The sequence below is a fragment of the Anaeromyxobacter soli genome (genome assembly GCF_022808855.1).
In the GTDB taxonomy this organism is placed as follows: Bacteria; Myxococcota; Myxococcia; order Myxococcales; family Anaeromyxobacteraceae; genus Anaeromyxobacter; species Anaeromyxobacter soli.
Genome location: NZ_JAKZLF010000018.1, coordinates 1 through 97117, shown reverse-complemented (window position 1 = coordinate 97117; position 97117 = coordinate 1). Strand labels below are relative to the sequence as shown.

91 protein-coding genes and 1 pseudogene are annotated in these 97117 nt (G+C 73.1%); 40 read left to right on the top strand and 52 right to left on the bottom strand.

The window, feature by feature from the left end:
• Positions 1-1983: pseudogene (locus MLV88_RS13910) on the bottom strand (PD-(D/E)XK nuclease family protein); the annotation flags it as partial.
• 52 nt (positions 1984-2035) lie between these two features.
• Between MLV88_RS13910 and MLV88_RS13905 the strand changes: the two are divergent.
• Positions 2036-2566: a hemerythrin domain-containing protein gene (locus MLV88_RS13905; protein ID WP_242341025.1), complete on the top strand. Its 531-nt coding sequence runs from the start codon at positions 2036-2038 to the stop codon at positions 2564-2566.
• On the opposite strand, the gene queD is transcribed toward MLV88_RS13905, so the two are convergent.
• A complete protein-coding gene (gene queD, locus MLV88_RS13900; protein WP_242341026.1) occupies positions 2551-2943 on the bottom strand; it encodes a 6-carboxytetrahydropterin synthase QueD in 393 nt (130 codons plus the stop codon). The genes MLV88_RS13905 and queD overlap by 16 nt on opposite strands.
• 92 nt (positions 2944-3035) lie before the next feature.
• Here queD and MLV88_RS13895 point away from each other — a divergent pair, with 92 nt between their 5' ends.
• Genes MLV88_RS13895 through MLV88_RS13885 form a run of 3 tightly spaced genes read left to right on the top strand, consistent with a single transcriptional unit; the run spans position 3036 to position 4720 of the window.
• Positions 3036-3563: a rhodanese-like domain-containing protein gene (locus MLV88_RS13895; RefSeq protein WP_242341037.1), complete on the top strand. Its 528-nt coding sequence runs from the start codon at positions 3036-3038 to the stop codon at positions 3561-3563.
• Entirely contained in the window at positions 3560-4027 is a 468-nt protein-coding gene (locus tag MLV88_RS13890; protein WP_242341027.1) for a MauE/DoxX family redox-associated membrane protein, read from the top strand. The genes MLV88_RS13895 and MLV88_RS13890 overlap by 4 nt, the downstream gene beginning before the upstream one ends.
• 33 nt (positions 4028-4060) lie before the next feature.
• Positions 4061-4720: a class I SAM-dependent methyltransferase gene (locus MLV88_RS13885; RefSeq protein ID WP_242341028.1), complete on the top strand. Its 660-nt coding sequence runs from the start codon at positions 4061-4063 to the stop codon at positions 4718-4720.
• A 127-nt stretch (positions 4721-4847) separates the two neighbouring features.
• On the opposite strand, the gene thiE is transcribed toward MLV88_RS13885, so the two are convergent.
• The gene (thiE, locus tag MLV88_RS13880) at positions 4848-5468 is read right to left on the bottom strand and encodes a thiamine phosphate synthase (RefSeq protein ID WP_242341029.1); all 621 of its coding nucleotides are present in this window, start codon (positions 5466-5468) and stop codon (positions 4848-4850) included.
• Positions 5469-5512: 44 nt separating this feature from the next.
• On the opposite strand from thiE, the gene MLV88_RS13875 reads away from it, so the two are divergent.
• Positions 5513-6322 carry a hypothetical protein gene (locus MLV88_RS13875; protein ID WP_242341030.1) on the top strand — a complete coding sequence of 270 codons (810 nt, stop codon included), beginning with the start codon at positions 5513-5515 and terminating at the stop codon, positions 6320-6322.
• Position 6323: 1 nt separating this feature from the next.
• On the opposite strand, the gene MLV88_RS13870 is transcribed toward MLV88_RS13875, so the two are convergent.
• From MLV88_RS13870 to MLV88_RS13860, 3 genes are all read right to left on the bottom strand, one after another.
• A complete protein-coding gene (locus MLV88_RS13870) occupies positions 6324-7097 on the bottom strand; it encodes a thiazole synthase (RefSeq protein WP_242341031.1) in 774 nt (257 codons plus the stop codon).
• Between the two features lie 2 nt (positions 7098-7099).
• Complete coding sequence (thiS, locus tag MLV88_RS13865; protein WP_242341032.1) at positions 7100-7300, bottom strand: sulfur carrier protein ThiS; 201 nt, start codon at positions 7298-7300, stop codon at positions 7100-7102.
• A gap of 268 nt (positions 7301-7568) precedes the next feature.
• The gene (locus MLV88_RS13860; protein ID WP_242341033.1) at positions 7569-7733 is read right to left on the bottom strand and encodes a hypothetical protein; all 165 of its coding nucleotides are present in this window, start codon (positions 7731-7733) and stop codon (positions 7569-7571) included.
• A 204-nt stretch (positions 7734-7937) separates the two neighbouring features.
• Here MLV88_RS13860 and MLV88_RS13855 point away from each other — a divergent pair, with 204 nt between their 5' ends.
• Both MLV88_RS13855 and MLV88_RS13850 read left to right on the top strand, forming a co-directional pair.
• On the top strand, positions 7938-10133 hold the full coding sequence (locus MLV88_RS13855; RefSeq protein ID WP_242341034.1) for a S46 family peptidase: 2196 nt from the start codon (positions 7938-7940) through the stop codon (positions 10131-10133).
• An 18-nt stretch (positions 10134-10151) separates the two neighbouring features.
• On the top strand, positions 10152-13004 hold the full coding sequence (locus tag MLV88_RS13850; protein ID WP_243337715.1) for a M16 family metallopeptidase: 2853 nt from the start codon (positions 10152-10154) through the stop codon (positions 13002-13004).
• Between the two features lie 55 nt (positions 13005-13059).
• Here the strand turns inward: MLV88_RS13850 and MLV88_RS13845 are convergent, their stop codons facing one another.
• Positions 13060-13749, bottom strand: a complete 690-nt coding sequence (locus MLV88_RS13845; RefSeq protein WP_242356654.1) for a zinc-ribbon domain-containing protein — start codon at positions 13747-13749, stop codon at positions 13060-13062.
• 215 nt (positions 13750-13964) lie between these two features.
• Here MLV88_RS13845 and MLV88_RS13840 point away from each other — a divergent pair, with 215 nt between their 5' ends.
• Positions 13965-16733 carry an SNF2-related protein gene (locus MLV88_RS13840; RefSeq protein WP_242341524.1) on the top strand — a complete coding sequence of 923 codons (2769 nt, stop codon included), beginning with the start codon at positions 13965-13967 and terminating at the stop codon, positions 16731-16733.
• Between the two features lie 36 nt (positions 16734-16769).
• Here MLV88_RS13840 and MLV88_RS13835 read toward each other — a convergent pair whose 3' ends face one another.
• From MLV88_RS13835 to MLV88_RS13815, 5 genes are all read right to left on the bottom strand, one after another.
• Entirely contained in the window at positions 16770-17729 is a 960-nt protein-coding gene (locus MLV88_RS13835) for a hypothetical protein (protein ID WP_243337713.1), read from the bottom strand.
• 39 nt (positions 17730-17768) lie between these two features.
• A complete protein-coding gene (locus tag MLV88_RS13830; RefSeq protein ID WP_242341577.1) occupies positions 17769-18695 on the bottom strand; it encodes a diacylglycerol/lipid kinase family protein in 927 nt (308 codons plus the stop codon).
• 92 nt (positions 18696-18787) lie between these two features.
• A complete protein-coding gene (locus MLV88_RS13825; RefSeq protein WP_242341578.1) occupies positions 18788-19231 on the bottom strand; it encodes a 4Fe-4S dicluster domain-containing protein in 444 nt (147 codons plus the stop codon).
• 2 nt (positions 19232-19233) lie between these two features.
• A complete protein-coding gene (locus tag MLV88_RS13820) occupies positions 19234-20541 on the bottom strand; it encodes an FAD-binding protein (RefSeq protein WP_243337711.1) in 1308 nt (435 codons plus the stop codon).
• Complete coding sequence (locus MLV88_RS13815) at positions 20538-22175, bottom strand: glycerol-3-phosphate dehydrogenase/oxidase (protein WP_242340851.1); 1638 nt, start codon at positions 22173-22175, stop codon at positions 20538-20540. Before MLV88_RS13815 ends, MLV88_RS13820 begins: the two co-directional genes overlap by 4 nt.
• A gap of 180 nt (positions 22176-22355) precedes the next feature.
• Between MLV88_RS13815 and msrA the strand changes: the two genes are divergently transcribed.
• Positions 22356-23015 carry a peptide-methionine (S)-S-oxide reductase MsrA gene (gene msrA / locus MLV88_RS13810; RefSeq protein WP_242340852.1) on the top strand — a complete coding sequence of 220 codons (660 nt, stop codon included), beginning with the start codon at positions 22356-22358 and terminating at the stop codon, positions 23013-23015.
• Between the two features lie 28 nt (positions 23016-23043).
• Here the strand turns inward: msrA and MLV88_RS13805 are convergent, their stop codons facing one another.
• Together MLV88_RS13805 and aspS are read right to left on the bottom strand one after the other, a co-directional pair.
• The gene (locus MLV88_RS13805; RefSeq protein WP_242340853.1) at positions 23044-23484 is read right to left on the bottom strand and encodes a GNAT family N-acetyltransferase; all 441 of its coding nucleotides are present in this window, start codon (positions 23482-23484) and stop codon (positions 23044-23046) included.
• 48 nt (positions 23485-23532) lie between these two features.
• Positions 23533-25347 carry an aspartate--tRNA ligase gene (gene aspS / locus MLV88_RS13800; RefSeq protein WP_242340855.1) on the bottom strand — a complete coding sequence of 605 codons (1815 nt, stop codon included), beginning with the start codon at positions 25345-25347 and terminating at the stop codon, positions 23533-23535.
• Positions 25348-25617: 270 nt separating this feature from the next.
• Between aspS and MLV88_RS13795 the strand changes: the two genes are divergently transcribed.
• Complete coding sequence (locus MLV88_RS13795; protein WP_242340856.1) at positions 25618-25842, top strand: YHS domain-containing protein; 225 nt, start codon at positions 25618-25620, stop codon at positions 25840-25842.
• 11 nt (positions 25843-25853) lie between these two features.
• Here the strand turns inward: MLV88_RS13795 and recJ are convergent, their stop codons facing one another.
• The 10 genes from recJ to MLV88_RS13745 form a co-directional block, all read right to left on the bottom strand.
• Positions 25854-27605: a single-stranded-DNA-specific exonuclease RecJ gene (recJ, locus tag MLV88_RS13790; RefSeq protein ID WP_242340857.1), complete on the bottom strand. Its 1752-nt coding sequence runs from the start codon at positions 27603-27605 to the stop codon at positions 25854-25856.
• A 150-nt stretch (positions 27606-27755) separates the two neighbouring features.
• The gene (gene secF, locus MLV88_RS13785) at positions 27756-28967 is read right to left on the bottom strand and encodes a protein translocase subunit SecF (RefSeq protein WP_242340858.1); all 1212 of its coding nucleotides are present in this window, start codon (positions 28965-28967) and stop codon (positions 27756-27758) included.
• Positions 28967-30799, bottom strand: a complete 1833-nt coding sequence (secD, locus tag MLV88_RS13780) for a protein translocase subunit SecD (RefSeq protein ID WP_242340859.1) — start codon at positions 30797-30799, stop codon at positions 28967-28969. Before secD ends, secF begins: the two co-directional genes overlap by 1 nt.
• Complete coding sequence (gene yajC / locus MLV88_RS13775; RefSeq protein ID WP_242340860.1) at positions 30800-31150, bottom strand: preprotein translocase subunit YajC; 351 nt, start codon at positions 31148-31150, stop codon at positions 30800-30802.
• Between the two features lie 110 nt (positions 31151-31260).
• Positions 31261-32436 (bottom strand): tRNA guanosine(34) transglycosylase Tgt, encoded by a 1176-nt coding sequence (tgt, locus tag MLV88_RS13770; protein WP_242340861.1) that lies wholly within the window; start codon positions 32434-32436, stop codon positions 31261-31263.
• Between the two features lie 31 nt (positions 32437-32467).
• A complete protein-coding gene (locus tag MLV88_RS13765; protein WP_242340862.1) occupies positions 32468-33079 on the bottom strand; it encodes a PilZ domain-containing protein in 612 nt (203 codons plus the stop codon).
• Between the two features lie 79 nt (positions 33080-33158).
• Positions 33159-34196 (bottom strand): tRNA preQ1(34) S-adenosylmethionine ribosyltransferase-isomerase QueA, encoded by a 1038-nt coding sequence (gene queA, locus MLV88_RS13760; protein ID WP_242340863.1) that lies wholly within the window; start codon positions 34194-34196, stop codon positions 33159-33161.
• Positions 34197-34409: 213 nt separating this feature from the next.
• Complete coding sequence (locus MLV88_RS13755) at positions 34410-35294, bottom strand: SpoIID/LytB domain-containing protein (protein ID WP_242361191.1); 885 nt, start codon at positions 35292-35294, stop codon at positions 34410-34412.
• Positions 35294-35959 (bottom strand): DedA family protein, encoded by a 666-nt coding sequence (locus MLV88_RS13750; protein WP_242341049.1) that lies wholly within the window; start codon positions 35957-35959, stop codon positions 35294-35296. The genes MLV88_RS13755 and MLV88_RS13750 overlap by 1 nt, the downstream gene beginning before the upstream one ends.
• On the bottom strand, positions 35956-37149 hold the full coding sequence (locus MLV88_RS13745; RefSeq protein ID WP_242341048.1) for a KamA family radical SAM protein: 1194 nt from the start codon (positions 37147-37149) through the stop codon (positions 35956-35958). Before MLV88_RS13745 ends, MLV88_RS13750 begins: the two co-directional genes overlap by 4 nt.
• 241 nt (positions 37150-37390) lie before the next feature.
• Between MLV88_RS13745 and kamA the strand changes: the two genes are divergently transcribed.
• Positions 37391-38632, top strand: coding sequence for a lysine 2,3-aminomutase (gene kamA, locus MLV88_RS13740; protein WP_242341047.1), 1242 nt, complete (start codon positions 37391-37393; stop codon positions 38630-38632).
• A gap of 78 nt (positions 38633-38710) precedes the next feature.
• On the opposite strand, the gene MLV88_RS13735 is transcribed toward kamA, so the two are convergent.
• The 4 genes from MLV88_RS13735 to MLV88_RS13720 form a co-directional block, all read right to left on the bottom strand.
• Entirely contained in the window at positions 38711-39217 is a 507-nt protein-coding gene (locus MLV88_RS13735; protein WP_242341046.1) for a hypothetical protein, read from the bottom strand.
• Positions 39218-39254: 37 nt separating this feature from the next.
• Positions 39255-40088, bottom strand: coding sequence for a hypothetical protein (locus tag MLV88_RS13730; RefSeq protein WP_242341045.1), 834 nt, complete (start codon positions 40086-40088; stop codon positions 39255-39257).
• A 144-nt stretch (positions 40089-40232) separates the two neighbouring features.
• Entirely contained in the window at positions 40233-40619 is a 387-nt protein-coding gene (locus MLV88_RS13725; protein ID WP_242355885.1) for a RidA family protein, read from the bottom strand.
• 70 nt (positions 40620-40689) lie between these two features.
• The gene (locus tag MLV88_RS13720; protein WP_242341043.1) at positions 40690-42864 is read right to left on the bottom strand and encodes a RelA/SpoT family protein; all 2175 of its coding nucleotides are present in this window, start codon (positions 42862-42864) and stop codon (positions 40690-40692) included.
• 250 nt (positions 42865-43114) lie between these two features.
• Here MLV88_RS13720 and MLV88_RS13715 point away from each other — a divergent pair, with 250 nt between their 5' ends.
• Positions 43115-43414 carry an MTH1187 family thiamine-binding protein gene (locus MLV88_RS13715; protein WP_242341042.1) on the top strand — a complete coding sequence of 100 codons (300 nt, stop codon included), beginning with the start codon at positions 43115-43117 and terminating at the stop codon, positions 43412-43414.
• A gap of 37 nt (positions 43415-43451) precedes the next feature.
• On the opposite strand, the gene MLV88_RS13710 is transcribed toward MLV88_RS13715, so the two are convergent.
• Both MLV88_RS13710 and MLV88_RS13705 read right to left on the bottom strand, forming a co-directional pair.
• Positions 43452-43700 carry a hypothetical protein gene (locus tag MLV88_RS13710; protein WP_242341041.1) on the bottom strand — a complete coding sequence of 83 codons (249 nt, stop codon included), beginning with the start codon at positions 43698-43700 and terminating at the stop codon, positions 43452-43454.
• A gap of 168 nt (positions 43701-43868) precedes the next feature.
• Positions 43869-44231: a TraR/DksA family transcriptional regulator gene (locus MLV88_RS13705; protein WP_242341040.1), complete on the bottom strand. Its 363-nt coding sequence runs from the start codon at positions 44229-44231 to the stop codon at positions 43869-43871.
• A 219-nt stretch (positions 44232-44450) separates the two neighbouring features.
• On the opposite strand from MLV88_RS13705, the gene MLV88_RS13700 reads away from it, so the two are divergent.
• Positions 44451-45335, top strand: a complete 885-nt coding sequence (locus MLV88_RS13700) for a DNA integrity scanning protein DisA nucleotide-binding domain protein (RefSeq protein ID WP_242341039.1) — start codon at positions 44451-44453, stop codon at positions 45333-45335.
• Between the two features lie 12 nt (positions 45336-45347).
• On the top strand, positions 45348-46832 hold the full coding sequence (locus MLV88_RS13695; RefSeq protein ID WP_243337709.1) for a glycosyltransferase family 39 protein: 1485 nt from the start codon (positions 45348-45350) through the stop codon (positions 46830-46832).
• Here the strand turns inward: MLV88_RS13695 and MLV88_RS13690 are convergent.
• A complete protein-coding gene (locus MLV88_RS13690; RefSeq protein WP_243337707.1) occupies positions 46747-47721 on the bottom strand; it encodes a TIGR02757 family protein in 975 nt (324 codons plus the stop codon). The genes MLV88_RS13695 and MLV88_RS13690 overlap by 86 nt on opposite strands.
• 111 nt (positions 47722-47832) lie before the next feature.
• Here MLV88_RS13690 and MLV88_RS13685 point away from each other — a divergent pair, with 111 nt between their 5' ends.
• Positions 47833-48012 (top strand): hypothetical protein, encoded by a 180-nt coding sequence (locus MLV88_RS13685; protein ID WP_243337705.1) that lies wholly within the window; start codon positions 47833-47835, stop codon positions 48010-48012.
• A 110-nt stretch (positions 48013-48122) separates the two neighbouring features.
• On the opposite strand, the gene MLV88_RS13680 is transcribed toward MLV88_RS13685, so the two are convergent.
• The 3 genes from MLV88_RS13680 to MLV88_RS13670 form a co-directional block, all read right to left on the bottom strand.
• A complete protein-coding gene (locus MLV88_RS13680) occupies positions 48123-48527 on the bottom strand; it encodes a response regulator (protein ID WP_242340371.1) in 405 nt (134 codons plus the stop codon).
• Positions 48528-48709: 182 nt separating this feature from the next.
• Positions 48710-49225, bottom strand: a complete 516-nt coding sequence (locus MLV88_RS13675) for a MogA/MoaB family molybdenum cofactor biosynthesis protein (protein ID WP_242372784.1) — start codon at positions 49223-49225, stop codon at positions 48710-48712.
• Between the two features lie 49 nt (positions 49226-49274).
• Positions 49275-49886, bottom strand: coding sequence for a peptidase associated/transthyretin-like domain-containing protein (locus tag MLV88_RS13670; RefSeq protein ID WP_243337704.1), 612 nt, complete (start codon positions 49884-49886; stop codon positions 49275-49277).
• 29 nt (positions 49887-49915) lie between these two features.
• Here MLV88_RS13670 and polX point away from each other — a divergent pair, with 29 nt between their 5' ends.
• The 3 genes from polX to MLV88_RS13655 all read left to right on the top strand — a co-directional run bounded on the left by polX (position 49916) and on the right by MLV88_RS13655 (position 53908).
• Complete coding sequence (gene polX / locus MLV88_RS13665; RefSeq protein WP_243337702.1) at positions 49916-51688, top strand: DNA polymerase/3'-5' exonuclease PolX; 1773 nt, start codon at positions 49916-49918, stop codon at positions 51686-51688.
• Between the two features lie 145 nt (positions 51689-51833).
• Entirely contained in the window at positions 51834-53177 is a 1344-nt protein-coding gene (locus MLV88_RS13660) for an AmpG family muropeptide MFS transporter (protein ID WP_242340375.1), read from the top strand.
• Between the two features lie 143 nt (positions 53178-53320).
• Complete coding sequence (locus MLV88_RS13655; protein WP_242340376.1) at positions 53321-53908, top strand: outer membrane beta-barrel protein; 588 nt, start codon at positions 53321-53323, stop codon at positions 53906-53908.
• On the opposite strand, the gene MLV88_RS13650 is transcribed toward MLV88_RS13655, so the two are convergent.
• The 8 genes from MLV88_RS13650 to MLV88_RS13615 all read right to left on the bottom strand — a co-directional run bounded on the left by MLV88_RS13650 (position 53874) and on the right by MLV88_RS13615 (position 62265).
• Positions 53874-55442 carry a hypothetical protein gene (locus MLV88_RS13650; RefSeq protein ID WP_243337700.1) on the bottom strand — a complete coding sequence of 523 codons (1569 nt, stop codon included), beginning with the start codon at positions 55440-55442 and terminating at the stop codon, positions 53874-53876. The two genes, MLV88_RS13655 and MLV88_RS13650, sit on opposite strands and share 35 nt — an antisense overlap.
• 130 nt (positions 55443-55572) lie before the next feature.
• The gene (locus MLV88_RS13645; RefSeq protein WP_243337698.1) at positions 55573-56286 is read right to left on the bottom strand and encodes a NuoI/complex I 23 kDa subunit family protein; all 714 of its coding nucleotides are present in this window, start codon (positions 56284-56286) and stop codon (positions 55573-55575) included.
• A gap of 3 nt (positions 56287-56289) precedes the next feature.
• Positions 56290-57642 carry a complex I subunit 1/NuoH family protein gene (locus MLV88_RS13640; protein WP_242356638.1) on the bottom strand — a complete coding sequence of 451 codons (1353 nt, stop codon included), beginning with the start codon at positions 57640-57642 and terminating at the stop codon, positions 56290-56292.
• 12 nt (positions 57643-57654) lie between these two features.
• Positions 57655-59421: a 2Fe-2S iron-sulfur cluster-binding protein gene (locus tag MLV88_RS13635; RefSeq protein WP_242356641.1), complete on the bottom strand. Its 1767-nt coding sequence runs from the start codon at positions 59419-59421 to the stop codon at positions 57655-57657.
• A 31-nt stretch (positions 59422-59452) separates the two neighbouring features.
• The gene (locus MLV88_RS13630; protein WP_374109411.1) at positions 59453-60715 is read right to left on the bottom strand and encodes an NADH-quinone oxidoreductase subunit D; all 1263 of its coding nucleotides are present in this window, start codon (positions 60713-60715) and stop codon (positions 59453-59455) included.
• 66 nt (positions 60716-60781) lie between these two features.
• Positions 60782-61306, bottom strand: a complete 525-nt coding sequence (locus MLV88_RS13625) for an NADH-quinone oxidoreductase subunit C (RefSeq protein WP_242340381.1) — start codon at positions 61304-61306, stop codon at positions 60782-60784.
• A gap of 9 nt (positions 61307-61315) precedes the next feature.
• Positions 61316-61867: an NADH-quinone oxidoreductase subunit B gene (locus tag MLV88_RS13620; RefSeq protein WP_242340382.1), complete on the bottom strand. Its 552-nt coding sequence runs from the start codon at positions 61865-61867 to the stop codon at positions 61316-61318.
• A gap of 8 nt (positions 61868-61875) precedes the next feature.
• Positions 61876-62265: an NADH-quinone oxidoreductase subunit A gene (locus tag MLV88_RS13615; RefSeq protein WP_242340383.1), complete on the bottom strand. Its 390-nt coding sequence runs from the start codon at positions 62263-62265 to the stop codon at positions 61876-61878.
• 158 nt (positions 62266-62423) lie between these two features.
• Between MLV88_RS13615 and MLV88_RS13610 the strand changes: the two genes are divergently transcribed.
• The 11 genes from MLV88_RS13610 (at position 62424) to MLV88_RS13560 (ending at position 74162) form a co-directional block, all read left to right on the top strand.
• Positions 62424-62855: an NADH-quinone oxidoreductase subunit A gene (locus tag MLV88_RS13610; RefSeq protein WP_242340384.1), complete on the top strand. Its 432-nt coding sequence runs from the start codon at positions 62424-62426 to the stop codon at positions 62853-62855.
• A gap of 36 nt (positions 62856-62891) precedes the next feature.
• Positions 62892-63416 carry an NADH-quinone oxidoreductase subunit B gene (locus tag MLV88_RS13605; protein ID WP_242340385.1) on the top strand — a complete coding sequence of 175 codons (525 nt, stop codon included), beginning with the start codon at positions 62892-62894 and terminating at the stop codon, positions 63414-63416.
• Between the two features lie 99 nt (positions 63417-63515).
• Entirely contained in the window at positions 63516-64088 is a 573-nt protein-coding gene (locus MLV88_RS13600) for an NADH-quinone oxidoreductase subunit C (RefSeq protein ID WP_242340386.1), read from the top strand.
• A 9-nt stretch (positions 64089-64097) separates the two neighbouring features.
• Positions 64098-65243 (top strand): NADH-quinone oxidoreductase subunit D, encoded by a 1146-nt coding sequence (locus MLV88_RS13595; RefSeq protein WP_242356643.1) that lies wholly within the window; start codon positions 64098-64100, stop codon positions 65241-65243.
• Positions 65243-66610, top strand: a complete 1368-nt coding sequence (locus tag MLV88_RS13590) for a complex I subunit 1/NuoH family protein (RefSeq protein ID WP_242340388.1) — start codon at positions 65243-65245, stop codon at positions 66608-66610. The genes MLV88_RS13595 and MLV88_RS13590 overlap by 1 nt, the downstream gene beginning before the upstream one ends.
• A 13-nt stretch (positions 66611-66623) precedes the next feature.
• The gene (locus MLV88_RS13585; protein WP_243337696.1) at positions 66624-67397 is read left to right on the top strand and encodes a NuoI/complex I 23 kDa subunit family protein; all 774 of its coding nucleotides are present in this window, start codon (positions 66624-66626) and stop codon (positions 67395-67397) included.
• A gap of 10 nt (positions 67398-67407) precedes the next feature.
• The gene (locus MLV88_RS13580) at positions 67408-68043 is read left to right on the top strand and encodes an NADH-quinone oxidoreductase subunit J family protein (protein ID WP_242340084.1); all 636 of its coding nucleotides are present in this window, start codon (positions 67408-67410) and stop codon (positions 68041-68043) included.
• A 14-nt stretch (positions 68044-68057) separates the two neighbouring features.
• A complete protein-coding gene (nuoK, locus tag MLV88_RS13575; RefSeq protein ID WP_242340083.1) occupies positions 68058-68363 on the top strand; it encodes an NADH-quinone oxidoreductase subunit NuoK in 306 nt (101 codons plus the stop codon).
• 2 nt (positions 68364-68365) lie between these two features.
• On the top strand, positions 68366-70906 hold the full coding sequence (locus tag MLV88_RS13570; protein WP_242356503.1) for an NADH-quinone oxidoreductase subunit L: 2541 nt from the start codon (positions 68366-68368) through the stop codon (positions 70904-70906).
• 19 nt (positions 70907-70925) lie between these two features.
• Positions 70926-72587: a complex I subunit 4 family protein gene (locus tag MLV88_RS13565; RefSeq protein WP_242340081.1), complete on the top strand. Its 1662-nt coding sequence runs from the start codon at positions 70926-70928 to the stop codon at positions 72585-72587.
• Positions 72588-72605: 18 nt separating this feature from the next.
• Positions 72606-74162: an NADH-quinone oxidoreductase subunit N gene (locus MLV88_RS13560; RefSeq protein WP_242340080.1), complete on the top strand. Its 1557-nt coding sequence runs from the start codon at positions 72606-72608 to the stop codon at positions 74160-74162.
• A gap of 90 nt (positions 74163-74252) precedes the next feature.
• Here the strand turns inward: MLV88_RS13560 and MLV88_RS13555 are convergent, their stop codons facing one another.
• The gene (locus MLV88_RS13555) at positions 74253-75092 is read right to left on the bottom strand and encodes a PHP domain-containing protein (RefSeq protein WP_242340079.1); all 840 of its coding nucleotides are present in this window, start codon (positions 75090-75092) and stop codon (positions 74253-74255) included.
• Between the two features lie 84 nt (positions 75093-75176).
• Here MLV88_RS13555 and MLV88_RS13550 point away from each other — a divergent pair, with 84 nt between their 5' ends.
• The 4 genes from MLV88_RS13550 to clpX all read left to right on the top strand — a co-directional run bounded on the left by MLV88_RS13550 (position 75177) and on the right by clpX (position 79216).
• A complete protein-coding gene (locus MLV88_RS13550; RefSeq protein WP_243337695.1) occupies positions 75177-75818 on the top strand; it encodes an RrF2 family transcriptional regulator in 642 nt (213 codons plus the stop codon).
• A 14-nt stretch (positions 75819-75832) separates the two neighbouring features.
• Positions 75833-77005, top strand: a complete 1173-nt coding sequence (locus MLV88_RS13545; protein ID WP_242340077.1) for a homospermidine biosynthesis protein — start codon at positions 75833-75835, stop codon at positions 77003-77005.
• Positions 77006-77014: 9 nt separating this feature from the next.
• Complete coding sequence (locus tag MLV88_RS13540; RefSeq protein ID WP_242340076.1) at positions 77015-78046, top strand: agmatinase family protein; 1032 nt, start codon at positions 77015-77017, stop codon at positions 78044-78046.
• Between the two features lie 93 nt (positions 78047-78139).
• Complete coding sequence (gene clpX / locus MLV88_RS13535) at positions 78140-79216, top strand: ATP-dependent Clp protease ATP-binding subunit ClpX (protein WP_243337693.1); 1077 nt, start codon at positions 78140-78142, stop codon at positions 79214-79216.
• A 6-nt stretch (positions 79217-79222) separates the two neighbouring features.
• Here the strand turns inward: clpX and MLV88_RS13530 are convergent, their stop codons facing one another.
• The 3 genes from MLV88_RS13530 to MLV88_RS13520 are packed head-to-tail and all read right to left on the bottom strand — an operon-like array spanning position 79223 to position 81951.
• Positions 79223-79762 (bottom strand): CvpA family protein, encoded by a 540-nt coding sequence (locus MLV88_RS13530; protein WP_242361282.1) that lies wholly within the window; start codon positions 79760-79762, stop codon positions 79223-79225.
• Positions 79759-80325: a J domain-containing protein gene (locus MLV88_RS13525; RefSeq protein WP_242340073.1), complete on the bottom strand. Its 567-nt coding sequence runs from the start codon at positions 80323-80325 to the stop codon at positions 79759-79761. The genes MLV88_RS13530 and MLV88_RS13525 overlap by 4 nt, the downstream gene beginning before the upstream one ends.
• A gap of 18 nt (positions 80326-80343) precedes the next feature.
• A complete protein-coding gene (locus MLV88_RS13520) occupies positions 80344-81951 on the bottom strand; it encodes an Hsp70 family protein (protein WP_242340072.1) in 1608 nt (535 codons plus the stop codon).
• Positions 81952-82146: 195 nt separating this feature from the next.
• Here MLV88_RS13520 and MLV88_RS13515 point away from each other — a divergent pair, with 195 nt between their 5' ends.
• Positions 82147-82995, top strand: a complete 849-nt coding sequence (locus MLV88_RS13515; RefSeq protein WP_242340071.1) for a class II glutamine amidotransferase — start codon at positions 82147-82149, stop codon at positions 82993-82995.
• A 364-nt stretch (positions 82996-83359) separates the two neighbouring features.
• Here the strand turns inward: MLV88_RS13515 and MLV88_RS13510 are convergent, their stop codons facing one another.
• From MLV88_RS13510 to mrtX, 3 genes are all read right to left on the bottom strand, one after another.
• Entirely contained in the window at positions 83360-84571 is a 1212-nt protein-coding gene (locus tag MLV88_RS13510) for an HNH endonuclease (protein WP_243337691.1), read from the bottom strand.
• 785 nt (positions 84572-85356) lie between these two features.
• Positions 85357-86406: a deoxyguanosinetriphosphate triphosphohydrolase gene (locus tag MLV88_RS13505; protein WP_243337688.1), complete on the bottom strand. Its 1050-nt coding sequence runs from the start codon at positions 86404-86406 to the stop codon at positions 85357-85359.
• A gap of 32 nt (positions 86407-86438) precedes the next feature.
• Positions 86439-87236 carry a myxosortase MrtX gene (gene mrtX / locus MLV88_RS13500; RefSeq protein ID WP_243337686.1) on the bottom strand — a complete coding sequence of 266 codons (798 nt, stop codon included), beginning with the start codon at positions 87234-87236 and terminating at the stop codon, positions 86439-86441.
• A 173-nt stretch (positions 87237-87409) separates the two neighbouring features.
• Between mrtX and amrB the strand changes: the two genes are divergently transcribed.
• Positions 87410-88207, top strand: a complete 798-nt coding sequence (amrB, locus tag MLV88_RS13495; protein WP_242340068.1) for an AmmeMemoRadiSam system protein B — start codon at positions 87410-87412, stop codon at positions 88205-88207.
• Positions 88208-88228: 21 nt separating this feature from the next.
• Here the strand turns inward: amrB and MLV88_RS13490 are convergent, their stop codons facing one another.
• Positions 88229-89233, bottom strand: coding sequence for a zinc metalloprotease (locus tag MLV88_RS13490; protein WP_243337684.1), 1005 nt, complete (start codon positions 89231-89233; stop codon positions 88229-88231).
• Positions 89230-89742, bottom strand: a complete 513-nt coding sequence (locus MLV88_RS13485; RefSeq protein ID WP_242340066.1) for a hypothetical protein — start codon at positions 89740-89742, stop codon at positions 89230-89232. The genes MLV88_RS13490 and MLV88_RS13485 overlap by 4 nt, the downstream gene beginning before the upstream one ends.
• Before the next feature lie 37 nt (positions 89743-89779).
• On the opposite strand from MLV88_RS13485, the gene gltX reads away from it, so the two are divergent.
• From gltX to MLV88_RS13465, 4 genes are all read left to right on the top strand, one after another.
• A complete protein-coding gene (gene gltX, locus MLV88_RS13480; protein ID WP_242356860.1) occupies positions 89780-91195 on the top strand; it encodes a glutamate--tRNA ligase in 1416 nt (471 codons plus the stop codon).
• A 99-nt stretch (positions 91196-91294) separates the two neighbouring features.
• Positions 91295-93622 (top strand): glutamine--tRNA ligase/YqeY domain fusion protein, encoded by a 2328-nt coding sequence (locus MLV88_RS13475; protein ID WP_243337682.1) that lies wholly within the window; start codon positions 91295-91297, stop codon positions 93620-93622.
• Positions 93623-93624: 2 nt separating this feature from the next.
• Positions 93625-94140 (top strand): arsinothricin resistance N-acetyltransferase ArsN1 family A, encoded by a 516-nt coding sequence (locus MLV88_RS13470; protein WP_242341518.1) that lies wholly within the window; start codon positions 93625-93627, stop codon positions 94138-94140.
• 106 nt (positions 94141-94246) lie between these two features.
• Entirely contained in the window at positions 94247-94834 is a 588-nt protein-coding gene (locus tag MLV88_RS13465) for a DJ-1/PfpI family protein (protein ID WP_242341519.1), read from the top strand.
• A gap of 149 nt (positions 94835-94983) precedes the next feature.
• Here the strand turns inward: MLV88_RS13465 and MLV88_RS13460 are convergent, their stop codons facing one another.
• On the bottom strand, positions 94984-95790 hold the full coding sequence (locus tag MLV88_RS13460) for an alpha/beta fold hydrolase (protein ID WP_242341520.1): 807 nt from the start codon (positions 95788-95790) through the stop codon (positions 94984-94986).
• 277 nt (positions 95791-96067) lie between these two features.
• Here MLV88_RS13460 and MLV88_RS24180 point away from each other — a divergent pair.
• Positions 96068-97117, top strand: a 1050-nt coding sequence (locus MLV88_RS24180; protein WP_279324280.1) for a DUF1565 domain-containing protein, incomplete at its 3' end; no start/stop codon positions are given.

Genomic DNA, 97117 nt, shown 5'->3' with positions numbered 1-97117 from the left:
GGACCCCCCGAGCCGCGCGGCGGCGCGGAGCGCCTCCCGCTCCGTCCGCGCGCCGGCGAGGTCCGGCTCGGGCTCCGGCGCCGATGGGACGGGGACGCCGATCGCGGCGAGCGCGTCGGCCAGGAGCGGTGCGAGGGGAGCGCCCCGGCCGGACGGACCGGGCGCGGCCCAGACGAACGCGACGGCCTCGCGTCCCGTCGCCGCGGCGCAGAACGCGCGGTGCTGCGCCTCGGCGCGGCGGCCGCCCGAGGTCGCGAGCGCCGGGCGGCGGAGCTGCCGCGCGACGGCGAGCCGCTCCGCGTCCCGGAACAGCGGGTCGGGCCCGGCGGAGGGCGGGAACCTCCCCTCCGCGCACCCCAGCACGACCGCGGCGCGGGCGGAGAGCCCCGGAGCGTCGTCGAGCCCCCAGAGCTCCACCGCGCCCGCCGCAGGCTCGGCCGGCGCGGGCAGCGCAGCCCCCTGGGCCGCGATCCCGAGCAGCGCTCCCCAGGTGCGCGCGTCGAGCCTCGCGGCCCCTCGGCCGGCGAGCGTCAACGCCCGGGAGAGCGCGTCGGCCGCGTCCTCGAGCGCGCGCAGCGCGGCGAGGTCGCGCGCCACGAGCTCACGTGGCCCTCGCGCGGCGCGCCTCCGCACGCCCGTGGCGTCCAGGAACCCCGAGAGCCGGCGCGCGTGCTCGCGCGGCGTCGCGGGCGTCCCGAGCGGCCGGAGCGAGGCCCCGAGCGCCTCGAGGTCCTCCGCGGCGCGGAGGAGCGCGCTCCGCTCGCGCGCGGCCGCGGGCGCGGAGAGCGCGGCGGCGCGGCTCCGCAGCGCGGCGAGCGGCGCGGCGCGGCCGTCGATGGCGCCCGCGCGATCCAGCAGCGCGCGGAGCGAGCCGCCGAGCCCCGTGGGCCCGAGGTAGCTCGACGCCGCGAGCCGCTCGATGACGGCGCGGGTGGGCGCCGCGGCGGCGACGAGCGCGTCGAGCACGGCGCGGACCGGGGGGAGGTCGGCGAGCGCGGGGCCCCGCCCCGCGGCGAAGGGGACGCCGCGCGCGGCGAGCGCGCGCGCGAGCGAGGGGGCCACCTGCCGGGGCGCGGCGGCGATCACCGCGATCTCCTCGAAGGGCACGCCGTCCGCGGCGAGGGCCGCGACGGTTCGCGCCGCGGCGTCTGCCTCGCCCTCCTCGCCCGGCGCCGCCACCGCGATGACCCCGTCACCCTCGAGCTGCCCGGAGGCGCGGCCACCGCCGAGCGCGGCGAGCAGAGCGGCCGGCCCGGGGGCGCGCCCGTCGCCCTCGACGTGCGCGAGCACGACCTCGATCTCGCGCCGCGCGGCGAGCTCGTGCAGCGACTCGACGCGCCTGAGCAGCGGCTCGACGGGCGCGCACACGTCGGGGCGCTCGGGGAAGAACGGCAGGTGGAGCCGCGAGCGGCGCGCGCGCGCGACGAGCGCGGAGAGGAGGTCCCACTCGGCGAGGCTCGCCTCGGCGATCCCCGCGACGACGAGGAGGTCGAGGTCCGCCGTCTCGGGGCAGGTCACCCCGCGCGCCGCCGCGTCGGCCGCGGCGCGCGCCGCGCCGGCGCGATCGAGCGCGCCCGCGCGAGCGAGGCGCGTCTCGTAGGCGGCGAGGACCTCGGCGACGGCTCCCAGGCGCGCGGCCGCGGCGCCGTCCAGCGACCTCGCCGCCGCGCGTGCGTCCGCCGCGCTCACCTCCGCGCGGCGCAGCTCGGCCAGGGTCCCCGCGAGCGCGGCCGCCGTCCCGTCCGTCGCCTCGAGCCCCTCGAACGGCCCCCCCGCGTCTCGCCCCGCCTCGGCGGCGACGAGCCGCTCGGCCAGCGGATCCAGGATCGCCCGCCCGTCGCCCGCGGCGGCCACGAGCGGAACGACGAGGCGATCGAGCGTCGCCACCTGAGGCCCGAACAGGACGCCGTCCTGCGCGTCGCAGAGACGTCGCGCCGCCCTCGCAGCCGCGAGGGGCGTCCTGGCGAGGATGAGGGCGGCCACGAGGAGCAGGATACGAGGGAAGGCTGACGGGGCGGCGTGCGTTCCGGGAGAGATGCAGACGCACACCGGCACCAGGTCCCTCGCCGAGGAGGCCGTCGCGGTCCTCCTCGAGTGTCACGGCCGCCTCCGATCGTTCATCGAGCTGGCGGACCGGCTGGCGGTGGCCGGCGCGATGGGGGCAGAGGAGGTCGCCCGCGCGGCCGCCGGGATCCGGCAGTACTTCGCCGAGGCGCTCCCGCTGCACGCGCAGGACGAGGAGGAGTCGGTGCTGCCGCGCCTAGCCGGGCGCGACCGGCAGGTGGACGCCGCGCTCGTGACGATGCACCGCGATCACGCCGGCCACGCGCTCGCCGTCTCGCACGTCCTGGCGGTGTGCTCGGAGCTCGTCGCCTCGCCGGGACGGCGCGAGGAGCTCGCCCCCGCCCTCATCGCCGCGGTGGCCACGCTCCGGGAGCACTTCTCGCACCACCTCGTGCTCGAGGAGGAGGTCATCTTCCCGGCGCTGCGGACGCTCCTCGGGGACGGGGCCCGGGCGGACATCGCGCGCGAGCTGCGCGCCCGCCGCGATCACTCCTCGCGATAGACGGCGAGCGAGCCCTCGTTCTCCCAGACCTCGACCTTCGACACGCGTACGCGGCCGCCCTCGCGCTCGAGCAGCGCCCGGTTCGCCTCCTCGTAGAAGTGGCGCGCGAGCAGCTCGGCGGTGGTGTTCACCTCGTCGAAGGGCGGCACCTCGTTCACGTTCCGGTGGTCGAACCGGCCGCCGATGTCGCCGACGAGCTTCTGCAGATCCGCGAAGTCGATCACCATGCCGATCCGGTTCAGCTCGGAGGCGCGGGCGTGGACCCGGATCCGCCAGTTGTGGCCGTGGAGCCGCTCGCACTTGCCGCCGTGGAAGCGGATCTGGTGCGCGGCGCTGAACGTGAACTCCTTGGAGACCTCGAAGACGGGGACGCCCATGCGCGGCGCAATATAGCCGCCCTGGCCGGCGAGCGCACCCGCGCATCGGGATCGCGGGATCCCCCCTCCCGCGTTACCATCGCCCCGTGCGCATGCTCGCAGAGGCAGCTCTCATCGTCGCCGCCGGAGCCCTCCTCGGGCTCGCCGGGAACGCCGCGAGCCCGAGACCGGCGGCCCTCGCACGGCCCGTCCACTCGGCCGCGGAGAGCGGCACCGGCATGTGCGCGGTGGCAGGCGCCGCCCCGGCGGCGAGGGCGCCGCGCATCGCGGTCGAGGAGGCGAAGGGGCTCTGCGACGCGTGCAGGGCCGGGTTCGCCGACGCGCGCGGCGCGAGCGAGTTCGCGGCGGGGCACGTCACGAACGCCGTCCACCTCCCGCCCGCCGGCCACCCGGACGAGGCGGTCGCGGTCGCGGCGCTGCGCGCGTACCCGCTCGTCGTCGTGTACGACGGCGACTACACCTGCGCGCTCGCCGACGAGGTCGCGCACCGGCTGAAGCGGGAGGGGCTCCCCGACGTGCGGGTCCTCGAGGGCGCCTGGCCGGCCTGGGTGGCGGCAGGGGGCGCCGGCACGTCCGGCTACTGCCCCGCCTGCCACGATCCCGCGGAGGCTCACCGGTGAAGCCGCTCCTCGCGCTCCTGCGCATCGGCCTCGGCGCGACCTTCCTGTACGCCGCCGCCACGAAGCTCCCGGACATGTCGGCGTTCGCCGAGAACCTCGCGAACTACCGGCTCGTGCCGCCCACGCTCGTCCCCGGCGCCGCCGCGGCGGTGATCGGGATCGAGCTCACGCTCGGCCTGCTGCTCGTCACCGGGCGGCTCGCGCGGGGCGCCGCGCTGGTCGCGACCGGCCTCCTCGCGGTGTTCACGCTGGGCCTCTCGCAGGCGCTGCTCCGCGGGATCGACCTGCGCTGCGGCTGCTTCGGCGGCAACGAGAGCGCGACCTGGCTCACGGTGCTGCGCGACGCCGGCATGCTCGCCGTCGCGCTCGCGCTGCTCCTGCGCGGCCCGGGCCGCCTCCTCCCCGCGCGCCCGGCCCCGGCGAGCGAGCCGCGGCGCGACGCGTCCGCGGCCACCCATGGCTGAATCTCCCGGACCGGCCAGGGGCTCTCCTCGCGCATGAGCACGCACTCCCCGAAGCACCCTGACGCGCACGGCGCAGGCCACGGGCACGGCCATGGCCACGCGCCCGGTCGCGACCGCCACGGCAACCCCGAGGACCTCGACGCCTACCTCGCGCGGCTCGAGGATCCGTCGCGAGTCGAGTGGCAGAAGCCGGACGAGGTGGTCGCGGCGCTGGGGCTCCGGCCCGGCGCCGTCGCCTGCGACGCGGGCGCCGGGCCCGGCTACTTCGCCCTCCGCCTAGCCCGCGCCGTGGGGCAGTCCGGCCGGGTGTACGCCATCGACGTCGAGCCGCGCATGATCGCGCTGCTCGAGGAGCGCGCGCGGGCGGCGGGCATCGCGAACGTCCACCCGCTGCTCGCGCCCGAGGGCGAGGGGCTGCCGCCCGAGCCGTGCGACGCGATCCTCGTCGTGAACACGTTCCATCACTTCCCCGACGGGCCGGGGTACCTCCGCCGGCTGTCGGAGCGGCTGGCGCCGGGTGGACGGATCGTGAACGTGGACTTCCACGCCGGCGAGCTGCCGGTCGGACCGCCGCCGGACCACAAGGTGTCGCGCGAGGACTTCCTCGCCGCCGCGCGCGCGGCGGGGCTCGCGGTCGCCGCGGAGCGGACGTTCCTGCCCTACCAGTACTTCCTCGAGCTCCGGGTCGGTTGAACGGGGGCTGCGCCCCAGCCCCTGCACGCCGGGTCCCGTGCGCCACTGCGGGCGGCTTCGCCGCTGTCGCGGTGGCGCCCCGGCGGGCTCGCTTCGCTCGCCCGTTCGTCGAACATGATCGGCCCGCTCAACCCGCGCCGCCCGGGAGCAGCGCGCGGACCGCGCCGGCGGGGTCGTCGCCCTCGAGCCAGGCGCGGATCGCCGCGACGCCGTGGGCGCCGGCGGCGAGCACCTCCGGCACCCGCGCCGGCGTCACCCCACCCAGCGCGATGACCGGCAACCCCTGCGCCGCGGCCGCGCGCAGCACCGCGAGCCCGACGGGGGGCCCGTAGATGCGCTTCGAGGGCGTGTCGTAGACGGGGCTCACCGTCGCGAAGCTCGCGCCCGCCTCGCGCGCGCGGCGCACCTCCGCCGCGGAGTGGCACGAGACGCCGACCAGCGCGTCCGGACCGAGCAGGTGGCGCGCGTCCGCCGCCGGGATCCCGGCGGCGGGCAGGTGTACCCCGTCGGCGCCCGCCGCCTGCGCCACGTCCACGCGGTCGTTCACGATGAGGCGCTGCCCCGCCGCGCGGCAGACTGCCGCGAGCGCGCGCGCGAGCGCGAGCAGCTCGCGGCCGCCGAGGTCCTTCTCTCGCAGCTGGACGAGCACCCGGCCGGGCGGCAGTCCGACGAGCGCGGCGGTGACGCGCGCGGGGAGATCCCGCGTGAGACTGCGATCCGTGATCAGGTGGACAACGGGAACGCCCATCCGTAAGCTCGCGCGCACGCCATCCTCCTCCCAGAGGTGATCACGTGTCGAGCGACCTTCACAGCTTCCTCGCGTTCCTGGAGGAGCAGAAGGCGAAGCAGGCGAGCCGCTTCCCGACGGTCAAGTACGAGAAGGTCCTGTCCTTCATGGGCACGACCAGCCTCGCGGGGACGTTCGCCTCGGTCTCGGTGAACCGGATCCGCCGGCTCGAGCCCGGTCCGACGGGACGCGACCTCGAGATCCGCCTCGCCGGCCCGATCGTGCGCCGGCCTCAGAAGGGCGAGTCGATCACCGTCCACATGACGCGGGTCGAGCAGTACCAGGGCTACCAGGTGAAGACGCGCGCGCTCTCGACCGGGACGACCGAGCGCGATCTGCTCGAGGAGCTCCCGGACGGCACGGTGGCCGTGAAGGGCGCCCAGATCTTCACCGTCCACCACAGCCCCTACACGCTCAAGTTCTTCGAGAACGTCCCCTTCGAGGACCTGCAGGAGACGCTCGCCGGCGTGCGGTACGCGCTCGTGGGCGTGGGCGAGACGGCCAACATCTCGCCGCGGTTCATCTTCCACCACGAGGTGGACGGCGAGCGGCTCGCGCTCTATCACGGCGACGGCCTCGCCCTGAAGACGTACATGAACCTGAAGGCGAACCGCCACGAGACGCGGCTCGTGCTCGACCTCGACGACTTCGCGGGGTGGGAGCTCCGCGGCGTCGTGGAGGAGTTCGCGCCGCACCAGCACCCGGAGGCCTACGAGCGGATCTGCCAGGGCTTCAGCTCCGGGAACTGGGGCAAGCCCTCCCGCGTGTTCCGCTCGCAGATCCAGTCGATCGCGCGGATCGAGCCCGTCGGGTAGCTCAGCTCCCGATGAGCCCCGTCATCGGGCTCGACGCCGCGGCGTGCAGCTTCGTCGGGATGCGGCCGGCGAGGTGGGCCTTGCGCCCCGCCTCGACGCCCGCGCGCATCGCCTCCGCCATGAGCACGGGATCCCTCGCCTCGGCGATGGCGGTGTTCATGAGGACGGCGACGGCGCCGAGCTCCATCGCGATCGCGGCGTCGCTCGCCGTGCCGACGCCGGCGTCGACGAGCACCGGGACGCTCACCGTCTCCATGATGATCCGGAGGTTGTAGGGGTTCCGGATCCCGAGGCCCGAGCCGATCGGCGCGCCGAGCGGCATCACCGCCGCGCAGCCGACGTCCTCGAGGCGCTTCGCCGTGACCGGGTCGTCGTTCGTGTAGGGCAGGACCGTGAAGCCCTCCTTCACGAGGACCTCGGCCGCCGCGACCAGCCCGACCACGTCCGGGAACAGCGTGCGGCGATCGCCGATCACCTCGAGCTTCACGAGGTCGCCCATCTCGAGCTCGCGGCCGAGCCGAGCGGTGCGGATCGCCTCGTCGGCCGTGAAGCACGCGGCCGTGTTGGGCAGGAGCTTCATGCCCTTCGGGATCCACTCGAGGAGCGACGCCTCGCCCGTCTTGGAGAGATCGAGCCGCCGGACCGCGACGGTGACGAGCTCGGCGCCCGACGCGACGAGCGCGCGCTGCATGGTGGGGAAGTCCGGGTACTTGCCCGTCCCGACCAGCAGGCGACTCGTGAAGGCGTGCTTGCCGATGCTCCAGGTGTCCGCCATCGCTACCCTCCGCCGACGAAAGCGACGATCTCGATCGAGTCGCCTGGTCCGATCCGCTGGGACTCGTAGCGATCCTTCGTCACGACCGCGTCGTTCACCTCGACGGCGACGCGCTGCGCCTTCACGCCGAGGTGACCGAGCAGCCCGGCGACGGTCACGCCCTCCGGGACCTCCCGGAGCTCCCCATTCAGTCGGACCTGCATGCCCCGCACACTTAGAACGCTGGCGCGCGCGCGTCAACGCACCCTCGCGCTCGGCGTGGCCCGCAGCGCTCCGCGAGCTCGCCTTCCAGCTCTGCGTCGACGGGACGAGCCGCGGGAGCGCCGCGGACCTCCTCGCAGCGCCCGAGCACCTGCTCGGCCGCCGCGCGCGACGTCCTCCTCGCCTCCCGGCTGCTGGAGGAGTCCGTCGGCGAGGCGATCGGCAGCGGCGAGGTGCGCATGAGGGAGGACGCGTTCGAGGGCGACGCCGTCAGGACCGCACGACGATCGGTGCCGCGTAGTGAACGAGCTGCGGCTCGGCGTCGACCGGCGCGAGGCGGGCGGCCGCCTCGGACGCCGAGGGCGTCATCATGACGCTGAAGAAGAAGGCGGCCTCGAGTGCGAGCGCGAGAGCGAGAAGCGCGAAACCCTTCATGATCCGTGACCTCCGTACCCACCGCTCTACGCGCGCCCGCCGCGGCTATTTCGCGGCCGAAGGCCTCGCCCCGCAGGGGCCGGCGCCGTCACGAACGCCGGCGTCTCGTCTCTCGCCCGGGCAGCGCGCGACGTGCGCCGTCTCGCTTGCCCGCAGCCGGTGTGCGTGGTTACGTCGCCATCCCCCCGAAGAGGAGAATCGCCCGTGAAAGCTCGCCTCGCCGCCCTGCTCGCGCTCGCGCTCGGCGCCTCCGCCCGCGCCGACGAAGGCATGTGGATGCCGCAGCAGCTCCCCGATCTCGCGGCCCGGCTAGAGAAGCTCGGCTTCACGGGCGACGCCCGGCAGTTCGCGGATCTCACCGGCCAGCCCATGGGCGCGGTCGTCTCGCTCGGCGGCTGCAGCGCGTCCTTCGTCTCCCCCGACGGCCTCATCGCCACGAACCACCACTGCGTCATCGGCGCGCTCCAGTTCAACTCGACCCCCGAGCGCAACCTGCTCGACGGCGGCTACGTGGCGCGGTCGCGCGGGGAGGAGCTCTGGAACGGGCCGGGCGCGCGCGTGTACGTGACCGTCTCGGTGACGGAGGTCACCGACGAGATCACCGGCGGGCTCGAGCCGGGGCTCGGCGACGCGGAGCGCGGGAAGCTCATCGAGCGGCGCGTGAAGCGGCGCACCGCGCGCTGCGAGAAGCCGGGCCTCCGCTGCACCGTCGCGTCGTTCTTCGAGGGCGCGCGCTGGTTCGAGGTGGGCCAGCTCGAGATCCAGGACGTGCGGCTCGTCTTCGCGCCGCCGGCCAACGTGGGCAACTTCGGCGGCGAGACCGACAACTGGATGTGGCCGCGCCACTCCGGTGACTTCTCGTTCTTCCGCGCGTACGTCGGCAAGGACGGCAGCCCGCGGCCGCACGCCGACGACAACGTCCCGTACCACCCGCGGCGCTGGCTGAAGGTGTCGCCGAAGGGCGTTGCGGAGGACGACCTCGTGTTCGTGGCCGGCTACCCGGGGCGCACCCAGCGGCTCAAGACGTACCGCGAGGTGAAGGAGCAGCTGGAGTGGGCGTACCCGGGCACGGTGCGGCGCAACCGGGACCTCCTCGCCATCCTGGAGCGGCTCTCCAAGGAGTCGAAGGAGACGGCCATCCGCGTGAACCCGCGCGTGCGGGGGCTCGCGAACTCGATGAAGAACCGCGAGGGCGTCCTCGAGGGCGCCGCCAGGGGCGGGCTCCTCGAGAAGAAGGCGCAGGACGAGAAGGCGCTCGTCGCGTGGATCGAGGCGGACGCCGCCCGCAAGGCGGAGTACGGCGAGGCGCTCGCCGCGCTCGACCGGATCCAGGGGGAGAAGGAGCGGACGCGGGAGCGCGATCTCGTGTTCCAGTCGCTCACCTCGAGCTCGTCGCTGCTCTCCGCGGCGCGCACCGTCTGGCGGCTCGCCGACGACCGGCCGAAGAAGGATCTCGACCGCGATCCGGCGTTCCAGCAGCGCGAGTGGCCGCGGCTCCGGGAGTACCTCGAGCGCATCGAGCGCAGCCTGGACCTCGGCGCGGACCGCGCGCTCCTGCGCTACGCGCTCGTCGAGGCGGCGGCGCTCCCCGCGGACCAGCGCATCCCGCCGCTCGACGCGGCGGTGGGGCTCGCGCCGGGCGCGCCCCCCGACGAGGCCGGCCGGAGGATCGACGCGTTCCTCGACCGGCTGTACGCGGGGACGAAGCTCGCCGACCGCAAGACGCGGCTCGAGCTCTCCGAGCGGAAGACGACGAAGGAGCTCGCCGCCCGCAAGGACACGTTCCTCGACCTGTTCGCCGCGCTCCGGCCGTTCGAGCGGCAGCTCCGCGAGGAGCAGTACGCGCGCGACGGCGCGCGCTCCCGCGTCGGCCCCGTCTACGCGCGCGCCCTCGTCGCGAGGGCGGGCGGCGTGCTCGCGCCGGACGCGAACGGCACCCTCCGCGTCACCTACGGCGTCGTGAAGGGCGTCTCGCCGCGTGACGGCCTCTACTACCGGCCGCAGACGACGCTCGCGGGCGTGCTCGCGAAGCACCGGGCGGGCGACGAGGAGTTCGACGTCCCGGCCCCGGTGCGCGAGGCGATCCGGGCGCAGCACGCGCGCGGCACGGGCCCCTACGTGGACCCGAAGCTCGGCGACGTGCCGGTGGACTTCCTCTCCAGCGTGGACACGACGGGCGGCAACTCCGGCTCGGCCGTGCTGAACGGCGCCGGTGAGCTCGTGGGGCTGCTCTTCGACGGCACCTGGGAGACCATCGCCTCGGACTTCATCTTCGACGCACCCTCGACCCGCTCGATCCAGGTCGACTCGCGCTACCTGCTCTGGTTCCTCACGGACGTCGCGAAGGCGACGAACCTGCTCGAGGAGCTCGGCGCGCCCGTCGCGGTCGGCGCCCGCTAGCTTCCGGGAGATCCCCTCATGCGCATCCCCGCCCTGCTCCTGTCCCTGGCGGTCGCCCACGCCGGTCCCGCGCTCGCCGCGCCGCCGCGCGAGACGGGCGACGTCCTCACCTTCAAGGCGGTGGAGCGGACGCTCCCGAACGGCCTGCGGGTGCTCGTCGTCCCGACCGGCTTCCCGGACCTCGTCTCCGTCCAGATCCCGATGCAGACGGGGTCGCGGAACGAGGTCGAGCCGGGCAAGTCCGGCTTCGCCCACTTCTTCGAGCACATGATGTTCCGCGGGACGAAGACCTACCCGCCCGACGCCTACCAGGCGGTCGTGACGCGCATCGGCGCGCGCCAGAACGCGTACACGTCGGACGACGTCACGAACTATCACATCACGTTCGCCAAGCAGGACCTGGAGAAGGTCCTCGAGCTCGAGGCGGACCGCTTCATGAACCTCGACTACTCCGTCGCGGCGTTCAAGACGGAGTCGCGGGCGATCCTCGGCGAGTACAACAAGAACGCGTCGAACCCGCTGCGCAAGCTCGAGGAGGTCCAGCGCGACAGCGCCTTCGGCGTCCACCCGTACAAGCACACCACGATGGGCTTCCTCGCCGACATCGAGGACATGCCCAACCAGTACGAGTACTCGAAGACCTTCTACTCGCGCTGGTACCGGCCCGAGCACGCGACCATCGTGGTCGCGGGCGACGTCGACCCGCAGAAGGTGATCCCGCTCGTGGAGCGGTACTTCGGGCGCTGGCAGCGCGGCGCGCACCGGGTGGAGATCCCGCCCGAGCCCGCGCCGCGCGGCCCGGTCCATGCGCACGTCCCGTGGACCACGCCGACCCTGCCGTGGGTGGCGGTCGCCTTCCACGGGCCGGCCTTCTCCGACGTGAAGAAGGACTGGCCGGCGGTGGATCTCCTCCTCGACCTGAACTTCGGGGAGACGAGCGACCTCTACGAGCGGCTCGTCGTGGAGGAGCAGAAGGTGGATGCGCTCGTCGCGGACTCCGGACCCAGCGTGGACCCGGGGCTCGTGACGGTCTACGCGCGCCTCAAGTCCCCCGCCGACGCGATCTACGTCCGGGACGCCATCCTCCGGACGTTCGCGCGGGCGCGCGCCGCGGCGCCGCCGCCGGCCCGCCTGGCAGAGCAGAAGGCGCACCAGCGGAACGCGTTCCTGCGCGGCCTCGACTCGACCGACGCCATCGCCGGGACGCTCGCGCGCTACGCGACGTACGCGCGGTCGCCGTACGGGACCGTGAACCGCCTCTTCCGCACCTACGCGGCGCTCACCCCGGACGACCTCCTCGCGACGGCGCGGCGCTACTTCACGGACGAGCGGCTCGTCGTGACCACGCTCTCGAAGGATCCGCTGCCCGCGGGCCTCGAGCGGACGCCGGCGCTCGCGGCGGTCGAGGCCGCCGCTCCGGCCCAGGCCGGCGCGAGGCCGGCCGCCGAGGTGCCGGTCGTCGCCATCCCCTCGAAGCTGCCGGTCGTGACCGCGAAGCTCCTCTTCGAGGCGGGCAGCGCGTGGGATCCCCAGGGCAAGGAGGGGCTCGCCGGGCTCGCCGCGGCGATGCTCGCCGACGCCGGCTCCCGGCGGATGCGCATCGACGAGATCCGCGACGCGCTCCACCCGCTCGCGGCGAGCTTCGACGCGCAGGTCGACAAGGAGCTCGTCACCCTCACCGGCACCTTCCCGCGGGATGGCTGGGAGCGCTTCGCGGACGTCGCGCTGCCGCAGCTCACCGATCCGGGGTTCCGCGAGGAGGACTTCCGGCGCGTCCGGGACGACCGGCTGAACGCGCTCGTCCAGGACCTGCGCGCGACGAACGACGAGGAGCTCGGGAAGGAGCGGCTGCAGGCGAACGTGTTCGCCGGCACGCCGTACGGGCACCCCGCGCTCGGAACGGTGCAGGGGCTCCGCGCCGTGACGCTCGACGACGTGAAGGCGTTCGTGCGCGCGCACTACACGCGCGCGAACCTCGTCGTGGGGCTCGGCGGCGACGCGCCCGCGCCGTTCCGCGCCCGGCTGCAGGCCGAGCTCGCGAAGCTCCCCGCCGGGGAGAAGCTCGCGCCCACCCGGATCGCCGCCCGGCGGCCGAAGGGGATCGAGGTCGAGCTCGTCGAGAAGGACACGCCCGGCGTGGCCATCTCCTTCGGCCACCCCATCGACGTGGTGCGCGGCCAGCCCGACTTCGTCGCGCTCTGGCTCGCCAAGACCTGGCTCGGAGAGCACCGCTCGTCGAGCTCGCACCTCTACCAGCGCATCCGCGAGGAGCGCGGGATGAACTACGGCGACTACGCCTACGTCGAGGCGTTCCCGCGCGGCATGTTCCAGTTCTTCCCGGGCCCCAACGTCGCGCGGCGCTCGCAGCTCTTCGAGGTGTGGATCCGGCCCGTCGTGCCCGCCAACGCGCAGATGGCGATCCGCATCGCGCTCCACGAGCTCGGCCGCCTCGTCGACCAGGGGCTCACGGAGGAGGAGTTCGAGAGGACGCGCGCCTACCTCGTGAAGAACGTGTTCGTCATGACCGCGCGCCAGGACCAGCAGGTCGGGTACGCGCTCGACTCGCGCTGGTACGGCACCCCCGAGTTCACTCGCTACATGCGCGACGGGCTCGCCCGCCTCACCCGCGCCGACGTGAACGCCGCCATCAAGCGGCACCTGTCGGCGAAGGACCTCTCGTTCGTGATCGTCGCGAAGGACGCGAAGGCGCTCGCCGACGCGCTCGTCGGCGACGGGGTGTCGACCGTGAAGTACGACGCGGAGAAGCCCGCCTCGCTCCTCGAGGAGGACCGCGCGATCGGGGGGACGAAGCTGGGCATCCGGCGCGAGGCCGTGCGCGTGACGCCGGCCTCCGAGGTGTTCGCGCGCTGAGGGAGGCGCCGCTTCTCCCCTCGGGCGGCGCGGGCCGAGCCCGAGGGGCCGCGCCTCACGTCCGGAGGGTCATCCACGCCGCGATCGCGGCGAGCAGCGCCAGCGCCACGAGCGCCGCGACGAGGATCCGGCGGCTCGCGCCGCTCGCCCCGTCGTCCTCGAGGCCGAGCGACAGCCGCGGCCGCTCCGCGCGCGGCGCGTCGGTGCGCGCCGTCCCCGCGTCGTTCTCTGGCGCGACGGCCGCGGCGCCCGGCACGGGCTCGCCGCTCGGGGCCGCCCCGGCGCCTCCGGCAACGGGCGCCGCCTCTCGGACCGCGCGCAGGAAAGGATCGTCGGGCAGCGCGGGCTCGGTCGCGTCGCCCGCGCTCTCGCGCGGGGGCGCGGAGGGCGCCGCCTCGACCACGAGCTCCGCCTGCGCCTCGGCCTCGGCCTCGGCCTCGGCCTGGGCCGCACCGCTCCGCTCCTCGGACGGCACGGCGTGCAGCCCGGGCGCCGGGTCCGCGCGCGGCGGAGGCGCGCTCGGCGCGGGCTCGGGCTCCTGGGGCGGCGGAGGGGCCATCAGCGGTGGCGGAGGCGGAGGCGGCTCGAAGCGCCGGGGCCGCCCGTCGGCGCCGCGCGCCGCGGCGGCGGGCCCGCGCACGAGGATCACGTGCCCACACCGGCAGCGGATGCGGTACACGCGGCCCGGCGCCGGCTCGTCGACGCTCGCGAAGCGCTTTCCGCAGGAATCACAGACGAACTTCAAGCTCGAGCTCCCATCGTCGACACCCGGAAGCGACGGTACATCGGGACTGCCCCGGGGATCGAGTTGCTGCTACAGTGCCGCCGGTATCACGGGATACCGCCGTTCGCTCCGCTGCGCTCCCCGCGCGCGGGGCGGCGGCCGGGTGGGATGGCGCACGGCGCTCGCTCGCGATCGCGCAGCCGGACGCAGGCGCCGGAGACGGCGGTGGAGGCGGGATGGGCGGGGTGTCTCAGGTGGTGTCGCGTTCGAGGCCGGACAAGCCCCAGCTCACGCAGTTTCATCAGCGGATCGCCGCCGAGACGCTCACCGCGCGCGGCGGCGGCGGGACCACCCGGCTCGCCGGGGCGCTCGCCCACTCCGCCGTCGATCTGAACCCGCACCAGATCGAGGCCGCCGCCTTCGCGCTGGCGGCGCTCCCCACCGGCGGCGCCGTGCTCGCCGACGAGGTCGGGCTCGGCAAGACCGTCGAGGCGGGTATCGTGCTCGCGCAGCTCGCCGCCGAGGGCAAGGCGCGCGCCGTGATCCTCGTGCCCGCGTCCCTCCGCGCGCAGTGGCGCGAGGAGCTGCGCTCCAAGTTCGGCCTCGACGCCGAGGTCGTGGACGGCGACTCCGTCCGCGAGAAGGAGCGGCAGGGCCTCCGCACGAACCCGTTCGACACCGGCGGCATCGTCATCTGCTCGCACCCGTTCGCCGCGCTCCGGCAGGCGGACATCGAGCGCGTGCCGTGGGACGTCGCCGTGATCGACGAGGCGCACCGCCTCCGGAACGCGTACCGCAAGGATCACCGCACCGGGCAGGCGCTCCGCAAGGCCCTGCGCAAGGCTCCGAAGCTGCTCCTCACCGCGACGCCGCTCCAGAACGACCTCATGGAGCTGCTCGGCCTCGCCGCGTTCATCGACGACGCCCTGCTCGGCAACGAGGAGGCGTTCCGGTCCCAGTACGCCTCGGGCGAGCTCACCGAGGACAAGGCCGCCGACCTCAAGTCGCGCCTCGCGCCCGTGTTCATCCGCACGCTGCGCCGCCAGGTGAAGGAGTACGTGAAGTACACCGCGCGGCGATCGATCGTGGAGGACTTCGCGCCGACCGCCCAGGAGCAGGAGCTCTACGAGCGCGTCTCCGAGTACCTGCGCCGCGACGACGCCTACGCCATCCCCGCGGCGCGCCGGCAGCTCTTCGTCCTCGTCTACCGCAAGATCCTCGCCTCCTCGTCGTTCGCCCTCGCCGCCACGCTCGATCGGCTCGCCGACACGCTCGACCAGAAGATCGCGGGCGTCGAGTGCTCCGCCCAGGCGGAGCTGCTCCTCGAGATGGACGGGTTCGCCGAGGAGGTGGAGGAGCTCTTCGACGACGCCGGCGGCCCCTCGCGGCCGAAGGGCCAGGCCGCGCTCCGGCGGATGAACGACGAGCTCTCGGAGCTCCGCGCCTGCGCGCGCCTCGCCCGGGAGATCAAGGTGAACGCGAAGGGCGACGCGCTCGTGCGCGGGCTCGATCGCTGCTTCACGGTCGCGAAGGCGTGCAACTGGCCGGACAAGGCGGTCGTCTTCACCGAGTTCCGCCGCACGCAGGACTACCTCGCGCGCCTGCTCAAGGCGAAGGGCTACTCCGTCACCTGCCTCTCGGGGGACGTGGGCGGCACGGACAAGCGCCAGGCGCTCGTCGAGGAGTTCCGGAACGAGACGCAGATCCTGATCATGACCGAGGCCGGAGCGGAGGGGCTGAACCTCCAGTTCTGCAACCTGGTCGTGAACTACGACCTCCCCTGGAACCCGCAGCGCGTCGAGCAGCGCATCGGCCGGTGCCACCGCTACGGCCAGCAGCGCGACGTGCTCGTGCTGAACTTCCTCAATCGCCAGAACGCGGCCGACAACCGGCTCTACGACCTCCTCTCGCAGAAGCTCGCGCTCTTCGACGGCGTGTTCGGCTCGTCCGACGAGATCCTGGGCGCGCTGGGCACCGGCATCGACTTCGAGAAGCGGGTCCTCGACATCTACCAGTCCTGCCGCTCGGGCGAGCAGATCGACGCCGCGTTCCAGAAGCTCCGCGGCGAGCTCGACGACCGGATCTCCGCCCGGTACGCCGCGGCGCGGGCGCTGCTCTTCGAGCGCTTCGACGGCGAGGTCCGCGGGCGGCTGCGCGTCGCCGAGCAGAAGGCGAAGGAGGCGGTGGCGCGGCGGGAGGCGGAGGAGGACGCGCTCGTCTCGGCGGTCCTCGCGGACGACGCGCCCCGTCCGGCGGAGGCGGAGCCCGAGGCGCCGCAGCCGCCCGCGAAGGGCCGCACCGGGCGCGCGAGGCTCGTGCGCGAGGCCGCCGAGAAGGTCCGCGCGCGGCCGCAGGACGCCGTCTCGTTCCTCGAGCTCCCGGCGGTGAACCTGCCCGCGAAGCTCGGCCGCCTGGCCGGGCGCGAGGGCTGGTGGTTCGCCTACAAGTTCAGCTTCGACGCGCTCGTCTCGGAGGAGCGCGTCATCCACCTCGTCCTGTGGCACGACGGCGAGCGGTTCCACGCGCTCACCCCGGAGGAGGCCGAGGCGTTCGCGGCGCTCCCCGCCGAGGAGGCGAAGGCGGGCCCGCGAGGAGCGACCGTCTCCATCGGGAGCGCGCAGGAGGAGGCGCTGGAGACGATCCACGCGCGGCTCGTGCAGGACCTCCAGGAGCGGATCGCGAGGTCGTACGACGAGGCGCGAGACCGCTGGGACCGCTCGGTCGAGGACGCGCTCGCGTCGCCGCGCAAGGCCGTCGACGACGCGCGCGCCGCCTGGGCCAAGGCGCGGGGCGCGCTGCACGACCGCTCCGAGGCGCCGCTCCGCGACCGCCGGGCGGCGTGCGAGCGCGCCGAGCGCGAGTACCGCCGCAAGCTCGACGACCTGCGCGCGACCGAGGGGCACCGCTACGCCGAGAAGGATCGCGCCGTCGCGGACCTCCGGAAGCGCGCGGAGATCCGCGAGAAGCGCACCCTCGTGGCGACGGCGTACTGGCGCGCGCCCTGAGCGGCGGCGCGACTCGCGCACCTTCGGTGCCGCGAGTCACGGCCGGCCGCGTGAGCGCGCCGCTGCCTCCGCTCCGGCGCCCTTGGCCGGGACGAGCTCGAACCGGATGGGCACGGCCGCCGCGGTCCCGCCCGCCGGCCCGAGCGCCCGCACGACGCACGCGGCGAGCTCGGGGTCGCCCACGGAGTCCGCCGCGATGGCGGCGCGGCCGCCCCCCACGTGCGCGACGATCACGCCGTCGAGGGCGGGCGTGCGCCGGAGCGCCTCGCCGTAGCAGGCCTCGAGCCCGCTCGCGCGGCCGGCGACGGCGCGGCGCGCGTCGGCGGGACCTGCGACCGGGGCGCCGACGGTCACGCGCGGCGTCGCGCCGGCCGCGGCGGACGCGAGGGGCCGCTCCGCCGCGGCGCCGCCCGCCGCGATCACCGTCTCCCCGTTCGTCCAGCGCCACGCGACCGGCTCGACCGGGAGGGTGAAGCGAGTCCCGCGGGCGCCCACGCCGCAGGCGGCGTCGTCGGGGAGCGCGAACTCGAGCCCGAGCGAGAGCCGGCCGGCGCGCTGCGCCTCGATGAGCCGGCGCGCCGTCGCGGCGTCCACCTCGACGGGGAGACCCGGGTCCTCGCTGGGCCAGAGGCGCGCCGTCCCGTCGGCGATCGGGAGCTGGGCCGGCTCGGCGAGGCCGAGCGTGCCGGCGCCCGCGTCGTAGGCGAGCTCGAGCTTCCCTGCCGGCACGATCGCCTCGTACCGCCCGGCGAGGGCGCGACCGCGCGCGACGTCGTGCGCCCGCTCCGCGTCGCCGCGCGCCACCGCGTCGCCCTTCGGACGGAGCCGCTCGACCGGCGCGAGCGCGGCGCAGAGCCGCTTCACGTCCTCCGGGAGGGTGAGGCGCGCCGGCGCGCCGGCAGGAACGGCCGCCGGCGAAGGCGAGGCGGCCGGGGCGTCCCCGGCCGGGCCGGACCCGACGAGGGCGAGGAGCAGGAGGGCGAGCGCTGGGACCATGGCGCGAGGGTAAGCACGCGCCCGTTCACCGTGAGGCGACTACCCCACCCGGATCCGGAGCGCCCCCGGCAGGATCTCGAACCGGGCCGGCAGCGTCCCCGGCGCCTCGCCGTCCACGTCGAGCAGGACCCTCGCGTCGCCCACGGGCTCGACCTCGACGGTCCGCGCGCGCAGCACGCGGGTGTTCGGGAGCCGCACGTGGGTGCCGTCGTAGAGCATGCGCTTCTTCGTGACGAAGTCGGCGATGCCGAAGCCGGACCAGATCACGACGTCGAACAGCCCGTCGTCCATCCTCGCGTCCGGGGCCACCCGCATGCCGCCGCCGAAGAAGCTGCCATTGCACACCGAGAGCGCGGTGATCCGCTGCTGGGTCCACTCGCCGCCGTCGACGCGCCAGCGGACCAGCGGATCGGCCCAGCCGACGAGCGCGCGCGCCGAGGCGAGCATGAACGAGAGCTTGCCGCTCGGGAGGCGCAGCCCCTGGTTCACGAGGCGCGAGACCTCGCCGGAGATGCCGCACCCGGCGACGTTCGCGAAGTGGGCGACCCGCGTCGTCCCGTCGTGCGCGGCGAAGGTGATGCGGCCGAGGTCGCACACCGCCACCTTCGGGCAGGCGAGCGCGCGCGCCGCGGCGGTCACGCCGGCCCCGATGCCGAGCGTCTTGCGCAGGTCCCCTCCCGTGCCGCGCGGGATGTAGCCGAACACGACGTGCGCCGGGGAGGCGACCCCGCCGTCCACGAGCCCGTCGATGACCTCGCTCGCCGTGCCGTCGCCGCCGACCGCGACCACGAGCCCCGCCCCCGCGGCGACCGCCTGGCGCGCGAGCCGCGCGCCGTCGCCCGGGGCGACCGTGAAGGCACACTCGAACTCGCCGACCTCGGCGCGGACCGCGCGCGCGATGGCGTCGAAGTGGCGGCCCGTGCGGCCGGCGGCGCTGCGAGGGTTGACGACGAGGAAGGGCTTCACGTGCGTGAGGATAACAGGCGAGCGGCCGGCGCGCGCCGCCGCGTCGCAGGCTGCTTGCCGCGCTGCGGCAGGAGGCGGCCCGCGTCCACGCCTCACCCCTCGCGCACGGGAGGGTCCCGGCCGGCGAGGGCCTTCGCGCGCAGGTGGCGGACGATCCGCGCGATCGGCACGCCGGTGGGGCAGAGCGCGTCGCAGCCCGCGCAGCCCGCGCACGCCTCGAGCGCGGCGGCCGCCAGCGGGAGCCCGGCGGCGCTCCGCGAGTAGAGCCGGAACGCCGCGTGGAGCCCGAGCGCGCGCACCGCCGGGACGGCCCCCGCGAGCTCGCACCCGAGCTCGCACAGGCCGCACGCGACGCACGCGGAGGCGGCCTCGCCGACGGCGCGGTCCTCCGGCGTGGTCGGCCCGAGCCCCTCCGCGACGTACGCCGCCCGGAAGCGCTCGAGCCCCGTCCCGCGCCGGCGGAAGAGCCGCCGCAGCGGGTGCGCGACGAGCGCCCGCCAGGCGAGATACGAGAGCGCGCCGGCCCGCGTCGCCAAGGTCACTCCCCTCCCCCGGGCCGCGCCGCCGCGCGCCCCGCGAGATAGCCGGTCAGGATCGCCACGCCGAGGCCGGTGCCGTCGCTCGCGTGCTCGTGGCCGCCCACGACCGCGCCCGCGGCGTGGAGCCCCTCGGCGGCGGGGCGCCCGCGGGCGTCGAGCGGCCGGAGCCTCGCGTCCACCCGCAGCCCCGCGGAGAGGAGCGGCTGCGGCCCGACCCGCGCCGCGCCCGTGAGCGACGCGGCGGGCCGCGCGGCGAGGTCCACGCCCGCCTCGCGCCCCTCCGCCGCCTGCACCGGCAGCCCGAGCGCGGGCTCGCGCAGCGTGCCGCGCCGGGCGATGCCACCCCCCACGAAGCGCCCCGTCGCGAGCACCCAGCGGGCCGCGGTGATCTCGGTCGCGCCGGCGGCGATGGGCGCGCCCGGGCCCGTCGCCCCCTGGATCGCGCCCTGCACCACCTCGACCCCGGCCGCGGCGAGGGCCGCCTCGAGCGCCGCCTGGAGCCGCACGCCCGGCATGCTCGGAACGTCCGCGAGCAGCTCCGCCACGGCGATCCCGGCCGCCCCGGCGACGCGCTCCGGCACCTGCGCCTCCGGGCGGAGCCCGAGCACCGGCGCGACGAGCACTGCGCCCGCGCCGGCGGGGAGCGCCGCCCGGATCGCGGCCCCGAGCGCCTCCGCCGCGCCGGGCTGCTCGAGCCGGCGCGCGAGCTCGTGCGGTCGGAGGAGCCCGAGCTCGCCGAGCCCGGCGTCCACCTCGACGGCGAAGGTCGGCGGACCGCCGCGGGCGCGGTACCGCTCGAGGGAGGCGGCGACGAGCGCGGCGTCGAGCCCCAGGTGCCCGGCGAGACCCGCGACGACGAGCGCGCCGCCCACGGCGAGGAGATCGCCGGCGGCCTGCGAGCGCTGGCAGAGCGCCGCCGGGACCGCGGTGCCGAACGAGGTCGCGAGGAACCGCGGCCGCTCGAGCGGCGGCGCGAGGAGCGGCGCGAGCGCGCGCGTCGCGAAGGCGAGCGCGTCGGGGAGCGCCTCGAGGCGGTCCCCGAGCACGGCGTAGGGGTGATCGGGCCTCAGCCGGGCGAGGCGCCGGGCCGCCTCGAGCGGGCCGCGCGCGGCGCGCAGCGGCTCGCCGGGGAGCGCGAAGGGGTCGGGCGCGACGCCGACGGCGCCCGAGGAGAGCGCGGTCGCGCCGGGCGCGCGCCGGACGAGCACCACGCGCGCGCCCGCCTCGCGGGCCGCGAGGGCCGCGATCGTCCCGGCCATGCCGCCGCCCACGACGAGCACCTCCGCCGCGACGGCGCGGGGGCTCACCACGGCGCCCCCGCCGCGGCGTGCGCTCCGCGCACGAGCTCCTCCTGCACGAGCTGGGCGCCGTCGAGGATCGGCCGCCGCTCGCGCCAGCCGGCGTCGAGCAGGTCGGCGAGCTCGGCGCGGACCTGCTCGGGCGACCACCCGAGCTCGCGCCCGGCGAGCTGCGCGGCGACGCGCGCGCAGTCGAGCCCGGCGCACGCGCCGACCGCGAGCCGGCAGCGCCGGCGCAGGTCCTGGAGCCGCCGCACCTGCTCGTGCCGCACGCAGTGGACGACCTCGGCGGCGAGGATGCCCTCGTCGCGGCAGAGGACGAGCCCGAGGCGCGGGTCCTCCTCCAGGAGCCGGAGGATCTCGCGCGCGCGGCCGCCGTGGCGGTAGACGAGCCGCGCCGCGATGGGCGCGGCGACCGGGTGCGCGCGCGCCAGGGCCGCCGGATCGGGGACCTCGTCGCCGCCCGGGAGCGGCTCCTCGTGCGTCCGGCACGGCACCGGCGCGCGCCCGAGGAGCGCCAGGATCCGGTCGGTGACCTCCTGCGACTGCGCCCGGTAGCTCGCGAGCTTGCCGCCCACGAGCGACAGGAGCCCGGCCCGGCCAAAGGCGGCGCCGTCGTGGAGCTGGTGCTCGCGCGAGAGCGCGTCCTCGTTCGGCCCGTAGGCGTAGATCGTGGTCCGCAGGCCGCACCAGGCGCGCGTGATGCGCGCGTTCCTCACCCCGGGGAGGAGCGACGCCGCCCCCTCGACGAGGTACTCGACCTCGTCGTTCGTCGCCTCCACGTCGTCCGGATCGCCGTAGTAGTCGTCGTCGGTGGTGCCGACGATCGACTCGTCCTCGTGCGGCATCACGAACATCTGGCGCCCGTCGACCGCCGAGAGGATGACGCCGTAGTTGGAGTAGCGGCGGTCGAGCGTGAGGTGGACGCCCTTCCCCGGCCGCATCGGCACCGCCGCGCCGCTCCGCCGGGCGAGCGCGGGCGACCACGCGCCGGTCGCGTTGAACACCACCGGCGCGCGCGCCTCCCCCTCCTCGCCCGTGAGCGCGTCGCGGAAGCGCACGCCGCGGACGCGCCCCCCCTCCGCGAGGATCTCCCGCCCCGCGGTCCAGGTGCGGAGCTCGGCGCCGTGCGCGCGCGCGGAGAGCGCGTTCAGGGCGCAGAGCCGGAACGCGTCGATGCCCCACTCGTCGAGCGTCACGGCGCCGCGGAGCCCGGGACGCAGCCCCGGCTCGAGCCGGTAGAGCTCCTCGGCCGAGAGGCGGGTCGAGGGCTTGCCGTGCTTCAGCGGCTGGAAGAGGTCGTAGGTCCCGACGTAGACCTCGGTCGCGTACCACGCCGCGCGGTCGCGCAAGGTCGCGCCCTCCGCGCGGGAGGTGAACGGCATGAGGAAGGGGATGCGGAAGAGCAGGTGCGGCGCGATCCGCTGGATGTACCCGGAGTCCCTGCACGCGAGCGCGGTGACGTGCCTGTCCGAGAGCATGTAGCGGATCCCGCCGTGGATCATCCCCGACGAGTTGCCGCTCGCGCCGACGCCGAAGTCCGCCTTCTCGAGGAGCAGGACGCGGAGCCCGCGCATGGCGCAGTCTCGCGCCGTGCCCGTCCCGTTCACGCCGCCGCCGAGGATGATGACGTCGTAGTCCATGCGCGCTCGGGGCCACCGCCCCGGCCAGGGTAACGCGCCGCGGCGGGCTGACCCCCCCTAATCTGCTGGGCCCGGGCACGCCCGCCAGCCTGCTCCCCCCACGGGGGTGGGCGGCTCGCCCGCCCCGCCGCGGTGCCGGCTCCGATCCGCGTCCCGGTTAGATCCGGACACGGAGGGTACATGCTCGGAAAGCCGCTCACGCTCCCCACCCCTGCCGAGGCGCTGCCCGGCCGCGATGAGCCCATCGAGGTCCCGGAGCTCCACTTCGTGAACCGGAACCGGATCGTTCCGCCCTGGCCGGAGGGCCACGCCGTCGCCGATCTCGGGCTCGGCTGCTTCTGGGGCGCGGAGCGCGCGTACTGGAGCCTCCCCGGGGTGTACGCGACGGCGGTGGGCTACCAGGGCGGGCTCACGCCGAACCCGACGTATCGCGAGGTCTGCACCGGCCGCACCGGCCACGCGGAGGTGGTCCGCGTGATCTACGACCCGGCGCGCATCTCGTACGACGAGCTCCTGCGCGTGTTCTGGGAGTCGCACGACCCGACCCAGGGAATGCAGCAGGGGAACGACGTCGGAACGCAGTACCGGTCCGCGATCTACGTCCACTCGGCGGCCCAGCGCCGCGCAGCGGAGGCGTCGCGCGACGCGTACGCGGCCGTGCTGCGCGAGGCCGGCCACGGCCCCGTCACCACTGAGATCCGCGACGCCCCGCGCTTCTACTACGCGGAGGCGTATCACCAGCAGTACCTGGCGAAGAACCCCGGCGGCTACTGCGGGCTCGGCGGCACCGGCGTGAGCTGCCCGGTGGGCACCGGCGTCGGGGCGGTGGGCACGCGCTGAAGGGCGGCCCGCGGAGCGCGCGAGGCCCTCAGGACGTGAGCCGCTTGCGCATGAGGACGTGCGGGACGCCCTCCTCCAGGAAGACCTCGCCCTCCCGGGCGAAGCCGCGCTTCGCGTAGAACCGCTCCGCCGGGAGCTGCGCGTGGACGGTCAGCTCCGCCACGCCGCGCAGCCGCGCCATCCGCTCGAGGTGCTCGAGCACCGCCGCGCCGACCCCGCGGCTCCGGTGCGACGCGGCGGTCGCCTGCCGGCCGAGCCGGCAGGTGCGCGAGTCCATCCGGACGATGCGGCCGGTCCCGACGCAGGTCCCGTCGGGCGCGAACGCGACGACGTGATCGGCGCTCGAGTCCTGCGCGTCCCGGTCGAGCGGGCGCGGGATGTTCTGCTCCTGCTCGAACACCGCGCGCCGCAGCGCGAACGCGGCGTCGCGATCCTCGGCCGTGGAGGCGAAGCGAACGAGGAAGTCCATGGCTGGAACGGTACCGGAACGGCCGCGGCCCGCGCCACCCTGCCGACCCTACTTGCCCGGGTCGTACGTCGACTTCACGTACACCTCGCGGAGCTGCTTCGCGTCCACGTCGCCCGGCGCGCCGGTCATGAGGTCCGTGCCCTTCTGCGTCTTCGGCCAGGCCACGACGTCGCGGAGCGACTCCGCGCCCGTGAGGAGCATGACGAGCCGGTCCATGCCGAGCGCGATGCCCCCGTGGGGCGGCGCGCCCATCTTGAGCGCCTCGAGGAGGAAGCCGAACTTGTTCTTCGCCTCCTCGTCCGAGATCCCCATCGCCTTGAACACCCGCGCCTGGACGGCCGGGTCGTGGAGACGGATGGAGCCCCCGCCGATCTCGAACCCGTTCAGCACGAGGTCGTAGCGGTAGCAGTTCACCCGGCCCGGATCGGTCTCGAGGTACTGGACGTCGGTGTCGTGCGGGCGCGTGAACGCGTGGTGCGCGGCGGCCCAGTGGCCGGACTCCTCGTCGTACTCGAAGAGCGGGGGGTTCACCACCCACAGGAAGCGCCACTGGCCACCGGAGCCGTACTCCGGGATGAGCCCCATGCGCTTCGCGAGGTGCACGCGCAGGTTCGCCATCACCGTGTGGACGACCGACTCCTTCCCGAACTGGAAGAGGAGGAGGTCGCCCTGCTGCGCACCGCAGGCGGCGTTGATGGCCTGGCGGAGCGCGGGCGTCACGGTCTTCGCGAAGGGCGACTGGGTCCACTCGCCCCCCTCGCCCACCTTCGCGCGGGCGAGCCCCTTCGCGCCCATGCCCTTCACGTACTCCTCGAGCTTGTCGATCTCGGTGCGCGAGAAGTTCGCCGAGGCGGGGACGCGCATCGCCTTCACGATCCCCTTCGCCTTCACCGCCTCCTCGAGGAGCGGCAGGCCGCCCCCGTCGTGCTGGCGGACGAGGTCGGTGAGGACGACGTGCGGCATGTCGAAGCGCAGGTCCGGCTTGTCGTTGCCGTACTTCGCCATCGACTCGTCGAACGGCATGCGCAGGAACGGCCGCGGCAGCTCGACGCCCAGGATGTCCTTCCACAGCCGGACGACGAGCCCCTCGATGACGTCGAAGATGTCGTTCTGCTCGACGAAGGACATCTCCACGTCGATCTGGGTGAACTCGGGCTGGCGGTCGAGCCGGAGGTCCTCGTCGCGGAAGCAGCGGACGATCTGGAAGTACCGATCGAAGCCCGCCATCATGTAGAGCTGCTTGAAGAGCTGCGGGCTCTCCGCCAGCGCGTAGAACTTGCCGGCGTTGAGGCGCGAGGGGACGAGGAAGTTGCGCGCGCCGCCCGGCGTGTACTTCACCATGAAGGGCGTCTCGAGCTCGAGGAAGCCCTGCTCGGTGAAGTGGTTGCGCGTGAGGTGATTCACGCGCGCGCGTGTCATGAGCGTCCGCTGCAGCGGCGCGCGGCGCAGGTCGAGGTAGCGGTACTGGAGCCGCTTCTCCTCGCTCGTCTCGATCTTGTCCTCGATCGGGAACGGCGTCGGCTCCGAGCGGTTGAAGATCTCGAGGTCGGTCGCGTGGATCTCGATCTCGCCGGTCTTGAGCTTCGGGTTCGCGTTCCCGCCGCGCGAGACGACCTTCCCGCGGACGCCGACGCAGTACTCGAGCCGGAGCTGCCCCGCGAGGTCGTGCACCTCGGGGCGGACGTCCTCCTCGAACACCACCTGCGTGACCCCTGCCCGGTCCCGCAGGTCGATGAAGACCGCTCCGCCGTGGTCGCGCCGGTTGTTCACCCACCCGAACAGGACGACGTCCTTGCCGACGTCCTCCCGGGTGAGATCACCACACGTGTGGGTTCGCTTGAGCTCGGTGATGAAACGCGACAATGGCAGCCTCCCTGCTGTGGGATCAGGCAGCTAACACCGCGGAACCTGGGAGGTCAAGCGTAGGGAGAGCTCGCTTTGCGCGTCGTTTCAGCGCCTCCACCGTCGCCGGGCGCGCGGCCGCCGGCCCGACGCCGCGGTTACCATTTTTCAGGGAGGAGCCTGCAATTCCGACAGCCGGGCGGGCCTCGCCTCCTCGCACCCGCACACGGGCGCCGTGAAGCCGGCTGGCCTCTTCATTGCAGAACCTGCGGGCGCCAAGGAGGCAGGGCCATGCGGGCTAACGAGGACGGTGGCGTGGCGGTGGACCCCATCTGCGGGCAGCCGGTCCTCGAGGCCGACGCGCAGGAGCTCGAGTACAAGCGGCGGCGCTACTTCTTCTGCTCCGAGCGCTGCCGCGCGCGCTTCGAGAAGCAGGCCGAGCGGATCCACGTGAACGAGCTCGCGAAGCTGGGCACGCTCTTCACCGATCGCCGCGCGAGCTGGGGCCTGGCCTAGGGGCCCTGGCCTCAGCCGGCGACGGGCGCTCCCGCGCGCTGCGCCGCCGCTGGGCGAACGTCCCTGAGCTTGAGCTGCAGCCTGCGCACGCCGTCCCACGCGTCGAAGCCGAGCGTGAACGCCGCCTCCACCGGGCCCGCGCACGCGGCGAGCCGGTCGCCCATCCCGAACCCGATCGCGTCGAGCCCGCGCCCGAGCGCGAGCTTCAGGTGGGCCTTGCTCGCCCCCACCGTGCGGGCGCGCCCGGCCGCGCCGCGCAGGGCGAAAACCGGCTCGGGGTGCCCCGCGCCGAACGGGCCGAGGCGCGCGAGGTCCTCGACCGTGCGCTCGGTCACGTCCTGCTCCTCGAGCCAGCCGTCGATGCGGCAGCGCGGGACGAGGTCGTCGTCGGCGAGGTGCGCCGCCGCGTGCGCCTCGAAGGCGGCGCGGAACGCGTCGAGCCTGGCCCGCTCGACGGTCAGGCCCGCCGCGTGCCGATGGCCGCCGAAGCGGGCGAGGTGGCCCGCGCAGGCCGCGAGCGCGTCGTAGAGGTGGAACGCCTCGATCGAGCGGCCGCTGCCCTTCCCCGCGCCGTCCTCGAGCGCGACGAGCACCGCGGGACGGTGGAACCGCTCGACGATGCGCGAGGCGACGATCCCCACCACGCCGGCGTGCCACCCGTCGCGCGCGAGCACGAGCCCGCGCGCGCCCGCGGCCACCCGCGCCGCCGCGTCCGCCGTCGCCTCCTCGAGGATCCGCCGCTCGATCTCCTGGCGCGCCGCGTTCTCGCGATCGAGCTCCTCCGCGAGCGCGCGCGCCGTCGCCTCGTCCTCCGCGAGCAGGAGCCTCACGCCGCGCCCGGCGTCGTCGAGCCGGCCCGCCGCGTTGATGCGCGGGGCGAGCCGGAACCCCACCTGTCCGGCGGTGACCTCGCCCCCCTCGGCGAGGCCCGCCACCTGCTTCAGCGCGCGCAGCCCCGGGCGCCTCGTGCGCGCGATGCCCTCGAGGCCCCAGCGGACCAGGATCCGGTTCGCGCCGACGAGCGGCACGACGTCGGCGACGGTGCCGAGCGCGACGAGGTCGAGCGCGTCCTTGAGGTTCGGCTCCGGCCGCGCCGGGCCGAACCGGCCGCGGTCGCGGAGCGCGCGCCGGAGGGCCATCGCGAGCGCGAACGTGACGCCCACGGCGGCGAGCCCCTTCGACGGGTAGGCGCAGCCGGGCTGGTGGGGGTTCAGGATCGCGCGCGCGGCGGGGAGCTCGACGGGGACGGTGTGGTGGTCGACGACCACCGTGTCGAGCCCCAGCGCGGCGGCCGCGCGGACCTCCTCCACGCTCGTGATGCCGCAATCGAGCGTGACGAGGAGGCGCGCGCCCTGCGCGGCGAGCTTCTTCACCGCGTCGACGTTGAGGCCGTACCCCTCCACCAGCCGGTGCGGCGTGTAGGTCACGACGTCCGCGCCGGCGGCGCGCAGGAAGCCACAGAGCAGGGCCGTCGAGGTGACCCCGTCGACGTCGTAGTCGCCGTAGCAGGCGATCCGCTCCCCCGCCTCGACGGCCTGGACGAGCCGCGCGACCGCGGCGTCCATGCCCTTCATGGTGAACGGGTCGGGGAGGTCCGCGAGCCGCGCGGCGAGGAACCCCTCCGCCGCGTCCGCCGACAGGAAGCCGCGCGCCGCGAGGACCCGCGCCGCGACCGGGTGGAGCTTCAGCGCGGCGGCGAGCCGGGCGGCCGCCTCCGCGTCCACCGCCGTCTCGATCCACCTCCGCCGCTCCGCGCCGTCCACGGGAGGTCGATACCACGCGAGGGTGACAGCGCCCGCCCGGACGCCGGCCTTCGGTGCGCGGCCGCGCCTCGGCGCCGCGCGCCACGCCCCAAAGACGAGGGCCCCGCCGCCTCTCGGCGACGGGGCCCCGGATGCTTCTCGCGGGCGCGGCTACTTCTGCGCGGCGCGTCCCGCGGGCGCGGCGGGCGCCGCGGCGGACGGGGCGGCGCGGCTCTTCTTCTTCTTGTCCGCGAGCTCCTCGAGCCAGATGGTCATCGGAGCGGCGATGAACCAGGTCGAGTAGGTGCCGGAGACGATGCCGACCAGCATGGCGGCGGAGAAGTCGAAGATCGTCCCGACGCCGTACATGAGGAGGCCGACGAGCGAGAGCGCCGTCGCGAAGGACGTGAGGAACGTCCGGCCGAGGGTCTCGTTGATCGAGAGGTTCACGATCTCCGCGAGCGACTTGCCCTTGAACTTGGCGTGGTTCTCGCGGATCCGGTCGTAGACGACGACCGTGTCGTTCACCGAGTAGCCGACGACCGTGAGGATCACGGCGATCGAGGTGAGGTTGAACTCTCGCCCCGAGAAGGCGAAGTAGCCGAGCGTCACGATCGCGTCGTGGACGATCGCGATGACGACGCCGGGGCTGAACCGGAAGTCGAACCGCAGCCCGATGTACACGACGATGAGGCCGATCGCGTAGAGGACGGCCTTGAACCCCTGGTTGCGCAGCTCGCGGCCGACCGCGGGGCCGACGTACTCGACGCGCCGCACGTCGGGCTTCGCCTCCGCGAAGCGGGTCGCGAGGTCGTGCTCGATCTTCTCGCGGATGCCCTGCGTGATGACGGCGAACGACCGCGTGCCGGCCACGAGGCCCTGCTCGGCGCGCACCTCGCGGACGCCGATGCCGGCGCCCTCGACCGCGGCCTGGAGCTCCTGCGGGCTCGGAGGCTGCTTGAACTGGAAGTCGATCTTGTCGCCGATCTCCGGGTTGAAGCTCCAGCTCTGGATCGGGACCTTGGCCTGGACGGCGTCGACGACGCGCTTCACGTCCGCGTCGCTCATGAGCGCGATGCGCTCGACGCGGATGAGGAACGCGTTCTCGGACTCCGCGCCGTAGGTCTGCACCGAGGCGCCCTTGAAGCCGAGGTCCTCGATGCTCTTGCGGATGGCGCCCGGATCGACGGGCTGGCCGAACTTCACCTCCATCTCGGTGCCGCCCGCGAAGTCCACGCCGAAGTTGAGGCCGTGGATCGCGGGGACGGCCCAGAGGAGGACGGCGGCGTTGACGATGAGGGAGAGCGCCACCGCGATGTGGCGCTTCCCAACGAAGTCGAACTTCGTGCCGTGGGGGATGAGATCGAAGCTCTTGAATCGCATCACACGCTCAGGCGCGCCGTCTCGTGGCGCGTGAAGAACTCCATGAAGGCCCGGGTCACCACGATCGACGTGAACATCGACGCGACGAGGCCGATCGCGAGCGTCACGGCGAACCCGCGCACCGGACCCGACCCGTAGTTCATGAGGACGAGGGCCGCGACGAGGGTCGTGACGTGCGAGTCCACGATGGTCCAGAACACCTTGTCATAGCCCTGCTGGACCGCCTGCTTGATGGTCCGCCCCGCGCGCAGCTCCTCGCGGATGCGCTCGTTGATGAGCACGTTCGCGTCGACCGCCATGCCGAGGGTGAGGACGAAGCCGGCGATGCCGGGCAGCGTGAGCGTCGAGCCGATCATCGCCATGATCGCGAGGACGAGCAGGCCGTTCAGGACGAGCGCCACGTCGGCGACGAGCCCGCTCGCGCGGTAGTAGGCGACCATGAAGAGGAGCACGAGGCCGAGGCCGATGAGGGCGGCGACGGTGCCGCGCCGCACGAGCTCCGGCCCGAGCGTCGCGCCGACCGTGCGCTCCTCGGAGATCGTCACCGGGGCCGGGAGCGCGCCGGCCTTGAGGACGAGCGCGATCTGGTTGGCCTCCTCGAACATCTCCTGCGGGTTGCGCCCCGAGCCGAGCGTGATCTGCCCGTTCGTGGAGATCTCGCCCTGGATGTACGGCGCCGTCTCGACCTTGTCGTCGAGGACCGTCGCCATGCGCCGGCGCATGTTCTCGCTCGTCAGCTTCTGCATGAGGCGGCCGCCCTCGACGCTCATCGTGAACTGGACGAGCGGCCGGCCCGACTGGCCGAACTGCTGGGACTGGTCGATCGCGGCGCGCGCGTCGGCGATGTAGTCGCCGGTGAGCTCCGTCTTCGCGCGGAGGAGGTAGGTCCGGTAGTACTGCTGGCGCGTCGGGCCCTGGCCGACGGTGGCCTCGCCGATGCCGACGACGTTCTTCTGGGGGTCGAGGAGCGGCGTCGCCTTCTCCTGGATGAGCTTCTCGATCTCCGGCCGCGTGTTCGCGGCGAGGATCGTCACCGCGCGCGCGGTGCCGTTCGGCAGCTCGACGCTCTCGGTCGACCAGCAGCCGCCCTGCGGCAGCGGGATGCGGAAGCCGTCGGCGGTCGCGCAGGGCGTGAGCTGCCCGCGCAGCTGATCGAGGGCGGGGTTCTCGTCGTCGGTGATCTTGAACTCGAGCTGCGCGGTGCGGCCGAGCAGCTCCTTCGCCTTCTCCGGATCCTTGAAGCCGGGGAGCTGGATCTGGATCTGGTTGTTCGCCTTGCGCTTGATGTCGGGCTCGGAGACGCCCCACTTGTCGACGCGGTTGCGGATCGTCTTCTCCGCCTGCTCGACGGCCTTCGACTGGAAGTCACGGAGCACCGTGTCCTTGAAGGCGAAGGTGACCGCGCCGTCGACGACGCCCGGCGAGTACATCTCCTGGTCGTACGAGTCGAGGACCGAGGACTCGACCTGCTTCGGATCGGCGGCCTTCACCGCGACCCGCGTGCCGCCCGCGGTGGTGGTCACCGACTCGGCGGGGACGTTCTTCGACTTCAGGTACTCGGCGATCTCGTCGGCGCGGCGCGCGACCTTCGCCTTCACCGCGCGCTCCACGTCGACACCCATGGCGAGGTGGATGCCGCCCTGGAGGTCGAGGCCGAGGTTGAGGTGCTTCTGGGACGTCGGCGCCCAGCCGGGCACCGCGTGCTCGTACGCCTCGGTGCTGCGCTGGTCGGGCGGGAGCTTGAAGTAGAACCAGCTCGGGACGAGCTGCCACAGCGAGAAGAGCGCCACCGCGACGATGAGCGCGACGCGCCAGTACCAGGACCGTTCCATCTACTTCTTCGCCTCCGCCTTCACCGGGACGGACTCGACCTGCTTCCACTGCCCGGCGACCTGGCTCTTCAGGACCCTCAGCTTCGTCCCCGACCCCGCGTCGATCGTCACGGTGCGGTCCTCGACGAGGACGATCGTGCCGATGATTCCGCCCTGCGTGAGCACCTCGTCTCCCTTCTTCAGCTCGGAGATGAACTGCTTGTGCTGCTTCGCCTGCTTCGCCTGCGGGCGGAAGAAGACGAAGTAGAAGACGACCGCGATGAGGATGAAGGGCAGAAACCCCATGATGGGGTTCTGGGCCTGCCCCTCGGGCGCGGTCTGAGAGAAGAACGCGTGGAGGACGGGATGCATAAGTCTCCGCTGGGTACGGAAAGGGAAAAGCGCCGTCTTTTAGCGTGAGTTGGCGCCTTTCCGCAACCTCTTTCCGGCCGGGGGCCCGCCCGCTCGGCCGATGCCTGGGGCTATCCTGCGGCTTCTCGCCACGCCTCGAGCCGCTCCCTGCGGAACGCCTCGAAGCCGCCGGCGACGATGGCCTCCCGCGCGCCGGCGAGGAGCGAGAGGTAGAAGTGCAGGTTGTGCAGGGTGTTGAGGCGCAGGCCCAGGATCTCGCCCGCCTTGAACAGGTGGCGGAGGTAGGCCCGGGTGAACGTCCGGCAGGTGTAGCAGGCGCACGCGGGATCGACCGGCGACTCGTCGTCGGCGTGGCGAGCGTTGCGGATGACCACCTTCCCGCGGCTCGTGAAGAGCAGCCCGTTCCGGGCCGTCCGCGTGGGGAGCACGCAGTCGAACATGTCCACGCCCGCCGCGATCCCGGCGAGCAGGTCCTCGGGCGTCCCGACGCCCATCAGGTAGCGGGGCTTGCCCTCGGGCAGGAGCGGCGCGTCGCGCGCGACCCCCTCCCACATCTGCGCGGGCGCCTCGCCCACCGCGTAGCCGCCGAGCGCGTAGCCCGGCAGGTCCAGGAGCGCCGCGTCGGCGATCGCGCGGGCGCGCAGGTCCGCGTGCAGCCCGCCCTGCGCGATCCCGAAGAGCGCGCACGGCGTCCGCCCCTCCCCGCTCTTCCTCGCCTCGTGCTCCCGCCACGCCTCGCGGCAGCGGACGAGCCAGCGCTGCGTACGCGCGAGCGACGCCTCGTGATAGGCGCGGTCGGCGAGCGACGGAGGGCACTCGTCGAACGCCATGATGACGTCCGCCCCGAGCGCCTCCTGCACCTCGATGGCGCGCTCCGGCGAGAGGAAGTGGCGCGAGCCGTCGAGGTGCGAGCGGAAGGTGACGCCCTCCTCGGCGATGGTGACGAGCCCGGGGCCGGCGCGGTCGCGCCCCTCGGCGCCGCGCTCGCCCAGGCTGAACACCTGGAAGCCGCCCGAGTCGGTGAGCACGGCGCCGCTCCACGACATGAAGCGGTGGAGGCCGCCGAGCCGCTGGATGCGCTCGTGCCCGGGGCGCAGGAACAGGTGGTAGGTGTTCGCGAGGATGATGCCCGCGCCGAGCGCCTCGAGATCGCGCGGCTCGAGCGTCTTCACGGTGGCGGCGGTGCCGACCGGCATGAAGACGGGCGTCTCGATCGTGCCGTGCGGCGTCGACAGCCGGCCGCGGCGGGCGGCGCCGTCCTGCGCGAGGAGCTCGAACCGGATCACCGCGCGGGTGTCGTACGCGCGCCGCCGCCTGTCAAGCCGCGCGCGCCCCGCCCCTCGCCACGTCCGCGACGAGCGCCCTCCAGGCACGCCCCGCCCGTCCCTGGACCACGACGCGCAGCCCCACCGTCCGCTCACCCGCGCCGCCGGCCTGGTTCCAGCAGACGATCGCCCGCGCCGTCGGCGGGAAGAGCCCGGACCGCAGCTTCAGCGCGACCTCCTCCCCGACGAGGGGAAGCGCGCCCGGCCAGCGCATCGCGCAGCCGCCCTCGGCCACGTTCACGGTCGCGGTCTCGAAGAGGTTGCCGCCGTGCTCGACGACGATCCGCCGTGCCAGCACGTAGCGCGGCGCCCGCTCGCGGAAGCTCACCGGCTCACCGCGCGCGGCGGCGGCCAGGAACCCGGCGGCGGCGAGGCTGCCGCGATCGAGCTGGAGCTCGACGCCGGGAGGCAGCGCCGGCCGCCCGACGCGCCGCACGAGGGAGACCCGGCCGAAGAGGGTGGCGCGGATGGTCTGGCCGTAGATGCCGACGCGCAGGGCGACCTCGTCGCCCACGCGCGACTCCGAGAGCGCGGGCACGAACAGGCTGCCGTTCTCGGGCCGGAACCCAGCGAGGAACTGGGCCGGCTCGAGGCTCACCGACACGCTGTGCAATCCCGGCCCCCCGCTCCTTTCGACGCCGTTCGAGATCCTATAGCACGGGCGGACCTGGGCGGACGCTCCGTCAAGACGGCCGCGAGAGGAGCATGGCGTCGCCGTAGCTGAAGAACCGATATCGGCGCGCGACCGCCTCACGGTAGGCGGCGAGGACCCGCTCGGCCCCGCCGAACGCACACACCAGCATGAGCAGGGTCGAGCGCGGCAGGTGGAAGTTCGTGACGAGCGCGTCGACCGCGCGGAACCGATGGCCGGGACGGATGAAGAGCGTGGTGCGTCCGGAGCCCGCCGCGACGGCGCCGTCACGCCAGGCGCTCTCGAGCGTGCGCACCGAGGTGGTCCCGACGGCGACGATCCGGCCGCCGCGCGCCCGGCAGGCCGCGATGGCGGCGGCGGCCTCCGGCCGGACCTCGTACTGCTCCGCGTGCATCCGGTGGCCTTCGATGGAGTCGCCGCGGACCGGCAGGAACGTCCCGGGGCCGACGTGGAGCGTGACGGCCGTGCGCGCGACGCCGCGCGCCTCGAGCGCGGCGAGGACCGCCTCGGTGAAGTGGAGGCCCGCCGTCGGCGCGGCCGCGCTGCCGGGGGCGCGCGCCCAGATCGTCTGGTACCGCTCGCGGTCCGCCTCGGAGGGCGCGCGCCGGATGTACGGCGGCAGGGGGATCCGGCCCGCGCGCGCGAGCGCCGCCTCGAGCGCCTCGCCCTCGCGGTCGAGCGTCACGACGTAGAAGCCCTCGCCCTCGCTCGCCTCGACGCGCGCCTCCAGCTCGCCGAACGCGAGCGTGGTCCCCTCGCGGATCGGCTTCGAGGCCTGCCCCATCGCGCGCCAGCGCCGGCCGAGCCCGCCCGCGAGCGGCTCGCACAGGAGCAGCTCCACCTTGCCGCCGGTCGGCTTCGTCCCGACGAGCCGCGCCGGGATGACCTTCGTGTCGTTGAAGACGAGGAGATCGCCGGGGGCGAGCAGCGCCGGGAGCTCCGCGAAGCCGCGGTGCCGGAGCGGGCCGTCCGGCGGGACGACGAGCAGGCGCGAGGCGTCGCGCGGCTCTGCCGGCTCCTGCGCTACGAGCGCCTCGGGCAGACCGTAGTCGAAGTCCGAGAGTTTCATCTTTTGCCGGGGGATTGCGTCCCCCGCCCCGCCGAGCGAAGCTCGTCGGGGCCCCACCCCCGCTCGGCGGGGCCCGTGAACCTGCGCGCCCGCGTTCGCGGGGACGCGCAGGTTCCCCGCCGGAGGGGCTTCGCCCCTCCCGCGCTTCGCGCGGGGGCCCTCCCGCGGAGCTCGGGGGCTCCGCCCCCGCGTTTCGTATCCGAGATCATGTCCTCAATACATCCGCGCCACGTCCGCGCCCGGATAGTAGTGGAGGAGGATCTCGCGGTAGCCCTTCCCCTCGCGCGCGAGCCCGGCCGCGCCCCACTGGCAGAGGCCGGCGCCGTGCCCCTGCCCGCGGCCGTCGAAGACGAACGCCCCGCGCTCGGAGCGCAGGTCGAACGCGAGCGAGGGCAGGCGGGCGTAGCCGAGCCGCTGGCGCAGGTCGGTGGCGAGCACGGTCGCGCGCCGCCCTCCTGCGGAGATCTCGACCCGCTCCGCGCGGCCGCTCGCCGTCCGCGTCGAGACGCGCGCCTCGGTCGCCGCGCCGCGCAGGCCCGCGGCGGCGCCGAGCGCGCGCGCGTCGATCCGCGCCGACCAGCGCACCCCCGGCGCGCGGTCGCAGCGCCCGCACGCGACCGAGGCGAGGTAGGGCAGGTCGCGCCCGAGCGCGGGCAGGCCCGCCTCGGTCGTGCCGCCGCACGACGCGTGGAAGTACGCCTCCACCGGCTCCATCCCCGAGACGAGCACCTCGCCCGCCGTGGCCTCGGCCGCCGCCCGCGCCGCGGGGCTCGCCGCGCCGTGCCGGTAGACCTGGGCGAGCACGCCCGTCGCGATGTCCCAGCGCCGGTTCGCGGCCTGCGCCTCGATCTTGCGCGTGAGGGCGTAGCTCCGGGCCGCGACCGCCTGCGCCTTCAGGGCCTCGCCGGGGAAGCTCACCGGCATCTCGCCCGACACCACGCCCGCGACGTAGTCCTCGAGCCGGACCTCCTCGATGCGCTCCGGCCGCTCCGAGACGCGCACGCGGATGAGCTCCTCCGCCTGCGCGGGCGCGGCGGAGACGAGGAGGAGCGCGAGCGCGGCCCGGATCGGCGCCACCCCGAGGGCGGCGGGCGCCATCACCCCTCGTCCGGCGCGCCCGCGACGGTCGCCGCCCGGTCGCGCCGCGACGCGCGGACCTTGTGCCAGACGTAGAAGACCACCGCCGCGACACCGGCGGCCACGATGACGAGCTCGAACCGGTGGTAGACGGCCTTCATGCGCGGGTCGCTGTCCCACTTGTCGCCGAGCTTCGCCCCGACCCACGCGAGCGCGAGGCACCAGGGGTACGAGCCCGCGAACGTGAAGGCGATGAACTTCCCCATCGGCATCCGCGACACGCCCGCCGGGAACGCGATGAACGTGCGGACGACGGGGAGGAGGCGGGCGGCGAACACGACCCACTGACCCCACCTTCGGAAGAGGCGATCCGCCACGTCGAGATCGTGGTGCGACACGAGCACGTACCGACCGTACCGCTCGATGAGCGGGCGGCCGCCGTACAGGCCGAGGTAGTAGGCCGGGACGGAGCCCACGACGCAGCCGATCGCGCCCGCGAGCGCCGCCCCGTGCAGCGTGAAGTTGCCGAGGTACACGTGGTACCCGGCGAGCGGCATGATGATCTCGGACGGGAGCGGGATGCAGGCGCTCTCGATCGCCATGAGCAGGACGACCCCGCCGTAGCCGAGGTAGCCGACGACGGCGATGGTGAAGACCGCGAGCTTGGCGACGACCGACTGGATCATGCGTCCCCTTCGCCCGCGGGCGGCTCGGCAGGCTCGCGGGCATAGTAGACCGCCTCGTGCCCGCAGGTGCAATCCGCCGCGGGAGGCGCCGGGTAGAAGTGGCGCGCGCCGCGAAAGCTCCGGAGCCAGTGCCCCGGCGCGCCCTCCTCGCCCGGCCCCAGCACGTAATCTGGCGAGAGCGTGACCTTCCCGCCGCCCCCCGGGAGATCGACGGCCAGGTGCGGGATCGCGAGGCCGCTCGTCCGCCCCCGCATCTGCTCCAGGATCGCGACCCCGGCCTCGAGCGGCGTGCGCAGGTGCGCCGTCCCCTCCGCGAGATCGCCCTGGTGGAGGTAGTACGGGCGGACCCGGCTCGCGAGGAGCCGCTCGTTGAGATCGGTGAGGAGCCGGGCCGACGAGTTCACGCCGCGCAGGAGCACGGACTGGTTCTCCACCGGCACCCCGTGGTCGACCAGGGCCTCGCACGCGGCGCGCGCGTCCGGCGTGACCTCGACGGGGTGGTTGAAGTGCGTGACGACGAAGAGCGGCGCGTGGCGGCGCAGGAGCGCGGCGAGCGCGGGCGTCACGCGCATCGGGCAGGTCACCGGCGCGCGCGTCGCGACGCGGAGGAGCTGGACGTGCGGGATGGCGCGGAGGCCCGCGAGCAGCGCGTCGAGCCGCTCGTCCGAGAGCACGAGCGGATCGCCGCCCGAGACGATCACGTCCCGCACCTCGCGGTGCGCCCGCACGTACGCGAGCCCCTCCTCGATCGCGTCGCGGTCGAACCCCGCGTCGGCGCCGAACGTGATCCGCCGGCGCGTGCAGTGACGGCAGTAGACCGAGCAGCGATCGACGGCGAGGAAGAGGACGCGATCCCGGTACTTGTGGACGATCGCGCGCGCGGGCCGGTGCGCGTCCTCGCCGATGGGATCGCGCAGGTCCCCGGGCGCCTGCGTCGCCTCGCCGGGGAGCGGGATGGACTGCATCCGGATCGGACAGCTCCCGTGGACGGGGTCCATGAGCGACGCGTAGTACGGCGTCACCGCGACGCGCGTCCGCCCTCGCGCGTGCGCGAGGCCCGCGCGCTCGTCGTCGGTGAGGGCGACGAGGCGGCCGAGGTCCTCGGCGGTGCGCAGCGCGTTCCGGTGCTGCCAGCGCCAGTCGCGCCAGTCGCTCTCGGAGACGTCGGGGAATCGGGCTCGAAAGTCCATGGGATCACCGCTCGGGCCGTCGCCACGGGGAACGCCCGGCGGGGCGCGGAAGCTACCCGCCCGCGACGCAGCGGTCAAACGACGCCTGGCCCCGGAGCGCCGCCTCGCCTGCCTGCTGCCGCTCGGCCTGCACGGCGGGACCCACCCCGGTCGGTGGGGCGACGGGCCGTGTCATGGCGGCGCGTCGGTGTTAAAGGAGACGCGCGGCCCTCGCAGAGGGCCCCCTGTGGAGCGAGACGACATGGCGAATCTTCCTGTGACGAGCGACCACGGGGACGTCGGCGCCCTTCCTCCGGAGCGCGCGAACGGCGAACCCCGCCCGGCCGGCTCGGCGATCGACGACGGGATCCGACCCGTCCCGAGCGTCCGCGCGCGCTTCGCGCCCGGCCCGCGCTCCATCTGGAAGGACGTCCCCGAGACGCTCTGGAACGACTGGCACTGGCAGCAGCGCGAGCGGATCACCCGGCTCGAGCAGCTCGAGAAGGTGATCCACCTCACGGACGAGGAGCGCCGCGCGGTCGTCGAGACGGACGCCGAGTTCCACATGGGGATCACGCCGTACTACGCGGCGCTCATGGATCCCGACGACCCGAGCTGCCCGATCCGGCTGCAGTCGGTCCCGACCCTGGGCGAGCTGACCATCGCGCCCGCCGACCTCGAGGACCCGCTCGCCGAGGAGCGGGACATGCCGGTGCCCGGCATCACGCACCGCTACCCGGACCGCGTCCTCTTCTACACGACGCACAACTGCCCGGTTTACTGCCGCCACTGCACGCGCAAGCGCAAGGTGTCGGATCCGACGACCGCGGCCGCGAAGCGCCAGATCGAGGAGTCGCTCGCGTACATCGCGGCGCACCCGGAGATCCGCGACGTGGTGATCTCCGGCGGCGACCCGCTCTCGCTCTCGGACGACCGGCTCGACTACATCCTCGGCCGGCTGCGGGCGATCCCGCACGTCGAGATCTTCCGGCTCGGCACCCGCAACCTCGTCACCCTCCCACAGCGCGTGACGGACGACTTCGTCCACATGCTGCGCCGTCACCACCCGGTCTACGTGAACACGCACTTCAACCATCCGAAGGAGTGCACCGCCGAGGCCTTCGAGGCGGCGCGGCGGCTCGCGGATGCCGGGTGCGTCATCGGCAACCAGATGGTGCTCCTGAAGGGCGTCAACGACGAGCCCGAGACCGTGAAGGAGCTGAACCACAAGCTCCTGCTCATGCGGATCCGGCCCTACTACATCTACCAGTGCGATCTCTCGAAGGGCATCAGCCACTTCCGCACGCCCGTCGAGACCGGCATCCGCATCATCGAGCACCTGCGCGGCCACACCTCCGGCCTCGCCGTGCCGCACTTCGTCGTCGACGCGCCCCAGGGCGGCGGCAAGATCCCCGTGAACCCGAACTACGTGGTCTCGCACGAGGGGAAGCGCTGGGTGCTGAGGAACTACGCAGGGAAGGAGTACGAGTACCTGGAGCCTTAGGTACGGCGCACGATCCCGGGCCTGCGGATGGGGCACGGCTGCGGGTGAGGTCTCGACGCGTGCGAGCGCGGGCCGGCGTCACTGCTCGATCGTGACCGTCAGCTGGGAGCTGCCGGCCCAGCGGGTGAGCTTCGTGACGAGCGCGATCATCCGGCCGTCCTCGTCGTTCCACTGGCAGCCCGCCTCCTCGCACGCGCCCGGGATCGCCGAGAGCACCTCGCGCCAGCGAGCGTCGAGCCTGGCGATGGCGAGGGGGTTCCCCGTGTAGTCGAGCGTGAGGCCGGAGATCGTTCCCGAGCCGTCGCGCTTCACGCCGTACAGGACGTCGAGCCTCGTCCCGAAGTCGCTCGCGAGCTCCCGCGCGAGGTGGGTCCCGTCCCAGGGAAACGCGAGCGGGCCGCCGAAGACGGCCTGCGCCTCCTCGAGCCCCGTACCGACGCCGACGCCTTCGAAGGTCATGCGCCCGGGGGCCCCTGCGGGCTGGAGCCGAACCCGGGCGCGCAGGTCGCCGTGAGCGTCGGGAGCGCAGGCGGCGGCGAGCAGGGCGAGTGCGACGGCGAGGGCGAGCGGAACGTGGCGCGGCATGTGGGCTCTCCTTGTGTTGCGGGGGGGGTAGAGGCGTTCAGCGCTTCTTCGTCCAGAAGTCCTCGTTCGACAGCGCGCGGCGTGCGGTCTCGACGTCGAGGAGCTGGACCCGGACGCCGAGCTCCGCCCGCGCTCGCAGGTGGAGCCGGTCCGATCCGAGGCGCGCGGAGGGTCCGACCTGAACCGTGAACCCGTCGCGGCGGGCGCCGCCGGATACGACGCCGTGCCGGAGCTCCGGGAGCTCGAGGCGGTCTCTCGCCGCGGTCAGCACGGGCGTCTTCACGACGCAGCCCGGCCGGCCCGCCTCGTCGAGCGCGCAGCGGACCGCGACGCGCCGCGCGCCGAGGCTCGCGGTCACCGCCCGCTCGCGCAACGACGCCTGCGCGCCGATGCGGAGCGCGCCCACGTCGAGCTCCAGCCCGACGGCCCCCTCCGCGCTCACCTCGAGCGGCGCGGGGCGGCGCTCGAGGCGGGCGCGGTGGCGCTCGACCGCTCCGAGCGCCTCCGCGAGCGCGTGCCGGAACCGACCGTGGATCGCGGCGAGATCCTGGTTCTCCGCGGTCACCGCGCCCGGCTCCCACGGCTGGAGCTCGCGGACGGGGTCGATCACGCGGGGGTGCGCCGCGAGCTCGTCGAGGGTGCGGCACGCCTTCGCCGACGCCACCCACTCGCCGAGGAACCGCTCGAAGTCCGCGAGATCGAGGCGGCGGAGCGCGACGTTCGCCCGGTGCACGGCCGCGCGCTGCTCGGGGCTCCGGCCGCAGAGCGAGTACGAGGGCCGAAACCCGCTCCACAGCAGGTCGCGCGCTCCGTGGGGCTCGCGCGGAGGGAGGACGACGTGCGGCGTGCTGCTCGACTCGATGCGGGACATGCGGTGGCCCTCGCGGTCCGACGAATGGATCGTCCGGATCGCGAAGGGCGTGCCGCGCCCAAGCGCTCGACATCACGTGCGCCCCCGCGGCCCGGGCGGCGCCTTCGCGGACCTGGAGGACGCCGGGCGGACCTTCGAGGGCCGCTACTCGACCACGGCGATCGCGTCGATCTCGACGCGCGCGCCGCGGGGGAGCGCCGCAACCTGCACGGTCGCGCGCGCCGGCGGCTCGCCCGGGAAGTACCGGCCGTACGCCGCGTTCACCCGGGCGAAGTCGCCGAGGTCCGCGAGGAAGATGGTGGTGCGGACGACGTGCTCGAACCCGGCGCCTCCCGCGGCGAGCACGGCGCGCAGGTTCTCCATCACGCGCGTCGTCTGCGCGTCGATGTCCCCGGCCACGAGCTCGCCGGTGGCGGGGTCGAGCGGGATCTGCCCGGAGAGGAACAGCGTGCGCCCGCCGCGCGCCTCGACGGCCTGGCTGTAGGGGCCGATCGCCTGGGGCGCGGCCGGGGTGGAGAGGATCCGCTTCATGCCGCTACCGTAGCGGCCTCGGCCCGAGCGTTCAACGGTGGCTTCTCGCGCGGCGGCGGCCGGGGCGGGATCAGACCCGCTCGACGGACTGGACGCCCTCGATCCGCTCGAGCGTCCGGATGACGGACTTGAGCTGCTTCAGGTCACCGACCGTGACCTCGAAGTCGTTCACGGCGCGCTCGCCCGGCGTCGTGCGACAGCTCGCCTGCGAGATGTTCAGGCCGGCCTCGCTGAACGTCTGCGAGATCCGCGCGAGGATGCCGGGGCGGTCGCTCGTGATGACCCGGATCGAGATCTGCCGCTTGAAGTCGCCCTTCACGTCCCAGGCGACGTCCACGCGCCGCTCCGGGTCGATCCCCAGGACCTTGTCGCACGCGACGGTGTGGACCGTCACGCCCCGGCCGCGGGTGATGAACCCGACGATGGCGTCGCCGGGCACCGGGTTGCAGCACCGGCCGTAGCGGACGAGCACGTCGTCGATGCCGTTGATGCGGACGCCGCCCGCCGGGCGGCGCGCGACCTTGCGGAAGATCTCGGTGAGGCGCGAGGTCGGCGACGGCTCCGCGGGCGTGGGCTCGGCGAGCTTGTCGGCGGGGAGGAGCTGCTGGAGCACCTGCGCCGGAGCGACCTTGCCGTAGCCGATGGCCGCCAGGAGGTCGTCGGGGGCGCGGTAGCCGAGGGCCTGCGCCGCCTTCTCGAGATCGCCGCCCTTCTGGGCCTTGGCGAGGCTGAGCCCGAAGCGGCGGAACTCGCGCTCCGCGACGTCGCGCCCGATCTCGAGCGAGCGGCGGTGCTCGGCCTGGCGGATGAACTGGCGGATGCGGGCCTGCGCGCGGCTCGTCTTGACGAAGCTGAGCCAGTCCTTCGACGGGTGCGCGTTCGGCGAGGTGAGGATCTCGACCGTGTCGCCGTTCTTCAGCGCGTAGCGCAGGGGGACGAGCTTGCCGTTCACCTTCGCGCCGACGGTGTGCTCGCCGACCTCGGAGTGGATCGTGTAGGCGAAGTCCACCGGCGTCGCCCCGCGCGGCAGGCTCTTCACCGCCCCCTTCGGCGTGAACACGAAGACCTCGTCCGAGAAGAGGTCCACCTTCACCGTCTCGAGGAACTCGCGCGGATCGGCGAGCTCGCGCTGCCACTCGACGAGCTGCCGCAGCCAGCCGAAGCTCTCGGCGTCCTTCTTCGAGAGCTCGGCGCCCTTCCCGTCGCGCCCCTTCTCCTTGTACGCCCAGTGCGCCGCGACGCCCTCCTCGGCGATGCGGTGCATCTCCTTGGTGCGGATCTGCACCTCGATGCGCTCGCCGCGCGGCCCGACCACCGTGGTGTGGAGCGACTGGTAGAGGTTGGGCTTCGGGATGGCGATGTAGTCCTTGAAGCGGCCGGGCACCGGCTTCCACAAGGAGTGGATGATCCCCAGCGACTCGTAGCACTCCGCGACGGTGTCGACGATCACGCGGAAGCCCACGACGTCCAGGATGTGGTCGAAGTCGACGTCGAGCTGACGCATCTTTCGCCAGATCGAGTAGACGTGCTTCACGCGGCCCGAGACCTGGACGGAGATCCCCGCGTCGGTGAGGCGCCCGCGGATGACCTCGACGACCTCCTGCACGAACTGCTGCTTCTCCTTCGCCTCCGCCTCGACGCGCGACGACAGCTCCGCGTAGTCCTCGGGGCGGAGGTACTTGAAGGAGAGGTCCTCGAGCTCGCTCTTCAGCCACTGGATCCCGAGCCGGTTCGCGAGGGGCGCGTAGATGTCGAGGGTCTCGCGCGCGATCCGCTCCTGCGACTCGGGCTTCATGTGATCGAGCGTCCGCATGTTGTGGGTGCGATCGGCGAGCTTGACGAGCAGGACGCGGATGTCCTTCGCCATCGCGACGACCATCTTGCGGAAGTTCTCGGCCTGCTTCTCCTCCTGGGTGTTCGCGGCGCTGAACTGCGAGAGCTTCGTCACCCCGTCGACGAGGTCCGCGATCTCGGGCCCGAACAGCTCCGCGATCTCCTCCTTGGTGGCGAGCGTGTCCTCGATGGTGTCGTGGAGGAGCCCGGTCACGACCGACGACTCGTCGAGCTTCAGCTCGGCGAGGAGCCCTGCCACCTCCAGGGGGTGGATGAGGTACGGCTCACCGGACTTGCGGATCTGCCCCTGGTGGACCTTGGCGGAGTAGACGTACGCCTTCTTGATCAGGTCCAGATCGGGGTCCGGGTGGTACCCACCTACCCGGTCCAGGATGTCGTTGAGGCGCAGCACACGGATCGTTCGAGCGTATCGGGTCGAGCCCGGGCGCGGCAAGCCCGGGATACGCCCCCCACTCGTCTCCTTTCCGTAACGCGGCGCAGCAGGCGGCGCCAGGTCCGCCGCGACGCCGGGGGCCCTGCCCGGCTGCCAGGGGCCAGGCGATTTGAGCGCGGGCGGGGGCGCGGCTAACGTGCAGCACGCGCCTCGCGGGGCTCCGAGGCGCGATCACGCCCCTCCGTCCCGGGGCGCCCGGAGGATCGAGATGGCGGTCGTCTTCGTCAGCATCACCCCGCTCGGCACGGGGACGCCGAGCGTGTCGCGCTACGTCGCGGGCGTGGAGCGCATCCTCCGCGGCACCACGCTCACGCATGAGCTCACCGCCATGGGGACGATCATCGAGGGCGACCTCGACGAGATCCTCGCGGTCGTGCGCCGGATGCACGAGCACCCTTTCACGGAGGGTGCCGTCCGCGTGTCGACGCTCGTGAAGATCGACGACCGCCGCGACAAGGAGCACACGATCGCCGGGAAGATGCGGTCGGTCGCGGAGAAGCTCCGCTGAGCGACCGGGCGCGATTCGAGAGAGGCGACCGGGCTGTTCAGCGGGCTCCCTCCGCGCTCCGGCCCGGCGCGGCGGCGGCCCGGTCGTCCGGCTTCGCGCCGGCGCGCGGGTCGATCGCGGGGGCGCGCTCGGCCGCCGCCCGCTCCTGATCGGCCTGGTACTCGCGGACGGAGCGGCGGTTGAGCAGGACGATCGTCCCGCCGCCGAGGACGGCCAAGGCCATGGCTACGGCGAACAGCCAGAACGCGCGGCGGGAGCGGCGCTGCGGCCGGGCGGGGGCGGTCATGCAGGGATCCTAGCGCGGCGGCGAGCGAGCGGCGGCGCGCGTCCGTCGCGACCAGGCGAAAGCAACACGCGGCGCGCGCCGGTCGGCCATCGCGAGAAGCTCCCCGAAACGCGAGCGGCCGGGCGCTCGGCCCGGCCGCGGGGTGATCGTCCGCCGTAGGCGGGCGCGCTACCCGAACGACTTCTCCTTCTGCTCCTGCTCTTCCTTGCAGCGGATGCAGAGGGTCGTCACCGGCCGCGCCTCGAGGCGCTTCGCGGAGATCTCCTCCTCGCACCGCTCGCAGATGCCGAACGTGCCGTTCTCGATGCGGGCGAGCGCCTTGTCGATCTTGGCGAGGAGGAACTTCTCGCGATCCCGCAGGCGGAAGATCATCGACTGCGTGTACTCGCTCGACGCGAGGTCGATCTCGTCGGGCAGATCGTCGGTGTCGAAGCTCGCCTCTTCCGTGAGCGTCTTCTTCGCGGAGAGCAAAAGCTGCCGCTTGGACTCCTCGAGCATCGTCTTGAACTTCTTCAGGTCCTTCTTGTTCAAGCGACCTCCTCGCTGACGCGCCCCCCCGGGGGCCCGACCGAAAAGAGCGGAGAAACTAGTCTGCGCCCCCTGGGCTGTCAAGCCGTGCCCAGCCGCGCAGCGGGCCTTTCGCGCGGCGCGCGCTCCGCGGCGATCGCCCCGGCGCCCGCGGCGCGCGGGCCTCGGGAGAATCGCGCGGAAGCTTTACTCGGGTCCGCCGCCGGAACATGCTCAAGCGCCATGTCCGACGGGAAGTTCGACCGCGAGTTCCTGCGCGGCGCGCTCGCGCTCACCGCGCGATCCGAGGTGGATCGCCTGCTCCTCATCTCCGACCACCCCATCTCGCCGAACGAGATCCGCGGCCGCCCGATCAAGCGCAAGCTCGTCTACGCCGTGACGAGCGAGGGGATCGCCGACCAGCTGAAGGCCCGCAAGTACATGGCGGTGCTCATCCCGCCCTACGACTACACGCGCATCGAGAAGATCAAGGTGGCGGTCGTCGCCGCCCAGGCCGCGGGCGTCGTTCGCGACGGCGACACCATCCTCGCCCTCGCCGGACCGGGCGAGGACCGGGTCGTCGACACGCTCGTGAAGGTGGAGATCGGCTCGGAGGACCCGGAGGAGAAGATCCGCGTCGACACGCTCGGGCTCCCGCCCGGGTTCTCCTCCCAGGTGGTGGAGAGCCTCATCCACACCGCGATGGAGATCGGCGCGGAGGGCTACGAGGGGCACCCCGTCGGCACGATCGTCGTCATCGGCGACTCCACCGCGGTGATGGAGAAGAGCCGCCAGCTCATCCTGAACCCGTTCCAGGGGATCAGCGAGGCGGAGCGGAACGCGCTCGATCCGCCCATCCGCGAGGCCATCAAGACGTTCTCCGCGCTCGACGGCGCGTTCATCATCCGGGAGGACGGCGTCGTGCTGGCGGCGGGACGCTACCTGCTCACCATGTCACGCGACGTGAAGCTGCCGATGGGGCTGGGCGCGCGCCACAGCGCCGCGGCGTCGATCACGACCGAGTCGAAGTCCATCGCGGTCACGGTCTCGCAGACGAGCGGCACGGTCCGCGTCTTCCGCGAGGGCGAGATCGTCCTCGAGCTGCGCCAGAAGCTGCGCCGCGTCTGACCCAGGGCCGCCTTGCACGCTCCCGATCGCCGCCCCGCCCTCGCCGCGCTGCTCCTCGGCGCGGCCGCGACGCTCTTCCACGTCTATTACGCGGGCCACCTCGCCCTCTCCCCGCAGGAGGCTTACTACTGGGAGTGGGCGCGGCGGCTCGACCTGTCGTACTTCGACCACCCTCCCCTCGCCGCCTGGACGATCGCGCTCACGACCGGCCTCCTCGGCGACTCGGAGCGCGCGATCCGGCTCGCGGCGGCGCTCCACTCCGCGATCTTCTGCGCCTTCTTCTGGCTCTCCGTCCGGCGGCTCTTCGGCGCCCGGGTGGCCCTCGTCGCGCTCGCCGCCGGGCTCGCCGTCCCGCTCTTCGCGCTCGGGCAGGTCATCATCACGCCCGACGGGCCGCTGCTCTCCGGCTGGGCGATGGCGCTCTACTTCACGCTGCGCGCGCTCGACGAGGAGCGGCCGGCGTGGCTGCTCGCCGCGGGCGCGGCGACCGGGTGGGCGCTCCTCGGCAAGTACACCGGGGCGCTGCTCCTGCCGCAGATCCTGCTCGCGCTCCTCCTCGACCCGCGCGGCCGGCGCATGCTGCGGACGCCGTGGCCGTGGGCGGGGGCCGCGCTCGCCGGCGCGCTGTTCGCGCCGGTGATCGTCTGGAACCTCCGGCACGGGCTCGCGAGCTTCGAGTTCCAGACGCAGGCCCGCGTCGCGCACTCCTCCCTGCGCCCGGTCCTCGTCGCGCGCTACGTGGGGCTGCAGGCGGCGCTCGTGACGCCGGTCCTGCTCGTGCTCGCGGTGGAGGCCATCGTCCAGGCGATCCGGCGGCGAGCCGATCCCGCCTTCCGGATGTGCGCGATCTTCGCGGCGCCGCTCCTCTGCCTCGCGACGCTCGTCTCCCCTTTCCACTGGGTGAAGGGGAACTGGCTCGCGCCCGTCTACCCCACCGCCTTCGCGGCCGCCGCGGCGCTGGCGCTCGCGGGGGGGTGGCGGCGCCGCGCCGGGTTGGCGGGGATCGCGCTGGCGCTCGCCGGCAGCGTCTACACGCACCTCGTCCCCGTCTTCCCCGCGGTGCCGTTCCCGGCGCGCGACGAGGGCTCCGCGGGCTGGCGGGACCTCGCCGCGCGGGTCGACGCCGAGCGCGCCCGCCTCGGGGCGGACACGTTCGTGGCGGGGTGCAACTACAAGGTGTCGGCCGAGCTCGCGTACTACCTGCCGGGCCACCCGCGGACCTGGTCCGCGGAGATCGCGGGCGACCACGGCCTGCAGTACCGCTACTGGTTCGACCCCGCCGCGCTCGCCGGTCGCGAGGGCCTGCTCGTGCTCGACCCGCGCGAGAAGCACACGTGCGAGCGCCGCGCCGAGGCGTGCCGGCCGCTCGTGGCGCTGCCGCCGCTCGAGGTGAAGCGCGGCGACGCGACCGTCACGACCTTCGAGCTGTGGCGCTGCCGGTACGGCGAGCCGCCGCCCGCGCCGCCGGGGCTGGCCGCCGCGCCCGCGCCGCGCTGAGGCAGCCGGCCGAGAGCGCGCACGCGTCGCAGCGGCGCGCCTCCCGGCGGGCCGGACAGATCCCGCTCATCCCGAGGTGGCAGAGAGCGAAGTCGTAGCGCACCGGATCCTCCGGATCGACGCGCCGGAGCGAGGCGGTGATCTCCTCGGCGGTCCTCCAGCTCGCGTCGGGCCGCGCCGTGAGGCCGAGGGCCCGCGCGACGCGGTGCACGTGGGTGTCGAGCGGCACGACGAGCGCGGCGGGCGGGACCTCCCGCCACAGCCCGAGGTCGACGGCGTCGGGGCCGCGCACCATCCAGCGCAGGTAGAGGTTCCAGCGCTTCGAGGCGCCCGGGCCGGCGGCGTCCGGGAGGAGGTGCAGGAGGCCGCGCGGCCCGCGCCCGGCGAGGAGCGGCGCGACGGGCGGGGCGCCGCGGAGCTCCCCGGCGAAGCGCGCGAGCGCGTCGCGGAGCGCGCCGTCGCCGCCGCCGGACGCGCGAAGGAGCGCCGCGAAGCGCGCGCCGAGCGAGCCGTGGCGCGCGCGCAGGTCGCCCACCGCCGCCGCGAGGGCGGCGAGGTCGGGCGGACGGTTGAACCGGTAGACCGCGCCCGCGAAGAAGGACGGGTCGGGCGACCGCGAGAACTCGCGGACGAACGCCGCCGGCGAGGGGCCCATCGCCGCGAGCACCCGCTCCACGACCGGCTTGAACACGTCGGCCCGGCCGTAGGCGAGGCTCGCCGCGAACAGCGCGGCGACCTCCGCGTCGGCGGGATCCGCGTAGCGCCTCGGCAGCTCCACCGGATCCGCGGCCAGCCGGGCCCGCCGGTCGAGCGCGGCGTCGAGGGCGTCGAGCAGGGGGCGGAGCGCCGCGGCGCGGGCGGGCGACAGGGTGCGTGGCCGTCGCGTCATCGGTAGCGGGACTTAGCGCGGCTCGGGCCCGCCCGCCCCCTGGCTGTCAGAGCCCCCTGCTATTCCGTTCAGGGTCGCAGGCCGAACGGAGGTCACGGAATGCATCAGCGGATGAGGACCTGGCTCGACGGACGGGAGTGCGCGCGGAACCGCCGCGTCGGCGAGCTGCGAATCGAGGTCCGGGTTGCACGGGATCGGACGCTCGAGCCCGGCGCGCGGCGGCGCGCCGAGCGGCGGGTCCAGCTCATGGCCGGGCTGCTGGACCACGGGGGCGGGACGCTCGACGCGTGATCGGGCAGCCGCCTCTCGCCCCACGACTCGAGCGCGGCGGGCGAGACTCGAGCGATCGGCTCCGAGGGGGCCTGAGGCGCTCGGGATGAGCCGCCCTTCGGCGGCTCGGCTCAAGCGGCGGACGAGGTGGGCGCGGGGAGCGCGGGTTCCATCGCGACCCGCAGCGCGGCGACGAGCTGGGCGACGCGGAAGGGCTTCGGGAGGAACGTGAGGGCCCCGGCGGCGAGGAGATCACGCTCGCTACCCGGACGCCCCGAGAGACCGATGACGGTCATGGCGCGGACTCGCGGATCCGGCGAGGCGTGCAGGCGGAGGATCAGCTCCGCGCCGGTCATCTCGGGCATCCACTGATCCACGATCGCGACGGCGGGCTGCACGGCGAGCGCCAGCCGGAGCGCGGCGGGTCCAGAGTCGGCCTGGAGCGGCTCGAAGCCGAGCGCCCTCAACGTCTGGACGAGGATCTGCCGCACGGGCTCGGCGTCGTCGACCACCAGGATCCGCACCGGTGTCTGCATGCCCGCGATCTTAACAGCGGGTATGTGCATGTGCGAGAAATCGGCACACGAGCCGATATCGGCCCACCCCGCGACGCCGCCCGACGGACGCGATCGCGAGCCAGGGATTCCGAGGACGGGCGCGTCGCCATCGTCTCCTTCAGAGCGCTACACCAAGGACTTCGTCGCCGCGTCTCCGGGCGCTACGCGCGTCCCGCGTCCTTGCGGATCTCGCGCAGCACGTGGCCGATCTCGGGCCCGATGAGCTTCTCCCAGGCGAGGCGCACGGCCGCGAGAGAGCCGGGCACCGAGAACACGGCCCGCCCTCCCCACACGCCGGCCACGGCGCGGGAGAGCATCGCGGCCGAGCCGATCTCCGCGTACGAGAGCATCCGGAAGAGCTCGCCGAACCCGTCGAGGCGCTTCTCGAGCAGCCCCGCGACGGCCTCGTAGGTCCGGTCGCGCGCGGCGATGCCCGTCCCGCCGTTCACCACGACGGCGTCCGCCCCGGCGTGCGCCGCCTCCTCCAGCGCGGCGCGGAGCTGCGCCGGCTCGTCCCGCACGATCCGGTAGCCCGCGAGGACGTGCCCGGCCTGGGCCACCGCCGCTTTGAGGAACGCGCCGCTCCCGTCCTCCGCCTCGCCGCGCGTGTCTGACGCGGTGACGACGAAGATCCGCAGCGTGCGGGGCGCCTCGTGCCTGTGCTCCTCGTGTCCCATGCTCCCTCCTCCGGATGGACCGCCGCAGCGCTCGTGCAGGCGCCGCTCCCTACGGAACGCGCACATCCGCGCGGGCCGCCTCCATCCGACGCTCGACCGCTGGCCCGTCCGGCGCGTCGGGCGCGCGGCGCAGGTACTCCGCCCAGGCCGCCACCGCCGCCGCTGCGTCCCCCGCCCGCGCGCGGGCGTCGCCGAGGGCGCGGTGCGCGACCGCGACCCCCGGGTCGACGGAGATGGCGCGCTCGGCGTACTCGGCGGCGTCCCGCGGGTCGCCCTCCTCCGCGAGCCAGGCGGCCGCCGCCGCCAGCGCCGGAGCGTCGTCGTAGTCCAGGGCGCGCACGGCGCCGAAGCCGCGCGGGCGGAGCGCGGCCGCGATGCGCGCGCCTTCGAGGCTGTCCGCCGCGAGCACCCGCTCCTCGGGCTCGTAGCCGTCGGCCTCGATCCGCAGCACGTGCGGCTCGGGCGCGGCGTCCGGGACCACCGCTCCGCCGCCCGGGCCGAGCGGCCGCCCATCCAGCTCCACCCGGGCGGAGCGCGGCAGGACCTCGACGAGCACCTCGGGCGGGCGCAGCGCGGCGCCCCGGCGGCGCGCGCCGCTGCAGCCACCGGCCGTCACGGCGAGCGCGGCGAGGAGGACGGAGAGGACGCGGAGCGGCGGCATGGCGGGGCGGCTCCTATATAACGCGCCCCATGCTCGACAAGTTCGCCATCGCGCGGTCGCTGCGCGAGCTCGGGACGCTCCTCGAGCTGGAAGGTGAGAACCCGTTCAAGGTCCGCGCCTACGAGAACGGCGCGCGCGCCGTGGAGGCGCTCGAGGATCTCGGGGCGCGCGTCGAGGCGGGGCGCCTCACCGAGGTCCCCGGCATCGGCGAGGCGCTCGCGAAGAAGATCGCGGAGCTGCACCGCACCGGGCGGCTCGAGCTGCTCGAGCGGCTGCGGGCGAAGCACCCGCCCGGCATCCTCGAGCTCCTCCAGGTGCCCGACCTGGGACCGAAGAAGATCGCCGCCCTGCACGCGGCCCTGGGGATCGGCACCGTCGCCGAGCTCGAGGCGGCCTGCCGCGACGGCCGGGTCCGGACGGTGAAGGGCTTCGGCGAGAAGACGGAGGACAGGATCCTCGAGGGGCTCGGGCGCATGCGAGCGCGCGCGGCCGAGCGGCAGGTCCTGCTCGTCGACGCGCTCGCCGCCGGGGCGGCGCTCCTCGCGCACCTGCGCGCCGACCCCGCCGCGGAGGAGGTCGCGCTCGCCGGCTCGACCCGGCGGGGCAAGGAGACGGTCGGCGATCTGGACGTGGTGGCCGCGTCGCGCGATGCCGCCGCGCTCGCAGCGCGCCTCGTCGCCTACCCCCTCGTCGCGCGGACGATCGCGCGCGGTGGCACCAAGACGAGCGTCGAGCTGGCGTCGGGGCTGCAGGTCGATCTCCGCGTCGTCCCCCCGGAGGACTTCGCCACCCTGCTGCACCACCTCACCGGCTCGAAGCCGCACCACGTGAAGCTGCGCGGCATCGCGCGCGAGCGCGGGTTCACGCTGAGCGAGTGGGGGCTCCACCGCCTCCCGCCGGGCGCGGCGAGCGCGGGGGCCGCGCAGGAGGGGCGGCCCGACCCGGCGGCGAAGGTGCCCATCGCGAGCGAGGCGGAGCTGTACGCGGCGCTCGGGCTGCAGCCCGTCCCGCCCGAGCTGCGGGAGGACACCGGCGAGATCGAGGCGGCGCGCGCGGGCGCGCTCCCGGTCGACCTCGTCCGCCTCGAGGACGTGCGCGGCATGGTCCACTGCCACACCACCTGGTCGGACGGCCGCGCCTCGGTCGAGGAGATGGCGCGCGCCGCGGAGGCGCTCGGCATGGAGTACCTCACCATCACCGACCACTCGCCGACCGCCTCCTACGCGGGCGGCCTCGACCCGGACAGGCTGCGGCGCCAGTGGGACGAGATCGCGCGCGTGCAGGAGAAGGTGAAGGTGCGGCTCCTGCGGGGGACGGAGTCGGACATCCTGGAGGACGGCGCGCTCGACTTCCCGGATCGCATCCTCGAGCAGCTCGACGTCGTCGTGGCGAGCGTCCACTCGCGGATGAAGATGGACGAGGACGCCATGACGCGGCGGCTGGTGCGGTGCATGTCCCTCCCGGTGTTCAAGATCTGGGGCCACGCCCTCGGGCGGCTCCTCCTCGACCGGCCCTCGTTCGCCTGCCGCGTCGACGAGGTGCTCGACGCCCTCGCCGCCTCGCGCGGCGCCGTGGAGGTGAACGGCGATCCGCGCCGGCTCGAGCTCGAGCCGCGCTGGCTGCGAGCGGCCACCGCGCGCGGGATCCCGGTGGTCCTCTCGGTGGACGCGCACTCGGTCCAGAACCTCGGGTTCCTCGGGAACGCGGTGACCGTCGCGCGGCGCGGATGGGTCCGGCGTGGCCAGGTCCTCAACACGCGCCCGGTCGAGGAGTTCCGCCGCGCGGTGCGGCCGGTGTCGTGAGCGGCGCTCCCCGGTGCGGGGGCGCGGTCGAGCGCGGGCGGGATGGGCGTCGGCGCCCCGCCCCGCTCCGCTGGCCGGCACGGGCCCGCTGGCGGCGTCGGGCCGGCTTGTGCCGGGGACGGCCCGCGTCTAGTCTCGTCCGGCCTTGGCCAACGTCCTCAAGTCGAAGCGCGTCCAGGTGCTCGGGGCGCTCATGCTCGCCTCGGGCATGCCGCTGGGGTTCGTCTTCAACACCTTCCAGATCTTCCTCCGGAGCGCCGGCGTCGATCTGAAGACGATCGGGATCCTCTCCGCGGTGTCGCTCCCGTGGAGCCTCAAGTTCCTGTGGGCGCCGCTCGTGGACCGCTACGCGCTGCCCCGCCCGGACCGGCGGCGGAGCTGGATCGTGCTGGCCCAGATCGCGCTCGCCCTCGGGCTCTTCGCGTTCGCGGCCTACGCGGGCTTCGCGCTGGAGCGCGATCCGGCCACCGGCCGCATCGCGATCGCGGCGAGCGCCGCGGCGGTGCTCGGCGCGATCGCGCTGTTCATCACCATCGCGTCCGCCACCCAGGACATCGCGCTCGATGCCTACTCGGTCGAGGTGCTCGAGCCGGACGAGCAGGGGCCCGCGAGCGGCCTGCGGGTCATGTGGTACCGGATCGGCATGCTCGTGGCGGGCGCGCTCGCGATCTTCTCGGCGCAGTGGCTCCCCTGGCCGGTGGTGTTCGCCCTGCTCGGCGGCCTGTTCCTCGCCTCCATCGCGCTGACGCTCTGGGCCGACCCCCCCGTGCGGCCGGCCGCCGCGCCGCGCTCGCTCAAGGCGGCGATCGTCGAGCCCTTCCGGACCTACTTCGGCCGCCCGCAGGCGCTCACCGTGGCCGCGTTCCTCGTGCTCTACAAGTTCGGCGACAACGCCGCCGGCACGATGGTGAACCCGTTCCTGAAGGACATGTGCTTCTCGAACGCCGAGATCGGCCTCGCCGTGAAGATCATCGGCACGGCCGCGACCATCGCGGGGACCGGCCTCGGCGCCGCGCTCATGTCGCGCCTCGGCCTGGGCCGGGCGCTGTGGGCGTTCGGCTTCGCCCAGGCGGGCGCGATCGGCTTCTACGCGCTCGCCGCCGCCGCCCGCGCCGCTCCCCTCGACGTGGCGCTCTGCGCCACCCTCGAGCCCATCTCGGCGGCGGCGCGCGGCTGGACCTACGTCGGGATCGCGGCGGAGTACGCCTCGCAGGGGATGGGCACGGCCGCCCTGCTCGCGCTCATCCTCCGCGTCTGCGACAAGCGCTACAGCGCCACGCAGTACGCGCTCCTCTCGAGCCTCTTCGGCTTCGGGCGGACGCTCTCCGGGATCCCGAGCGGCGTCCTCGCCGAGCGGCTCGGCTACCCCCTCTTCTTCGCCTCCTGCATGGCGCTCGCGATCCCCGGGCTCCTCGTGCTGCAGCGTCTCGCGCCCCTCCACCAGCGCGACGTGCTGTCCTCCGAGTCCGCGGGCGGCACGCCGGCCTGACCCGGAGGCGGCAGCGAGCGCGCCGCACACCGCCCCGCCTCCGCGCACACGCCCTGCCGCTCGCGCCCTTTCCGTGCGGCGGGACCGCCGCTAACATGCGCGCCCGCGCCGCTTTTGGCGCGCAGCTTCCTGGAGGAAGACTCATGAAGAACGTGATCCGCACCGCGGCCGCGCTGGCGCTGCTGCTCCTCGCCCCCGCCGCGCTCGCTCAGGGCCGCGGCGCCCGCAGCTCGAGCGGGCTCACCAACGCCAACGTCCTCCTCGGCTTCGAGGACGGCGACGGCAACACCGGCCTCGCGCTCCGCGGCGACCTGGAGATGCTGCCGACCCACCTCGGCCCGAACACGAACCTCTCGCTCGTGCTGTCGCTCGGGTACTCGCGCTTCTCCGACTCCTACTACGGGTGGGAGTGGGGCATGAACCTCTTCAAGCTCGTGCCCGCCGCGCGGTTCGGGTTCGACGTGGCGCCGCGCTTCGGCCTCTACGGCGACGCCGGCCTCGGCCTGTACTTCGCCAACATGTCCGTGAAGGAGCGCGACCCCTACTACGGGACGTGGACGAAGGCCTCCGACTCCACCGTCGGCCTCGTCATGCGGCTCGCCGCCGGCGCGAAGTTCGACGTGACGCCGACCTTCGGGCTCGGCGCCGAGATCGGCGTGAACCCGTACTTCGGCGGCGACTACGAGGACACGACGTTCACCGGGATGCTGCTGGCGTCGTTCCGGATGTAGCGCTCGCAGCGCCGACCGGGACGAGCACGTCCACGGTCCCCTGCCGTCCCACCCCCCGGACCGGCCAGAGGTGGAACGCGCGGAGCCATCGCTCCGCGTGCTCCTCCTCGCCGGCGGGGCGGCAGATGCGGAGCGACTCCGGGGGACGCCCCTTCCACAGCGGCGCGGTCGGGTTCGAGCGGTGCGTGAGGCCGTACACGCGCCGCGCGAGCCCGCGCTCGCGCGCGACGAGGGCGGCGTGCCACACCGTCGGCCACACCGACCAGTAGTCCCCCGCGACGAGCTCGCAGCCCGCCGCGAGCACGTCCTCCGTCCGCGCGCCCGCCGCGGCGTCGAGGTCCGCGCGCACGCGCGCGAGCGACGGGGCGCCGTAGGCCGCGAGCGCCGCCGCCGGCACCAGCGCCAGCGCGGCCGAGCCCGCCGCCGCCGCGAGCCTCGGGAGCCGCGCCAGCGGCTCCGCCAGGAGCGACACCGCCGCGAGGTGGACGAGCACGGCCGAGGGGGCGAGGTAGCGCCAGTGGAAGGCGTTCGCCTCGACCCACTCCAGCGCGCCCACGAACAGCGCGTAGCCGAGCGCCGCCGCGAGGAGCGCGCCGGCACGCACGAGGGCGCCCGCGAGCTGCGGCCGGAGCGGACGGGTGAGGAGGAGCGCCAGGCCCGCCGCGGCGATCGCGACGAGCGCGAGCCCCCAGCGCCGCTCGTCGTGCCACGCCAGCCCGAAGAACGACGTCCACGCCCGGGGCCAGCGCTCCACGGGGAGCGCGCCCATCGGGAGCCGCAGGCGATGGCCGGTGAGGAGGGGGTACAGCCGCAGGAGCACGTGGCCCGCCGCGAGGCCGGCGCCGAGGAGCGCCCCTTCGCGCACGAGCCGGGCGCGCACGGCCCGCCGCTCCGCCCCCTCGACGAGGTCCCCGCCCGCGCGCGCGAGGGCGAGCCCCAGGAGCACGATGCCCGCCACCGCGTTCACCCAGTGGGCGGCGACGACGAGGAGGAGCGCCGCCGCCGTGCGGAGCCAGGCGAGCCGCGGCGGCCACGGCGCGCCGCCCCCGCCCTCGCCCCCGCCCGCGCTCGGCGGCCGCTCCGCCAGGGCGAGCCCCGCGAGCGCGAGCGCCGTGGACAGCCCGTAGGGCTGGGAGGCGAGGTACTCGAAGAGCCAGGGGGCCGGCGCGAGCAGGAGCAGCGTCCCGGCCGCGAGGAGGCCGGCGAGCGGCCAGTCGCGCCCCGCGAGCGCGTGCCGCGCGAGCAGGACGAGCGAGGCGAGGCCCGCGAAGGCGGTCAGCGCCCGCTGCAGGAGGAGGTTCGCGAGCGGATCGCGGAGCGGGAGCGCGACGAGCGGGACGAGCATCCCGAAGCGCTCCTGGTCCCAGAAGAAGGGGGTCCAGCGCTGGAGCGAGACGAGCACGGGGACGAGGGAGTCCCCCTGCTCGAGGCGATGAAAGCTCCCGAGGTCCACGAGCGCAGCCGCGCTCGCCAGCGCCGCGACGAGGATCGCGCCCCGCCACGCGCCCCGCGCCCAGCTCACGCCGCCCTTCACGTGCCTCTCCTCCCGCCGTCGGCCTCGGCCCGGACCGCGCCGGCGCCGCGGCCACATCCTCGCCCAGAACGGCCGCGGGCGCGACGCCGGTGCGCCGCGCCCGCCAGGGAGAGCCAGCTCGGAGGGACCGCTACTTCGGACGTGCGGCGCGCTCCTTCGCCTCCTGCGCGAGCGCGCGGACGGAGAAGCCGGGCGTCTGCGCGTACTCGTCGGTGGCGACGGTCGGGAAGGGCTTGGCGCGCGCGCGCATCTCCTCGAGCTTGTCCGCCGGGATCGACGGCGAGCCGCGGCGGAGCCACGGATCGTACTGATAGGAGATCGGCGGCCCGCGGAGGAGCCGCTTCTCGTCCCAGATCTGCGCGCCGCGCTCGTAGGACGGCGGGGTGTGCTCGCCCGAGTCCATGCGAATGGCGTCCTTCGGGCACGCCTCCACGCAGAACCCGCAGACGATGCAGCGCAGCTCGTCGATGACGAACTTCACCGGGTACTTCTCGATGGGATCGTCCGGGTACTCGCCCGCCTCGATGTAGATGCACTGCGCCGGGCAGGCGGTCGCGCACATGTAGCAGGCGACGCAGCGGGGCTTGCCGTCCTCGCGCGGGACGAGCCGGTGCAGGCCGCGGTAGCCGGGGGGATACGGCGCGCGCTCCTCGGGGTACTGGAGCGTCGCGTTGTCCGACCACAGCTCGCCGCGCCGGCGCTCGAGGACGTCCGGGTTCTTGTCGCGCGTGAGGAACAGGTTCCGGAGGAAGTGCTTCGTGAGCACGCCGATGCCCCGGATGATCTCCGGGAAGTACATCCGCTCGCGCAGATCGGCGGGCCGGTTCTCGATCGGATAGGGCATGGGTCAGTGTCCCGCGACGGCGTGGGCGGCGGCGTGGTCGTGCTCCCCCGGAGCGGGAGCGCGGCCGACCGCGGCGGTGATGGCGCCGATGATGACGATCGTCGCGACGCCGATCCAGGCGAGCAGCTGCATCGAGGGGTCGAGGAGCAGCGCGCCGGCCGTGATGAAGATGTTGGCGATGGCCGCGGGGAGCAGGATCTTCCAGCAGAGCTTCTGGATCTGGTCGAAGCGGAAGCGCGGCAGGAGCCAGCGGATCGTGAGCTGGAGCCACATCAGCACGATCATCTTCGCGAGGAACGCCCCACCGCAGATCGCCCCGAACCAGAGGGGCGTCACGGTCTGACGGAGCCACTCGGTCGAGACGACGATGGGGTGCCAGCCGCCGAGGAACACCGCGGTGATGATCGCGGAGAGGACCACGATCTCCACGAACTCCGCGAGGAACATCAGGCCGAACTTCATGCCCGAGTACTCGACGAAGTAGCCGACGATCTCGCTCTCGCCCTCGGGCAGGTCGAACGGCGCGCGCTTCGTCTCGGCGAACGCGCTCGCGAAGAAGATGAGGAACCCGACCGGCTGGAGGAGGATGCCGAGCGCCGGGACGGGGCCGAGGACCGCGAGCCCCTGCGCGGTCACCATCTCCTCGAGGCGCAGGGTGCGGTACGCGAGCATCGTCCCGACGAGCGACAGCCCGAGCGAGACCTCGTAGCTGATCATCTGCGAGGAGGCGCGGACGCCGCCGAGCAGCGCGAGCTTGTTGTTCGACGCCCAGCCCGCGAGCGAGGTGCCGTACACCGCGAGCGAGGAGATCGCGAAGATGTAGAGCAGCCCGGCGTCGGGGCTCGCCACCTGCAGCGCGACGCCCGCGCTGCCGAGCGCGCCGGCGGCCGAGTCGACGATGGCGCCGAGCGGGATCGGAGGCCCGAGCGGGATGATCGCGAACAGCGCGAACACGGGCGCGAACGCGAGCGCGGGCGCCATCTCGTAGAGGACCCGCGTCCGGCCGCGCGGCGGGGCGCTCTCCTTCGTCAGCATCTTGAGCGCGTCGGCGGCGAGGAACGGGATGCCGCCGAGGGCGGACCCGAGCACCTTGATGCGGTTCGCGCCGATGCGGTTCTGCATCATGGCGGACCACTTCCGCTCCGCGACCGTGAGGAGCGAGCCCGAGATCATCATGACCACGAGCATCAGCGTGACGACGTTGGCGATCGCGGCGCCGAACGACGGCGGCGCGCCGAGGTACTCGGCGAACACCCACGCGAGCCCGCCGGCGGCCAGGTAGAACGCGGCCGAGAGCCCGACGAGGCCGGCCACCACCGCGCCGATGAGCACCACCATCCCGATGAGACGGTTCACTTGGCCCTCCTCCTAGGTCGTGCGGGCGAGGGCGCGGCGGGCGTCCTCGGACGTCTCGGGGGGAACGCGGTCGCGGTAGCCGGGGAGCCGGCCGTCCACGGTGCCGGCGGCGAGCGGGACGATCCCGGGCCGGCGGCGGGTGGACGGCAGCGAGTCCCAGCGGAAGTCGCCGAGCGCCGTCCCGAGCCGCGGCCCGAGCTCGACGAACACGTCGCGCGCGGTCGCGAACCGGTAGGACAGCCCCAGCGCGCGCCCCAGCTCGGACGCGAGCAGCCAGTGCGGCCGGGAGTCGCCCCGCGGGAAGTACGCGAGCTCGAACCGCTGCGCCCGCCCCTCGAAGTTGACGAACGTGCCGTCGCTCTCCGAGTGCGGCGCGGCCGCCAGGAGCACCGTGGCCTGACGCGCCACCGGCCCGTCGTCGTAGGACTGCGCCACGAGCACCTCGGCGCCCTCGAGCGCCGCGGCGGCGGCGGGATCCGGGACCTCCGTCCCGACCGCCCAGACCGCCCGGACCTTCCCGGCGGCGACCGCCGCGGTGAGGTCGCCGAACGGCCGCACCGCGAGCCCGAGCGCCTGCGCGACGAGCTCGAGCCCCTTGCGGTTCGGGTTCTCGTCGGCGCGCTTCAGGAAGGCGTCCTGCCAGCCGTCGCGGCGACCGCCGACGAAGACCTCGGCGACCCCGAGCGCCTCCTTCGCGACCGTCGCCGCGGCGAGGAGGTCCTCGAGCGAGGCGAGCGGCGAGAGCAGCACCGCGAGGCTGCCGGCGCGGGCGTGCGGCGCGAGCTCGGCGGCGGCCCGCTCCACGGCGACCTCGCGGGCCAGCACCTTGGCCTGGGCGCCGCGGCCCTCGCGCGAGAGGAGCGCGCGGTCCGCGTTCAGGTACTTGTACGAGACCCGGCCCTCGTCACACATCCACTCCTGGTTGACGGCGTCGTTCTCGCGCGGGCGGTAGCGGTAGGTGGTGTCGTTCAGGTAGTCGAGGAAGGTGTTGCAGCCGCGCGCGCAGCCGGTGCACACCGACCGCGCGGCGCTCATGAACCAGACGCGGCCGCGGAAGCGGAAGTCCGCCGAGGTGAGCGCGCCGACCGGGCAGATGTCGACGACGTTCCCGGAGTACTTGGAGTCGAGGGGCTGCCCGGGGAACGTGGTGATGAAGCTCTCGTTCCCGCGCTCGGCGACGCCGAGCTGCGGCTCCTTCGCGATCTCGCGCATGAAGCGGACGCAGCGCGTGCAGAGGATGCAGCGCTCCTGATCGAGCACGACCATGGGCCCGAGCACGACCCGCTTGCCCTTCGTCACCTTGGGCACGTCGAGGCGCGAGGGCTGCCGGTCGTACTTCATGTAGTAGTCCTGCAGCTTGCACTCCCCGGCCTGATCGCAGATCGCGCAGTCCACCGGGTGGTTCAGGAGCAGGAACTCGAGCGTGGCGCGCTGCTGGTCCTTCACGCGCGGCGTCTCGGTCTTGACGGCGACGCCCTCGGAGATCGGCATCTGGCACGCCGGCATGAGCTTGCCGCCGGGCGCGTTCGACATCTCGACGAGGCACATCCGGCAGTTGGCCGCGATGGAGAGGCGCTTGTGGTAGCAGTAGTACGGGATCTCGATCCCGAGCGCCTTCGCGGCCTCGATGACGGTCGTGCCGGGCTTCGCGACCACCTCGCGCCCGTCGATCGTCGCCGTGACCATGCCGGGGTTCTTCGGCGGCGGCGGCGCGGGCGGGCCCGGCGGCGGCTTGGGCGGCGCGGCGGCGGGGGCCTCGGGCTTCTTCTCTTCGGCCATTGCTCGTTCGCTCCTGTGGATTCCGGCGCGGCTACTGCTCGACCTCGCCGCCGATCATGTTGATGCTGTCGAACGTCGGGATGAGGTCGGAGAGCAGCGAGTCCTTCGTCATGAACGGCAGGGCGGCCAGCATGGGCCAGCCCGGCGCCCGCAGGCCCAGCTTGTACGGGCGCCCGCCGCCGTCCGACACGACGTAGAAGCCGAGCTCGCCGTTGGCCGCCTCGGTGTAGCTGTACGCCTCGCCGGCGGGGACCTGGATCCCCTCCATGATGATCTTGAAGTGGGCCATGAGGCCCTCGATCGTCCCGTAGACGAGCGGCTTCGGCGGCAGGACGTAGCGGAAGTCCTGGACGGCGATCTCGCCCGGCTCCATCTGCGTGAAGCACTGGCGGATGATCCGATCGGCCTGCCGCATCTCCTCCATGCGCATCTGGTACCGGTCGAAGTTGTCGCCGTTCGTCCCCACCGGGATGTCGAAGTCCACCCGGTCGTAGACGAGGTACGGCGCCGCCTTGCGCAGGTCGAACGGCTCGCCCGACGCGCGCAGGCACGGGCCGGTGAAGCCGAGCTCGATCGCGTCCTCGCGCGGCACGACGCCCGTCCCGCGGGTGCGATCGATGAAGATGCGGTTGCGGGAGAGCAGGCCGTCGATCTCGTCGACGTACCCCTTCACGCGATCGAGCGTCTTCCCGGTCTTCTCGACCCAGCCCTCGGGCGCGTCCCGCGCCACGCCGCCGACGCGCGCGTAGTTCGAGGTGAGGCGCGCGCCGCACAGCTCGGCGAGCCGGTCCCAGATGATGTCGCGCGCCTCGACCGCGTAGAGGAACACCGTCATCGCGCCGAGCTCCATGCCCATGGCGCCGACGAGCGTGAGGTGGTCGCAGATGCGGTGGAGCTCGGAGGTGATGACGCGCAGGTACTTCGCCCGCTCGGGCACGTCGAGCTTGCACAGCTTCTCGACGGCGAGGGCGAAGCCCACGTTGTTCATGATGGAGCTGACGTAGTTGAGCCGGTCCGTGTACGGGAAGCACTGCGTCCACGTCACGTTCTCGCAGCTCTTCTCGAACCCGCGGTGGAGGAAGCCGATGTCGAGCTTCATCTCGCGGATGATCTCGCCGTCGAGCTCCACCACCGCCCGCGTCACGCCGTGCATGGCGGGGTGCGACGGTCCGAGGTTCACCGTCATCCGCCGCGACGGCATGAACGCGTCGAGCTCGCTCTCCCCGGGCCGGAGGCGGAGCTCTTCGCCCGGCGCCGCCGTCTGGACCTCGCCCAGTCCCTTCTTCTCGGTCACGGTCTGCCTCCGTTCACCGTCCGTCCTCGGGGCGCGCCTGCGCGCGCTCGCCGAGGCCGGGGCGCGCTAGTCGCGCGTGGCGGGCCCCGGCCCGCGGTAGATGTCCTTGACCTCACGCTCCTGCACGAGCGGCTGGCGCCCCTTGAGCGGATAGTCCTTGCGGAGCGGGTGCCCGACGAACTCGTCGTACATGAACAGCCGCCGCATGTCCGGGTGGTCGCTGAAGCGGATCCCGTACATGTCGAAGCAGTAGCGCTCGAACCAGTCCGCGCCGCGCCAGAGCGACGTCACGCTCGGCACGACCGCGTCCTGCTCCGGCACCTTCACGCGCAGGCGAATGCGCCGGTTCGTCTTCAGCGAGAGCAGGTTGTAGACGACCTCGAACCGGGGCTCCTGCCCGAGGTAGTCGACCGCGGTGATGTACGGCGCCATGTCGAAGAGCATGCCCGGATCGCTCTTCAGGAAGCGGCACACCTCGACGATGCGCTCCTTCTTCACGAACGCGCAGTCGTCGCCGCCCACGCCCACGTAGGCGTCGTACACGGCATCTGGGAAGCGCTCGACGAGCGCGTCGATCACGACCTTCGACATGGTCCCTCGCTAGCGCGTGGTCGGCGTCTGGCCGACCACGGGCAGAGGCTTGCGGTCGATGAGCTTGTGCTCCTGACCCTGGATCTTCCGCTGCAACAGCATGATGCCGTCGAGCACCTGCTCCGGCCGCGGCGGGCAGCCCGGGACGTAGACGTCTACCGGGATGATCCGGTCGATGCCCTGCACCGTCGCGTAGTTGTCGTAGAAGCCGCCCGACGACGCGCAGACGCCGAACGCCATCACCCACTTCGGCTCGGTGATCTGCTCGTACACGCGCCGGAGGATCGGCGCCTGCTTGCAGTTCACGGTGCCGACGACGATGAGGAGGTCCGCCTGGCGCGGCGAGAAGCGCGGCAGCGCGGCGCCGAAGCGGTCGAGGTCGTAGCGCGCCGACGCGACGGTCATGTACTCCATGCCGCAGCAGGCGGTGACGAACGGATACTGGAAGAGCGAGTACTTCCTCGCCCACCCGAGGCCCTTGGAGACGAGCCCCTGCAGGAAGCCCTGCGCCTCGTCGCGGCGGGTGGTGATGACGGGGACGGTGTCGAGCTCGGATGCCATTGCGACTCCTAGTCCGCCCAGTCGAGCACGCCCTTCTTCCAGACGTACACGAGGCCGGCCACCAGCGTGGCCACGAAGATACCCATTGAGACGAACCCGGCCCAACCGAGGCCCGGGTAGCCCTGGCTCGGCAGGAGCAGCACGGCCCACGGGTAGAGGAAGATCGCTTCGATGTCGAAGACGATGAAGAGCAGCGCGACGACGTAGAACTTCACGCCGAACCGCTCTCGCGGAGAGCCGGCGGCTGGCTCCGACCCGCACTCGAACGGGGTGCTCTTCACCACGCTCGGCCGACGAGGACCGAGCAGGTTGGCGAGCGCCACCATGAGGGCCGCGAGTCCTACCGCCACCAGCAGAGCGACGCCAATCGGGAAATAGGTCTGGAGGGGTGTCAGCATGGGTGGGCAGGGGTCCGCTTGGAGGCCCCTTAAGTGCCTGTCGCGATCAGGGTTGTCAACGGGTTTGGCCCCCTTGACACAGGGGGGGCGTTATGTAGACTCCGCCCGCACTTTCCTGAGTTTTGCCGACAACATAGGTCCACTTTAGGAGCGCCGGCATGGGCTTTCAGTTCGGCACCGTCCTCGTCTTCGCGATCGTCACGCTGGGTTTCGCTCTGGGTGGAGTCACCCTGTCGAGGCTCGCCGGTCCGCGCATCCCCAATGCGGAGAAGGCGACCACCTATGAATGTGGCGAGCGGCCCATCGGGGTGGCGTGGTTCAACTTCAATCCACGCTTCTACCTCGTCGCGCTCGTGTTCGTGATCTTCGAGGTCGACATCGCCCTGACGTTCCCGGTGGTGGCCGTCTACCGCGACTGGGTCTCGGCGAGCCCCGCGCTGGCGTGGGTGGCGTTCTTCGAGCTGTTCCTGTTCACCGCCATCCTCGTCGTCGGCCTGGTGTGGGTGTGGGCGCACGGCGACCTCGAGTGGGTGAAGACGCTGGCGCCCTCGCGCGCCTCCGAGGCGCCCCCGGCACGGAAGGCCGCGTAACCCGCACGTGTTGCAACTACAGGAGATCTCCTCGAAATGACGGGACGAACGATGGACGCGGGGGCCGGGGCCGGGGACGTCACCCTGTTCCACACGAGCCAGCTCGACAAGCTCATCAACATGGCTCGCGAGAACTCGCTCTGGTACCTGCTGTTCGGCCTCGCGTGCTGCGGCATCGAGCTCATGCAGTTCGGCGGCCCGCGCGCGGACGTGATGCGCTTCGGCGCGATCCCCCGCGCGAGCCCTCGCCAGGCGGACTTCATGATCGTGGCGGGCACGCTGACGTACAAGATGGCCGAGCGGGCGAAGCTCCTCTACGACCAGATGCCCGAGCCCAAGTACGTCATCTCGATGGGCTCCTGCTCCAACTGCGGCGGCCTCTTCCAGCTCGGCTACTCGGTCTGCAAGGGCGTCGACAAGGTCCTCCCCGTCGACGTCTACGTGCCCGGCTGCCCGCCGCGGCCCGAGGCGCTCACCGAGGGCCTCATCCGCCTGCAGGAGCTCATCCGATCCGAGCCCTGGTCGACGAAGCGTCGAGCGGCAAAGGGGAGCGTCGCGTAGGGCGCCGACAGGCAGGCTTCACGTTTGGTGTTTCCGGACGGGGCGAGCCTGGGCACGCGATGAGCGGCCCGCTCGCCTCGCTTAGCAGCAGGGGAACAGATGACGACCACAGAAATCCATGACCGACTGAAGGCACGGTTCGGCGAGGACGTCGGCCCGCTCTCCGAGCCGAAGATCGACGCCTTCGCGGTCGTGAAGCGGGAGCGGATCGTGGAGATCTGCCGCTTCCTCGCGAAGGAGCCGGGCCTCGAGCTCGACTTTCTCGAGGACCTCACCGCCCTCGACTGGCCGAAGAACAACCAGATCGAGGTCGTCTACCACCTGCTCTCGTACCGGCACCGGCACTCCATCGTGCTGAAGGTCCAGCTGGACCGGGCCGCGCCGTCGATCGCGACCGTCGAGGGCGTGTGGAAGACGGCCAACTGGTTCGAGCGCGAGGTCTACGACCTCTTCGGCGTGACGTTCGAGGGCCACCCCGATCTCCGCCGGATCATGCTCCCCGACGACTGGATCGGCCACCCGCTGCGGAAGGACTACCAGGAGACCGGCGGCTACCACGGGTTCTCCAACGTCCGCGAGAACCCCCTGGTCGAGCTCAAGCGTCTCGACGACGTGCGCCGCGCCGAGGCCGCGAACGCGGCCGGTGGCGTCGACGGCCCCGCGAAGGCGTAGGGAGAACACATGGAGAAGCTCATCCTCCGCCGCGTCGACCGCAACTACGAGGAGATGGTCCTCAACTTCGGTCCGCAGCACCCGTCCACGCACGGCGTCATCAACTTCATCGTCGAGACCGACGGCGAGGTGATGAAGCGGGCGATCCCGGACGTCGGCTACCTCCACCGCTCGATCGAGAAGATCGGCGAGGCGACCGGCTACCCCGGCTTCATGCCGTTCACGGATCGCATCGACTACGTGGCGGCGATGTTCGCGAACGAGGGGTACGCGATCGCCGTCGAGAAGCTCCTCAAGGTCGAGGTGCCGCCCCGCGCGCAGTGGCTCCGGGCGATCAGCTGCGAGCTCGTGCGCATCGCGAGCCACCTCATCGCGGTCGGCACGATGACGATGGACATCGGCGCGTTCACGCCGATGGTCCACGGCCTGCGCGAGCGCGAGGAGATCAACGACTTCATCGAGGCGCTCTGCGGCGCCCGGCTGACCTACAACTACCACCGCATCGGCGGCGTCGCCTTCGACCTGCCGGAGGGGTGGCGGGACAAGGTCCTCGCGTTCCTCGACCGGTTCGACAAGTTCCTCCCCGAGTTCGACCGGCTCATCACCTTCAACGAGATCTACAAGAAGCGCCTCGCGAAGGTCGCCGTCGTCTCCCGCGAGCAGGCCATCAGCTACGGCCTCGTCGGCCCGAACCTGCGCGGCTCCGGCGTCGACTGGGATCTCCGGCGCGACATGCCGTACGGCGCGTACCCGAACTTCGAGTTCGAGGTGCCGGTGGGGAAGGGCTGGGCCGGCGCGGTCGGCGACTGCTTCGACCGCTACTACGTGCGCTGCCTCGAGATGAAGGAGTCCTCGCGCATCGTCCGCCAGGCGCTCGAGACCATCGGCCAGACTCCCGAGGAGATCATGGCGAAGGTGCCGCGCAACGTGAAGCCGGACGCCGGCGAGGTGCTCTCGCGCGTCGAGTCGGCTCGCGGCGAGATGGCCTACTACGTGGTGTCGGACGGGACGAACAAGGCGTACCGCGTCCGCGCGCGCACGGGCTCGTTCACCGCGATGTCCATCATCGAGGACATCTCCGGCGGCCTGATGGTCGCCGACCTGGTCGCGCTCATCTCGTCGCTGGACGTCGTCGCTCCGGAGATCGATCGCTAATGGCCACCGTCACGCTCCCGAAGGGCAACCCCCGGACCAAGCTGCTCGTCACGCTCGTGGTGGCGCTCGCGCTGCCCGTGATCCTGTTCGGCGCCGTGCTCGTGCTCGCCACGATCGCGAAGCCCGAGCCGGTGGCGGTGTTCGTGCGCGAAGTGCTCCACCACGACCCGGCCACCTGGCCGTTCACCGGGCTCGTGTACGGCGTCGCCGCCGGGCTCCTCACCTTCATGATCCTGAACTTCGGCGCGGTCGTCGCCGCGGTCACGATCTGGTGGGAGATGCGGGTCAGCTCCCGCATGCAGAGCCGCATCGGCTACAACCGCGTCGGCGCGGGCGGCTTCTTCCAGTGGATCGCGGACGCGGTGAAGCTCCTCCTGAAGGAGGACCTCATCCCCGCCGACGCGGACCAGCTCCTCTTCCGCGCCGCGCCGTACTTCGTCTTCGCGGGGTTCGGCCTCATCTTCGTCGCCCTCCCCTTCGGCGAGAGCGTCATCGCCGCCGACCTCAACGTCGGCATCTTCTACGTGACGGCCGTCACGGCGCTCGTGGTCGTCGGCATCCTCCTCGCCGGCTGGTCCTCGAACTCCAAGTGGGCGCTCTTCGGCGGCATGCGCTCCGCCGCCCAGGTGATCTCGTACGAGATCCCGGCCGGCCTCGCCGTGATGGTGCCCATCCTCATGGCCGGCACCCTGTCGATGCAGGGGATCATCCGCGCCCAGGGCGCCTGGCCGTGGCAGTGGTTCGTGTTCACGAACCCGGCCGCGCTCGTCGCGTTCGTCATCTTCTTCATCGCGCAGCTCGCGGAGTCGAACCGCCCGCCGTTCGACCTGCCCGAGGCGGAGTCGGAGCTCGTCGCCGGCTACCTGGCCGAGTACACGGCGTTCCGGTACGCGATCTTCTTCCTCGTCGAGTTCGGCAACGTCTGGATCATGAGCGCCATCGCGGTGACGCTCTTCTTCGGCGGCTGGCAGGTGCCGGGCGTCGCCGCGGAGGCGTACGAGGCCGCGCGCGGCGCGGGCGCGCTCCCCGCGCCGGCGTGGTGGGGGCTGCAGGTCGCGTCGATGGCGGTGTTCTTCGTGAAGACGTTCCTCGTGATGAACCTCGTCATCTGGATCCGCTGGACCTTCCCGCGCATCCGCGTGGACCAGATGATGAACCTCTGCTGGAAGTACCTCGTCCCGGGCGCCTTCGCGACGTTCGTCGCCACCCTGCTCTGGCAGATCCTGGTGGCGCGCGTGCCGGTCGCGTCGACCGTGAGCGGCGTGGTCCTCTTCGTCGGCGCCCTCGTCGCCCTGGTGCAGATGCTGCGGCTCGCGAAGCAGAACGTCGAGGCCGGCGGCGATCAGGTCGACCTCTCCAACTGGTAGGCGGGATACGAACATGGCCCAGTCCGTCAGCGAGTACACCGGCGCCATCAAGGACACCGTCAAGTCCTTCTGGCACGGCATGTCGATCACGCTCTCCCACCTGCTCCGCAGGCCGATCACGGTCCAGTACCCGGACCGGACGCCGATGCCGGTGCGGGACATGCTGCCCCCGCGCTACCGCGGGTTCCTCGAGGTGGACACCGCGATCTGCACCGGGTGCCAGGCCTGCGAGCGCGCCTGCCCCATCAACTGCATCCAGATCACGCTCGAGAAGGACCCGGCGAACCCCAAGCAGCGCGTCGTCACGCAGTTCGACATCGACGAGGCGAAGTGCATGTTCTGTGGGCTGTGCGTGGAGCCCTGCCCGACGGGCTCCATCCAGCACACCCGCGAGTTCGAGGGGTCGCAGCGGAACATCCGCAACCTGACCTTCCGCTGGTCCGACGCGCTGAGCCCGTTCCCGGTCTACAAGGTCGACAAGAACGCGGAGTACTACCCCCGCGCGCCGCTCGGCTCGCTCCTGCGCGCCAAGCTCGAGGCGCATCCGTGGAACGAGGCCGGCCCGGTGTTCCTGCCGCCGGAGGCGCCCGGCGCCGCGAAGCCCGTGGCGCAGCCGAAGGCCGCCGCTGCCGCGGGCGCCGCCGGCGCAGCGGCGCCCGCCCCCCGCGCCGCGCCCGCGCCCAAGGCCGTCCCGACGAACGGCGTCCCCGCGCCTGCCGCCGCCGCCGCGGCCGACCCGGTGCCCGCCGCCGAGAAGCCCGTCACCCCGAACCCCGAGACGAAGTGAGGACGCGACCGTGAGATCGAACGCAGGAAAGCTCGTCGCCTGGGGAGTCGCCGTGGCGCTGGTCGCCGCGTTCGCCGCCTACATGACGACGCAGGTCATCCGGCCCGCGGCGGAGGCGAGCCCGCTGCCCACCCCCGGCGCGCTGACGCTGCCCGACATCGTCTTCTACGTGCTCGCCGCCCTGACCGTGGCCGGCGCGGCGGGCGTCGCCCTCTCGCGCAACATCCTCTACTCCGCCCTGGGGCTCCTCACGGCGCTCCTCGGGGCGGGCGGCCTCTACGTCTTCCTGTCGGCGGACTTCGTCGCCATCACCCAGCTGCTCATCTACATCGGCGGCGTGCTGGTGCTCGTGCTGTTCGCCGTGATGCTCACGAGCCGCATCACCGACGTCAAGGTGTCGAACGCGAGCTTCGGGCCGTTCGGCGGCGTCCTGCTCTTCGTCGCGGTGGCGCCGGTCCTCCTCGCCGTCGCGCTGCTCACGCCCTGGGCCGCCCGCGAGCCCGGACCGCTCGCGCCGACGACCGCCGCCATCGGCAACGCGTTCCTCACGCGCTGGCTGCTGCCCTTCGAGGTCGCGTCGATGGTGCTCCTCGCGACGCTGATCGGGGCGGTCGTCATCGCGCGCAAGGAGCTCAAGGCCGACTGAAGGCCGGAGACCCCATGATCTCGCTCACTCACTTCCTCGTCGTCGGTGCGCTGCTCTTCACCCTCGGCCTCGTGACGGTCGCCACCCGTCGCAACGCCGTCGGCATCCTGATGGGCGTCGAGCTCATCCTGAACGGCGCCAACGTGAACTTCGTGGCCTTCAACCACTACGTGACCGGCGGCGTGACCGGACAGGTGTTCGCGCTCTTCGTCATCGTCCTCGCGGCGGCGGAGGCCGCGGTGGGCCTCGCGATCGTCCTCTCCATCTTCCAGACGTTCAAGACCATCGACGTCCGCCACGCGGACCTCATGCGAGAGTAACGATGGAACACGCGAACCTTCAGGTGGTCGGCCACGCGGCCGAGGAGCTCGGCCGGCTGGCCGTGCACCACGTCTCGTACCTCTGGCTCATCCCGCTGTTCCCGCTCGTCGGCGCGGCCATCAACGCGCTCGTCGGGTGGAAGCTGCAGCGGATGTTCGGCAAGAAGATCGTCCACCGCATCGCCGTCACCGCGATGCTCGCGGCGTTCGCGGTGGCGCTGCGGGCGTTCTGGCAGATCCTCCACCTCCCCGCCGAGGAGCGCTTCCTCCAGGACACGCTCTGGAACGTGCTCACCGCCGGGCGCGTGACGGTGGATCTCGCGTTCGCGCTCGACCCGCTCTCGATGATGATGACCCTCGTCGTCACGGGGATCGGGACGCTCATCCACGTCTTCTCCATCGGCTACATGGCCGACGAGCCGGCGTACTGGCGGTTCTTCTCGTACCTGAACCTGTTCATCTTCGCGATGCTGCTCCTCGTCATGGGGGACAACTTCGCGGTGATGTTCTTCGGGTGGGAGGGCGTCGGCCTCGCGAGCTACCTGCTCATCGCCTTCTGGTACACGGATCCGGAGAAGGCCAAGGCCGGCATGAAGGCCTTCGTGGCGAACCGCTTCGGCGACTTCGGCTTCATCGCCGGCCTCCTGCTCCTGTTCTGGGCCCTCGGCGGCGCGTGGACGCCGCGGGACGGCGGCCTCCTCCGCAACACGGACTACCAGCCGGCGGCCGAGCTCAACGCGGTCGCCCCCGCCGCGACCGCGGCCGAGGCGGACGCGCTCGCACCGCGCGTCGAGGGCGTGAAGGTCGGCCCGACGCTGAACTTCCGCGAGCTGCGCGACCAGGTCGTCATCGAGGCGACCGGCGTGAAGGAGCGGCTCGTCCACACGCACATCTGGGGCGTCTCGATCCTCGCGCTCATCGGGATCCTGCTGTTCGTCGGCGCGATGGGCAAGAGCGCCCAGCTGCCGCTCTACGTGTGGCTCCCGGACGCGATGGCCGGCCCCACCCCGGTCTCCGCCCTCATCCACGCGGCGACCATGGTCACCGCCGGCGTCTACATGGTGGCGCGCCTCAACTTCCTCTTCGCGCTCTCGCCGTCGGCGATGGGCTGGGTCGCGCTCATCGGCGCGGCGACGGCGATCTTCGCCGCCTCGATCGGCTTCTTCCAGTACGACATCAAGAAGGTCCTCGCCTACTCGACCGTCTCGCAGCTCGGCTTCATGTTCATCGGCGTGGGCGTGGGCGCGTACTGGGCCGGCACCTACCACCTCCTCACCCACGCGTTCTTCAAGGCGACGCTCTTCCTCGGGTCCGGCTCCGTCATCCTCGGCTGCCATCACGAGCAGGACATGCGGAAGATGGGCGGGCTGAAGAAGTACATGCCCATCACCCGCTGGACGTACCTCCTCGCCTGCATCGCCATCGCCGGGTTCCCGGTGATGAACGGCTTCTACTCGAAGGACGAGATCCTCTTCAAAGCCTTCACGAGCCGTCACCTCGAGCTGTTCGGGGTCGCGACGCCGTGGCTCGGGCCCGCGATCTTCGTCATCGGCATCGTCGCCGCGACCGGCACCGCCTTCTACATGTACCGGTCGTACTACATGACGTTCACCGGCGAGTACCGCGGGAACTCGGGCCACCACGACGAGCACAACGTCGACCCGCACGCCGCCGTCGCGGCGAAGTCGTCGGCGCTCTCGCACTCCGTCCACGCGGACGACGGCGCGGCGCACGCGTTCGGCGCGACGTCGCACGCGCCGGCGCACGGCGCCCTCGCCGACACGCCCGTCCACGCGGCGGCCGTCCACGCCCACGGCGCGCACGGCCACGACGCGGGTCACGCGACGGCGCACGACGACGACGCGGCGCACGGCCACGGGCACCACGGCGGCACGCCGCACGAGTCGCCCTGGACGATGACGCTCGTCCTCGTGCTCCTCGCGGCGGGCTCGTTCCTCACCCTCTTCCTCGGCATCCCGACGCTCTGGAGCCACGCGGCCCCCGCCCTCGAGCACTGGCTCGAGCCCGCGCTCCCCGCCGTGGAGGTCGCGAGCTGGCGGTTCCACGAGGTGCCGCACGCGCTGGAGTGGATGTTCCAGGGCATCGGCGTCCTCGCGGCGACGGTCGGCTGGGTCGCCGCCCGCGCGCTCTACAAGGACGGCAAGAGCGAGGTCCCCGCCCGCCTCAAGGCCCGCTTCGAGGGCGCCTGGACGGTCGTCTACAACAAGTACTACGTGGACGAGCTCTACGCGTTCGCCGTCCTCCGCCCCGCCGTCTCCTTCGCCCGCGCGCTGAGCCGCTTCGACGGCACGGTCATCGACGGCCTCGTGAACTTCGTCGGCGCCGTCGGCCGCACCCTCGGCCGGCTCGACGCCGCCATCGACAAGTACCTCGTGGACGGGCTGGTGAACGCGGTGGCGCAGGCCACGTGGGGCATCGGCCGCCAGATGCGGCACGTCCAGACCGGCCGGATCCAGACGTACCTCTACGGCGCGCTCGGGGGCGCGCTCGTCGTGGTCCTGCTGAACTTCCTCATCTCGTAGCGCCAGGAGAGCCGAGCACATGTTCCTGAACCCGGGCAACGTCCTCAGCTGGGCCACATTCTTCCCGCTCGCCGGAGCGGCCGCGATCGTCGTCCTGCTCGCGGTCCGTTACGTCGCGAACCTCCCCAAGAAGCTCGTCGACGACGGCGCGCGCCTCATCGCGCTGCTCGCCAGCGGGCTCTCGCTCGTCGCGGCGGTCGCCGCGTGGCGCATGTACGATCCGACCGACACGGGCGTGCAGCTCACGCACCACTTCGTGTGGATCCGCTCGTTCAACATCGAGTACTTCGTGGGCACGGACGGGCTCTCGATCTCGATGGTGCTCCTGTCCGGGCTCATCTCCTTCGTCGCGACCATCGCGTCGATGCCGTGGTGGTCGGGCGCCAAGGCCGCCGAGATGGCCGGCATGGTCGAGCACGACCACGGCCACGGGGACGACGCCCACCACCCGAAGCACTTCTCGGTGCGGATGGTGCCCGGCTACATGGTCATGCTGCTGCTCCTGCAGACCGGCATGATGGGCACCTTCGTCGCCCTGGACATGTTCCTCTTCTACGTGTTCTGGGAGGTCATGCTCCTGCCGATGTACTTCCTCATCGGCGTGTGGGGCGGGCCGCGCAAGGAGTACGCGGCGATCAAGTTCTTCCTCTACACCCTCGCCGGCTCCGTGCTGATGCTCCTCGCGATCATCGGCATCTACTACAACAGCGCGCCGGCGATGCTCGCGGACGGGACCCTCTCCTCCGGGCACACGTTCAACATCATCGAGCTCGGCCGCCAGGCCGCGAAGGGCCAGTTCCTCAACGCGGCGCCCATCCTCGGGATCGCGTTCACGAAGCTCGCCTTCGTCGCCCTCTTCATCGGGTTCGCGATCAAGATCCCGATGTTCCCCTTCCACACCTGGTTGCCCGACGCGCACGTCGAGGCGCCGACGCCGATCTCCGTCATCCTGGCCGGCGTGCTCCTGAAGATGGGCATCTACGGCATCCTCCGCTTCAACTACCCCATCCTCCCCGACGCGACCGCGTGGGCCGCGCACGCGATGGCGGTCTTCGGCGTCATCAACATCGTCTACGCCGCGTTCGTCTGCCTCGGGCAGAAGGACCTGAAGAAGCTCATCGCCTACTCGTCCGTCTCGCACATGGGCTTCTCGCTGCTCGGCATGGCGGCCATGACGCCCGCCGGCATCTCGGGCGCGGTGCTGAACCTCTTCACGCACGGCATCATCAGCCCGATGCTGTTCCTCATCGTGGGCGTGATCTACGACCGCGCCCACCACCGTGAGATCGAGAAGTTCGGCGGCCTCGCCTCCGAGCTCCCCGAGTACACCGCGATCATGGGCCTCGCGTTCTTCGCGTCGCTCGGCCTCCCCGGCCTCGCCGGCTTCATCGCCGAGTTCATGGTCTTCACGGGCGCGTTCCCGGTGTTCACCGGCTACACGATCATCTCGGCGACCGCCGTCATCATCACCGCCGCGTACTACCTGTGGGCGATCCACCGGATGTTCCTCGGCAAGCTGAACCCCGTCTACAAGGGGTATCCGGACCTCAACTGGCGCGAGCGCATCTCGCTCTACCCGCTCGCCGCCATCGCGATCGTCCTCGGCTTCTACCCGCAGGCGATCCTCGGGGTCATCAACCGCAGCCTGCACCTCATCATCCAGAACATCCGGCCGCTGTAGGCCCGGAGCGAGACCGTGATGGACTCCTTCCTCCCTCTCGTCGACGAGAACCTGCGCTCCGCGCTCTGGTTCCGGCCGGAGATGGCGCTCACGTTCGGGACGCTGATCCTGTTCGTGCTCGACGTCGTCTTCCGCCGGAGCGCGGCGCGGGTCGCGCTCCTCTCCGCCGCGGCGCTCGCCGTCCTCGCAGCGGCGGCGGGGCTCCTCGCCATCCAGCCGCCGGACGCCCAGTCGCTGTTCAACGGCATGCTCGCGAACGACGCGTTCGCCATCTTCTTCAAGTGGCTGTTCCTCGCGGCGGGGGCGCTCACCGTCGTCATCGCCGCGCAGGGGCGCGACTTCCCGCCCGAGCGCATCGGCCAGTTCTTCGCGCTGCTCATGGCGATCGTGCTCGGGATGTTCATGATGGCGAGCGCGACCGACCTGCTCATGGTCTACCTCTCCCTCGAGCTCGTCTCGATGGTGAGCTACGTCCTCGCGGGCTTCCGCAAGGGCGACCGCAAGGCCGCCGAGGGCTCGCTGAAGTACGTCATCTACGGCGGCGTGGCCTCGGGGGTCATGCTCTTCGGCATGAGCTACCTGTACGGCCTCACGGGCACGACGAGCCTCCACGCGGTCGGCGCCCAGCTGCAGGGGATCCAGGCCGGCTCGGCCGTCTCGGTCGCGGCGACGCGCATCGCGCTCGTGGTCTCCATCGTGTTCGTCACCGCCGGCGTCGGCTACAAGGTCGCCGCGGTGCCGTGGCACATGTGGTGCCCGGACGTGTACGAGGGCGCGCCCACGCCGTTCACGGCGTTCCTCTCCGTCGGCCCGAAGGCCGCGGGCTTCGCGCTCGCGATCCGGATCTTCAACACCGCGCTCGCCGGCCCCGCCTCGCCCGCCACCGGCTTCGCCGTGGCGCTCGCCGGGATCCCCTGGCCCGCCGTCATCGGGGTCGTCTCCGCCGTCACGATGACGCTCGGCAACTTCACCGCGCTCGGGCAGACGAACCTGAAGCGGCTCCTCGCCTACTCGTCCATCGCGCACGCGGGCTACACGCTCATGGGCCTCTCCACGGTCTCCGACCGCGGCGTGCAGGCCGTCATGATCTACATGCTCGTGTACCTCGTCATGAACGTGGGCGCGTTCCTGGTCGTGATCCTCGTCGCCGAGGCGACCGGCTCGGAGTCGATCCTCGACTACCGCGGCCTGTCCAGGCGCCACCCGGTCGCGGCGGTGGCGTTCGCGATCTTCCTGTTCTCGCTCACGGGGCTCCCGCCGTTCGCCGGGTTCGCGGGCAAGTGGTACCTGTTCTACGCGGTCTTCGAGCGGATCGACGGGCCTGGCGGAGGCTGGTACGCGTGGCTCGCGCTCATCGGCGCGCTCAACACGGCGGTCTCGCTCTACTACTACGTGCGCGTGGTGCGGGCGATGTTCATCGACGCGCCGTACACGGCCGACGCGCCGGCCATCCGCGCGCGCCCGGGCTACCAGCTGCTGCTCGGCGGGTTCTCGCTGGCCATCCTGGTGTTCGGGATCTGGTGGACGCCCATGATCCGCTGGACGCAGGCGTCGCTGCAGCTGTTCCGCGGGTAGGCGACCCCCGCAGCGCGCCGCGGCGAGCGGCCCGACCGGTTCCAGCCGGTCGGGCCGTTCTCTTTTCGCGTCCCGCGCGGGCGCCGCCCTCTAGGGCCTGCGAGCCTCGAGGCGCGCGAGGTCCGCCGCGCTCATCGTGACGTCGCCGAAGTGGCGGTCCGGCGAGATCTGCGGTCCGTGGAAGTCGGACCCCGCGGTGGGCACCAGGTCGAGCGCCTCGGCCGCGCGGCGGTACTTCTCGCGCACCGACGGGTTGTGGTCGGCGTGCAGCACCTCGACGCCCTCGACGCCGAACGCGCGCAGCCGCTCGAGATCCCCGCGCTCCAGCCCCGACACGCCGGGGTGGGCGACGGTGGTGGTCCCGCCCGCGGAGCGCACGAGCCGCACGGCCTCCTCGGCGTCGAGCCGGTAGCGCTGGACGTACGCCGGCCGGCCTTCGCCGAGGAAGCGGTCGAACGCCTCCTTCACGTCCACGACCGCCCCCGTCTCCACGATCGCCCGCGCCACGTGCGGCCGACCGATCGTCTTGCCGCCGCTGTACTTCTCGATGTCGTGGACCTGCAGCCGCACGCCGAGCGTGGAGAGCTTCTTCACGATCTGCTCCATGCGGGTGCGTCGCTGGTCCGCCAGGAAGTCCTCGAAGCGCCTCAGGGCCGCGTCCGCCGGGTCCACGAAGTGCCCGAGGAGGTGGATCTCGCGCCGGTCGAGGAACGCGGAGAGCTCGATCCCGGGCACGAAGCGGAGGCCGAGGCGCTCCGCGGCCTCGTTCGCCGCGGGCAGGCCCGCCACCGTGTCGTGATCGCAGAGCGCCCAGACCTTCACGCCGGCCGAGGCGGCGCGCGCCGCGACGTCGCCTGCGGCGAACTGCCCGTCGGACGCGAGGCTGTGCGAGTGCAGGTCGATGAGTCCGTCGGCGGTCGGCCCAGCCATGAAATGTCCACCTCGTGCGTGCTACAATATCGACTTCAAGCACAGCGCGCTCGGCGGGAGAGGTGGCGCGCGGGGAAGGCCTCGATGCAGCACGTACTGCGTATCTCGCGGAAGATCGATTACGGGCTCCGGGCGATGATCTACCTCGCCTCGATCCCGCAGGAGTCGGTGGTGCCCTTCCGGGAGATCGCGCGCCAGATGGACGTACCGGAGGACTTCCTCGCGAAGATCCTGAAGACCCTCGTCGACCAGAGCCTCGTGAAGTCCACGCGCGGCCCGCACGGCGGCTACGCCCTCGCGCGCTCGCCGAACGAGATCAGCTTCCTCGACGTCATCGAGGCGGTGGAGGGGCCGGTCGCCCTGAACGTCTGCCTCGACGGCGAGGACGCTTGCGGTCACTCGACCGCGTGTACCATGGTCTCGGTCTGGCGCCAGGGGCAGGAGCGGATGCTCGACGTCTACCGGCAGGCGAAGCTCGTCGAGCTCGCCTTCAAGCCGGCCGACGACGGCCAGATCGGCCTCGTCCAGCCCCAGCGCCAGTCGTCGGCGCGCGAGGCAGGATCTAGCGGGGACTGCGTCCCCGCCCCAGCGGCGGAGCCGCCGGGGCCCCACCCCTGCTCGGCGGGTCCCGTGAGCCGTCGCGACGGGGTACTCCTCCCTGCTGGCGACATGGCCGCGCCCGCCTCCAGACCGCTGTTCCTTGACGCTCCCCGCGGCGGTCGATAACTTCCGCGCCCGCCATGGCCCAGAACTCCAAGGTTCTCCGGAAGAAGTACCTCTCCCGTCCGCCCGTCGAGCCGATGCGCCTCAGGCCGGGGATGTCGGTCGAGGATCTCGTCGACGTCTATCGCCGCGCGGGCGCCTTCAACGGCGGCCGGCTCGCGGAGGGCTGCGACCTGTTCGGCCGGATGATCGACTCGGGCGCGACGATCGCGCTCACCGTCACCGGCGCCATGGCGCCCGCGGGGGTGGGCGGCGCGATCCAGGCGATGATCGAGGCGGGCTTCGTGGACCTCGTCATCTCCACGGGCGCGAACCTGTACCACGACCTCCACTTCGCGCTGAAGCTGCCGGTCGTCCAGGGCCACTTCCACGTGGACGACAAGGAGCTGTACCAGGCGGGCATCGAGCGCATCTACGACGTGTTCATCACCGAGGATTCGCTCCTCGACACCGACGCCTTCGTGCGCGAGGCGCTCGAGAAGGCGCCCAAGGCGCTGCGCGCCCGCATCTCCACGCCGCAGCTCCACCACTACCTCGGCCAGCTCGTGAACCAGCAGGCGCCGCTGCCGGAGAAGAGCTGGGTCGCGACCGCCGCCCGGTACGACGTCCCGGTGTTCACCTCCTCGCCGGGCGACTCCTCGATCGGCATGAACGTCGCCGCCATGAAGCTCCGCGGCGGCGAGACCACGATCGACCCCGACCTCGACGTCCTCCAGTCGACGGCCATCGTCTACGACGCCAAGGTGAACGGCGTCGTCATCCTCGGGGGCGGCTCGCCCAAGAACTTCTACCTGCAGACCCAGCCGACCCTCTGGCAGATCCTCGACCTCAACCGCGGCGGCCACGAGTACGTCCTGCAGATCTCGACGGACTCGCCGCAGTGGGGCGGCCTCTCGGGCGCGACGCCCTCCGAGGCGATCAGCTGGGGCAAGGTGCAGGCGAACATGATGAAGAACCACGTCGTGGTCTACTCGGACACGACGATCGCAGCGCCGCTCGTGTTCGCGTACGCGCTCGCGACGCGCAAGAAGCGCAAGCCCAAGCGGCTCTTCAAGCGCCTCCCGGACATGTACGAGACGCTCCGCAAGGCCCACGTCAAGAAGCACCCGGGCTCGGACGCGCTGCCGGAGATGCGCGACTCGGGCAAGGCGAAGTCCGTCGGCCCTGGCCGCGCGCTGCCGCGCCGTTAGACGTCCTCCATGTCCTTCGACCCCTCCGCCGCCGCCCAGCCGGGCTCCGGCGTCTTCGGCCTCCCGCACTCGGAGGAGGACGCCGGCGTCGTCCTCGTGCCCGTGCCGTTCGAGGCCACCACCTCCTACGGCGGCGGCACGAACCGCGGCCCCGAGGCGATCCTGTCGGCGAGCCGGCAGGTCGACCTGTTCGACGTGGAGACCGGCCGCCCCTACGAGGCCGGGATCCACATGCTCGAGGTGCCCGCGGCCATCGCCCGGCTCGACGAGGAGGCGCGCGCCGCCGCGGCGCCGGTGATCGCAGCCGGGGGCGTCGTGCAGGGCCGGGACGACCTCGCCCGCGCCGCCCAGGCGGTGGATCGGGCGTGCGAGCAGGTGAACCGGTGGGTAGAGGAGCGCGTCGAGGGCCTGCTCGTGCGGGGCAAGCGCGTCGGCCTCGTCGGCGGCGACCACTCCACGGCGCTCGGCTGCATCGCCGCCCACGCGCGCCGCCACCCCGGGCTCGGCGTCCTGCACGTCGACGCCCACGCCGACCTGCGGGTCGCCTTCGAAGGCTTCACTTACAGCCACGCCTCGGTGCTCTACAACGCGGCGGAGCGCTGCCCGGACATCGGGCGGATCGTGCAGGTGGGGCTGCGCGACCTGTCGGAGGAGGAGCACGCGTACGCCGGCCGGTCGGGCGGGCGCATCGTGCAGCACCACGACGCGCAGCTCGCCCAGGCCCGCTTCGACGGCGAGCCGTGGACGGCCACTGTCCGGCGCATCCTGGAGCCGCTCCCGCGCGACGTCTACGTGTCCTTCGACGTGGACGGCCTCGATCCGACGCTCTGCCCGCATACGGGCACGCCCGTGCCGGGCGGGCTCTCGTTCCAGGAGGCGACGGCGCTCGTCGGCGGCATCGTGCGGAGCGGCCGGCGCATCGTCGGCTTCGACCTCGTGGAGGTCGCCCCCGATCCGGACGGCGGCGAGTGGGACGGCAACGTCGGCGCGCGCCTGCTCTACAAGCTCGTCGGCTGGATGCTCCGCTCGCAGGCGGCCTGATCCTCGGACGGGCGAGGCCCTGACGCGGAGCGCCGTCGCGCCTCCGCGCCGCTCGGGGTTGCGCGCGGCGGCCCCCGGGCCGACCGTTCCGGTGTGAAGCCGCCCCAGCCGCTCCGCCTGGACGAGCGCCCAGCCATCCCCACGCCGCGCGACATCGTCGAGCGGCTCTCCCGGTTCGTCGTCGGCCAGGAGCGCGCCAAGCGCGCGCTCGCGAGCGCCGCGTACAACCACCTGAAGCGCACCGCCCTCCGGCGCACGCGCCGGCAGGTGCCCATCCGCAAGTCGAACGTGCTGCTCATCGGCCCGACCGGCTGCGGGAAGACGCACCTCGCGCGGAACCTCGCGCAGATCCTCGACGTCCCCTTCCACGTGGCCGACGCCACGGAGTTCACCGAGGCCGGGTACTACGGCAAGGACGTCGAGCTGATCATCACGGAGCTGCTCGCGAAGGCGGGGCACGCCGTCGAGGAGGCGCAGCGCGGGATCGTCTTCATCGACGAGGTGGACAAGATCGCCCGGCGGACGCAGGGGCACCGCAGCGGCGTCGGCTCGCGCGACATCGGGGGCGAGGGCGTGCAGCAGGCCCTCCTGAAGCTCCTCGAGGGGCGCGAGGTCACCGTCCCCCTCGACGCCGCTCCGCACTGGTCTCGCCAGGAGGCGATCCCGGTCGACACGACCGACGTGCTCTTCGTCTGCGCCGGGACGTTCACGGACGTCTTCGCCTACGCGGCCGAGGGGCGCGGCCTCGGCTTCGGCGCGCGCGACGGCCGCCGGCGCGCGGCGCGGGCGATCCGCCAGAAGGACCTCCTCGAGTACGGGATGCTCGCCGAGTTCCTCGGGCGGCTGCCGGTCGTCGTCCAGCTGGACGAGCTCTCGCAGGAGGAGCTCCTCGCCGTCCTCACCGGTCCGCCCGACGCGATCGTGCGCGAGGTGAAGGAGCTGCTCTCGGCCGACGGCGTCGAGCTGGCGTTCACCGACGGGGCGCTGAGGGAGATCGTGCGGTTCGCGACGGACCGCGGGCTCGGCGCGCGCGGCCTGCGCGGCGTCGTCGAGGAGGTCGTCGCCGATCTGCTCTTCGAGGCGCCGGAGCGGCGCGGCACGCGCGCGACGGTCGACGCGGCCTGGGTCCGGCGTCGCGTGGACAGGATCGACCCGGCGACGCTCCACTGAGGGACCTCAGCGCCGCTCGGGCTCGCCCTCCCCGCGCGTCCGGAACCGCTCGAGCGTCCTCGCGCCGTCCGGCGCGACGCGCTCGACGAGGTCGTACCGCCCCGCGAGATCCACGAGCTGGCTCGAGCGCAGCGCCCGCGCGAGCCCCTCGGGAGCGAGGCGGCCCGCGAGGGCGAGGATCGAGAGCAGCACCCAGGCGCCGAGCGCGCCCTTCACGCCGCCGAGGAGCGCGCCCAGCCCGCGGTCGGCAGGGCCGCGCACGGCGCGCGCGGCCGCGGTGCCGCGCAGCAGCGCGCCGCCGACGAGCGAGATCAGCGCGGAGACGCCGAGGAACAGGAACGTGGGCGCGACGACGCGCGCGACGGGGGCGGACGCGAACCGGCCGAGGCCGGCCGCCACGGGCACGGCCAGGTGGTGCGCGGCGAGGCCTCCGGCGGCCACCGCCGCGAGCTGGACCAGCTGCCGGAGGGCCCCCGACGACGCGCCCAGCACGGCGGCGAGCGCCACCGCCGCGAGCGCCGCGAGATCGATCGTCGTGCCGGTCACTTGATCTTGAAGGCGTCGCCCTTCGCGCGCCCCCTGTCGAGCTCGCGCTGCACCGTGGCGAGCTGTTCCTTGAAGCGGGCGTTCTCGGGCTCGTACATGAGCGCGCTCTTCAGCGCGCGCTCCGCGCCCTCGAGGCGAGCGGCCTCGATCTCGACGAGCGCCGCCGCGTAGAACTTCCGGCCGTTCGGCGTCTGCCCGAGCTGCTCCTCGAGCTTCCGCTTCTGCTCGTCCTTCACCGCGGCCTCCTCGACCTCGGTGAAGCGCAGCTTCGCGGCGCGGTCGGGCCCGGAGACGTCGGCCTGGTAGCGCGCGCGCTTCCGGTCGTCGCGGAGCACCGTGTACGCCTCGTTGATGCGCCGGTAGATCCGGCCGACGAGGTCGCGCAGGGCGGCGTTGGGGAACGCGGCGAAGCGGTCCGGGTGGTACGCGCGCGACTCGCGGTAGTAGGCGGCCTTGATCTCCGCGGGCGTGGCGCCCTGCGGGAGCTTCAGGATCGCGAAGTAGTCGAGCTGATCCAGCGCGCCGGCCAGCGTCTCCACCTCGATGAGGAACTGGGCGTCCATCGTCTTGCCTCCGTCGGCCTAGGCGCGCGGGCCGTGGGCGAGCTCGAGCTCGGCGTTGTGGTCGATCGCCGCGCGGAGGTCCTGCTCCGAGAGCCCCGACGAGAGGCTGATCGTGGTGGAGGTGCGCTGGCCCGTCTCGAGGTCCGCGGCGGAGACGTTGACGATGCCGTTCGAGTCGATCTCGAACGTCACCTGGATCTGCACCGCGCCGCGCTGCGCCACCCGGAAGCCCTTGAACTCGAACTCTCCGAGGAGCTCGCAGCCCTCCGCGCGGTTCGACTCCCCCTGGTAGACGCGGATCTTCACGCGGTCCTGGCCGTCGCGGCTCGTCGTGAAGGTCTTCGACTTCTCGATGGGGATGGGGGTGTTCTTGTCGATGATCTTCTCGGTGAAGCCGCCCACGGTGCCGACGCGGAGCGACAGCGGGGTCACGTCGAGCAGGTAGCTCGCCTGGCCGTGCTCGGCGGCGTTCCGGTTCAGGAGCGCGTGCGCCTGCAGCGCGGCCCCGAGGGCGACCGCCTCGTCGGGGTCGATCCCGGACATCGGCTCCTTCTGGAAGTAGTGCCGGACGCTGTTGCGGACGATCGGCAACCGCGTCGGGCCGCCGACCAGGATGACCGCGTCGACGTCACCCGCGGTGAGCCGCGCCGACTGGAGCGCCTCGTCGCAGACCTTGAAGGTGCGCTGGACGAGATCCATGACCATCCGGTTGAACTGGTCGGTGGTGAGCTTGCCGCGCAGGTCGAGCACCTCGCCCTCCGGCGACTGGCAGATCCCGGGGACGTGGATGCTCGCCACCCCGTCCCGCCCCACCTCGATCTTCGCGCGCTCGCCCGCCTCCTTCAGCATCTGCAGGCAGAACTTGTTCTGCCGGAGGTCGAGCCCGTGCCGCGCGAGGAAGTCGTCCGCGAGCCACGTCATGATCCGGTCGTCGAAGTCGTCGCCGCCGAGGTACGTGTCGCCCGCGGTCGAGAGGACCTCGAAGACGTCCTTGCCGATCTCGAGGATCGACACGTCGAACGTGCCGCCGCCGAGGTCGTAGACGCAGATCTTCTGGGAGATGTCCCGGCCGAACCCGTAGGCGAGCGCGGCCGCGGTCGGCTCGTTGATGATGCGCAGCACCTCGAGGCCGGCGATGCGGCCCGCGTCCTTCGTCGCCTGGCGCTGGTTGTCGTTGAAGTACGCCGGGCAGGTGATGACGGCCTTCTTCACGTCGCGCCCGAGGGCGGTCTCGGCGATCGCCTTCATCTCCTTCAGGACGAGCGCCGAGACCTCCGGCACGGCGAGGTCGCGGTCGCGCACCTGCAGGCGGACCGCGTTGTTCGGCCCCTCCACGATCCGGTACGGCATCACCGCCTGCGCCTTCTTCACCTCGTCGGAGAAGAAGAAGCGCCCGATGAGCCGCTTCGCCGAGTACACGGTGCTCTCGGCGTTCGTGATGATGTTCTTCTTCGCGTCGTTCCCGACGAGGACGGAGCCGTCCTCGAGGAAGGACACGACCGAGGCATGCGTGCGGTCCCCCCACTCGTTCGGGAGTACCTGCGGGGACGCGCCGGCCTGGGTGACGGCGGCGACGGCGCTGTAGCTGGTTCCGAGATCGATTCCGACCGCGATGTCGTCGCTCATGGATGTTGTCCAGCGGTTTCGCCGGGTTAGCGCATCCTAGCGGCGGCTTCGACAGGCTGTCAAACGAGCGACCCCCCCCTCGTGTGGGCGTTCGGCGACCGACGCCGGCCCCGAGGCGCGCCCCCGGTTATTACTGTTTCGAGTGGCGAGGTGATCTCTCGCCGCAGGGTTCGTCGACCCGAGGAGAACGGATACATGGGCGCGCTCGTCGCGGTCCTTCAGACCGATGACAGCTTGCTCCGGTGCCAGCTGGAGCGGCTCAGGTCGCACGTGTCGCTGCAGGGCGAGGGGGACACCCTCCCGCTGGCCTACGGCTTCGGCTACTACACGGCCGGGAACGTGCTGCTCGGGAAGCGTCCGTCGGGGGCGACCGCTCCGCTCTCCCTCCCCGAGCTCGTGGGGAAGGTCGACTCGGAGGCGCTGCTCGTCCACGCACGCCTCTCGTCCGGCCTCGCCTCCAAGGACGAGAACACCCAGCCGTTCCGCTACCGCCGCTGGCTCTTCGCGCACGCGGGGACCGTCGCGGGGTGGGAGGGTATCCGCCCCAGGCTCCTCTCGGCGATCCCCGACCACCTCCGCCGGCAGATCGCGGGGGAGAGCTCCTCCGAGCACGCGTTCATGCTGTTCGCGAAGCACCTCAAGGACGACGGCCGCCTCGACGACCTCGACCTCGACGCGGCCACCGCGGGCCGCGCGCTCGCGCGGACGGTGCGTCAGCTCGAGGCGTGGGCGCGCGAGGCGGGGGAGCAGAAGGCGAGCCGGCTCGTGTTCGTGGCGACGAACGGGCGGATCATGGTCGCGACGCGCCGGGGAGGACCGCTCTTCTACGCGCTCTACGAGGGCATCGTCCCGTGCCCCCTCGACGAGATCGGCCTCGACACGCCCGAGAGCGACCCGCGCGTGCGGCCGCACCGGCGGGTGAAGGCGGTGGCGTTCGCCACGCGGCTCCTCGCCCCCAACGGCTTCATCGAGGTCCCGGAGGGGAGCGTCGTCGCGGTGAGCCGCTCCCTGCAGGTGTCGGTGTCGAGCCTCAACGGTCCCTGAACGACAGTTCGAGATTCGCGCCACCTTCGGTGACGCGAATCACGCTGTCGTTCAGGGATGTTCGAACGGGGGCTGCGCCCTGAGGATTCGTCACATCTTCGGCTGCTGACCGGGGGAGCGGCTCTGGTCGGACTAGCGGCGCACCGCGCGCTCCGGCTGGGCATCGACGGGTCGGCACCCGCGCGCGCCGGGAACGCTCCGGGCGGAGCACTGCGGGCGGCAGGGCGGTGAGCGCCACCGGCGGGGGCGCAGGGGTTCGGAAGCCCGGAAGGACGCGAGCGGCGAGTCGACGCTCTAGCCGCGCGGCCATGCGAACCGGTCCTCGGTCCGCTGGAGCTTCGGCCAACTCCGGGGCGCCGCTGGGTCACTGCCCCCACATCCCCAGCTGCATGACGGGACGCAGAGGCGCCACGTCAGCGCGCGAGAGCGGTGTCGGCCTGTCGCTCGCATCGCGGCGGAAGCGATCCATGTGCTCGCGCCCGAAGGTGCTCTCCGCGTGAAGCAGATTGTGGGCTCGGCAGGCGAGCCGAAGATTCTCGACCGTGGGCGGTCCCCCGAGGGCGGCGGGCTGGATGTGGTCGAGCTCGAGCTTCCAGCGGCTGTTGCAGCGGCAGCCGTCCGGGCCGACCCAGGCGCAGCGCCCGCCATCGCGCGTCCACACCGCGCGGCGCACTATCGCCGGGATCGTGGTCCTCGCAGCCGGCGGCTTCCCCGCGGTCTTCTTCGTCGCGGCGGCCTTCGTCGTCCCGGCCTGCTTCGCTCCCTTCGTCTTCCGCTCCGGCGCGACCGCGCCCTTGCGCTTGCCGTGCTTCTGGATGGCGCAGCGGATGGCCTCGTGGAGCACCGCCGCGAGGTCGCCATCCGGGACCTTGTGCGACAGAAGCGACCGGAGCGTCTCGAGGTCCTCCTTGCAGGCGCGGTCGAGGGTGACCCGGAGCGACCAATGCGTCTCCGAGACGGCGAGCGTCTCGGCCCTTCGCTTCGGCTGCGCGACCGTGGGCGGGGGCGCCGGCAGCGAGCCGGCGGTGGGGTCCGGGCCGACGGTCGGCTCAGCAGGGCTGGCCACTGGCGCCGCCTCGGCCCCTGCATCGGACGCCGGGAGCGGTAGCGATGCGCTCGCTGCGGCGGGCGCGCGCTCGGCCAGCTTGCGGACGCCTGCGCGCGGAGCGGTGCGGGCCTGGACGGAGACGACGAGGTGCTCGACCTCGGCCCGCGTCCGGAAGGCGGCGCGAGCGAGGAGATCGTCCACGTTCTCCTCGGTGAGCACCTGGCCGAGGAGCGCCACGGTGGATAGGCAAAGGCGCCCATCCCGCAGCGGAGCCTCGAGGATCGGGAAGCGGCGCAGCACCCGCATCGCCTGGATGCGCCGGCCAGCGGCGCCCTCGCGCAGGTGGAGCGCCTCCAGGCAATAGGCCCAGAGGGACGCATGGCCGACCTCGACGAAGGCGCGGCGCCGATCGAACTCGTCGAGGTGCAGGAGGAAGTCGACCTGGACCTTTCGTTCCTCTCCGGCGAGCTCGCGCAGGCGCAGGGCGAGAACGTTCGACTCGAGAGAAGCGGGGGCGAGCGCGGACATGGGGTGACCTCCAGTACACCCTTCGTAACACGCGATTTCCGGAGCTCCGGAGACGCTCCAGGCTCGCGCCTGCGCGGCGTTCTCCGGCGAACCCTCGTCGTTGCCCCAAGGCGATCGGCGCGCGCTTCACGCGCGAGAAGCGTGCGCGAGAGCGGCCCTCCCGCGCCTACTCATATGCCGAGCGCGATTGAAGCGAAAATGCGTCAATGGGAAATGTCTCACCCACCGCATCTGGGACGTCTTGCCTCGTCGCGAGAAGAGCCGCGGCACCGACCGGCACTACCGCTGGCGATAGTTGACACCCAGGGTGAATACGGTCGACTTCCGCGACGCTCCAGGGCGTGCTTCGGGGCGAGCTGCGGAGGCGCCGTCGAGAAGTCCGCGAGCTCCCCGCGCGAAGTCACGCCGTCGCTGGGCCCGGTTTCGATACGGCGAGACGCTCGCCTGCTCCGACGCCTTCCCGCGTTCATCGGGGTCGAGCACGAGCGCTGCGCCGACCCCGTCGATGCCCCGAATCCGCCATGCGCACGGGAGCCGTGGTCGAAATACCCGCCGCTCGTCCGGCGAGTACCCGCACTTGTGACGAATGATGAGGGCTGCGCCCCCGCCCCGCCGAGCGAAGCTCGTCGGGGCCCCACCCCGGCTCGCCGGGTCCCGTGCGCCGCCGCGAGCGGCTTCGCCGCTTCCGCGGCGTCGCCCCGGCGGGCTCGCGTCGCTCGCCTGGCGGCGGCCGACCTGGTCGGCGCTGCCCGCTCTGGCGGACTCGATCCCGGGACGGACGCCGGTCAGACCACGCTCCACGGGCGGGGGACGAAGATCCCCTCCCACACGCCGATGGCGAAGCGGTCGGTCATCCCGGAGAGCCAGTCGATCACGGCCCGCTGCGGCGGATCGCCCTCGCGCGCGACCACGCCGTGCCGCTCGCGCAGCCGCCCGGGATCCTCGACGCACCAGTCGTGGAGATCGCGCAGGATCCGCTGCGCCTTCACGAACTCGTCGTGGACGACGGGGTTCTCGTAGACGCGCGCGTACAGGAAGTCGCGCAGCGCGAGCAGCGCCTCGTGCACGTCCGGCGACATCTCGATGTGGCCGCCCCCGTCCACGTCGGAGCGGCGGATGACGTCGCGGATGAGCGTGCGGTACCGCGAGGTGCCGCCGCCGCCGAGCACCCCGCGGATCGGCGCCGGGACGTCCGCCTCCTCGAAGAGCCCGGCCCGCACGGCGTCGTCGAGGTCGTGGTTCACGTAAGCGATGATGTCGCTGAGCCGGACGATCTCGGCCTCGAGGGTGAGCGCCTTCGCGCCGCTCCCCTTGAGCAGCACGTTCCCCTTCCCCTTCGAGTGGCGCAGGATCCCGTCCCGCACCTCGGCGGTGAGGTTCAGCCCCTGCCCGTCGTTCTCGAGCACGTCCACGACGCGCACCGACTGGATGACGTGGTGGAAGCCGCCCGGCACGACGTCGTTCAGGATGCGCTCCCCGGCGTGCCCGAACGGCGTGTGGCCGAGGTCGTGCCCCATGACCATCGCCTCGACCAGCATCTCGTTCAGCCGGAGCGCGCGGGCGATGGAGCGCGCGACCTGCCCGACCTCGAGCGTGTGGGTGAGGCGCGTGCGGTAGTGATCGCCGCGCGGCGCGAGGAAGACCTGCGTCTTGCCGGCGAGGCGGCGGAAGGCCTTCGAGTGGACGAGCCTGTCCCGATCGCGCTGGAACGAGGGCCGCTCGTCGTCCTCCGGCTCCGGGCGCTCGCGCCCGCGGGACTGCGACGCCCGCGCGGCCCGCGGGTGCAGCGTCCGTTCCTCGAGCTCCTCGAGCATCTCGCGGATGGTCCCGGGCATGCGCCGCTTTCTAGCGCCCGGCCCCCGGCCTGTCACCCGTAGAAGCTCGCCTCCAGCGTCGCGAGGAAGACGTTCGCGAGCGCGTGCACCACGACCGGGGCGACGAGCCCGCCCGTGCGCTCTCGGACCCACCCGAACAGGAGCCCGGGCAGGAAGGTCGCGAGGCGCCAGGGCTCCAGCACCACCAGGTGGCCGAGCGCGAAGAGCGCCTGTGTCCAGAGGAACCCCGCCCCGAGGCGCGCGCCGAGCACCGTGACGCCGCGCTCCGGCGCGGAGCGGGCCCAGCTCGTCTGCATCCAGCCCCGGTAGAAGAGCTCCTCCGGCGCGGCCACGACGAGGAACTGCACCACGACGAGGAGGAGCACGCGCTCCGGGAGCCGCGCCGACAGCCGCGGGGCGATGCCGTACGGCGCGACGACCCGCGCGATCGCCCCGGGCAGGTGCGGGAGCGCCTCCGCGTAGAGCCAGAACAGCGCGGCGAAGACGGGGAACACCACCGCGCAGACGAGGAGCCCCTGCAGCGCGCCCCGGCCGAGCGCGCGCCAGGTGGCGGGGTCCCGCGGGGCGAGGCGGGGGACGCCGTAGGCGGCCCACGGGTCGTGGCGCGCCCGCAGGCGGCCGTCGGGGAGCGCGATGAACAGGAAGGCGGCGACCCCGGCGAGGTTCCCGGCGAGGAGCCCCGACGGCTCGACGTAGGAGAGGAGCTTCGCGAGCGCGAGCCCGCCGACGGCGAGGAGCCAGGTCCGCACGAGCACGCGAGGCGGATCGGGGGCGGGCGTCCTCCGCTGGAGCGGGGCGGCGGTGCGCGGGTCGGCGGACGTCCTCTGCACCGGGCCGGGATCGCACGGGTAGCGCGGAGCGTCAACCCGCCGCGTGTGCGCGCGCGTGCGCCGCGGCGGCGCGAGCGAGCGCCCGCCCTCGCCGCTGCCTCCGGGCCGGTCACCTCCGCCGGGCGGGCCCGCTCCGGTCGGCCGTCGCCCTGGGAGGACCCTATACTCGCCGCATGGATCGGGCCCCCGCCGTCGCCGGGCGGTTCTACACCGCCGAGGCCGCCGCGCTCGCCTCGCAGGTGGACGGGTTCCTCTCGGGCGCGGGCGAGAAGCTCCGCGCGCGCGGCCTCGTCGCGCCGCACGCGGGCTACGTCTACTCCGGCGCGATCGCGGGCGCGGTCTACGCGCGCGTGGAGGTCCCCGCGCGCGTCGTCGTGCTCGGCCCGAACCACACCGGGCTCGGCGCCGGCGCCGCGCTCTGGCCCGCACGCGGCGCGTGGCGCACGCCGCTCGGCGAGGTGCCGGTGGACGCGGAGCTCACCGCGGCGCTCGCCGCCTCCCCCCTCGTCACCCCCGACCCGAGCGCGCACGCGCGCGAGCACGCGCTCGAGGTGCAGGTGCCGTTCCTCCAGCGCGCGCGGCCCGGCGTCACGATCGCCGCGCTCTGCCTCGCGCACCTCGCGCTCGAGGACTGCGTGGCGCTCGGGAGGACCGTCGCCGACGCGGCCTCCGCCGCCGGCGCGCTCGTCGTGGCCTCGAGCGACATGAGCCACTACCTCCCCGCGACGGTCGCGCGGCGCCTGGATCACCGCGCCATCGAGCGCATCCTCGCGCTCGATCCGGAGGGGCTCTACGAGGTGGTCCACGCCGAGGACATCTCGATGTGCGGCGTCGTGCCGGCCACCGTGATGCTCGTCGCCGCGCGGCTCATGGGAGCCTCGCGGGCGGAGCTCGTCCGCTACGGCCACTCCGGCGAGGTGACGGGGGACGACGACCAGGTCGTCGGCTACGCGGGGATCGCGGTGGTTTGACGGGACCGCCGCCGCGGAACGTCAGCGCCGGCGGCCGCGCCGCGCGAGCGCCGCGAGCGCGAGGAGCGCGGAGGCGAGCTCGCCCGCCCCGCCCGCCGACGCGCAGCCGCCGCGCCCCGCCGCCTTCACGGGGGAGGTCCACGTGGCCCCGCCGCGCGGGTAGATGGCGCAGAGGCCCGCCCGGTCGTCGGCGGTGAGGGTGCGCTTCGACACGTCGCCCAGGCTCGCCGCCGGGAACATGACGACCGCCCGGTACGGGCTCGTCCGCGGGTTGCAGTCCGAGTCGCCGAGGTTGCACGGATGGGCGAGGCCGATGAAGTGGCCGATCTCGTGCGTCGCGTTCGACTGGAGGTCCACGTAGGTGCAGCCGCTCTGGTCGTAGAGCGTGCAGGGCGACTGCGCGGTGGGCGTGCACGTGAAGTACCAGCCGTACGGCGGCTGGGTCGCACCAGCGGTGGAGCTGAGCGGGCCGGACTGACCGTCCCAGTCGGCGAACTCGATGTCGGCGTCGTAGATCCGCCCGCTGTTGGCGTCGTGCGTGACGGTGGTGATCGCGATGGTCGCCCGGTCCGCCGGCTGCGCGTCCTCGAAGCAGTCGTAGGTGTTCGCGCACGAGCCGGCGTTCCAGCACGCGTCCGTGCTCGGCGCGACGTCGGAGCACCAGCCCGCGCGGAAGACCACGAGGTTCTCGTTCCGCGAAGCCCGCGGGTCGTAGCCTGCCGTCACGACGTCGGTGGTGCCCTGGTCCACGAGCTGGAGATCGGTGCAGTCCTGCACGGCGCCGGTCCAGGTGCGGAACGCGGCGCGCACCGCCTCCATCGCGGCGGTGTCCGCGTACTGGGAGGTGTCCGCGCACGAGGGGGCGGACGCGGCGCGGCGCGGGTTGATCTGGTAGCCGACCGTCCGCTCCTGCCAGTAGAACGCGGCCCCGTTACCGCTCGTGCTGCGCTCGTAGGCGCGCGCCGCGGGCGGCGCGAGGAGCAGCACCGCGACGGCGGCGGCGAGGCGCACCGCGCGCGCGCTCACCGCGCGCTCCGGACGCGCCGCTCGAGCTCGTCGACGGACATCCGTCCGACCGCGCGCTCCCCCGCGGCGAGGCCGCGCGGCGCGAAGCGTGCGCCCTCGGTGCCGGGCGTCGCCATGCCGTCCTCGACCCGGTACTTCCCGAGCGCGAGGCCGTTCACGCGCCAGGTGTTCCCGCGCCGCCCCGCGAAGACGACGACCTCCTCGCCCTCCTCGAAGGTGGGCGCCGCGTCCACCGTCTGCGCGATCTCGCCGACCTTGCCGCCGGGCACGAGCAGCCTGAGCCGCTCGCCCGGCCGGCCCTTCCACGCGCTCGTCACGCGGACGACGACCTCGGTGACGATGCGCGCTCCGGCCCAGCGCGAGCTCGTGCGCTCGACGACGCCGCGCGCGACGGTCTCGGAGGTGCGCGCGGTCTCCTCGACGCTCGTCTCGAGGAAGGTCGCCGCGCGCGCGGCGCCGGGCGCGCCCGCGAGCAGGGAGGCGAGGAGGAGCGCGGTCGTTGGTTTCATCAGCGCGCGATTCTACCCATGCTAGGTTCCGCCCGCCATGGACACACCCCGCGTTCGCTTCGCCCCGTCTCCCACGGGATACCTGCACATCGGCGGTGCCCGCACCGCGCTCTTCAACTGGCTGTGGGCGCGACGCAACGGCGGCACGTTCGTGCTGCGGATCGAGGACACGGATCGGGAGCGCTCGACGCAGGCGGCGGTGGACGCGATCTTCGACGGCCTGCGCTGGCTCGGCCTCGACTGGGACGAGGGGCCGGACGTCGGCGGCCCGCACGGGCCCTACTTCCAGACGCAGCGCCTCGGGATCTACGCGGAGCACGCGGAGCGGCTCATCCGCGAGGGCAAGGCGTACGCCTGCTACTGCACGAAGGAGACGCTCGACGCCCAGCGCAAGCAGGCCGAGGCCGAGAAGCGCCAGTTCCGCTACCCGGGCACCTGCCGGAGCCTCCCCTACGATCCCTCCCGACCGCACGTCATCCGGTTCCGCGTCCCCGAGACGGGCTCGACGACGTTCGTCGACCTCGTGAAGGGGCCGATCGAGACCTCCCACGAGGTGCTGCAGGACGAGGTGATCCTGCGCGGCGACGGCGTCCCCCTCTACAACTTCGGCGCGGTCGTCGACGACGTGACGATGGGGATCAACCTCGTCGCGCGCGGCGACGACCACGTGAACAACACGGCCCGGCAGATCCTCATGTACCAGGCGCTCGGGTACCCGGTCCCGCGGTTCGCGCACCTGCCCATGATCCTCGGCGCCGACAAGACGCGCCTCTCCAAGCGCCACGGCGCGACGAGCGTCACCGCCTACCGCGACATGGGCTACCTGCCCGAGGCGGTGGTGAACTACCTCGTGCGCCTCGGCTGGTCCCACGGGGACCAGGAGATCTTCACGCGCGACGAGCTCGTCCGGTACTTCGACTTCAAGGACGTGGGCGCCACGGCGGGCGTGTTCAACCCGGAGAAGATGGCCTGGGTGAACCACGAGTGGCTGAAGAAGCTCTCGGACGAGGAGCTCGCGCGGCACGCCCTGCCCCACTTCCTCGCCGCCGGGCTCCCCGCGGCCGATGACGCGAAGCTCCGCCACGTCTGCGCGGTGGCGCGCGAGCGGGCGCGCACCTTCGGCGAGTACGTGCAGCAGTTCCGCTACTTCTACGCGCCGATCACGCTCGACCCCAAGGCGAAGGCCAAGTTCCTGACGGCCGACACGAAACCCATCCTGGAGGCCATCCGCGGCGGCCTCGCCGGCCTGGACGCGCTCGAGACCGAGGCGATCGAGAAGCTCTTCCACTCCGAGGCCGAGCAGCGCGGCCTCGGGCTCGGCAAGATCGCCCAGCCGGTGCGCGTCGCGCTCACCGGCGGCACGGCCTCGCCCGGCATGTACGACGTCGTCCAGATCCTCGGCAAGGAAGAGACGCTGCGCCGCCTCGACGACGCGCTCCGGCTCATCGGCTGAACCCGCCGGGAGCGGCGCGGCACCCTCGCGTTCGCCGGGCCCGCGGGGTCGCCGCAGGGTTGCGGGGCGTGGCGCGCTGCGATACCACCATCGGCCACCATGAGCGACGCCCCGCGCCCCTCGAACTTCCTCGCCGACATCGTCGAGGCGGACCTCCGCGCCGGCAGGAACGGCGGCCGGGTGGTCACGCGCTTCCCGCCCGAGCCGAACGGCTTCCTCCACATCGGCCACGCGAAGTCGATCCTCCTCAACTTCGGCCTGGCCCGGGCGTACGGCGGGCACACCCACCTGCGCTTCGACGACACGAACCCCGTGACGGAGGAGACCGAGTACGTCGAGGCCATCCAGGCGGACGTGCGCTGGCTCGGCTGCGAGTGGGGCGGGCACCTCTACTACGCTTCGGACTTCTTCGAGCGGATGTACGCGTGCGCCGAGCGGCTCGTGCGCGACGGCAAGGCCTACGTCGACAGCCAGACGCAGGATCGGATCCGCGAGCAGCGCGGCAGCTTCGAGCGACCGGGAGTGAACAGCCCGTTCCGCGATCGCCCGGCGGCCGAGAGCCTCGACCTCCTCCACCGCATGCGCGCCGGCGAGCTCCCGGACGGCGCCGCCGTCCTGCGCGCGCGGATCGACATGGCGCACCCGAACGTGCTCATGCGCGATCCGCTGCTCTACCGGATCCGGCACGCGAGCCACCACCGGACTGGCGACCGGTGGTGCATCTACCCGATGTACGACTTCGCCCATCCGCTCGAGGACGCGTTCGAGGGCGTGACGCACTCCATCTGCACGCTCGAGTTCGAGTCCAACCGCGAGCTGTACGACTGGGTGCTCGACAACCTCGGGCCGTGGGATCCGCGCCCCCGGCAGTACGAGTTCGCCCGGCTCTCGCTCGGCTACACCGTGCTCTCGAAGCGCAAGCTCCTGCAGCTCGTGAACGAGCGGCGCGTCTCGGGCTGGGACGATCCGCGCATGCCCACCATCGCCGGGATGCGCCGGCGCGGCGTGACGCCCGAGGCGCTCCGCGACTTCGCCGACCTCATCGGCGTCGCGAAGAACAACAGCGTCGTCGACATCGGCAAGCTCGAGTTCGCCATCCGCGGGGACCTCGAGCGCCGCACCCCGCGCGCGCTCGCGGTGCTGAACCCGCTCCGGCTGGTCGTCGAGAGCTGGCCCGCGGACCGGACCGAGGAGCTGGACGTCCCGTGGTGGCCCGCCGAGCCGGCCCGCGGCGGGAGCCGCAAGGTGCCGTTCGGCCGGGAGCTCCTCATCGAGCGGGACGACTTCTCCGAGGAGCCCCCGAAGGACTGGAAGAGGCTCGCGCCCGGCCGCGAGGTGCGGCTCGCCGGCGGCTACGTCGTGCGCTGCGAGGGCGTGGAGCGCGACGCGTCCGGCGCGATCACCGCGGTGCGGGCGACGCACGATCCGGCCTCGCGCGGCGAGGGCGAGCGGCGCAAGGTCTCCGGCACGATCCACTGGGTCCACGCGACGCGCTCGGTCCCCGCGGAGGTCCGGCTCTACGACCGGCTCTTCGCGGTCGAGCAGCCCGACGCCGAGCCCGACTTCCTCCAGGCCCTGAACCCCGACTCGCTCGTGCTCGCGAAGGGCGCCCGCGTGGAGCCCGCCCTCGCGGACGCGGCGCCGGGGACGCGCTGGCAGTTCCTCCGCCAGGGCTACTTCTTCGTGGACCCGGTGGACTCGCGCCCCGGCGCGCCCGCGTTCAACCGGACGATCACGCTCAAGGACACGTGGGCCGCGCGGACCGCGGTGAAGCCCGAGGCGCGGCGCGCGAGGCGGGAGCCCGCGCCGGCCGGCGGCGCCGAGGGGGCGGGGCCCGGGGCGTCGCGGAAGGCCCGCGCCGAGCTGCGCGCCGAGGCGCGCGCCGCGGACCCGGGGCTCGCCGCGCGCCACGCCCGCTACACGGGGCCGCTCGCGCTCTCCGAGGAGGAGGCCGATCTCCTCTCCGCCGACGCCGCGGTCGCGACCTGGTTCGACGCGGCCGTCGCCGTCCACCCGAACGCACGCTCCGTGGCGCGCTGGCTCGTGAACGACCTCGCCGGTCTCGCGCGCGATCGCGAGCTCGCGTCCCTGCCGCTCCAGCCCGCCGCGTTCGGCCGGCTGGTCGCGCTCGTCGACGCCGGCCGCCTCACCCCGGCGGCGGGCAAGACGCTCCTCGCGGAGCTCGTCGAGCAGGGGGGCGATCCCGAGGCGCGCATGAAGGCGCTCGGCCTCGAGAAGGTGGCCGACCGCGCCGCCGTGGAGGCCGCCGTCGCGCGCGCCCTCGAGGCGCGCCGGGCCGAGGCCGATCGGTACCGCGCCGGAGAGAAGAAGCTCTTCGGCGTGCTGGTCGGCGCCGCCATGCGCGAGACCGGCGGCACCGCCGACGCGGCCCTGGTGCGGAAGGTGCTGGAGGAGAAGCTCGGGTAGCCATGGGAGCCGACGTCGATCCCCTCCCCGTGACGTGCCGCCCCGGCCGTCCCGAGGACGCGGACGCGATCGCCCGCATCTACAACCAGGGCATCGAGGATCGCTCCGCCACGTTCGAGACGCGGCCGCGGATCGCCGCGGAGGTGTCGGAGTGGCTCGTGAACCCGGTCGTCGTCGCGGAGGATGCGGGCGCCGTGCTCGGCTACGGCGCCCTGTTCCCCACGAGCGCCCGCCCCTGCTACGCAGGCGTGCTGGAGCTGTCGGTGTACGTCGCCCGCGACGGGCGCGGGCGGGGCGTCGGACGCGCCCTCGGCGTGGCCCTCCTCCAGGCGGCCGAGGCCGCGGGCGCGTGGAAGGTCGTCGGCAAGATCTTCGTAGAGAACCACGCGAGCGCGTCGCTCTGCCGCTCCCTGGGGTTCCGCGAGGTCGGCGTGCATCGGCGCCACGCGCGGCTCGACGGCGCCTGGCGCGACGTGCTCCTCGTGGAGCGGCTCGTCGGGGACGCTCGCGAGCGTTGAGTCGCGGCGGGAGCGCGGCCGCTCCTCGGCGAACCCACAAGGCACGGGCCGGGTCCCCTGTCCTCACGCCATCCTCGCGCCATCCCGCTCCGCAAGGAGGAAGCGCATGGCCGCGAAGAAGATCCTCATGCTCGTCGGCGACTTCGTCGAGGACTACGAGGCGATGGTGCCGTACCAGATCCTCACGATGGTCGGTCACACGGTCCACACCGTCTGCCCAGGCAAGAGGCCCGGAGACACGGTGAAGACGGCGGTGCACGACTTCGTCGGCGATCAGACCTACGTCGAGCTGCCCGGGCACCGCTTCGCGATCACCGCCGCCTTCGAGGAGCTCCGGCCGGGCGACTACGACGCGCTCGTCATCCCCGGGGGGCGCGCGCCCGAGTACCTGCGGCTCAATCCGCGCGTCATCGAGCTCGTACAGGGCTTCGCGCGCGACGACAAGCCCATCGCCGCGATCTGCCACGGCCCGCAGATCCTCGCCGCCGCGGGCGTCCTGAAGGGGAAGGCCTGCCTCGCCTACCCCGCCGTCGGTCCGGAGTGCACCGCCGCGGGCGCCCGCTTCGGCGAGGTGAACGCGACCGCGTCGAACGCCTTCACCGACGGGAAGCTCGTCACCGCGCCGGCCTGGCCCGCGCACCCGGAGTGGATGCGGCAGTTCCTGAAGGTGCTCGGCTCGCGCGTCGAGGCGTAGGGTTCGAGGCAGGACGACGGCGGCGGCGCCGTCCTCGCGCCTCTCGTCCCCCCACCCGTACGAGGACGTGCGCGCCCTGCGCGCGGCGCGGGTCCGCTCGCCCGGAGGCTCGTCGAAGGGCGAGCGGACTCGGCCGCTCCCCTGCCGGATTACCCCCGCCCGGTCTCCGCGAGCCACGTGAGGATCGCCCGGTTCACCTCGCCGGGCGCCTCGTTCTGCACGAAGTGTCCTGCCTCCGCGATGAGCACCACGGCCGGCGCGTTCCCGGGTGCGAACCAGGGCGCGAGCTTCTCCGGCGCGATCGTCTCGAGCCCGAGGAAGCGGTCCCGGACGCCCCACACCACGAGCGTCGGCGCCGAGACCGGGCGGGCGCGGGCGGCGCGACCGAAGGCTCCGCGCTCGCGGAACGCTGCCCGGTAATAGGCGAGCGCCGCGGCGGCCGCCTCGCGCGATGCGAACGCTTCCCGGTATCGCTCGAGCTCGTCCCGCGGGAAGGCGTCGCGCCGGTACGCGCCGCCGCGCAGCGCCCGCGCGATCGCGGCGGCGCGGTCGCGCGCGAGGAGCCGCTCCGGCAGCCACGGCAGCTGGAAGGCGAGCATGTAGCGCGAGCGCAGGAGCTGGCGGGGGTTCACGCGAAGCTCGCGGGCGAACGCCGCCGGGTGCGGGCAGTTCAGCACCACCAGCCGCTCCACCACCTGCGGCGCGTACGTCGCCGCCGCCCAGGCGATCGCGCCACCCCAGTCGTGTCCGCACACGACGGCGCGCTCGCGCCCGAGGGCGCGCACCATCCCGGCCACGTCGCCCGCGAGCGTGCGCAGGTCGTACGGACCTCGCCGCTCGGTGCGCCCGTAGCCGCGCAGATCCGGCGCGACCGCGCGGTAGCCTGCCGCCGCCAGGGCGGGGAGCTGGTGGTGCCAGGAGCGCGACAGCTCGGGGAACCCGTGCAGCAGGACCACCAGCGGCCCGTCCTCGGGACCCGCTGCGCGAGCGAAGAACCGCAGCCCGTCGGCGTAGAGCTCGAGTGTGTCGGTGTCGCCCAGGGTCCGAGCGCTACCCCCGCGCTCGACTGACCGCGAGAATTCGCTTGGGGTCATACGGATCACCGAGCCCCTGTCCCGTCGGCGGGGGACCCCACTTCCAGTGGAGCGCCCGGATCTGGTACACGCAGCGTGCAGCGACATCCGGCCGCACGCCTTTGGTTTCCGGCGAGCGCCGTAACCCTTTGGGGGACCAATGACGAGGACTTTACGGTTACTGCTCCTTCCCTCCTTCACCCTGGCGCTCGTCGCCGGCTGCTCCGGATCGAGCGATCCGGGTGACGCTGGCTCCAACAACCCACAGTCGGCGGGCTGGTTCGTCGCGACCACCGGGTCGGACAGCGCGGCCGGCACCCCGCAAGCGCCGTTCGCCACGATCGCGCGCGGCATCGCGGCCGCCTCGGCGCTCGGAGGCGGCGACGTGCACGTCGCCGCGGGCACCTACCCAGGCACGCTGGAGCTCGCGAACGACGTCGCCGTGTACGGAGGGTACGACGCCGCCTGGGCCCGCAATCCGTCCGTGAACGTGACGGTCGTGCAGGGCGGCTCTGGCGACCTGCACGGCAACGACGGCGTCTTCGGCCGGGGGGTGACGAACGTCATCCTCGACGGCCTCACGATCCGCAGCGCGGCCGCGACCCTGCTCGGGCGGAGCTCCTACGGCGTCCGGCTCGACTCCTCGTCCAACGTCCAGCTGCACGCCCTCGTCATCGAGGCAGGAGACGGCGCGCCCGGTCTCCCGGGCGGGACGCCCCCGGGCGGACAGGTAGGACAGCCTGGCGAGAACGGAACCGCGGCGTGCACGGAGAATACGTGCACCGGCGTGGGCGGAGCCGGGGGGACTCTCGGATCCATGGGGGGTGCCGGAGGGATGGGCGGATACGCCACCGACGGAACCGCCGGCCAGCGTGGGCTGGGGACGGGCGGCGGCGCCGGGGGCGCAGGCGGCATTCTGTACGGCACCGCGACGACCATCGCGGGCAAGAACGGGTCTCCGGGCGCGAGCGGAGCGGCGGGCGCGAACGCCCCTGGCGGCGCCTCGCTCGGAGGCGTGAGCGACGCTCGTTACGCCGGGCACATCGGCAGCGCCGTGGGCGGCATCGGGGAAGCGGGCCGCTTCGGTGCGGGCGGGGGCGGCGGTGGCGGGGGCGGCGGCGCGATGGTGTGGAGCAACGCGCTCGGCGACTTCGTGGACCACACCGGTGCAGGCGGTGGCGGGGGCGGCTCGGGCGGCAGCCCGGGAAAC

Bases quoted from the DNA above. Each gene is read 5' to 3' on its own strand.
- MLV88_RS13505 (WP_243337688.1), bottom strand. From the start codon at position 86,406: ATGCCCGGGACCATCCGCGAGATGCTCGAGGAGCTCGAGGAACGGACG.
- MLV88_RS13860 (WP_242341033.1), bottom strand. From the start codon at position 7,733: ATGAAGGGTTTCGCGCTTCTCGCTCTCGCGCTCGCACTCGAGGCCGCC.
- MLV88_RS13590 (WP_242340388.1), top strand. From the start codon at position 65,243: ATGGCCACCGTCACGCTCCCGAAGGGCAACCCCCGGACCAAGCTGCTC.
- MLV88_RS13540 (WP_242340076.1), top strand. From the start codon at position 77,015: ATGTCCTTCGACCCCTCCGCCGCCGCCCAGCCGGGCTCCGGCGTCTTC.
- msrA (WP_242340852.1), top strand. From the start codon at position 22,356: ATGCTCGGAAAGCCGCTCACGCTCCCCACCCCTGCCGAGGCGCTGCCC.
- MLV88_RS13885 (WP_242341028.1), top strand. From the start codon at position 4,061: ATGAGCACGCACTCCCCGAAGCACCCTGACGCGCACGGCGCAGGCCAC.
- MLV88_RS13670 (WP_243337704.1), bottom strand. From the start codon at position 49,886: ATGCCGCCGCTCCGCGTCCTCTCCGTCCTCCTCGCCGCGCTCGCCGTG.
- secD (WP_242340859.1), bottom strand. From the start codon at position 30,799: ATGGAACGGTCCTGGTACTGGCGCGTCGCGCTCATCGTCGCGGTGGCG.
- MLV88_RS13815 (WP_242340851.1), bottom strand. From the start codon at position 22,175: ATGGACTACGACGTCATCATCCTCGGCGGCGGCGTGAACGGGACGGGC.
- MLV88_RS13615 (WP_242340383.1), bottom strand. From the start codon at position 62,265: ATGCTGACACCCCTCCAGACCTATTTCCCGATTGGCGTCGCTCTGCTG.
- MLV88_RS13565 (WP_242340081.1), top strand. From the start codon at position 70,926: ATGTTCCTGAACCCGGGCAACGTCCTCAGCTGGGCCACATTCTTCCCG.
- MLV88_RS13560 (WP_242340080.1), top strand. From the start codon at position 72,606: ATGGACTCCTTCCTCCCTCTCGTCGACGAGAACCTGCGCTCCGCGCTC.
- nuoK (WP_242340083.1), top strand. From the start codon at position 68,058: ATGATCTCGCTCACTCACTTCCTCGTCGTCGGTGCGCTGCTCTTCACC.
- MLV88_RS13710 (WP_242341041.1), bottom strand. From the start codon at position 43,700: ATGACCGCCCCCGCCCGGCCGCAGCGCCGCTCCCGCCGCGCGTTCTGG.
- MLV88_RS13870 (WP_242341031.1), bottom strand. From the start codon at position 7,097: ATGGCGGACACCTGGAGCATCGGCAAGCACGCCTTCACGAGTCGCCTG.
- MLV88_RS13745 (WP_242341048.1), bottom strand. From the start codon at position 37,149: ATGGACTTTCGAGCCCGATTCCCCGACGTCTCCGAGAGCGACTGGCGC.
- MLV88_RS13700 (WP_242341039.1), top strand. From the start codon at position 44,451: ATGTCCGACGGGAAGTTCGACCGCGAGTTCCTGCGCGGCGCGCTCGCG.
- MLV88_RS13520 (WP_242340072.1), bottom strand. From the start codon at position 81,951: ATGAGCGACGACATCGCGGTCGGAATCGATCTCGGAACCAGCTACAGC.
- MLV88_RS13465 (WP_242341519.1), top strand. From the start codon at position 94,247: ATGGCCGCGAAGAAGATCCTCATGCTCGTCGGCGACTTCGTCGAGGAC.
- MLV88_RS13475 (WP_243337682.1), top strand. From the start codon at position 91,295: ATGAGCGACGCCCCGCGCCCCTCGAACTTCCTCGCCGACATCGTCGAG.
- MLV88_RS13485 (WP_242340066.1), bottom strand. From the start codon at position 89,742: ATGAAACCAACGACCGCGCTCCTCCTCGCCTCCCTGCTCGCGGGCGCG.
- MLV88_RS13510 (WP_243337691.1), bottom strand. From the start codon at position 84,571: ATGTCCGCGCTCGCCCCCGCTTCTCTCGAGTCGAACGTTCTCGCCCTG.
- MLV88_RS13755 (WP_242361191.1), bottom strand. From the start codon at position 35,294: ATGGCGCCCGCCGCCCTCGGGGTGGCGCCGATCCGGGCCGCGCTCGCG.
- MLV88_RS13655 (WP_242340376.1), top strand. From the start codon at position 53,321: ATGAAGAACGTGATCCGCACCGCGGCCGCGCTGGCGCTGCTGCTCCTC.
- MLV88_RS13605 (WP_242340385.1), top strand. From the start codon at position 62,892: ATGACGGGACGAACGATGGACGCGGGGGCCGGGGCCGGGGACGTCACC.
- MLV88_RS13555 (WP_242340079.1), bottom strand. From the start codon at position 75,092: ATGGCTGGGCCGACCGCCGACGGACTCATCGACCTGCACTCGCACAGC.
- MLV88_RS13730 (WP_242341045.1), bottom strand. From the start codon at position 40,088: ATGTCCCGCATCGAGTCGAGCAGCACGCCGCACGTCGTCCTCCCTCCG.
- MLV88_RS13795 (WP_242340856.1), top strand. From the start codon at position 25,618: ATGCGGGCTAACGAGGACGGTGGCGTGGCGGTGGACCCCATCTGCGGG.
- polX (WP_243337702.1), top strand. From the start codon at position 49,916: ATGCTCGACAAGTTCGCCATCGCGCGGTCGCTGCGCGAGCTCGGGACG.
- MLV88_RS13585 (WP_243337696.1), top strand. From the start codon at position 66,624: ATGGCCCAGTCCGTCAGCGAGTACACCGGCGCCATCAAGGACACCGTC.
- MLV88_RS13725 (WP_242355885.1), bottom strand. From the start codon at position 40,619: ATGAAGCGGATCCTCTCCACCCCGGCCGCGCCCCAGGCGATCGGCCCC.
- MLV88_RS13470 (WP_242341518.1), top strand. From the start codon at position 93,625: ATGGGAGCCGACGTCGATCCCCTCCCCGTGACGTGCCGCCCCGGCCGT.
- MLV88_RS13610 (WP_242340384.1), top strand. From the start codon at position 62,424: ATGGGCTTTCAGTTCGGCACCGTCCTCGTCTTCGCGATCGTCACGCTG.
- MLV88_RS13690 (WP_243337707.1), bottom strand. From the start codon at position 47,721: ATGACGCGACGGCCACGCACCCTGTCGCCCGCCCGCGCCGCGGCGCTC.
- MLV88_RS13635 (WP_242356641.1), bottom strand. From the start codon at position 59,421: ATGGCCGAAGAGAAGAAGCCCGAGGCCCCCGCCGCCGCGCCGCCCAAG.
- yajC (WP_242340860.1), bottom strand. From the start codon at position 31,150: ATGCATCCCGTCCTCCACGCGTTCTTCTCTCAGACCGCGCCCGAGGGG.
- MLV88_RS13735 (WP_242341046.1), bottom strand. From the start codon at position 39,217: ATGCCGCGCCACGTTCCGCTCGCCCTCGCCGTCGCACTCGCCCTGCTC.
- MLV88_RS13620 (WP_242340382.1), bottom strand. From the start codon at position 61,867: ATGGCATCCGAGCTCGACACCGTCCCCGTCATCACCACCCGCCGCGAC.
- kamA (WP_242341047.1), top strand. From the start codon at position 37,391: ATGGCGAATCTTCCTGTGACGAGCGACCACGGGGACGTCGGCGCCCTT.
- MLV88_RS13600 (WP_242340386.1), top strand. From the start codon at position 63,516: ATGACGACCACAGAAATCCATGACCGACTGAAGGCACGGTTCGGCGAG.
- amrB (WP_242340068.1), top strand. From the start codon at position 87,410: ATGGATCGGGCCCCCGCCGTCGCCGGGCGGTTCTACACCGCCGAGGCC.
- gltX (WP_242356860.1), top strand. From the start codon at position 89,780: ATGGACACACCCCGCGTTCGCTTCGCCCCGTCTCCCACGGGATACCTG.
- MLV88_RS13515 (WP_242340071.1), top strand. From the start codon at position 82,147: ATGGGCGCGCTCGTCGCGGTCCTTCAGACCGATGACAGCTTGCTCCGG.
- MLV88_RS13750 (WP_242341049.1), bottom strand. From the start codon at position 35,959: ATGATCCAGTCGGTCGTCGCCAAGCTCGCGGTCTTCACCATCGCCGTC.
- MLV88_RS13905 (WP_242341025.1), top strand. From the start codon at position 2,036: ATGCAGACGCACACCGGCACCAGGTCCCTCGCCGAGGAGGCCGTCGCG.
- MLV88_RS13675 (WP_242372784.1), bottom strand. From the start codon at position 49,225: ATGGGACACGAGGAGCACAGGCACGAGGCGCCCCGCACGCTGCGGATC.
- secF (WP_242340858.1), bottom strand. From the start codon at position 28,967: ATGCGATTCAAGAGCTTCGATCTCATCCCCCACGGCACGAAGTTCGAC.
- MLV88_RS13525 (WP_242340073.1), bottom strand. From the start codon at position 80,325: ATGGACGCCCAGTTCCTCATCGAGGTGGAGACGCTGGCCGGCGCGCTG.
- MLV88_RS13645 (WP_243337698.1), bottom strand. From the start codon at position 56,286: ATGCCCTATCCGATCGAGAACCGGCCCGCCGATCTGCGCGAGCGGATG.
- MLV88_RS13715 (WP_242341042.1), top strand. From the start codon at position 43,115: ATGGCGGTCGTCTTCGTCAGCATCACCCCGCTCGGCACGGGGACGCCG.
- MLV88_RS13895 (WP_242341037.1), top strand. From the start codon at position 3,036: ATGCTCGCAGAGGCAGCTCTCATCGTCGCCGCCGGAGCCCTCCTCGGG.
- MLV88_RS13550 (WP_243337695.1), top strand. From the start codon at position 75,177: ATGCAGCACGTACTGCGTATCTCGCGGAAGATCGATTACGGGCTCCGG.
- MLV88_RS13595 (WP_242356643.1), top strand. From the start codon at position 64,098: ATGGAGAAGCTCATCCTCCGCCGCGTCGACCGCAACTACGAGGAGATG.
- thiS (WP_242341032.1), bottom strand. From the start codon at position 7,300: ATGCAGGTCCGACTGAATGGGGAGCTCCGGGAGGTCCCGGAGGGCGTG.
- MLV88_RS13625 (WP_242340381.1), bottom strand. From the start codon at position 61,306: ATGTCGAAGGTCGTGATCGACGCGCTCGTCGAGCGCTTCCCAGATGCC.
- queD (WP_242341026.1), bottom strand. From the start codon at position 2,943: ATGGGCGTCCCCGTCTTCGAGGTCTCCAAGGAGTTCACGTTCAGCGCC.
- MLV88_RS13685 (WP_243337705.1), top strand. From the start codon at position 47,833: ATGAGGACCTGGCTCGACGGACGGGAGTGCGCGCGGAACCGCCGCGTC.
- MLV88_RS13805 (WP_242340853.1), bottom strand. From the start codon at position 23,484: ATGGACTTCCTCGTTCGCTTCGCCTCCACGGCCGAGGATCGCGACGCC.
- MLV88_RS13545 (WP_242340077.1), top strand. From the start codon at position 75,833: ATGGCCCAGAACTCCAAGGTTCTCCGGAAGAAGTACCTCTCCCGTCCG.
- MLV88_RS13835 (WP_243337713.1), bottom strand. From the start codon at position 17,729: ATGGTCCCAGCGCTCGCCCTCCTGCTCCTCGCCCTCGTCGGGTCCGGC.
- MLV88_RS13840 (WP_242341524.1), top strand. From the start codon at position 13,965: ATGGGCGGGGTGTCTCAGGTGGTGTCGCGTTCGAGGCCGGACAAGCCC.
- queA (WP_242340863.1), bottom strand. From the start codon at position 34,196: ATGAAACTCTCGGACTTCGACTACGGTCTGCCCGAGGCGCTCGTAGCG.
- thiE (WP_242341029.1), bottom strand. From the start codon at position 5,468: ATGGGCGTTCCCGTTGTCCACCTGATCACGGATCGCAGTCTCACGCGG.
- MLV88_RS13570 (WP_242356503.1), top strand. From the start codon at position 68,366: ATGGAACACGCGAACCTTCAGGTGGTCGGCCACGCGGCCGAGGAGCTC.
- MLV88_RS13850 (WP_243337715.1), top strand. From the start codon at position 10,152: ATGCGCATCCCCGCCCTGCTCCTGTCCCTGGCGGTCGCCCACGCCGGT.
- MLV88_RS13680 (WP_242340371.1), bottom strand. From the start codon at position 48,527: ATGCAGACACCGGTGCGGATCCTGGTGGTCGACGACGCCGAGCCCGTG.